This window comes from Clostridium sp. 1001283B150225_161107_B6 (genome assembly GCF_015556325.1).
In the GTDB taxonomy this organism is placed as follows: domain Bacteria; phylum Bacillota; class Clostridia; order Lachnospirales; family Lachnospiraceae; genus Enterocloster.
On the sequence record NZ_JADNMD010000001.1, the window covers coordinates 1 to 115343 of the forward strand.

Here is a 115343-nt window from a genome sequence, read left to right on the forward strand (position 1 = left end):
GGGTGAAACCTAGACTGGCAGGGCCTCCCTTTCTATGCTGGGGCTTTTCTTTTGTCGGTTTATGGAGTATGATGAAAGAAAATAGGTGGAGGTAGCTATTTCGGTGATAGAATGGATAAAATTAAACATAAAGAAACTAATTATTGCAGGGGTTATAATGGTCATAATAATTCCAAGTGCCACATACGCATTATCGACCATCCCAGTGCTACCCATGGGTGGAAATAATGATTGGGCAGGATTTTGGGGTGGATATTTAGGTGCCATTGTTGGGGGAGTCATTACGCTCTATGTTATGTTTAAATCTTTCCAAGACAGCAGAGAGAATCAGGAAAGAGTATTAGAAATTGAGCGTTTAAAAGAAATTAAAAAAGAAAAAATTCAGTTTTGTAATTATATTGTTGAACAATTTGCAATACTGAAAGAAAATACAAATTGGTTAATTGCTGAAACAGTAGAGTATACTAAAACGGGTGATTTAGAGATTCGAAATAGAGCGAGAGAATCTAACAGAAAAGAGATGCGAATAGAAAGCATCATAAGCATTCAGTTATCTATACGGGAAAAAGATTCTAATTATTTCGGAATTGGTGAGTTGAGAAATAGCATTGGATTGTTAATGCACATGCTATATCATATATCAAAATGTTCTGAGATTGAACCAAATATGTTGCATAAAATCAATCATGATAAAATTAATGAATTAAAAAAAAGTATATTTAAAGATATGGAAGATATAGAAAGAAAAATTATAGTTTTTATTGAAAAAAATCTGGATTTTTGTAAATAAAATTGTTTTGACCTAAAAATAACCTAAGGGGCCTCCTTTTAAAATCCCAGAAAGTACAGCGGGGGGATTTTCTTTTGTCAGATTTTGATGTATGATGAAGAAGATGGGGAGGGAGATTTTTATGGCAACGGTTTCTAGTGCTACAGCTGGTAATATTTCAATGACTATGAATGCGTTACAAGTTGTTTACATAATTTCAGTTACATTTCAATTAACAGCAGGAGTATTATTGCTTTTGGGGAACACTAAAATAACGAAGAAGGCGATAATATCAAGGTTCTGCACGCAGCACAGAGGTGTATTTGTATTTCCTGATGGAACACTACGCGATTATGAGGAGCTAATTGAAATAGCAAAAAATGTATGGATAAATAAACTCGCTTTTTACTATCTGATTCTTGGCTATTTGATAAGTGTTTTTGGAGAAGCACCAGAAAATAGAATCTTAGCATTTTTGGGAGTGGTGCTATTATCTGTGGTATTGATTCTAGTTTCATATAAATTTGCACAATATAAATCAAGACAGTATGGAACGGTTAATTTTAACACATATATTTTGGATAAAGGGACGGTGGCTTTTGAGGTACCATTCCCGGATAAAACAGTTGATTAAGAGATAGCTTGGGCCGTCTCTTTTACATCCCCAAAACAAACAAAGGAAAGGCAGCCTAATCGGCCGCCTCATCCCTACAGAGTTCATCCAGCGTGACGCCCAGGGCATCCGCCAGTTTGATTGCCGTTGATACCCTGCCGTCTCCCCGAGCCTCCAGGTCCTGGATGGTACGACGGGGAACGCCGGACAGTTCAACAAGTTTTGGGACAGATAACCCTTTTTCAGTTCGTATTTCCTTTAATCGCATCGTTTGTTCCTCCTGGAGCATATGATGTAGGTGATGGAGCAGAAAAGCCATGCAGCCCATTTAATCCAATCAAACAGGGTTGGTGCGGCAAATTCACCATTGAACCCTTCATAGAGGAAAAGTACAGTGAGTACTATCAATATTGTACGGTAAAGTTTCATGTTTATTTCAGCAAATGAATGTGGTATACTATATATGAAGAAGGAAGGGGCCGAAGCCCCAAACCTTACTTTCGCTTTTTCTTAGACCTTTTGGATTTACTATCTCGTTTCGTCTTTACTATCAGGCAGATGGCGGTGACGATTGCGAGTAGTGCTTCTGAGAGGTCTTTGATTATCTCGCTGACCGATTCATTCATTTGCGTTCCTCCTTTCTTTTGATAATATAATTATAGCACGAATTTACGTGCTGGTCAAGCAGAATATGAATATTTTATAAGATTTTTTGCATCTGCGGATACCTGCAGGTGCTTTCTTTATGGCATGAAAGAAGGTGAGTCAGATGGCATTAACGCCAAAACAGAAAATATTTGCAGATGAATACCTAATTGACCTTAATGCCACCAGGGCTTACAAGGTGGCGTATCCAAAGGTCAAGAAGGACGAATCTGCAAGAGTAAATGGAAGTAAATTACTAACAAATACTAACGTAGCGTCCTATATCGATGAACGTATGAAGGAACGCGAGAAGCGTACAGAGATTACCCAGGACATGGTTCTTAAGGAACTGGCAAAATTGGGGTTCTTCGACATCAGGAAACTGTTTGACGATAGCGGAAAACCGCTGGATATTACTGGCCTGGATAATGAAACGGCAGCGTGTATTGCCGGCTTAGAAGTAATGGACGTTTATGAGGGGACTGGAGAGGATAAGGAATTTGTTGGATATATCAAAAAATATAAATTGTCTGATAAGCTTAAGGCCCTGGAGCTCCTGGGGCGGCACCTGGGCATGTTTAAGGACAAGGTGGAGTTGTCTGGCGGCCTTGATGCCGAAAAGACCAAACTGGATGACCTTCTTCAGCAAATGCAGGGTGGTGGCTAATGAGTGTGGAGAGATTGTTGCTGTCTGATAAGTATAAGGCGTTCCTGCGTTGCAATGCCCCAGTGGAGTTCCTAGAGGGTACCACGGCGGCCGGAAAGACCACAGTGGGGCTGTTCAAGTTCATGCTTAAGGTAGCTGAATCTCCTAAGAAGCTCCACATCCTGGCTGCAGATGACACCGGCGCTGCTGAAAAGAACATCATTCAAAAGGACCTGGGCATTCTGGATGACTTCGGCATCCTGGTGGAGTACAAAGGCAATGGCGGTGGCGGCTATAACATGCCCCATATCCTCTTCCACACATCCAGCGGTGATAAGATTATTTTTGTGGTTGGCTATGGCAATAAACGTAAGTGGAAGGATGCCTTGGGTGGTCAGTACGGATGCCTGTACATCGACGAGATTAACACGGCGGACATAGAGTTTGTGCGTGAGGCTGCCATGCGGAGCGATTATTTAATGGCCACGCTCAATCCGGATGACCCAGGCCTGGATGTGTATAAAGAGTACATTAATTGCTCCAGGCCGCTCCCAGAGTGGGAGGATGAAACACCAAAAGAGATAATGGATGAATTGCAAGAGGAACCAAAACCCGGCTGGGTGCATTGGTTCTTTTCTTTTGCCCATAACCTGGGCCTGTCCAAGGAAAAGTTGGAACAGATAATGACCAATACCCCGAAGGGCACGAAAATCTGGAAGAATAAGATTCAAGGCCTGCGCGGTAAGGCAACCGGCCTTATTTTCTCCAACTTTGAGCGGTCCAAGCATGCCATCACGGTCCAGCAGGCGAAGGAGCTGAAATTCAAGAAGTTCACTGCCGCCCTGGATACGTCCTATTCCTCCAAGTCCCCGGATACGATAGCAATGATATTCCAGGGTATCACGGAGGACCGGAAACTTGTCACCCTGGCCGAGAAGGTCTATAACAACGCCAAACTGGATGTCCCATTGGCGCCCAGTGATACGGCAGTCAAGTTGGTGGCCTTTCTGGAGCAGTGCCGGAAGGAATGGGGGTTTGCAAAGGATGTCTATATAGACAATGCAGACCAGGCGACCATCACGGAGCTACGCAAGTACAAGCGGCTTAAAGGCTGCCTGTATAACTTCTGGGACGCGTATAAGAAGCTCGAAATCATAGACCGTATCAACCTGCAGCTGGGCTGGATACAGCAGGGGTGTTACCTGGTAGTGGATACATGCGTGGAGCATCTGTCCGAATTGGACCGGTACAGTTGGGATGATGAGAAGGACAAGCCGGAGGACAGGAACGACCATACCATTAATGCCAATCAGTATGCGTGGATACCATACCGGAACCTGATTGGATTTGAGGAGGCTGAGAAGAGATGAGGTGGCTGAACAATATGAATGAGACAATCAAGCGGGGTATCCGCAGCTGGCTGAATGTGGTACCGGCAAGCGGGAACTACATCCAGATTAATGAGGTCCTGGACTTTGAGGCCAATGCCATCCGGAACCGTATCTGGTACCGTGGCGATGGTAACGAGCTGGAGCAGATGTACCAGCAGGCCCCGGAGTATGCCGATAAATATAAGTTCTGGGCCTGCAAGTGTACACCAGGCATGGAAATGCGCAAGATACATACCGGCCTCCCCGGTCTGATTGTCCGTATCCTGTCCGGCATCGTCCTGGATGATATGAATGATTTTGACTTTGCGGATAATGACCAGCACCGCCAGCTCTGGGAGGACATTGCAAAGAATAATAAGTTCATTCGTAAGATGGAGAAGGCCTTGAAGGAGGTCCTGTACATCGGTGATGGTGCCTTCAAGGTCACAATTGACACAGCGGTCAGTGAATACCCCATCCTGGAGTGGTATCCAGGGGAGAGGGTTGAGATTGTCCGGAATCGGGACCGGGTGAAGGAAGTCATATTCAAGACGCCATATAAGGCGAACCACCGGCAGTATGTCCTGTATGAGCATTATGGATATGGTTACATCCATAACGAGATGTATAAGGGTGATACGCCAGTGCCCCTTAATGCTATCGACGCCACCAAGGGCATCAAGGACACGAAGTTTGATGATAACATCATCCTGGCTGTGCCCTTGCAGGTGTATGAGTCCACCAAATACGAGGGGCGTGGTGGCAGTATCTTTGATGGTAAGCTGGACAGTTTTGACGCCTTTGACGAGGTCTGGTCCCAGTGGATGGATGCACTACGTGCCGGCAGGGCTAAGACGTATATACCGGACTGCCTGGTGCCACATGACCCTGAGACGGGGCAGGTCATCCGGCCAAATCCATTTGACAACCGTTACTTTGCCTCAGACAACGATATGTCCGAAAAGGCTGATAACAAGGTCAACACGGAACAGCCAACCATCCCCCATGACAGTTACCTGGCCTCCTACTGTACCGCACTGGATTTGTGTCTGCAGGGCGTAATAAGCCCCAGTACCTTGGGGATTGATGTCAAGAAGTTGGACAACGCTGAAGCGCAGCGCGAAAAGGAAAAAGCTACCCTGTACACCCGGAATGCTATTGTGGAGGCTCTGCAGGAGACTCTTCCGGAGTTGGTGAGTGTCGCAATCAACGCCTACAATATTCTGAACGGCAAAGGGGTAGAGGAAGTCAAAGTAGACATCTCCTTCGGTGAGTATGCAAACCCGTCCTTTGAAAGCCAGGTGGAGACCCTGTCCAAGGCCCGACCAGGCGTCCCAATGATGAGCATAGAGGCCCAAGTGGAGGAGCTGTATGGGGATAGCAAGGACGATGCATGGAAACAAGAGGAGATAGCGCGTCTGAAAGCGGAGCAGGGCATTGCGGAAGTGGAGGAACCCGGAATCAATACGGCAGCTGGCGGCTTTCAGCTGAACATAGAGGGAGGGGAACCGTATGGAAGTCAAGGTAATGAACCGCCTATACCAGATGAACCAGAAGGAGTACCAGGGGCTGCTGCAGGTGGCAAAGGAACAGGTGCCATTGGGAATATACGCCATTGAGAAACAGGGGTATGCGGAGCTACGTTGCGATAATTGCAGCAGCGTGACCCAGCTTAAGGCGTTGATACGGCAGTTTAAGTCCGGCGGTTACAAGGTCTACGCAAATGGGAGGTGATTGCCCTGAATGAGTATGATATAGGAGCTGCTTTCCGAGTCGTTGAAGATGAGCTTATCAAGTCTATGATACGCAACATGGACCGGCACCGGGCCGAGGAAACCGAGGAGGGTATTGAGTGGTCCATGTGGCAGACGGAACAGATGAAAGCTCTGGAAAAGTACAAGAAGGACAACCAAAAGCGGTATGGAAAGCAGTTCCAGGACTTAAACAAGGAGATGGGTGAGCTTATCAGACAGGCCAGACAGGCCGGAAACATGCAGCAGGAAATCAAGATACTCAATGCCATCAGAAAAGGATTTCCTGCCAGGAAAATCAGCCAGGGAGCCACGGCAGAGTTCTTCCGGCTGAATGACCGGAAACTGGAGGCCCTTATCAAAGCTACTACCAACGACATGGAACGCGCGGAGACAGCGGTCCTCCGGATGGCTGATGACCAGTACCGGAAGGCCATCTTTAATGCCCAGGTCTATGCCAATACCGGCGCCGGGACCTATGAGAAGGCCGTGGACATGGCTACCAAGGACATGCTTACCAGAGGACTAAACTGTATGGAGTATGCCAACGGAGCCCGCCATACTCTGGCAGACTACGCGGATATGGCCATCCGGACGGCATCCAAGCGGGCCTATCTACAGGGCGAGGGTGAGAAGCGGCAGGAATGGGGAATTACCACGGTCATCATGGCCAAACGTGGGAACCCGTGTCCGAAGTGCCTGCCTTTTGTAGGCAAAGTCCTGATTGATGATGTCTGGTCTGGCGGGAAGAAGTCAGACGGTCCATATCCCCTAATGAGTAAGGCTATTGCGGCCGGCCTGTATCATCCCAGATGTAAGGACAGCCACACAACATACTTCCCCGGCATCTCCACGGCGGACGATTCCTGGACTGAGAGGGAACTGGAGGCGGTCGGTCAGGCCAATAAGCAGGAAGCTGAGCAGCAGTATGCAAAGAGGCAGGCGGAGAAGTATGGGCGGCTGGCGGAATATTCTTTGGATAAGGACAATAAAAAGCAGTACAAGTTGAAAAAACAGAAGTGGGATAGGAAGTATGAAGGTGATATATTTGACAGGATTAAAGGTATATTCACTAAGCCAGATTCTGAATTGGTATCCATAAATGAGAACCTTGAAGAAGGAATCCAGAGCAACCCTAATGAAAATGTAAAGAACACCCTTTCAAAGTCATTAAGCAGGGTAGGGTTGAGAAAGTGGGATAAACCGAACTCCCGGTACGATGAAGCGAAAAAGATGGTCATGGTTGGGAGCTCCGCTGACGACAGGACCATTGCACATGAGTTGTTTCATGAGATGGATGATAGAATCGGTATATCAAGAGGTCGGGCACTCCTTAATACCCTGGAGGCAGATTCAGAACTGTTAATAAATCGGGCTGCTGGATATGGAAATGATATTGAGAGTATGATACAATCACTTTATCCAGATGAATTTGAAATCACGGAGCTGGGGAATAAGGTTATAAAAGAGGAGCATCGAGGATTGTCTGATATCCTGCATGGTTTATCCTACGGTGAGATTGATATGGGATATGGGCATCATAAACCGGGATATTGGGATATACCGCTTAACGTGGAACGCGAGGCGTGGGCCCAGATTGGAAGGTCCCTGTACCAGAACCATCCAAAGGATTTAGAAATGTTAAAGGATTTATTGCCAGGCACGTATGAAAAGGTGTTGAACGTTTTGAAGGAGGTGGATACGTAATGTATTATGGCCCCAAAAGTGAAGAATTGTTAAGGCTTAGGGAGGGGTATAGGAAACTATTTGGATATGACCCAAATGGGGATATTGAGATAGAAATTTCAGACCATGATGAGTATGTGAATCTTCTGAGAAAGTGCTTAACGGAAAAACGAGATATGTTCGATGTGTTGAATATTTAATACCACCAGTCAGTAATGGCCGGTGGTATTTTATTTGTTGCGATATCGCAACAGGAAGGAGCAAGAATGAAGTACAGGAAAAGACCAGTGGTAATTGAGGCATTCCAGTGGATAGGAGGACCAGAGCAGGAGGATGACCCTGAATGGATTATCGAGGCTATCAAAAGCAAGATGGCGTGGTTTGAAAATGCAGGGACACCGGATGTGAAATTCATGATTCGGACTCTGGAAGGTGTACATGAGGCCAGTGTGGGGGATTACATTATCCGTGGTGTAGCTGGGGAGATATATCCGTGTAAGCCGGATATCTTCCTTGCAACTTACGAGCCGGCCGTGACGAAAGTTTCCACGGATGTTACAGCACATCTGGATGTAGACGAAATCACTAAGGCTGTAACGAGAGACATGAAACGGACTGGTTGTAGATTATGTTAAGCACGCAGGACTATCCTGGGTGCTATTTTTACGCCCAAACACGAGCAAGGCTTTAAACTGTTGCGTGGCCAGTGACACTGATGATAATGGATGCAATAAAAATTACAGGGTGACACCCTTAAAATGGAGGTATGGATTATGAAACGTATGAACTTACAGTTATTTGCTGAGCCCGCAGCTGGAGCGGGAGGGGCTGAGCCGCCGGCAGGAGGTCAGAATCAGCAGCAGACACAGACCCAAACAGGGCAGCAGGCATCCCCTGCAATTGATTATGCTAAAATACAGCAGATGCTGGACGGGACTCTGGCCGCTAAGGAGGACACGGCCCTGAAAGCCTACTTCAAGCAGCAGGGGCTCAGCCAGGAAGAAATGGAGCAGGCAATTGCCACATTTAAGCAGCAGAAGGCGGCCCAGCAGCCAGATGTAGGCACAATCCAGCAGCAGCTCACTCAGGCCCAGGTAGTGGCCCAAAAGGCCATGATTGACAGCGCAGCCACCATGGCGGCAGTATCCCTGGGAATTGACGCTAAGACAATCCCTTATGTCCTTAAGATGGCCGACTTAAGCCAGGTCATGGGGCAGGATGGGAGAATCGACGATGAGGCGCTTAAGGCGGCTCTGAACAAAGTACTTGAGGACGTGCCAGCGCTGAAACCCCAGGCATCAGGCTCCACCGGATTCATCCAGGTGGGAGCAGCCAGTGGGCAACAGCAGACGCAGACAACAGATGACGCCCTTAAAAAGGCGTTCGGACTTTAAAGAAAGAGAGGACTAAGAAATGGCAGTATATGATTATGCAACAACTTTCACCCAGCTCTTGCAGCAGAAATATGCAAAGGAGTTATGCTCTGACGCACTGACACAGAGCAACCAGCAGGTGAAATTCATTAACGCCCAGACCATCAAGCTTCCGAGGATGGCAGTGACCGGGTACAAAGACCATACCCGGACACCAGGCTTTAACTCAGGAACGCTTAGTAATGACTGGGAGGCAAAGAAACTGGAACACGACAGGGATGTGGAGTTCTGGATTGACCCCATGGACATTGACGAAACAAACCTGACCTTATCCGTGGCAAACATACAGAACACGTTTGAGGCCGAACAGGCCATCCCGGAAAAAGATTCCTACCGCTATTCCAAGCTTCATGCAGAGCTGACCACCTATTCAGGCCGTATCAGTACTGATGTGATTACGGCAGCCAACTTCCTGGAAGCCTTTGATGAAGAGATGGCGAGAATGGATGAGGCCGGTGTCCCGGAGGAAGGGAGAATGCTGTATGTCACCCCGACCATGAATAAGACTGTGAAGGAGGCAGAAGGGCTCCAGAGGGTCATGACCGTTACGTCCCCGTCCACAATCAACCGCAAAGTGCATAGCCTGGATGATGTGACCATAAAGATGGTTCCGGCAGCCAGGATGAAGACTAAGTATGACTTCACTACAGGATGCGTGGCTGCCGCTGATGCTAAGCAGATTAACTGGATTCTGATTCATACATCCTGCGTGGTATGCCGGGATAAATACAGCTATATCAAGCTGTTTACCCCAGGAACGGATTCAAGGACGGCAGACGGATATTTGTATCAGAACCGTTGCTATGGCGACCTGTTCCTTCTTGAGAAGAAGATTGAGGGATGTGCCATGAACGTAGAGGCAGCAGGAGCGTAAGGAGGAAGTATGAGAGCAGTTAAGGGAAATAAAGAGTACACCATTGATGAAAGCCAGCAGAAGTCCTATCAGGATGCTGGCTTTGATATTGTGGGCGATGATGGTCAGGTGACTGCGTATGGACGCGGAAAGACAGTGCCTTATGATGAATATGTGAAGGCGGTTAAAGAGATTGAGCGCCTGCAAACTTTAGCGGGCGAAAGATATGCTGAAAACGAAGCATTGAAAGCAGAGATTGCTTCACTCCGGGTTGCGAAGCAGGAACCGGCAAAGAAAGCGGAGAGCAAGAAGGCAGGTGAGTAACATGACCTATGAGCCCTATGTCACATATGAATACTACTGTGATGCATACAAGGGGAATGTAATCCCCATGGACGAGCTGGACAAGGCCCTTAAGCAGGCCAGCCGCCACATTGATTCCCTGACCTACAACCGCATTGTGGGCCAGGGATTTTCCAGTTTGACAGTCTTCCAGCAGGAGGTTATTCGGGAAGTGGTCTGCCAGCAGGCGGATTTTGAGTATGAGAACGCAGATGAGATTAACACCATCCTGCAGGGCTACAGCATCAACGGTGTGTCGGCACAGTTTGGCAGCAGCTGGAACGTATTTACAGACAAGGGCGTGGCTATGAAGCGTGATGTGTACGCTCTGCTGTCCCAGACAGGCCTGTGCTGCCGGTTAGCGAGGTGAGGCAATGAAATATCCATGCTTAGTGCCAAGACGGCTCTGTAGGACGGACATACACGTCCACCTGGAGTCAGAGGATACGGATAACCATGGTCAGCCGGAGCGGGTGCTGGACCTGAACCTTAAGTGCAACTTCCAGGACCGCGCTAAGACCATCCTAACCGCAGAAAAGAAGCTTGTACAGATAACCGGAACGGCCATGATTCCTGAGGACATTGCCCCGGACTTCCCAACCTTAAGCGGGGGTACCGTTACCATATTTGGGGAAGAGCGGAGAATTGAGCAGGGGATGAAAGCCAGGAACCCGGATGGGACGGTGAACTATTGCCAGCTGGAGGTGGTTTGATGCAGGTGAAATCAACTGTGAAGATGAATTTTCCGCGGATTAAGCAGCTGACACAGGCGGCAGTGACCGCCCTGGAGATGACAGCGGAGGCGCTGCACACGGAAGTTGTCCAGGCCCAGGTGATGCCTTTTGACACAGGCCACCTGGAGGAGGACAGCTTTTTTGCGGATTACAAAGAATGTGGTCAAGGGAAAGCGACGCTGGTGGTAAACACTCCCTATGCGCGGCGTCTGTATTTTCATCCGGAATACAATTTCCAGACGGATGAGAACCCGTTTGCCGGCGGTGAATGGTACGAACCGTGGTTACCTGGTGGAGTAAGCCAGGATTTTGCCAGGAATGCATTTAAGCGGTTTTACAAGAAAGTAGGTGGTGTATGATGCTGACCTTGGATGACATCCGGGGATACATAGGAGGCCTGGGAATTACGGCTGACAGGAATGTCTATATCGGAAAACTGAACAACAAGAAGGACCATTCCATCGGCGTATATCATCGTCCGGGCAGCGGCCCTCCCGTGATGGCGCTGGGTGGCCATGATTACAGCAGCTATGATGTCCGGCGTATATCACTGCTGGTCCATTGGGACAAGGATGTGCAGGCATCAGAGCGGGCTGCCTATGCACTATATGAGAAACTTAAAAACGTATCCAGCTTATCCATAGGGGATACATCCATTAATTGTATCATCCTCCAGGTACCGGAACCGGTTGATGTGGGAACGGATGAAAATGGTGTATATGAATATGTGATATGGCTGGATTTTGTGTATCAGAGAAAGTGAGGAATGAGATATGGCAGATGCAGCAGGAAGAGTTTATCCGGTGCATAACAATGTGTTTAAGTTTGGCATAAAAGGCCTCGAAAGCACAGAGGAGAATATGGCTGTACCGTTAGACTTGGAGAATTTCGCTCCGTCTATTGACGGTACTGTAGAAGAATGGTACTCCATGGATGCGAAGGGCTGGGCAAAGGCAGCCATGACAGGAAAGAAACTGGGATTTTCATTCAAGGGAAAGCGGTCTGTAGGTGACCCGGCCAATGACTATATAGCCGGGCTTGCTTGGAAGTTCGGCCAGGACGTCATGACGAAGTTTGAGTGGACTATGGTGTCCGGTGCAAAGCTGGCCTGCGACGTGGTCGTTAATGTGACCACTCCAGGAGGCGGTGATACAACCAACATTGACACCCTGGAGTTTGAAGTGACGGGATATGGTGCCCCGACATTTACACCGGCGCCCACGCCTGGAGCATAAGGAGGAATAGAGAATGGCAAGGAAAGTAGATATCACAGATAAACTGAGCTTTGAGGAAAACCCATCCCTGGTAATCAAAGGAAAGACGCTGGAAGTCAATGCAGATGCTCCGACCATGCTTAAAGTCATGGGGCTGATGTCGGCGGATAACCCAGGTGCACAGGAAATCCTGGACGCATATGACTTAATGTTTCCGGAAAAATCCAAGAAAGAGATGGAGAAGATGAAGCTGGGCTTTGGGGACTTGATTATTGTGGTTCAGGAAGCGGTCCAGCTTATTTCCGGTGTGGAGGAACCTGCCGGGGGAGAGCAGTGACCCGTACTACGATATGTTTGAGGACTGGGACCTGATAGTCTCCAGCTTTTTGTCGCAGTACGGGTTAAGAATCAGAACGAAAGAATTTGAAACAGTCTCCTGGGATGAATTCGAGGCGCTAATTGCCGGGCTGTCCCCGGAGACTGCATTAGGCCGTGCGGTAGCCATCCGGTCCGAAACGGATAAGGATATCATCAAGCATTACACCAAGGACCAGCGCCGTATATATGACGATTGGCGTAACCGGGAAATGAAAGAAATGGATGAGAAAACCTTCGAGAAGGAAATGGCTAATCTGGAGAAGATGTTTGCGGCTATGTGCGGAGGTGGTTAAGATTGAGAAAGTAAGATGCGCAAGGTGTGGACAGACCCTTCTCCTGGCGGAATATGTTAAGGGGGAAATCAAATGTCCCAGATGTAAAACCATAAACAGGTTAGATATAAAAATGACAGAGCCTAGAGCCGCACCAAAGGAGTAGCGAGCCGGAGCCTGCTTTTGAATTAAAAGGCAGGTGATATGTATGGCAGCTGACAGTGTAGGCCAGATTGGCCTTGACCTTGTGGTCAACCAGAATCAATTCAAGCAGCAGATGGCTGGCATTCAGGGACTGGCCAAGAAGGCAGGTGCAGCCCTTGCGGCGGCCTTTGCAGTAAAAAAAATCATAGACTTTGGTGCGCAGTGTGTTGAATTGGGTTCCGACCTGGCGGAAGTCCAGAACGTGGTGGATGTCACATTCCCACGGATGTCAAAGCAGGTGGATGACTTTGCTAAAAATGCCATAACGTCCTTCGGCCTGTCTGAGACCATGGCTAAGAAATTTACCGGCACCTTCGGCGCAATGTCCAAGGCATTCGGCTTTGGGGAGCAGCAGGCCTATGAGATGGCCACGACCCTGACAGGCTTGGCTGGGGATGTGGCATCCTTTTATAACATCAGCCAGGACGAGGCATACACAAAGCTGAAATCCGTGTTTACGGGTGAAACAGAGACTCTTAAGGACCTTGGCATTGTCATGACCCAGAGCGCCCTTGACAGCTATGCCCTGGCCAATGGCTATGGTAAGGTAACGACAAAGATGTCTGAAGCTGAGAAGGTAGCTCTGCGGTATAAGTTTGTGCAGGACCAGCTGTCCCTGGCATCCGGGGACTTCATCCGGACGGCGGATGGCTGGGCGAACCAAGTGCGTGTCCTAAAGCTGCAGTTTGACAGCCTTAAAGCCACAATCGGACAAGGACTCATTAATGTACTGACACCGGTCATTCAGGTAATCAACCGCATCATCAGTAAGCTGATGAGCCTGGCCAATGCCTTCAAGGCATTCACAGAGATGGTGACCGGGAAGAAAGGCGGAGGAGGCGCATCCGCGGCCGCGGCTGGTATGGAGGCGATGGCCCAGTCTGCTGATAAGGCCGGTGCCGCGGCAGGTGGAGCAGGTGGGGCCGCTAAGAAGGCCGCCAAGGACATGAAAAGCGTCACCACGGGCATTGACGAGCTGAACATCATTGACCCGGATACGGATTCTGGGGGTGGTTCCGGAGGCGGAGTTGATGGAGGGTACTCCGCAGATGAGTTTGACATGGGTGAGATTGATACCTCGGCCGTGGATGAGATGGACAGTAAGTATGCAGGGCTGATTGAAAAGGCCAGGGAGCTTGCGGGACTGTTTAAGGAAGGATTCTGGGATGGTTTTGGTGATACGTCCGCCTTTGATAGTATACAGTCATCCATAGACAGCATCAAGGGGAGCCTGAGGGATATATTCACATCGCCGGAGGTGTTGGCTTCGGTTAATTCATTTGCTGACCAGATGGCCTATAGCCTGGGACAGGTTACTGGTTCCGCGGCAAGCATCGGAGTATCCATAGCGGATTTCCTTGTTGGTTCAATTGCTAAATATCTTGACCAAAACAAGGATTTCATCAAAAAGAAGTTAGTTGCATTATTCGATGCGGGTTCCGAGATTGCAAAATTTGCAGGAAGTTTTGCTCAGGCCCTTGGAAAAATATTTGAGGTATTAAGACTTGATAGTTTTCAGCAGATAGGAGCTGGTATTATTGCCATATTTAGCAATACCTTCCTTAATATCACTGAACTGTTGATGGATTTTAGTTGTGACCTCATCGCATTGTTTGTTCAGCCCATTATTGATAATAAGGATAAAATTGTTGAGGCGCTATCTGGATTAGCAGACTTCTTTGCCCCTGCAATGGGGGTGATGGCTGATGCAGTGACTTATGTCGGTCAAAAGATTAATGATTTATATAGCGGTGTGATTAGCCCTGTTTTCGGTTTCATCACAACCATAATATCAGATGCAGTAGGTCTCATCCTTGATGCTTTTAATGCGTGGTTAGTTCCCGCGCTACAGAAAGCAGGCGAGGCAATACAGGCATTAAGAAATGGTCCATTTGCAGGGTTAGCAGTGGCTTTTGATGGAATAATAGAAGCTGTTTCCAAATTGGTGCAGGTTGCAATAGCCAGTATGATGGAAGCCTGGGAAACTAAACTTAAGCCTTTTGCTGAGTGGTTCATTGAGATACTGGCTCCGTATATAGTGGGAGCGTTTAATGCTGCAATAGATATTCTTTCTTTTGTGATAGGCGCAATTACAGAGTTTGTTGCAGATGCTATTAATGTGCTTACGGGAATAATCACTTTCCTTACAGAAAATCTTAATGTTAGCTGGCAAGAGGTTTGGAATGGCATTGTTGAGTGTGTATCAAGTGCATGGATAACAATACAGACAAAAACATCCGCGGTATGGAATGCTATTAAGTCATTTATTGACGGTTTATGGAACAATATTAAGTCCCTGGCTGGCACGTTATTCAATGCTATCAAGGCATCTATCAGTACAGCCTGGGAGAATGTCAAGAGTAAGACATCAGAAATATGGGAGTCCATTAAGGATTTCGTATCAAATCTGTGGGATACAATCAAGACGGCAGTGGATGAGAAGTTCACGGCCATGAAAGACGCGATTACTGGCGTCTGGGATACGGTAAAGGAAAAGACAAAGGAAACCTGGGATGGTATCTGGGCAGATATAAAAGATATCATCAACATGATTATCAATGGCGTAGAAAGCATGGCCAACAGGGTTATTGATGCGATTAATGCCATGATAGACGCTGTAAACGAGGTGGCGGATAAGATACCGGGCATCGGTGCAGAGCTGATTCCAACCATTCCTAACATCCACCTCCCACGTCTGGCCCAGGGCGGTTTTGTCCGTGCCAACACCCCGCAGCTGGCCATGATAGGTGATAACCGACACCATGGTGAGATTGTGGCTCCTGAGGATAAGATGCAGGCCATGGTAGACCGGGCAGTGGCTCTGGCATCCCAGCAGAGCAGCAATAACATGAGCGATTACTATTTGGAGATGATGGTACAACTGCTCAGGAATATCATCGACCTGATTGAGCGGATGGATCTGACGGTCAACATCGATATCCGGGAAATCAAGCAGAAACTGGTGGAACTGGACAAGCGTAACGGATATACGCTGCGCACAACGTAAGGAGGTGGCCGGAGTGTCTATTTATATTAATGGACATGAATATCCAAACTATGACCGGGGTCCGGGCCTAACCATTGCTACGAACGTGAACCAGGGAAAGAACGCCCTGGGGGAATTCGTAGGGCAGCGCGTGGGCCGCGACCAGGATAAGATTGACGGCCTGCAGTGGTCCTATCTGGATGCGGCAACCTGGAGCAGCATCCTGAAAGAGTTTGAGGAGTTTGTGGTGACGGTCAAGTTTCCGGATATGAAAAACAACTGCTGGAAGACGGAGAGGATGTATCCAGGGAACCGGACGGCTAAGATAGACGAGGTAGGTCCGGATGGGCTGCCTACCATGTATAAGGATTGCAAGGTAAACCTGATAGACTGCGGGGTGATGGAGTAGTGCAGGCGGCAAGTAATGAATATAAGGACATGATGCGCAGAAAGTGGAGGGACCCATTATCCCATCTGCGCGTCAGCATCGGCCTGATTAACCAGCAGGCCCAGGCATCCGCTTATATACCAAATCAGGGTGATTACACATATTATTCCAATCTCACAAAGCCGATGGACAACTATCAGGTGAACGAGCTGTATGCCATTTGCGACCAGAATTATACCACAGTAGACGGCAGCATGTATTTCCTGCCCAGGGATACAGCAGATGTGGTGCTCAACCAAGGAATTGTAACGGATGGCATTCTGAGGCCCATAGAGATATGTTTTCCGGTACAGTATGATATTAAGGGGCTGACCGTGGAATTCGGCAGGGCATACCCTGTGGATTTCAGTATCATATCAGATGGCAATACCGTAGAAGTAACCGGGAATACCAGTGGGCATTATGTAACAGAGGAGATATTTCCGGCTGCAACCTTCCTCCGTTTTGTGCCGTCTGTCATGGCCAATGGACAGAGCAGGCTGCGCATTAACCAGATAACGATGGGGATAGGCATCTATTTTGACAGCAAGAAGATACTGTCAGCAACCAAGAAGGAGCATATCAGCCCGATATCGGAGGAACTGCCTAGCATTGATTTTGATGTGACGGTAGATAACAAGGACCGTGCTTACGATGTGGAGAATGAAGAGAGCACGGTAAACTTTCTGGAGATTGGACAGAACATTGAAGCGCTGTATGGACAGGCCATGGATGATGGAAGGATTGAGTGGATTCCAGGGATAACCCTTGCATTAAAGTCCTGGTCCGCTGATGACACAGAAATGAGTTTCCAGGCATCCGACCGGTTTGACGGGATGGACGGGACATATTATCGTGGGAAGTACTGCCCGGATGGCATAAGCCTGTATGACCTGGCTGTGGATGTACTGACAGATGCCCAGGTGGATTACCGGGACTACTGGATAGACCCATACCTTAGGGATGTACTGACAACCAATCCGATGCCGGTTGTGGCACATAAGGAGGCACTGCAGCTTATCGCAAATGCCGGCAGATGCGTCCTCTATCTGGACCGAGCCGGGAAGATATTCCTGAAATCCAGTTTTGTGCCTGAAATGACAGCGGCTTCTGACAATGAGGCATATTTTTCTAATGCCGGTGCTGTGCTGGACTACACCGGAAAAAATATGTACGCCTTGGTTGGACAGGACCATGTAACTGTGGACGGGGCCATGTATTTCCTTCCACGGCAGGCTGATGGCACAACCTATCTTAATGTCGGTTATATATCGGATGCAGTGGCAGACAGTGAGGGAAGGTTCACTGAAAACCCAACTATAAGTATAACTATGGAGGCAGCCTTCAAATGCTTCGGCCTGACTCTGGAATTTGGCCGGAACTGGCCGGACACAGTTGTGTTTCATGCCTATAACAATGGAAAGCACATGGAGGATTACAGTGTTTCAGGACTTAGTCAGACTCATGTGGTCGGACATGAGTTTCCGGAGTTTGATTATCTTGTTCTGGAGTTCCTTCGGGGATGTCCAAACAACCGGGTAACCCTGGACAACATTACGTTCGGGGACAGCACGGACTATGCCCTGGAGTATGGTGTGGAGCTGACCAAAACGCCTAAGGGCACGCAATTAACCAGGGTGAGGGAGCTGCAAGTGGTCCGGACTATTTATAACCTTAGCATGGAGGATGCAAAGGAACTGGTGAGGGAGACTATTACGGCCACAGTCCAGGACAACCGGTATACGTTTTACTTCTCTAACCCGTCTTATGGTCTGGCTGTATCACTTACGGAGCCGCCAGAAGGGCAGGCAGCGGCAATCGTAGACAGCAGTGCCTATTATGCAACCGTGGAGCTTACAGGGGCTGCAAAAGCGGCTGAGGTGGTTATAACGGGAAAAGAATATGTTATTACACAGGCTAAGGTGAGCCGCCAGCTGAACCCCACAGGAGCACTTGAAACATGGGAGAATCCACTGGTATCGGATGTGGTACATGCAGCTAACTTGGCTGATTGGATAGGCGACTACATGAAGTCTGACCGGGAATACGACCTGCAGTACCGCGGAGAGCCAAGGATAGATGCAAATGATATCGCATTCCTGGAAAATAAGTATGTTCCGGATTTGTTGATACGGGTGACAGACCACACTTTGAAATTTAATGGTGGATTGAGTGGGACCATCAAGGCAAGGAGGGATATGAGCTATGTGGCAACAGCCAAAAACAGACTGGAAGGCCGGTGATTATTTTAATATCGGAGATTATAACCGTATCAAGGGTAATATCAATGAGATACGCGCCCAGGCTCTTACCCTGTGGCCAGACTTTGAATTTAAGGAAATGGGGGAAGATAAGACATATCAAGACTATGGATTTTATGCAGATGAAATTAACCTTTTTGAGGCCAATATAGACTTTGTCTGCGCAGGTACGTATCCTTTTGAGGTGGGGGTGAGCCAGGCTTACTCAGCCAATGGGCGCTTCATCAAGTGGGATGAGCTGAACCGGATAGAATCAGCCTGTTTACGGATTTACCTTAATATCCAGGGGAGGGCTAATGGTATTAAACGCCTGGCTTTCACATTGAACGGAGGTGTATTTGAATGAGTTTGAGGACAGACTATAAAGACGATATATTTGAGGGTTCCAGGATTTGGAGGATTACCACCAATGAGGACGGGACCTGTACGATAGCAGATGCCACTGTCTATACCCAGAAGGGAGATAAGTTCGGTCAGAATGATATTAACGCCATTACGACTGAGATTAACCGTATGACCAGAGAAGTGGAAATAACTCTTCTGGCGGCCAATTGGAGCAGCACTGCTCCATACACCCAGACTGTGTCGGTTCCTGGTCTGAAAGAAACAGACCATGTGCAGATGATGTCAGCAATTAAGACGGATACGGCGTCTGCAACAGCCTCCGTATGGGACAAGATGGGGGCGCTGGTCAAAGCGGGAAAGGCAATGAACGGCCAGGCGATGTTCTGCTGTCCCGCAAAAAAGCCGTCTTCTGATTTTAATGTGAAATTGGTGGGGGTGAGCGTAAATGAGTGATATCTGGATACCTTATGGCGGGGGAACTGACCTTGACCCAGTGACAGCAGGAGCCGCTGATGTACGCAAAGGAAAAGTAATTGTTGATAAGAATGGAAACCCATTAACTGGAACTATGGCAGAGATAGCTGCCAAGACTTATACACCAGGGACTGCCAACCAGGTCATTGCCGCCAACCAGTTCCTTGCAGGTGCACAGACCATTAAGGGAGATGGGAACCTAACTGCAAATAATATTGTTTATGGGAAGAGCATTTTTGGCATTTCCGGAAATGTGCGGAAGTATGGGATTTTTTCTGGTACTAAAAATTCAAGTTCTGGCCAGAAATACTTTTCGGGTGATGCCCCAGGGAATCTATATTACATATCTTTTGCCCCAGGGTTTACGCCTTTGGCGGTAACTGCATATAAACATCAACAGGGGGCTGATAGTTCAGCACTTTCCAATTATGGTCAATTTATCGTATCTGCCCAATATTCCCCTGCTGCCTGGAGTGTTAAGTCTACAATGAACAGTGGCAGTTTAATAATACCTGTAGCGTCTGGAGGAGCTACTTACAATGTTCTGGTAGTCGGCTATTATTAATATCCTGCAACACAATACCATACGGTACGTCCGCCCACTGTAACTGGTACCACAGCTTTGGTGGAATTAATATACCAAGTTGAATCTGTATTGTAGTCGAAACCATATCCGCCGCCTCTAATATGTACGGGATTTCCCCAGTATGCACCGATAAGGTCACCATCCGTCCATGCAAGTAACGAAACAGTCATACCTATAGGAATCTCAGCATAATACATCCACGCCGAAGGTCCATTATGATACTTCGTACTATTCGCTGATGTCACAGTACCGCTTTTAGAGTTAAAGCGTTTAACATTGCCAGCCACACCAAATATAGACTTCCCATTAACAATAGTATCGTAAGATAGGAAACATACCTATACTTGAAACCATCATTGATAAACAGTATATCACAAAGAAAGGAATGACGAAACATGAAAGCATTAGTAATCTATGACGACACCGGCCGTATATGGACGATTGTCTACGGTGAGGAACAGGTTCCCCAGGGCCTGCAGTGCATATGGGTGGACATCCCCGATGGTGCACAGCTGGACCATATTAATGTGACGGATGCGGACAACCCGCAGCCAGTCTTTAGTTATCTGCCTGAATCAGATATTGGACGTCTGCAGGAACAGGTGGTAAGCCTGGGGGACCAACTTACAGAGGCACAGTTGGCGCTTACCGAGCAGTATGAGGCCAATCTGGCGCTGGCCGAAGAGATAACCAACACTCAGATGGCACTGACAGAAATCTATGAAGGAATGGAGGTGTAAGGTATGGCAAGCTATATGGCAACTGTGTATGCGGACCTTATCCGCAAGGGCAGGAAAACGATTGAACAGGTCCCAGAGAAATTAAGGGCGGAAGTCGAGGCGGCACTCAATGCTTAGACTACTGCTCTTTTTATTATTGAGGAAGGAGGCAGACACCATGGCAGTTATCTATGCAACGCTTATTGTTAAGGGCAGGAAGACATTCGGGCAGGTCCCGGATAAAATTAAGGACCAGGTGCGCCAGGTACTGGTTGACTTGGAATGTGAAGAACTGATTACAGAGTAGGTGAGGTATATGAAAATGAAGAAAGATATTATATGCGCCATTGCTGGTATGGCCGCAGCGGCGGGAGTAAAGCTTTTTGGTGGCTGGACTCCGACACTGAGTATCGTGCTCATACTTATGGGACTGGACCTGATAGCGGGATTCCTGGTGGCCGTGGTGTTTAAAAAGTCACCAAAATCAGAAAGCGGTGCGGCCAGTTCAAATGCCATGCTTAAAGGACTGTGCAAGAAGTTCATGATGGTGTGTCTATTGGCGGTAGCCCATCAGCTTGATGTGGCCCTGGGGGTGGATTACATTATGCTGGCAGCTACATATGGATTTATCGCAAATGAGGCATTGTCGATTGTGGAGAATGCCGGACTTATGGGTATTGTCAAATCCGATGTTATAGTGAATGCCATTGAGGTGTTAAAAGGAAAATCGCAGAAAACAGAGTAATTGCGATATCGCAACTTGTGACGTCACAACTTTTGGCCTGGGGATATCCCTGGGCCTTATTTTTTTTGATGGAGGAAAACACTATGAGTAAAACATCGGCAGGATTAATACAGCATTGCCAGGACAAGCTGGGCACCCCTTACGTCTACGGCGCCAAGGGCGAGGTCCTTACCCAGGCCATTCTGGACCGCCTTGCCAGAGAGAATCCAGGTACATACACATCAACTTATAAGGCTAAGGCGGCCGGGTACATAGGCCAGCGCTGCACGGACTGTTCCGGCCTCATCAGCTGGTACACCGGGTGCATCCGCGGCAGCTACAACTACCATGACACAGCCGTGGAGCGGGTAGGTATCGACCACCTGAATGAGTCCATGACCGGCTGGGCGCTCTGGAAACCGGGGCATATCGGGGTATACATAGGTGATGGATACTGCATTGAGGCCAAAGGCATCAATTATGGGACCATCAAGTCCAGAGTGACCGCCACACCCTGGCAGAAGGTGCTTAAGCTTTGCGACATCGATTATACCCCGGTCCCGGCGACATACACCCAGGGTTTCCAGCAGGCGGCAGATGGGAAGCGCTGGTGGTATCAGTTCGCAGACGGCAGCTATGAGGCCAACGGCTGGTACTGGCTCCGGGAGGCCACGGATGGAACCTGTGGTTGGTATCTGTTTGACAGCGAGGGCTACATGCTGACCGGCTACCAGACGGACTCCGCCGGCGAGGCCTTCCTGCTCTGCCCGGTTAAGGGCTCTGACGAGGGAAAATGTATGATTACGGATGCCAGGGGCGTGCTCCGGATTGCAAAAGAGTATGATATGGTGAATCGCCGATATGTGTTCGAGTGGTAAGGCTTAATATACCATAATTTACCAGGACAAACCCTGCTTTTAAAGGCGTACAATGGCCTTGAAAGGAGGCGCATAAAGATGGATGGAAAGCGGAACGATGAACCGCCAGAACCGGCGGAAAAATACTCGGATGAAGAACTGCTAAAAGAATTTGAAGCAGTCAAACGCATGACCGTCCCCTTACCCATCCCGGACCCGAAGCCGGATGAATTTGAGACCATCTGGAAACGGATTCAGGAAGAGAAGGAGAAAGAAGAGAAGTAAGTGAAAGGCGGGTGTCGGATATTACCGGGTCCCGCCAAACTTCATACTATTTTCTACCATATATATACTACCCTATTAGACACAGTAAAGTCACAAAAAACCTAAAACCAACGCAAAACCGTTGATTTTCAATCATAAAAATTAAGAGTAATTTAAAGGATTTTAACACTGCATATGGTATACTGATACACAAATAAAATCATCTAAGGAGGAAATACAACATGGATTACAGGATGTTGGGAGATATACTGCCGGCTGTGGAGGTCAGGCTTCAGGCAGGAGAGGCCATGTATACGCAGTCCGGAGGCATGGCATGGATGAGCGACGGGTTTACCTTGGACTCCAATGTAAAGGGAGGACTTATGAAGGGACTGGGAAGGATGTTTTCCGGGGAATCCCTTTTTATGGCTACCTATACAGCGTCCAGGCCGGACAGCGTCATTGCCTTTGCATCCACGGTACCAGGCAAGATACTGGCTATAGATACGGCTAAGACCAGCCTTATCTGTCAGAAGGGGGCGTTTCTCTGCGCCCAGCCAACTGTTGAAATCAGCACCGTACTTACAAAGAAGCTTTCAGCCGGATTCTTCGGCGGCGAGGGATTCATCCTTCAGCGGATACAGGGAAACGGCATGGCCTTTCTGGAAGTGGACGGGGATGTGGTGGAGAGGGTCTTGGCGCCGGGAGAAGTGTTTAAGGTGGATACGGGAAATGTATTTGCCTTTGAACCCAGCGTTTCCTATGAAATCGAGACGATTAAGGGCGTGAAGAATATGCTGTTCGGCGGCGAGGGCCTGTTCCTCACAAAACTGACAGGTCCGGGCAAGGTATACATGCAGACCATGAATATCGCGGAATTTACCGGCAGGATTGCCCAGGGGCTTCCCACTTCCAAATAATGAGGGAAATGTTGTAAAAATCCTAAAAAAACCCTTGTATATATGGAATTTTCATATTATACTTGTTTGGTATGAAAATTGCTGTCAACAGGCAGCGTATGGAAGCAGGAGTAATGGATGAGAGTAATTGCAGGCAGCGCCAGAAGGCTGCTTTTAAAGACACTGGATGGGCTGGATACCCGGCCCACCACGGATAGAATTAAGGAAACACTGTTTAACATGCTTCAGCCGGATTTGCCGGACTGCATGTTCCTGGACCTTTTTTCCGGCAGCGGGGCCATTGGGATTGAGGCACTGAGCCGGGGAGCCGGTCTGGCTGTAATGATTGAAAACAATCCAAAAGCATTGGAGTGCATCCGGGAGAACCTGGCCAGGACAAAGCTGGAGGACAGGTCCATGGTGATGGGCTGCGACGTGATAACCGGCCTGAAACGGCTGGAGGGCAAGAATTACAGGTTTGACATTGTATTCATGGACCCGCCCTATAACCATGAGTATGAGAAGCTGGTTCTGGATTATCTGAGCCACTCCCCTATGGTTACGGAGGACACCCTGATTGTAATTGAGGCATCTAAGGAGACGGAGTTTGGATGGCTGGAGGAGTCCGGCTGGCATATGATTAAAAGCAAAGAGTACAAGACCAACAAGCACGTGTTCGTTGGCAGAGGAGAGTAGATGAGGACAGCAGTATATCCGGGAAGCTTTGACCCAGTCACATTAGGCCATTATGACATCATTGAGCGCACAGCAAAGATGGTTGACAAATTAATCATCGGGGTCCTTAACAATAAGGCAAAATGCCCGTTGTTTTCTGCCCAGGAACGTGTTAATATGTTAAAGGAAGTGACTGCATCCCTGCCTAATGTGGAGATTCAGTCTTTTGAAGGTCTGCTCATTGACTTTGTGCGCAGGAATCATGCGGATATTGTGGTCAGAGGTCTGCGGGCCATTACTGATTTTGAATACGAGCTTCAGATGGCGCAGACCAACAGGGTTATTGCGCCGGAGATTGATACTATATTTTTGACGACTAATTTAAAATATTCATATTTGAGTTCCAGCATCGTGAAAGAGATTGCGGAGTACGAGGGGGAAATCAGTGAGTTCCTCCATCCGGTCATTGCAGCCAGGGTTAGAGAGAAGCTGGAGGAGAGGAGACGGTTGACATGATGAGTAGGATAGAGCAGTTAATCAGTGAAATCGAGGAATATATAGACAGTTGTAAATTCCAGGCATTATCTAACAGCAAGATTATTGTTAATAAGGAAGAGCTGGAGGAGCTGCTGGTGGAGCTGCGACTCAGGATACCGGATGAAATTAAGAAGTATCAGAAAATCATCAGCCAGCAGGAAACTATTTTAAATGAAGCCCAGGCCCAGGCGGACGCCATGCTGGACGACGCCAAGAAGCAGGCTGATTCCATGATGGCCCAGGTCAGCGAACAGACTTCTGAGATGATTAATGAGCATGAAATTATGCAGCAGGCATTTGCCCATGCCAATGAAGTGGTGGAGCAGGCCAGCATGCAGGCCCAGGCCATTGTGGATGCTGCTGTGAATGATGCCAATGGAATCCGCCAGAGTTCCATACAGTATACCGACGACATGCTGCGCAGTCTCCAGACCATCATCAACCATACTATGGAAGGCGCAAGGGGACGTTTCGACGCCTTCATGACTTCCATGCAGTCCAGCTATGATATTGTTTCCTCCAACCGCAATGAACTGTCAGGCGGCATAGTGAGGTCTGAGGAGGGGGAAGGCCAGGCTCCCCAGGATATGGATGAGGGCCAGCAGGTATAGGTCACCGGCGGCACAGGGCTACATAAAATATAAGACAGGACAGCGCGCTGTGGAGCAGCTTCCACAGCATATAATGCCGGATGGTCAATCCGGCATTTTTTAATACGCTTTTTGTCTGGAATATCCCTGAAAATCCGCCGAAAGCAGCGGAACCAATGATAAGCAGGGCGCCCATTTTTCCGGGCACCGAGGATGCGATAATCTGGATGCCGGTGGTGATTTCCACACTTCCCAGCAGGGCCGGGCGCAGCAGCGGGGGCATCTGAAAGGGAAACACGGTCAGATACAGTGCAAGAATAGAGAACAGCATAATATACCCGCCTATTTTGACCATGGTTTCGAAACAGCTCATCATATGGGTGTCAAAGGAAAAGCAGTCACCTGTGTCCAGCTCTGACCGGGCTGTCCGGGTTGCTTCAAGACACGCTTTCCTGCGTGGCTGTCTCTTATAATGATAGCAGCATCTGGCTAACAGGGAAAGGGGAAGTATGGGCAGGTACAGGGCTGCCAGCACAGCCCACAGCGGACAGGGCCGGGCCATGGAGGGAATCAGGGCAATCTGGGCCATGACGTATCCCAATACAAACATGGGGCTTGGGTGATTGCTGATGGCCAGCAGATATTTACCTTCCCGGGGAGAAAGCCTGCCCTGGTCTAAAAAGTCGCTGGTGGTTTTGGCACCCATGGGATAACCGCATAAAAGCCCGCTCATAAGGCAGAAGCTGCCCTGGTCCGACAGGGCCAGGATGCCTGAGAGGATGGGCTTAAAGGGTCCTGTTAAGATGTGGATGGCATCCATGGCCACGATAACACCGGAGCATATCATGAAGGGAAGGAGGGTGGGGAGGACCACATTTCCCCAGAGCACAAGCCCCTGCCTGGCGCCTTCCAGCGCAAGTCCGGGGTTGAACAACAGCATGAGCAGACAGAGGACAGACAGGATGCCTCCTATGGATTTTTTCATACGCACCTGAATACAATGGTTTATACAAATATATTGTAAAGGGTGGCGGGCTATGCCTTTGATTCTCATTTTGCTGCTGGCAGTATTCCAGTGTTCCATTACCAATTATCTGATTGCGAATCCGGATTATTACCAGCTGGGGCCCTATTCCTGGGAGAGCGGCGATTTCAGGGCTATGCGTCTGGGAAATACGGTGGCCGGGCTTGACAGCCTGGACCCGGACATGGTCACTACACTGATGGTGGAGCATGATTATGACCTTACAGGCCTTAAGGACACCCGGTATAACAACAGGATACTGGCAGCCGCCAGGCCTGCGGACTACAGAAAGCTGAAACAGGCATATGAGACTGTGCTGGGGGATTTGAAGTATTTTCCAATCCCGGAGAGCCGGAACAGGAACACGCCGGAGGTGGTGTTTGAGGACGGATGGATGGACGGCCGGGGGTATGTGAGCAGCGGCCAGACGGGAGAAGGTCAGGCGGGGGGAGGCCAGGCGGGCAGCGGCCAAAACGGGGGCGGCAAGGCGGACAGCGGCCAGACAGGCGGCAGTCAGAACGGCGGCAGCCCGAAGCGCCGCCATGAAGGCTGTGATATCATGGGTTCTGAGATGCCGCCCGGTTATTATCCGGTTGTCAGCATGACGGACGGAATCATCGAAAAAATCGGGTGGCTGGAAATGGGAGGATGGCGTATAGGCATACGGGCACCGGGAGGCGCCTATCTGTATTACGCCCATCTCTATGACTATGCCGGGGATTTTAAGGAGGGGGACAGGGTAAAGGCCGGGGAGCTGATTGGTTATATGGGGGACACAGGCTACGGAAAGACAGAAGGGACCAGAGGGAACTTTGACGTACATCTCCATGTGGGAATCTATATTAAAACAGACCACAATGAGGAGATGAGCGTGAATCCCTACTGGATTTTAAAATGGCTGGAGAAAAGGCGGCAGGTGTTTACATATTAAAGCATTTTTCTGACACATTCCAGAGTGTGTAAGCAAAGGCCAATCACGATGGATTGGCCTTGCTGGCGCGGTACTGGTTGGGGGTCACGCCGGTTATTTTCTTGAACAGGGTGCAGAAATACTTGGCATCCGGATATCCTGCCTGGAGGCAGACCATGTTGATTTTCATGTTTGTGTCCTGAAGCAGGCTTTTGGCGCGCTCTATGCGGTAGGAGGTCAGATAGTCCACAAAAGAACGGGACATCTCCTTCATGAATATCCGGCTGAGGTACTGGGGAGTGATGTTGAGCTGTTCCGCAACGGAATTCAGGGAAATCGGTTCTTTATAGCTCTTATCAATCACATGGAGGGCTTTCTGAATCAGGGGAGAGTAGCTGGCGGATGCGGGCCTGCACTGGCATGTCTCAAAATAGGAATCAATGCAGGCCCTGATTTCATGCATGGTTCTGGCGGCCGCCATCTGGTTTACCGCCTCCAGGTAAGCCTGTTTGGAGTCCAGCTTGACCAGACCGGACACGGCAGCTGCAAGTATGTGGCTGGGGTGGCAGGCGCCAGACTGCATCTGGCTGAGCTTTTTGAGCAGTATTTTTCTGCAGCCGTTAAAGTCGCTGCTGCAGAGCATGCGCTGCAGGTCCTTTTTAAAAAATGCATCCTCGCTTAATTCCCCTGCCTCCTGTTCCATGTATGCATCGTAGGCCAGAAAGGAGGAACAGCAGGTAATGGTCCAGGGAACCGCATTTCGGAGCCGTTCAAAGGCAAGGGGCCAGCTTCCGACGGAACCAGCCTGCCGCGTTTCATAAATGCAGGTCAGGTGTTCGTATGGCTCCAGCAGGGATGCAATCCGGTCTATCTTTCCGTGATGAATCATATGGTTTGTAAAACCAATCAGAATGCCGCGGTAGTGCTTATCCGGCAGGGTCAGGATATAATGGCCCCGTTCCTCTATGACAGCCTCCTTAACCTCCAGGGGAAGATGGTGCTCCTGTTCCATATAGACCACGGCCAGAAAATAATCCGTATAGCAGCAGGGGGCCAGGCGCTCTGTGAGCAGCACTGAATCCTCGTCCGACAGGAGATGGCACAGCTGGGGATTCTGGCTGTTTCTTTTTTTGTTCAGCTCCTTTAATTTGACTTCAATGAGATTCCTGAGTTTGGAGGGCACCACCGGTTTCAGAATATAATCTTCCACATGGTACTGCAGGGCCTTTCTGGCATATTCAAATTCCGCGTATCCGGTCAGCAGATATATGGTGCCTGCAAACGCCTTTTTGCAGAGCTTTTCCGTCATCACAAGTCCATCCCAGACAGGCATGTGAATATCGCTGATAATGATATCCGGATTCCAGCGGATGGCTTTGGCATAGCCCTCCCGCCCATCGCAGGCAGTGTCGATTTCCAGGTTGGGTATGGGCGCCAGTGTGGCTTTCAGGCCCTTTCTTGAGTTCTCTTCATCTTCCACAATTAACAATCGAAACATATCTGTCACTCCATTTCATTCATTGGTATAAATATCTTAAAGCAGGTTCCGCGGGGAGAGGAGGACACTAAAATCCGGCTGTGAGGATAATAGCCCTTTGTCCGGTATGCAATATTGGTCAGGCCGATGCCGGCAAAGGGTGACTGGCCTGTGGTAAAGAGAAGATTGATTTCCCGCACTGTTTCTTCCGGTATGCCGCAGCCGTTGTCTGTCACCTGCAGAAGCAGGTGGGTTTTGCCGATGATGCGGCAGGCAATCTCCAGGCAGCCCTTGCGGGGCAGGCTCTCAAATCCGTGAATCAGGGCGTTTTCCAGAAATGGCTGTAAAAGCAGCTTATGGATATAAATGCGCCCGCCCTTTGTCAGGTCGCTTATGTGGTAGGAAAAACGGCCGTGAAAGCGGCTTTTCTGTAAATCCAGGTAATTCTGCATCCAGCAGATTTCATCCTGGAGGGGAACCACGGAGTTCATGTTATAGACCGTGTGGCGCAGGATGGCAGCCAGCTTATTGAGCTGCTCGCTGACAGTCAGACAGTTTTCCTGGGCAGCTGTCCAGCAGATGGAGTCCAGGGTGTTGAACAGGAAATGGGGATTGATTTGGAGTTCCAGGGATTTTAACTCAGCTTCGCAGATTTTCTTATACTGCTGCTTGTTTTCATCCAGCAAACCCCGAATCTGTCCCAGCATCCGGTTAAAGGAGGACTCTATGATGCGGAGCTCATTTCTGCTCATGTTCCTGATTTCAATATCCAGATGGTTCTCATCAAACAGATTCATTTTGGCAGCCACATTTTCAATGGAGAATATGAACTTGTGGCAGAGCACATAGGCCACCAGCATGGCCACAAGCAGGATGGCCGATATGGCCAGGGTAATGGTGGTCCACAGCGCTTCCAGGTCCTTTGTCATCTGACCGTAATCCACAATGTTTATAAGGTGCAGGTCAAAATGCTCCAGAGGTATCTGGGACACCAGATAGTCTCCCTGCATGTCCCCGGAGTCAGAGGACAGGTTATCCCAGTCAATGTCCCTGTAACCCTCCAGTGCAGTAAGGTTTTTACCGGTGTGCCTGTCTTTGGAACAGATGAGCCTTCCGGAGGAATCCACCAGAAGCTTGTCCGTAAAGGGATAGACCTGGGAATCCGGGTTATTGATGGCGGAATTCATCTTGTCCGGCGAGATGAACAGAAGTATGCTGCCTGTTATCTTCATTTTTTCGTAATGAATGGTCCTGCTGCCCAGAAAGAACACCGGGTGCTCCGGGTCGTAATAAGGGCTGTCGTCGTGTATGGTACCAATGGCGGAGCGGGTGGAGGAAAGGAGCATTTTGTTCAGCTCTTCCTTATTTGCTTTGAAATAATCAATGATTGGCTGGGTCTTCTGCCGTTTCTGAACATAGATATAGGGGGTGCCGGTGGTGCTGATGACGCACAGGGCCTGTATTTCCGGGTACATGAGAATGTTGGCCTTGATATATGTTTCCAGTGATTCTGAGATGCGCCTGTATTCTGCGGAATCAGGGGAGACCTTGGACAGTTCCAGTATATTATCCATACAGGTGACATCAGTGGACATCTGGAACAGGATGCGCTTGTAGTCTGTCAGCACATTGTTGATGCTGTTCTGTGTCAGCTGCAGGTTATCCGCCAGGAGGGAATGGTTTTTGGTCAGCAGCATCTCAGATGTCTTTTCATAATTAAAAAGCTGAATGCTGATAACAGGAAGAAAGGTTACAAAGAACAGGAAAATGGTAATCTGGTATCGTATCTTATATAAAAAATGTGCCTTTATCCACCGGATAAATTTTCTCACACAAATCCCCCCTCGCACTGAAATGTAGTACTAATAAGTGGCTTAATTATAGAATTAACCATCAAATTAGTCAATATGGTTTAAAAAAGTGGAATGGATTTTGGTTAAAATATCAAAATGAAGTTAAAATAATGGAATTCCCTAAATTGGATTAAATGGATATACTAGGGACATCAGATGACAGAAAATACAGGAGGGGATTACATGAAAAAACGTTTATTCACAAGAGGAATTGCCCTTGGACTGGCAGCCGTCATGCTTGCAGGCTGTTCAGGAGCCGGCACAGGCAGCAGCACAGGAACCAGCCAGGAAACCCAGGACCCGGGCACCCCAGGCCAGGCTCCAGGGACCGCAGCCCAGGCCCAGGACCAGACCACCATTGAGATGTGGTATCACATTTCTCCGGACCAGGCAACGCTTCTGCTTCAAATGATTGATGAATTCCAGGAACTGCATCCGGACATCAAGGTGGAAACCCAGAGCGTGGCTTTTGCGGAAATCAAGAAACAGCTGTCCATTGGCGTTGCTGCGGACCAGCTGCCGGATGTAACGCTGTGCGATACGGTTGACAATGTATCCTTTGCAGCCATGGGAGCGGCCATGGATATTACAAGCGAGGTGGAGGCGTGGGGAGAACTGGAGAATTATTTTGAAGCTCCGGCCAACTCGGCCCAGTACGGGGGAAAGTATTACGGAGTTCCTTATTACAGCAACTGTCTTGCCATTATGTATAACAAAGACATTTTTGATGAAATGGGACTGGAGTATCCCACCAGCGACTGGACCTGGGATGATTTTAAGAATCTGACAGCGCAGACCACCACGGCGGACCATTACGGACTTACCATGTCCCTTATTAAATCAGAGGAAGGAACCTTTGACGTGCTTCCGTTTATCTGGCAGGCAGGAGCGGATTACGACAGCCTGGATTCGGACGGGGCAAAGGAAGCCCTTACCATGATTCATGATTTCTACCAGAACGGATATATGAGCAAGGAGCTGATATCCATGACGCAGGCAGATATGTGCGCCTCCCTGTTCGCAACCGGCAAGTCAGCCATGATGGTGGCCGGAAGCTGGCTGAATACCAATATCCAGAATGAGAATCCGGACCTGAATTACGGCGTGGTCACCTTCCCTAACTACAAAAATGCTGCTTCACCCATTGGAGGCGGAAACATCATGATGATGAAGGATGACAACAGGGAAGCGTCCTGGGAATTAATGAAATTCCTCAGCAGCAAGGAGAATTCCAGGAAATTCTGTGAGGATGCCGGTTATATTTCCCCAAGGGAGGATGCTGTGGCTGAGAGTACCCTGTGGCTGGATGACCCGATTCTTTCCGTCTATACGGAACAGTTAAAGATTGCAAAGGCCAGAGGACCTCATCCCAAGTGGCCGGAGATTTCCAGCGCCATTCAGTTTGCATACCAGGATGTGCTGTCAGGCGCCAAATCAGTGGATGATGCCCTGAAGCAGGCGGCAGCAGAGGTTGCGGAAATCATCAATGAATAGGGACGGAGCGCCCTTTTTGTGAAACGGAGTGGGAATATGGGATATAAGAGAGGATATTTCTTTAAGAAGAAGCTGACACTGTTTGCATTTGTCCTGCCGGGTGCAGCGTTCATGACTATCATGATTATTTTTCCAATCATAAGCAATATAATCATGAGCTTTAAGAATGTGGATTTAATGAATTTTGCCACAGGCGACAGCCATTTTGTGGGACTTAAGATTTACCGGAAAATATGCAGGACAGATGTCACGTGGATTGCCGTTAAGAATACCCTGATATTCACCGTATGGTGCCTTGTGTTCCAATTTCCCATCGGGTTTCTCATGGCCCTGTTCTTTGGCCAGGACTTTAAGGGGGCCGGTCCCCTGCGGGCCATCAATGTGGTGGCCTGGATGATTCCCATGGTTGCGGTTGCCGGCGTGTTCAAATACATGTTCAACAGCGATATAGGCATCATCAACCGCATCCTCATGGGGCTGCACCTGATATACAGGCCGGTGGAATGGCTGGCCCATGGGAACACGGCCATGGCCGCCATTATAATTGCAAACATATGGAAGGGCGTTCCCTTTAACATGATTCTTCTGGCAACAGCGCTGACCACGGTGCCCCAGGACATATATGAATCGGCCAGCATTGACGGCGCTACCAGAATACAAAGGTTTTTCTACATTACAGTGCCTCTTTTGAGGCCGGCCATCATATCCGTGCTGACCTTGGGATTCATATATACGTTTAAGGTATTTGACCTGGTATACGTGATGACAGGGGGAGGACCCGGCTCCTCCACGGAGATGCTGTCCACCCTGGCTTACCGCTATTCCTTCAGCGAATATAATTTCTCCCAGGGAGCAGCGGTGGCCAATATCCTGTTTGTACTGCTGATGGCAGTGGGAATGATTTATATTCATATTGTGACGCGGGAAGATGAAAATTAGGAGGTGGGGACAATGAAGGATAGAGAACATAATGGGGGCCGGAGGAAGGCTGTCCTGACAGCTGCGGGCATACTGATTACCTGTGTATTCCTGTTTCCTCTGTATTGGATGGTGACCACGTCCCTTAGACCGCCGGGGGAATCCTTTTCCAATCCGTCTTTTTTTCCCAGCAAAATAGTGTTTGATTCATATATTCTGAAAAACGAACATGGCGTCAGCCTGTTTACCTATCTGAAGAACAGTGTGGTGGTATCGGTGGGGGCGACAGCCCTCACCCTGGTTCTGGGGGTTCCGGCCTCCTATGGGCTGGCAAGATTTAAAAGCAGGATGATAAGCGTGCTCTTATTCATCTTCCTGGTGGCCCAGATGCTGCCCAGCTCCCTGATATTGACACCTCTGTTTGTGAATTTTAATAAGCTGGGCTTAATCAACAATCATCTGGGGGTTATCCTGTCTGACGCAACCATTACCATACCGTTTGTGGTCATTATACTCAGGACATATTTTAAGGACATACCCAGGGAACTGGAGGAGGCTGCCATCGTTGACGGATGCGGCCCCCTGGGAACATTCATCCGGATTATGGTTCCCATCAGCTATCCGGGCATCGTGACAGCGACTTCCATGGCGCTGTTCATGTCCTGGGGCGACATGGTGTTCTCGCTGACATTCCTGAACCAGGAAAAGCTGAAGACCCTGCCTCTGATTCTGTATAAGGCAATGGGGGAGCTGGGAGTCAGATGGGAGATTCTCATGGCCTATTCAACCGTGGTGGTGCTGCCCATTGTAATCGTATTTATATGCCTGCAGAAATACATAGTCAGCGGTCTGACAGCTGGCTCAGTCAAAGGGTGAGAGGAGTATAAAAGATGCAGAAAAGCCTTGGAGAAATCATGCACGGCCTATCCGGCGAGAGCCTGGCCCGTGAGGAAGAATTATTTGAAAACATGCCGGTATTTCCCAGAATCAGCCGGTCAAAGAACCTGACCATGCTGCTGGTGCATAAGGTGAAATCGTGTACGAATGTTCCAAAGGGATGCGATATCCTGGCAGAGGGCGTGTACGTGGATGAAAATTATACATACAGGTATCTGGATTACCGCCATGTGTTTACGGAAAAGCCCAACCGCGGGAACCTGTCCATCCGGCTCAGGTTTGTAAATGAAAACACGCTCCGGGTCACCATGGCAGAGGGATTTTTTGTGCCGGAGAACAGAACGGAAATGATTCAGGACATGAAAGAGACTGAATGCAGCGTAACCTGTTCTGAGACGGAGAATCAGATTGTAATGTCAACCAGGTGCGTGACAGCGGTGATTCAGAAGAATCCATGGAACCTGTCGGTTAAAAACAGGCATGGGGAGGTTATTTACCGCCAGTTCGGGAAGGACAGCCATTCCTTCATGCCCTATGAGATATGCCCCATGGGATTTTTATTTGACAGGAACACAAAGGAACAGTATGCCTGCGAATCGGCATGGTCTGAACCTTATGAACAGTTCTACGGTCTGGGAGAGAATTTTACGTCCGTGTCAAGAAAGGGCCGTCTCTTCGATTTGTGGAACACCAATTCCCTTGGAGTGAACACAGAGAGGGGATATAAATACATTCCCTTTTATATGAGTTCCAGGGGATACGGGATTTTTTATAATACCTCCAGGAAAATACGGTGCGATTTGGGGGCCACTTTATCCAAGGCAAACTATACCATGGTGGAAGGAACAATACTGGACTATTTTCTGATGGAGGGGGACAGGCTTAAGGACATTATTCCCGCGTATCACAGGCTGACAGGGCTGCCTGCTGTGCCGCCCAAATGGTCCTTCGGCATCTGGATGAGTAAAATCAGCTATGGCACCAGAGAGGAAGTGGAGCGGGTGGCAAAACAGATGAGAAGCAGAAAGCTGCCCTGCGATGTCATTCACATTGATACGGACTGGTTCACGGAAAACTGGGTGTGCGACTGGAAGTTTGATGAAAGGAAATTCCCCCGGGTGGAAGAGATGATTGATAAGCTCCACCGGGACGGATTTAAACTGTCCCTCTGGCAGCTTCCCTATATTGAACGGGGAAAGACCTCCTGTGAGGTATACGATGAGGCGGCGGCCAATGGATATTTTGCCGCAGGTCCGGACGGGGACCTTAAGTTTCCCCATGGCCTTATTGATTTTACCAACCCGGAAGCAGTCCGTTGGTATAAGGAAAAGCTGATAAAGCCCCTGCTCCGGAAGGGCGTGGATGTCATCAAGGCTGACTTTGGGGAATCCGCCCCGGCGTTCTTTCAGTATGCGGGCGCCGACGGCAGGGATATGCATAATCTGTATGCCCTGCTGTACAATAAGGCTGCCTATGAGGCGGCCATGGAAGAACTGGGAGAAGAAAAAGCCCTTATATGGGCCAGAAGCGCCTGGGCCGGTTCCCAGAAATATCCGGTTCACTGGGGAGGGGATGCGGGGACGGATTTTGGAAGCCTTGCAAGCTCTTTAAAGGGATGCCTGAACCTTTCATTAAGCGGTATACCCTTCTGGTCCAGCGACATAGGGGGATTCTGGTTTGAGAGCAGCCGGGAGCTTTATATCCGGTGGCTGGAATTCGGCATGTTCTGCTCCCACGCCAGATTTCACGGGTTTTATTCCAGGGAGCCATGGGATTTTGGACAGCAGGCCGTTGATATTTACAGAAAATATGCAGGTCTGCGCTACCGCCTGATTCCCTACATCTACAATGAGGCACTGACTGTCCGGGAGGAGGATACCCTGATACACAGGCCGGTGTTCTATGACTATCCCACGGATTTTAATACAGCCGGACTGGATACCCAGTATCTGTTTGGAAAAGAGCTTATGGTGATTCCTGTGTTAAATGAGGACAATACCGTTAGAATCTACCTTCCCCAGGGCCAATGGACGGATTTTTACGATGACGGGATTGTGGAAGGCGGGAAGTGGTTGGAACAGGTGGTTCCCCTGGATAAGATACCGGTCTATGTGAGGGAGAACGCCATCATTCCTATGGGGCCTGAGATGGAATATATAGGACAGAAGGCGGATGACCAGTGGGAAATCCACTGTTATCCCATGACGGGCAAGGGCAGGTTCTGTTCCTATGAACACGGATTTACCGTTGACATGGACGGGCTGGCCGGCAAAGTCCTTATACGCTGTACCAGGACGGATATGGACCTTACCTTTGTGGTCCATAATGTCTGCCCGGCCAGGGTCCAGGCAGGAGGACAGGACATTGATTTCAGGATGGACCACGGAATGGCCTGTATCCATGCAGGCAGTCTGCTGCATGACAGCGATATAACCATGGTCATTGAGAGAGGGGAGTAGGAAGTGGCATATTATACAATACCCAGATATGAGGGGAAGACAGAGGGAAACCGCATCATATGGGAGACAGCGGGAGAGCTGGTCTATATTGAACCATACGGAAAGGATGCCATACGGTTCCGTTCCAGCAAAAGCCTCCGGATTGATGAGGGGCTTAACTGGACCCTGGAGGAGCCTGCCTGTCCCGGGGAAGTATCCATAGAGGCGGATGATGAAAAGGCCAGGATAACAAACGGAAAGATTCAGGTAACCATAACAGGAGACGGCACGGTCACCTACCGGAATACCAGGACCGGAAAGGTGCTTCTGGAGGAATACTGGATTGACGGAAGGGTGCACACAGCGCCCCTTCGCAGGGCAAGGGAATACAGGGTCACCTCCGGCAGCCAGTTCAAGATAAGCCTGTACTTTAAGGCGGAGCCGGGTGAACATTTTTACGGTATGGGCCAGGACGCCAACGACTGCTTTGACCTAAAGGGAAGTACGGTGGAGCTGCTGCAGAAGAACGGAAAATGCACCATTCCTTATACCTATTCTTCCAGGGGATACGGATTCATATGGAATAATCCGGCCATAGGCCGCGCCGAGTTTGTCAACAACCATACCATGTGGCATGTGCAGTGCGCAAAGCAGATTGACTATGTGGTCATAGCAGGGGACACGCCGGGGGAAATCAATGAAAAATTCACCGCCATAACAGGCCGGGCCCCCATGCTGCCTGAATGGGCAGCCGGTTTCTGGCAGTGCAAGCTGCGCTATGAAACACAGGAGGAGCTGCTCCAGGTGGCCAGGGAGTATAAAAGAAGAGGGCTCCCCATTTCAGTCATAGTCATTGATTATTTCCACTGGACCATGCAGGGGGAATGGAAGTTTGACCCTGAGAAGTGGCCTGATCCAAAGGCCATGGTCAGTGAGCTTGCGTCCATGGGAATCAAACTGATGGTGTCCATCTGGCCCACCATAGACCCAAGGAGTGAGAATTATGCATATATGAGGGAGCATAATTACATACTCAGGGGTGAGCGGGGCGTGGATGTGGTATTCATGTTTTTTGGACCCCAGACCTATGTGGATACCACCCATCCGGGCGCCCGGGAGTTTTTCTGGTCCAGGGCAAAGGAGAATTACTACGATTATGGCATACGCACCTTCTGGCTGGATGAGGCGGAGCCGGAGATGCGGCCCTACGATTACGACAATGTGCGCATGTACCTTGGGAATGGGGAGGAGGTCAGCAATATCTACTGCGTGGGTTATGCTAAAGCATTTTATGACGGCCTGAAAGCCCAGGGCGAGGAAGTGTGCAATCTGGTCAGGTGTGCATGGCTGGGCTCCCAGCGGTATGGAATCGTACTGTGGTCCGGCGACATTGCCTCCACCTTTGACAGTCTGAGGAAACAGCTGAAGGCAGGGCTTAACGTGGCCATGTGCGGGATTCCCTGGTGGACAACGGACATCGGCGGTTTTATTAACGGGGACCCGGAGTCGGAAGAATTCCGGGAGCTGATGATAAGATGGTTTGAGTTCGGCGTATTTTGCCCTATATTCCGCCTGCACGGATTCAGGCTGCCCTATCCGGTAAGGGATATATTAAACCCGGATGGTTACTGCGGCTCAGGCGGTCCCAATGAGGTATGGAGCTTTGGGGACGAGGCATATGAAATTATACGCCGCTATATGTTTATCAGGGAAGAATTGCGGCCGTATATCATGGAGCAGATGAAGCTTGCGTCAGAAGACGGAACACCGGTCATGCGTCCTCTGTTCTATGATTTCAGCGGGGACGGGAACGTATATGACATAGGAGACGAGTACATGTTCGGGCCGGACCTTCTGGTGGCCCCGGTGGTGGAGCCGGGAGCCAGGAAACGGATGGTCTACCTGCCGGAGGGCTGCAGGTGGAAGGATGCTGGAAACAGCACGGTATATGACGGCGGAAGGTGGATTGAGGCGGATGCGCCTTTGGATAGGATTCCGTTGTTCCTGAAGGAGAGGGGGGTGTAAGGTACGCGGACGCGGGAGGTGCCGCGTCCGTGAGAGCCGGAAACGCAGGGCGGGAGGCGGCCGTTTCCGCAGTGGGAGAGAATAGAGCGCAGAGGGCAGGAAAAACCGGGGACCGCAAAAATTACGCCGGACTCTTGATGAGTCCGGCTCCATGTTTGCTTTGCTCCGGGCGCTGAACGCCCTGCGCAACCCCGTTTTTTCCTGCCCTCTGCGCCCAAGTCTCTCCGAACTGCTCCAAAGCCGCCTCCCGCCCTGCATTCCCGGCTCTCACCCACTACATATCCATAGCGTCCGCTGTCTCTTCCTCGCCGGAGAAAGAAAATTCGCTGGCTAATATGACGGGACAGCCGGAAAGCTATCGCTTAAAGGGCTGCAATCAAAGAGGTGCGGTCCTTACGGTCCTTGTTATCTACTGGTATGACGGTGACTCCGGCATACCAGTTTTTCTTTTCTTGCTCTGATTGGTATATAAATGATGTTGCGCAACGATGTGCAGCCTGCCCCCATTTTGCTTACGGACGGTTGCATCTTCCGCCCCCGCATCTTTTACATACCAGTCTCCCCAGAAGCTCACAGGCCCTGTCCATACACAGAACCACCGTATTGTCATACAGGAAGGAGAGAACCAGGCTGATGGACAGGGTGAGCAGGAAGGATGTGAGTATGCTGCCTGCAATTCCAAAGGACAAACCGTTTATGCCAGCCATATTGTCCACAATCCGGTGCAGCACAAGCCAGTGAACCAGCAGGATGGAAAAGCTGTACCTGCCTATGGCGGAGAGCACTGTTGGAATCGCTGCAAACAGGGTGTCTCCGTGCTTTCGGAAAAAGAGGAACAGGGCGCAGGTAAAGAGCATCTGGGGCGGTGCATTGTTGTAAACCAGCGGGCCAAGGCTTTCCGAGGCCATGATGGCAGCTGCCAGCACCAGACCCGACCCAAGGCCCGCTGTCATGAACAGGCGGTAGTGTTTCATGGCAGCCTGGGTGGTGCAGTAATATCCCAGCAGGAATATGGAGTCCCACGACGAGAGAAATGCGGGGGCAGCAAGCTGTATATGCACCAGAGGCCCGTAGGTATAGAGAAAATGCAGGATGAAAATTACTGCCACCAGCGCTTCCAGCATGGGTTCTGTCATGTGCCTTAACATGAGCCGGAAAAAGGGGGCTGCAACGTAAAACATCAGGATGATATATACCAGCCAGAAATGGGGGGTCTGGCCGCTGTCATTGGACAGGAAGCTGCGAATCAGGCTGCCCCAGTTCCCGGGATGGAGGGCGGAAATGCCGTCCACATAAAAAAAGTAAAGGAGATAATAGGCAAAACAGGGAATCAGAACCCGGACAAAGCGTCTGGAATAAAAGTGTAAGACGGATTCCTCCTTACCGCCCAGCAGAAGGGCGCCGCTGAGCATTATGAACAGCAGGTTGCAGCTCAAGCCCAGACCGGCCGCCGCCGCAAGCGCACTTCCGGCAAAGGTATGGGGAGGAAGCCCGGCATAAACAGGTTCCAGCACATGGACAAGGATGACCAGAAGGGCAGCCAGAACCCGGAGATAGTCCATGTAGACAATGCGGCCCGGCTTGTTCCGGTATCCGAGGAACAGCTCTTCCCAATAACCGGAGGATGTCCCGGCCCGCCGGATGTGAATCAGGCAGGAGCATGCTGCAAGAGCTGCTGCGGCAGCAAAGTGCTTTGGGCGGAACGGCTGGATGTGAAGGCCGTACCGAAGCTCCATGAGTATATATATAAGCGCGGTTAACATGAAAAAGGTCATACCATACCGAAGTTTCGTTCCATTCATAATAAAATGTCTCCATTGTGGCTGTCTTTTGTTGCTGCCTGCGGATACGATTCCGTCAGGTTTTTTACCAGTATACCATTAAGAGGATAAAAAACAACTGGAATATTCCATGATTTTGTATTATAATGATGCCTGCTATTTTTGGAAAGGTAGAAGATTGATAAATGACAAATAACATGACAGCCGGAAAACCGGCTAAACTGATATTACAGTTCATGATTCCCACCTGTCTGGGAAACATATTCCAGCAGTTTTATAACCTGGCTGATTCCGTTGTGGCCGGGCGCTTTATCGGAGTGGATGCCCTGGCAGCTATCGGAAGCACCACATCCCTTATATTCCTGGTGATTGGATGGCTGAACGGTCTTACCAGCGGTTTTTCCATCATGGTGGCCCAGCATTTCGGGGCCCGGAAATACGCAAGGATGCGCCACAATGTGGCCATGTCCATCTATCTGTGCCTGGCCTTTGTGCTGGTTATGACAATTGCGCTGGAAATACTGAATTATCCCATCCTCCGCCTGATGAATGCGCCGGACGGAATCATTCACGACACGGCCGGCTATATGGCGGTTATTTACGCAGGACTTTTTGCCACAGCTGCCTACAACGGGCTGGCAGCAGTCATGAGGGCTCTGGGGGACAGCCGGTCCCCTCTGTATTTCCTGATTATTTCCGCAATCATCAATGTGTTCCTGGATGTGGCATTCATTATCTGGTTCGGAATGGGAGTGGAGGGCTGCGCCTATGCCACCGTCATTGCCCAGGCTGTTTCCGCCCTGCTGTGTTTCCTCTATATTGTGAAGAAATTCGATATACTGAAGCTGGGCAGGGAGGATTTTTGCATCTCCTTTGGCACCATGGGGCGTCTGTTGTCAATCGGGATTCCCATGGGACTTCAGTTCTCCATAACAGCCATAGGCACCATCATTGTCCAGGGGGCAGTGAATGTTTTTGGGTCTGTGTACATTGCCGGTTTTTCAGCTGCGGGCAAGATACAGAACATTGTATCCACTGTATTCGTGGCATTTGGGGCAACGGCGGCAACCTATGTGGGACAGAACCGGGGCGCAGGACGTATGGACCGTGTTCACCAGGGCGTTAAATCCATACAGGTCATGATTCTGGTATGGAGCGTGGTGATGATTCTGGTCATCCGCTTTTTTGGGGATATGCTGATTCATATTTTCATCGATTCCTCGGAGACAGCGGTAATGGATGCTGCCAGAACGTATTTCAAGGCAGTGGCATGGTGCTACCCCTTCCTGGGAAGCATCTTCCTGTACAGGAATGCCCTGCAGGGCCTGGGATACGGACTCATGCCCATGATGGGCGGCGTGTTCGAGCTGCTGGCCAGGGCAGCCATAGTGGCGGCTGCGGCAGGAAGCTTCGGCTATATGGGCGTGTGCCTGGCAGACCCGGCGGCCTGGCTGGCAGCCCTGATTCCCATTGTGCCCTATTACTTTTACAAAATCTCCAGGATTTCCCGGAAAGAAACACACGGTAGCAGAATCATGGCGGATGTGATATGATTAAAACGATTGCGGCGGCCCGGTCCTGTGCTGCCGCAGAGAAACGAGGGCGGATGATATGACGGATGTGAGACAGCTTCCGGAGGCATTCCTGTCAGAGATGCAGGAGCTTCTGGGGGAGGAGTACGGGCAGTACCTGGAAAGCTTTAAAGAGGAGTGGAAGCCCGGACTCAGGGTAAATACATGGAAGGCAAAGCCCCAGGAGCTGGCAAAGCTGGTGCCGTGGAACCTGGAGCCGGTGCCGTGGACAGACAATGGCTTCTACTATGACGGGACGCTGGATGAGGAGGTATTAAGGCCCTCCAAGCATCCGGCTTATTATGCGGGACTTTATTACCTCCAGGAACCCAGCGCCATGACTCCGGCCGCAATGCTGCCTGTGGCTCCGGGAGACAGGGTGCTGGACCTCTGCGCTGCTCCGGGAGGCAAGAGCACGGAGCTGGCTTCAAGGCTTAAGGGCCAGGGTATGCTTGTGTCCAATGACATCAGCTATTCCAGGGCCAGGGCTCTGCTCAAAAATCTGGAGCTGGCCGGGGCAGCCAATATCTGCGTTACCAGTGAGACGCCTGAAAAGCTGGCCTGCGTGTGGCCGGAATTTTTTGATAAAATACTTGTGGACGCCCCTTGTTCCGGGGAAGGCATGTTCCGCCGGGATGAGAATATGGTTAGGGATTGGCTGGAAAAGGGACCGGAATATTATGCGCCCGTCCAGCGCCGTATACTTTCCCAGGCAGTTTCCATGCTCAGGCCGGGCGGGTACATGCTCTACTCTACCTGTACATTTTCCAGGCAGGAGGATGAGGAGAATGTCTCCTATGTGCTGAAGGAATTTCCCCAGATGGAATTGTGCTGTCTGGACCTTGATAAAGTGCCGGGAGCCTGCGGCGGCTTCGGGCTCTCCGGCTGTATGCGTCTGTTTCCCCACCGCTTAAGAGGCGAAGGGCATTTCCTGGCCCTGATGCGTAAACGGGGCGGGGATGACGGGGGGACCCGGGCAGCTCAGATTAGGACTTCCGGGACTGCGGACAAGGAAAAGGAGCTGGATGCATTTTTAAGGCAGTGCAGTGTGGAATGGGATTACAGCAGAATCGTTATACACCAGGACAATGCCTACTATCTGCCGGAAGGGCTTGCGTGGAACCTGCCCCTCAGATTCCTGCGCACGGGCCTGCTTTTGGGAGAGTTAAAAAAAGGGCGGTTTGAACCATCCCAGGCCCTGGCCATGTCCTTACAGGCCGGACAGTTTCCGGCTGCTGTCAGTTTTTGTGCGGATGACAGCCGGATTCTCCGCTACCTGAAAGGGGAGACCATTTCCCTGGAAGGAGGGGAAGGTCCGGTAAAGGGATGGTGCCTGGCAGCCATGGAGGGCTATGCGCTGGGCTGGGCCAAGGGTACGGGCATGAGTCTGAAGAATAAGTACTATCCCGGCTGGAGATGGCAGTAGCCGGGCGGACATACTGGAAGGAAAATAACGCAGTGGGAGGAAATGAACCGATGGCTGATAAGGGCAGGAAAAGTGAGCAGATGCGCCTGGACCGGTTTCTGGCTGAAATGGGATACGGAACCCGTACCCAGGTAAAGGATATGGTGAAAAAAGGCCGGGTCCGGATAAACGCAGAAGCGGTAAAGGCCGCGGACCGGAAGGTGAATCCGGAGACAGACCTTATAGAAGTGGACCGGAGCAGGGTGGCTTATGCCAGGATGGAATACTATATGCTCAACAAGCCCCGGGGCGTGGTGTCCGCTACCGAGGACAGAAAATATCCCACTGTGGTGGGGCTTATACGGGAAGCTCTGCGAAAAGACCTGTTTCCGGTGGGGCGGCTGGACATTGACACCGAGGGTCTTCTTCTCATCACCAATGACGGAGAGCTGGCCCATAATCTGCTGTCGCCTAAAAAGCATGTGGACAAGGTGTATCTGGCCCATGTATCGGGCGGACTCCCGGAGAACGCAGTAAGGCGTTTTGAGGAGGGAATCGGGCTGGAGGACGGCACCGTGACCCTTCCTGCAAAGCTTAAGATACAGGGGGCTGCGGGCACGGAGAAGGAGCTGCAGGAAGTCCTGGTAACCATCAGGGAGGGAAAGTTCCACCAGATTAAGCGAATGTTTGAGGCGCTGGGATGCAGGGTGGAGTATCTGAAGCGCATGTCCATGGGGCCCCTTGTGCTGGACCCGGTGCTGGAGCCAGGGGAATACCGTCCTCTGACTCCGGAGGAGGAGACTTCCATAAAGGATTGCGGGAACCGCAGAAACCGTGTATAACTATATAAGAGTCACAGAATACTTGCCAACATGTTTATAGACAGAGGAAAATGGGGAAAGATGAAGTTAAACAGGAAAAAAGCAGTTATATTTGATTTGGACGGCACCCTGGTGGATTCCATGTGGATGTGGAAGGCCATAGACATAGAATACCTGGCCAGGTTTGGCCTTAGCTGCCCGGATGACCTGCAGAAGGAAATCGAGGGCATGAGTTTCTCTGAGACCGCGGTGTATTTTAAGGAACGGTTCCGGTTAAAGGAGTCTTTGGATGAGATAAAGGATGCCTGGATACAGATGTCCATCGAGAAATACAGGAAGGAAGTACCCCTGAAGCCGGGAGCCAGGGCGTTTCTGGAGTTTATATCGGGAAAAGGACTGGTGGCGGGTATTGCCACCAGCAACGGAAGGGCCATGGTGGATGCGGTGCTGGATTCCCTGGATATCCGCAGATACTTTAAGGTGGTGGCAACGGCCTGCGAGGTGGCTGCCGGTAAGCCTGCCCCGGACATATACCTGAATGTGGCGGAGCGCCTTCAGGTGGCGCCGGAGGACTGTGTGGTGTTTGAGGATGTGCCTGCAGGCATTCAGGCCGGCAAGAATGCGGGCATGACCGTATTTGCTGTGGAGGATGCCTTTTCCATGGAGATGAAGGCGGAGAAGGAACAGCTGGCAGATTACTATATCAGGGATTATTTTGAATTGTTGGATGGAGCGGCAGGATGAAAAACGATTATTTACCCATGAACCGGAATGATATGAGCATAAGGGGATGGAAGCAGTGCGACTTCGTGTATGTGTCCGGGGACGCCTATGTGGACCATCCCTCCTTTGGCACGGCCATCATATCGCGGCTGCTGGAGGCCCATGGATATAAGGTGGGCATTATTGCGCAGCCGGACTGGAAGGATAAAAAGAGCATTGAAGTGCTGGGAAGACCCAGGCTGGGATTCCTGGTATCGGCTGGAAACATGGATTCCATGGTAAACCACTATTCCGTGTCAAAGAAACGCCGGAAGGAAGACTCCTATACACCGGGCGGCGTCATGGGCAAACGGCCCGACTATGCAGTGGTGGTGTACTGCAACCTGATACGGTCCGTGTATAAGGATGTGCCTGTCATTATAGGAGGAATCGAGGCCAGCCTGCGCCGTCTTGCCCATTATGACTATTGGTCGGATAAACTGAAGCGCTCCGTACTGCTTGATTCCCAGGCAGACCTGATATCCTATGGCATGGGAGAACGGTCCATTGTGGAGATTGCCGATGCACTGGACAGCGGTCTGGACGTGAAGGACATCACCTTCATTGACGGTACGGTTTATAAGACAAAAAGCCTGGAATCGGTTTATGATTATAAAATGCTCTCTGATTATGAGGAGCTTTTAAAGGATAAGAAGGAGTACGCAAAGAGCTTCTATATCCAGTACAGCAATACGGACCCATTTTCCGGCAAACGGCTGGTGGAGCCTTATGGAAACCAGCTTTTTGTGGTACAGAATCCGCCGTCCAAGCCCCTGAGCCAGGAGGAGATGGATGAGGTCTATCATCTTCCCTACATGAGAAACTACCATCCGTCTTACCAGGAGCTTGGAGGCGTGCCTGCCATCCGGGAAATCAAGTTCAGTCTGATTAGCAACCGCGGATGTTTTGGCGCTTGCAGCTTCTGCGCCCTGACCTTCCATCAGGGCCGTATTATCCAGGCCCGAAGCCATGAATCCCTGGTGGAGGAGGCAAAGCTTCTGACAGAGGAGCCGGATTTCAAGGGATATATCCATGACGTGGGGGGACCAACGGCGGATTTCCGTTTCCCGGCCTGTGAAAAGCAGCTGACCAGGGGGGCATGTCCCGGCCGCCAGTGCCTTTTTCCGGAGCCCTGCAAGAATCTGCGGGCCGACCACAGCGATTACATTGCTCTTTTGAGGAAGCTTAGGGCCCTTCCCAAGGTGAAGAAGGTGTTCATCCGTTCCGGCATCCGCTTTGATTATGTACTGGCGGATTCCAACCGGAAATTTCTGCGGGAACTGTGCGAGTTCCATGTCAGCGGACAGCTTAAGGTGGCGCCGGAGCATGTGGCGGACAAGGTGCTGACGCGTATGGGAAAGCCGAAGAACAGCGTTTACCGCCAGTTTGTGAAGGAGTATAAGGAGATGAACCAGAGGCTGGGCAAGGAACAGTACCTGGTGCCTTATCTTATGTCCTCCCATCCCGGCTCCTCCATGAAGGAGGCGGTGGAGCTGGCTGAGTATCTCAGGGATTTGGGGTATATGCCGGAGCAGGTGCAGGACTTTTATCCCACCCCGTCCACCATTTCCACCTGCATGTACTACACTGGATATGACTGCAGAACCATGGAACAGGTCTATGTGCCGGTCAATCCCCATGAAAAGGCCATGCAGAGAGCCCTGATTCAGTACAGGAACCCCAAGAATTATGATTTGGTGACAGAAGCCCTTAAGATTGCTGGGCGTACGGATTTGATTGGATATGACCGGAAATGCCTGATTCGTCCAAGGGACGGATACAGGGGCGGGACGGCAGGCGCAGCAGCGGGAAAGGGTACGGGGACCGGGCGTAAGCCGGCGGACCCGGGAAGCCGCGGCCAGAAGCTGCCGGGCTCCGGAAGACCTAAGAAGACCATACGCAACATCCACAAAAAGAAAGGAACGTGACAGGTATGAAGATTGCTGTAGTGACCGGAGCGTCTTCCGGTATGGGCAGGGAAACCATCATCCAGCTGTGGGAACATTTCAAAGGCTTTGACGAGATATGGATTATAGCCAGGAGAAGGGAACGGATGGACGAACTGGACCGCCAGGCAGGGGTTCCCCTGCGCAAATTCGCGCTGGACCTTACAGAGGAACGGGACAGGGACGTGCTTGGGCGGGCGCTGAGCGCCAGAAAGCCCCAGGTAAAGTTTCTGGTCAATGCAGCAGGCTTTGGTATGATTGGTCAGGTGGAGGAACTGGGGTTAAAGTGCGAGACGGATATGGTTGCCCTGAACTGCGAGGCTCTGTGCGCCGTAACCCGTATGGTGCTGCCCTATATGGAATGCAACAGCCGGATTATCCAGTATGCATCTTCAGCGGCCTTCCTGCCCCAGCCCGGATTTGCCATCTATGCAGCCACAAAATCCTTTGTCCTCAGTTACAGCAGGGCTTTGAACCAGGAGCTGCGCAGCAGGAGAATCTATGTGACGGCCGTGTGCCCCGGTCCGGTCAAGACGGAGTTCTTTGACATTGCCGAGTCCACGGGCGTGATTCCGCTTTATAAGCAGCTGGTCATGGCAAATCCCAGACGGGTGGTCCAAAAGGCTATCCGGGACAGCATAGCAGGCAGGGAGCTATCCGTCTACGGCATTACCATGAAAGCCTTCCGGCTGCTGTGTAAGGTGGTTCCCCACCGCCTGCTGCTGTCAGCCATGAGTTTCATGAATGAATAATCATCTACGAAGGAGTGTCCCCATATGCAGACACTGACGATTACCCAGAACGAGGCAGGGCAGCGGCTGGACAAGCTGCTTACAAAATATCTGAACCAGGCCGGCAAGGGTTTTATCTATAAAATGATGCGGAAAAAAAATATAACGCTGAATGGAAAGAAATGTGATGGTTCCGAACGGCTGGAAGAGGGGGACCAGGTTAAGCTGTTCCTCTCAGATGAAACCATAGAAAAGTTCTCTGTTCCGGATACCGGCGGATATACGGAACGGCCGGGAGACGGAAAGGGCGCAGCCCCGTGGCCCGATGAGAAGCGGGAAAGGGCACGGGGAACACGCGGGGAACCGCGGGGAACCGGGGAATGTGAGGGAAGGAGACATCTGGACATTGTCTATGAGGACCAGCACATCCTGGTGGTGAACAAGCCATCCGGCATGCTGTCGCAAAAGGCCAAGGACAGCGACATGTCCCTGAACGAGTACATCCTTAATTATCTGATTGATTCCGGAAAGCTTCCCATATCCCAGCTGCGCACCTTCAAGCCGTCTATCTGCAACCGCCTGGACAGAAATACCAGCGGATTGGTGGTGGCCGGAAAATCCCTGGCAGGTCTTCAGGTAATGAATGAGGTCTTTAAGGACCGGAGCATACACAAGTACTACCAGTGCCTGGTTGCCGGTGAGATAAAGGAGAAGCAGCTGATTGCAGGATTCCTAAAAAAAGACGGGAGCACCAATACGGTGAGCATCTATCCGCTGGAAGTGGAGGACAGTGTGCCCATCATGACAGAATACCTGCCTCTGGCAGGCAGCGGAAGATTTACGCTGCTGCAGGTGACCCTGATTACCGGAAGAAGCCATCAAATCCGCGCCCACCTGGCATCCACCGGCCATCCCATTGTGGGTGACTATAAGTATGGAAGCCGCGGCCTGAATGACACAGTGAAGAAAAAGTACGGGGTCCGGTCCCAGCTCCTTCATTCCTGGAGGCTGGTCATGCCTGAAACCCTTCCTGCGCCGCTGGAGCAGCTGAGGGGGAAGGAGTTTTCCGCCGGTCTGCCCGGGATATTCAGAGCGGTCATGGAGGGGGAAGGGATTGGGATGCCCTCCGAAAGACAGGGGGGGTCCTGACCCGGGAGGGAAGGTTTATCCCGGACCGGGGCAGGGAATTCTTGACAGGAATTCATCTTTGGGTTATGCTAGATAATGTTTGAAAATAAGGATTTTTCAGGCATGTTTATGTACAAGTAAAAACAGCTTTTTGGCCGGCAACGGCCTGAGGCTGGAGAAATGAGAGGGATATATCAGATGGGAAAGATTATACTGACCGGTGACCGCCCCACAGGACGGCTTCACGTAGGACATTATGTAGGCTCCTTAAAACGCAGGGTGGAGCTGCAGAATTCAGGAGAGTTTGATGAAATTTATATCATGATAGCCGATGCCCAGGCGCTGACCGACAATGCAGACAATCCGGAAAAGGTGCGCCAGAATATTATAGAGGTGGCTTTGGACTACCTGGCATGCGGACTGGACCCGGAGAAATCCGTTCTGTTCATCCAGTCACAGGTGCCCGAGCTGTGCGAGATGACATTTTACTATATGGATTTAGTGACCGTATCCAGGCTTCAGCGCAATCCCACTGTAAAGTCTGAGATTCAGATGCGTAATTTTGAGGCCAGCATTCCTGTGGGCTTTTTCACATATCCAATCAGCCAGGCAGCGGATATCACTGCCTTTAAGGCAACCACTGTTCCGGTAGGCGAGGACCAGGCGCCCATGATTGAGCAGACCAGGGAAATTGTACACAAATTTAACAGTGTCTACGGGGAGACTCTGGTAGAGCCGGACATCCTTCTGCCGGACAATAAGGCGTGTCTGCGCCTGCCTGGCGTAGACGGCAAGGCCAAGATGAGCAAATCCCTTGGAAACTGTATTTACCTGTCTGATTCCGAGGAGGAGGTAAAGAAAAAAATCATGTCCATGTTCACCGACCCAAACCATCTGAGGGTGGAGGACCCGGGACAGGTGGAGGGAAATCCGGTGTTTATTTATCTGGATGCATTCTGCCGGGATGAGCATTTTGAAACATATCTGCCGGATTACAAGAACCTGGATGAGCTGAAGGCCCATTACACCAGAGGCGGTCTGGGCGATGTGAAGGTGAAGCGGTTCCTCAACAGTGTGCTTCAGGATGAACTGCGGCCAATCCGTGAGCGCCGCAGGGAAATTGCCAAGGACATTCCTGCAGTTTACCGTATCCTGGAGGAAGGCAGCCGCAAGGCGGAACAGAAGGCGGCCGAGACTCTGGCAGAGATGAAGAGGGCTATGAAAATCAACTATTTTGAGGATAAGGAGCTGATTGCAGAACAGGCTGAGCGGTTCAGGACTGAGATGCAGTAGGCTTTAGCAGAGGAAAATAAAGGGATAAAGGCTCCGGCGGAAAAGGCCGGGGTCTTTTTCTGTTACATGGTACCACATCAACAAAATCCAGCAGAATTTTTCAGAAAAAACCATTGACTCTGCCCTTAGGTCAGAGATTATACTTGTAGCAGATTCGAATCAGGTAAACAGTAAATGAATGGAGGAGCGTAACATGCTGACCATAGGACAGATGTCAAAAGTATGCGGGGTGAGTGTGAAGACACTGCGTCATTATGATAAGATAGGCCTTTTAAAGCCCCAAAAAACAGATGAGATAAACGGATACCGGTACTATGAGGATGCTCAGATTGGCACCATGCTTTTGATTGGAAGGCTGAAACGCTATGGTTTCTCCCTTACGGAAATCCAGAGTCTGCTTACCATCCCGGACAGCAGGGAATTGCTGCGGCAGCTGCACAAACAAAGGTTCCGCCTGGAGCGGCAGATGGAGCATATCTCCATAACCATCAGGGAAATGGGGTATCATCTGGAAGAGTTTGAAAGGACAGGTGACATTATGAGTTATCAGAACAATTATGAGATTCAGATAAAGGAAGCAGAGGAGCAGGTCCTCATTACACAGAGACATAAAATGTCAGTGGAGGAATTCGGCACATATTACGGAAAGATATATGAAAAGATTGCCAGGGAGCACCTGACCATAAACGGGGTGGTCATGGCCATCTATCATGACCAGGAATTTGACCCGGCTTACAGCGATATTGAGCTGGGAGTGGGGATTACGGAGCGGGAAAAGGCTGATTTTGTCATGCAGGGATGCCTGTGTGCAACTACCATTCACAAGGGAGCGTATTCCGGACTGCCGGATGCATACGGCGCCATCGTGGCCTGGATTAACGCCAACGGCTATCACATGAATGGGATGCCCTATGAGATTTACCGCAAGACCCAGTTTGACAAGCTCCCGCCGGATGAGTGGGTGACAGAGATTTTCTTCCCGGTGAAAAAGTAAAGAACAGGGAGGCCGCAAAGGCCTCTTGATTTTGCAGGGCCTTGTTTTGAATTTTATGAAGATATCCTTAATATACAGGGCCCGCCATTGACTTGCCTTCTTTGGTCCAATATACTGGATAATATAGTAAATTTTGTCCGGGCAAGGGAATAGCGGGGCGGACTGCTGAACAAAGGGCGCACTGGAATGGGATGGGGAGGATATATGGCACAGCATGAAATCATGAAGGGCAGGTACAGCAGATACAGACTGTTCTGGACAAAGGATATTTATGACAGACAGGGGACCGGACGCCTGTTTCTGTCAGCAGTCAGGGATAACGGTGACTCTCCGGTACTGCGCGGTGACTCCCCGGTACTGTGCGCGGACTCCCCTGTACTGCGCGCGGACTCCCGGGCTTCCGCCGTGAACATGTCAGAGGCAGCACTGGCATTGGAACAATATAATGACAGCCTGGAACGGATTGTGCATGGGAAAAAGGAGGAACGAAAGCTGTACCTGGGAAACGGATGCAGCCTTACAGCCTGCAAAGACCATGAGCTGGAGCTCTCACCCATGTTTGGCAACTGTCTGGTAAAGCGTCTGCCGGAGGGAAGGGTGTTTGGCTGCTTAAGGCGCCATAAGGGATATCTCCAGACGGCAGGTCTGATTTGCAGGGAGGACAGACGGCCTGCGCTTATGAACCTATTGGCATCCAGCGGCGTTGGGCGTATCACCAGGGCGGGTACCATGTCGTCACCGTTTGCAGGAGAGGCACACGATGGGGAATATGCCCTGAGAAGATATGTAAGATTTGTCAGTCAGGAACAAGGACAGCGTGTATGGAAACCATAGAAGCGGCTATGGGACATAAAGGAGGAGTCATATGGCATTGGAGTATCGCTTTGCCGTCAGGGATGATTTGGATTTTCTTGTCCGGATGCGGATAAGGGATTTAAAGATGTTTTCCCGGTGTGAGGCAGGAACGGAATTGGAGGAATCCATACGGGGGTTTTACGGGAATAAAATGAAGGAAAATGCCTGTCATACACTTTTGGGATATTCAGGCAAAGAGCTGGCCGCCACGGCCACCCTGTACTTTTACGATGTGCTGCCGTCCAATGAGAATCCCAGGGGACGTGTGGGACAGATTACCAATGTGTGGGTGGATGAGGCATTTCGCTGTCAGGGCATTGCCACACGGATGGTGGAGAGACTGATGGAAAAGGCCGGGAAAGAGGCTGGAATGGTATGTCTGAATTCCTCCGAACAGGCTCTGGGGATGTACAGGAGGATGGGATTTTCGGCTAAAGAGAGGTACCTGGTTTACTATTTTAACTGATGGTGTATAAGTGTTCGCGATGGGGATGGAGAACCGGAGGACAGAATATGGGGAATGAGGATAGAAAGGACAGGGAAAATGACCAGCCAATGAAACGGCTGCTTATATGGGGAGCGGGCGACCAGGGAATTGTGACCCTGGATTGCGCATTGGCCATGAAGAGATACAGCTGTATTGATTTCATGGAATTAAAGGAAAAGGGACACCGTCCCATTCCGGGCCGTCGGATATTCAGGGAAGAAGGGAATTTGTGGGATGTCATGAAATCCTATGATGAAGTAATCGTTGCCACGGGCAGCAATGATTTGCGTGAGAAGAAAATTTCCAGGCTTAAGTCCCTGGGTATTCCGCTGGCTGTAATCATTCATCCAACGGCAGTTATAAGTCCTCTTTCCAGAATAGAAAAGGGCTGTACCATACATGCCGCCGCCGTGATAAATGCATGTGCATCCATAGGAACAGGCTGCATCATAAATACCCAGGCTGATATTGAACACGACTGTGCGGTGGAGGACTATGTAAACGTCTGTCCCAAGGTGTCCATGGCAGGTCACACCATTGTGGGGAGAAAAACATTTCTGGGCATCGGATGCACAATCATAGATGGAATTAGGATTGGAATGGAGGCCACTGTGGGGGCAGGGGCCGTGGTGGTGCGGGATGTACCCGACTATGCGGTGGTGGTTGGTGTTCCTGCAAAGGATATAAGAAAATCTGCAGATTGAAACAATGAGTACAGATTTGCACCGGATGCAGGTAACGGCTATGAATTATGAAACTGGCTTTAATGGTGATGATGCTCCTTTTGGTGGCAACCGGTATCCCGGCAGCCCGTTTCACTGCCGAAAGATTCTGTGTGCCCCTTTATCTCCTTCATGGATTTATCCTTAAATTCATCCAGCGTAGCCTGGGGGTCCGCGGTAAGGAGTTCCTGAATGGCATAATACTTGCCCAGAGACATTCCGTGCTGGTGGGCTTCCTCGCACATATGGCTGTCCACGCTTGCATACTCTGCCTTTACGCCGTGGCACTGCATTAAGGCCGTGTCCACGCATTCCTGAAGGCTTGAGAGCATCTGGTGGTTGCCGTCTTTTGTCTCCAGGGTGATGGATACAAGGGCGCCGTTCTTCAGATACTGCTGCATGGCATCGCTGCCCAGCAGAAGCGCCAGCGCTTCCTCGTATTCCAGATGTTTAAGCGAAAGAGACCGGAGGACGGTGTCGCTCTCCTCCCCGTAAGTGGTCTGGTCCACCACCTTACCCCAGCGGTTAATGTCCAGCTCAATGCTGGGATTCACATCAATGCTGATGACGGCTGCTTCTGTGTAGTACAGGCTGTAGCCGCCCAGGCCGCTGGTGGCAAAGAGCAGAAAACAGGCAAGAGATACGGCCCACTTCATTTTGCGGGAGGCCGGTTTTCTGCTGCGGCCCATGTGTTTTAGCACATAGTCACAGGTTTGTTCCTTCAACATTTCATTACAGGCAACTGTATCAAATGCATCATGTATATTCTGTTTCACCCTCATCACCTCCCAGCATTTTTTTAAGCTCGGCTTTCGCTCTTGACAGATGTGTATATATGGTATTGACGTTTTTATGTAGGATACCAGCAATCTCCACAGCTGAATAGCCCTGGTAATAATGCAGATAGACAATGATTCTGTATTTACCGGGCAGCTTCATCACGGATTCCAGCACATGGGACAGGTCCGGCCGCTCCGTGTCAGCCATGGACATGGCTTCTTCCAGGGAGCAGGTGTGTGTCCGGAAGAAGCTGCGCAGCAAATCTTTGCACCGGTTCACGGCCACCCGGATCAGCCATGCTTTTTTATGTTCTTCAGAATCAAAGGGTTCAGAAAAAAGGGCGTATTTCAAAAACACATCCTGAAACACGTCCTCTGTGTCACTTTCATTTTTCATATAGACAAAGCAGATATGTTTTACCATATCCGCGTATTGTCCAATTGTCTGCTCTACATCTGATTCCTGCCGCATAGCTGCTCCATGTGTCTGATACTGTCCATTGCAGTACTTTTTTCCTATCTGTGATGCGAACCGCAGCCACGTCCGCCATGATGCCCGTTTCCGCTGTGGCAGCCGTATCCTGAGGCGCCGGAGGGAGATGTGCGCCCATGGTTCCCGTCCGGGCATACCCAGTCCCCGTCCTCGGTCCAGTGGCCGTCACAGTCACCATGTTCGTGGCTCCTGCAGTATTCATAATCCGTACAATCCGCATATCCTCTGGGACAGGTCCAGTCAGCGCCCCATGCAAGGCTGCTTCCTGCTGCGGTTAACAGGATGCCTGTGGCTGCTGCTGTCATTATAGTTCTGATTTTCATGTATTTCAATCTCCTTTTTTAATTGGTTCACTATTAATACGATTGGCAGGGGAGAATCCTTTCAACAATTTGAAATCCTTTTTAAATATTTTTCCGGCCGGGCAATACGCTTGTGAAAGTTCCGTGATTTTGATATACTTACCTAATGTACAGGCTTTAAACATACAATCTGAAATACATAAAAAGGAATGAAATGACATGGGTACCTGGAATTCCAGAGGCTTAAGGGGGTCCACCCTTGAAGATTTGATTAACCACACCAACGATATGTACAGGGAGAAGAAGCTGGCGCTGATACAGAAGATACCGACTCCCATTACTCCCATAGAAATTGATAAATCCAGCCGCCATATCACCCTGGCCTATTTTGACCAGAAGAGTACAGTGGACTATATCGGGGCGGTACAGGGGATTCCGGTGTGTTTTGATGCAAAGGAATGCGCGGTAAAGACATTTCCTCTTCAGAACATCCATCCCCACCAGATTGAGTTCATGCGGGAATTTAAGGAACAGGGCGGCATTGCATTTATCATCCTCTATTTTACCGGCCTGGACGAGATATATTATCTGCCTTTTGAGCAGATAGAAGGATTCTGGAAGCGGATGGAGGACGGGGGGAGAAAGAGCTTTACCTACGACGAGGTGGACAAGAGCTGGCGGGTCCGTTCCCACGCAGGCTTTCTGGTACACTATCTGGAGGAAATACAAAAAGACCTGGAAAAATCTGATTGACAGCCCCATGAATTTCTTCTATAATGGAACAATCACGTTAATGAATTAGCACTTTACCATAAGAAAGTAAACAAGGGTGAAAGTGGACGAAAAAGCATAAAGGCAGGGAACAGGATGGCAGGGAATAATCGGTTGATTCATACGCCGGAGGGCGTAAAGGACAGTTATAACGGGGAATGCAGGAAGAAGCTGGCAGTTCAGGAAAAGATTCTGGACACCTTTTACCTGTACGGATATGAGCATATCCAGACTCCGAGTTTTGAATATTTTGATATTTTCAGCAAGGACAGGGGAAGCGTGCCGGACAGGGAGATGTTTAAGTTCTTTGACAGGGATAACAACACCCTGGTGCTGAGGCCGGATATGACGCCGGCTGTTGCCCGCTGCGTTGCCAAGTATTTTATGGACGATGATATGCCCCTGCGGCTGTGCTATCTGGAACGCACCTTTAAGAATAACAGCAGCTACCAGGGACGCCTTAAGGAACGGGCCGAAACAGGGGCTGAGCTGATAGGGGATGATTCCGAGGACGCGGATGCCGAGATGATAGCCATGGTCATTGACAGCTTAAGGCAGGCAGGACTTAAGGAGTTCCAGGTGGAACTGGGACAGGTGGCATTTTACAGGAGCCTTCTTAAGGAGGCCGGACTGGAAGAGGATGTGGAGGAGGAGCTGAACCAGTACATTGAAAATAAAAACTATTTTGCTGTGGAGGGGCTGCTTAAGAACCAGTCCATGGACGAGGGGCTTAAGCAGGCATTTCTGAAGCTGCCGGAACTGTTTGGCTCCCTGGAGCAGATGCAGGAGGCAAAGAAGCTTACCTCCAATCCCGCAGCCCTGGCTGCCATTGAGAGGCTGGAGAAGGTCCACTCCATTCTGGAGAGCAGGGGGCTGGAAGCCTATGTGTCCTACGACCTGGGTATGCTCAGCAAATACCAGTATTATACGGGAATCATTTTCAAGGCCTATACCTATGGGACCGGGGATTATATTGTCACCGGAGGCCGGTATGACAAGCTGCTGGTGCAGTTTGGGAAGGATACGCCCGCGGTGGGATTTGTGATTGTGGTGGACCAGCTGATGGCAGCCCTTTCCAGGCAGCAGATTGATGTTCCGGTGACGCTGGTGAATACGGTGATACTCTATGAGACATCGGCCAGGGACCAGGCCCTGTGGCTGGGCAGCTATTTCAGGGACAGGGGGATGGCTGTCCAGTCCATGAAGAAAAAGGAACTGGTGCCGGTGGAGGATTACAAGGCCATGGCAGTGCAGCGGGGCATGCGCAATGTCCTGTACCTTAAGGGGGATGGGACCACAGTGACAGCCATGGATACGGTGAACGGGAATATGGACCAGATACCCATCACCGCTTACGAGTAAATGCAGGGAGGCCGTGAAGAAAGATGAGATATTTGACCATAGCGCTAGCCAAAGGAAGGCTTGCGAACAAAGCAATGGAGATGTTTGAGGCAATCGGCATTTCCTGCGATGAGATGAAGGATAAGGCGTCCAGAAAGCTTATCTTTGTAAACGAGGACCTGGGAGTCCGGTTTTTCCTTGCAAAGGCCAATGATGTGCCTACATACGTGGAATACGGGGCGGCAGACATCGGCATTGTGGGAAGGGATACCATACTGGAGGAGGGCCGCAAGCTCTACGAGGTTATGGACCTTGGCATGGGAAAGTGCAGGATGTGTGTCTGCGGACCCGAATCAGCCAGGGAACGGCTGGAACACCATGAGCTAATCCGGGTGGCCACCAAGTACCCTAACATAGCAAAGGATTATTTTTACAACCAGAAGTACCAGACCGTGGAAATCATCAAGCTCAACGGCTCCATTGAGCTGGCCCCCATCGTGGGATTGTCCGAGGTAATCGTGGATATCGTGGAGACAGGTTCCACCCTGCGTGAGAACGGGCTTATGGTGCTGGAGGAAGTGTGCAGCCTGTCCGCCAGGATGGTGGTGAACCAGGTGAGCATGAAGACTGAAAATGAACGCATCACGGCCATTATCAAGAAATTCCAGGCATACCTTAAGGAGCATGCAAAGAAGTAAGGAAAACGGAGGAATGTAAGACATGAGAATCGTGACATTAGACAATAAGTCCATGGAAAATATTCTGGCGGACATGTTAAAGCGGGACCCCAATCATTACGACAGCTATACCCAGACCGTCCAGGCCATTGTGGACGATGTGAAGGCCAGGGGAGATGAGGCGCTGTTCGAGTATACAAAGCAGTTTGACGGTGCGTCGCTGGATGCGGACAGCATACGGGTGACACAGGAGGAAATCGATGAGGCCATGAAACAGGTGGAGCCGGACCTTTTGAACGTCATGGAGAGGTCCATGGACAATATCCGCCGTTATCACGAAAAACAGAGGCAGAACAGCTGGTTTGATGCCCAGCCCGACGGTACCATCCTGGGCCAGAAGGTGACTGCCTTAGAGAGTGTGGGTGTTTATGTGCCGGGCGGCAAGGCGGCTTATCCGTCCTCTGTTCTGATGAATATTATCCCGGCCGGGGTGGCGGGAGTGAAGCGCATCGCCATGGTGACGCCGCCGGGAAAGGACGGAAAGGTGAATCCGGTGACCCTGACAGCGGCCCACATGGCAGGGGCCACAGAGGTCTATAAGGCAGGCGGGGCCCAGGCAGTGGCTGCCCTGGCTTTTGGCACGGCCTCCATTCCCAGGGTGAATAAAATTGTGGGTCCGGGCAATATCTTTGTTGCCCTGGCAAAAAAGGCTGTCTATGGCCATGTGAGCATTGACAGCATAGCAGGCCCCAGCGAAATCCTGGTGATTGCCGATGACAGCGCCAACCCGCGCTTTGTGGCAGCCGACCTTTTAAGCCAGGCCGAACACGATGAGCTGGCATCCTCCATTCTGGTAACCACCAGCATGGAACTGGCGGTAAAGGTGTCAGATGAGGTGGATGGTTTCCTGAAGGTGCTGTCACGCAGTGATATTATAAGAAAGTCCCTGGACAATTACGGTTATATCCTGGTGGCTGAATCCATGGAAAAGGCAGTGGAGACAGCCAACAGCATTGCGCCGGAGCACATGGAAATCGTGACCAGAAACCCCTTTGAGGTCATGACCAGGATTCAGAACGCAGGCGCCATCTTTATCGGGGAGTACAGTTCGGAGCCTTTGGGAGATTACTTTGCAGGCCCGAACCACATCCTGCCCACCAACGGGACGGCTAAGTTCTTCTCGCCCCTTGGCGTGGATGATTTCATCAAGAAATCCAGCATCATCTATTATTCCAGGGAGGCCCTTGAGGCGGCCCATAAGGACATAGAGGCATTTGCCGAGTCAGAGCACCTGACAGCCCATGCAAATTCTGTCAGAGTGCGTTTTGAACAGTAGGGAGGTATGACGAATATGGAACGGATTGCATCCATTACCCGGGACACCAATGAGACGCAGATATCCATGACCCTTAACCTGGATGGTTCCGGTAAAGGAAACATAAGCACAGGCATAGGGTTTTTTGACCATATGTTAAACAGCTTTGCCCGCCATGGCTTTTTTGACCTGGAGCTTACGGTCAAAGGAGATTTGGAGGTGGATACCCACCACACCATCGAGGATACGGGAATCGTGCTGGGGCAGGCCATCCGCAGAGCAGTGGGGGACAAGAAGGGCATTGTGCGCTACGGCTCCCAAATCCTGCCCATGGATGAATCCCTGGTGCTCTGCGCCCTGGACCTTTGCGGCAGGCCGTACCTGGTTTACGATTTGGTTCTGGACCGGGAAAAGGTGGGGGATTTGGAGACTGAAATGGTACGGGAATTCTTTTACGCTGTCTCCTATGGAGCAGAGATGAACCTTCATTTAAAGCAGCTTTCAGGGAGTAACAACCACCATATCATTGAAGCTGCCTTCAAGGCATTTGCCAAGGCCCTGGACGGCGCGGCTGCGGCGGAACCCCGTCTGTCGGGCGTGCTTTCCACCAAGGGGAGCCTGTAGCGTGGGCGGTATGCCCTCCCTGTCCCGGAAGATGACAATGCTCCGTTATCTGGATATACGGCTCTATGCCCTGGTCCTGTGCCTGATTCTGGGATTGTCGGCGGCATTGTCCGGCTTTTTCCTGGAGAGGGTGGCCGTACAAAATTATGAGGAGGAGCTGGCTGCACCGGTTCTCTTTGATGTCTCCGGGCCGGAGGGGTACAGCTATGTCCGGCTCCAGTATCTGACAGACAGCTTTGTGGAGCATGTAAAGAGCAAAAAACAGTACTATTTTGGGTTTGATTTCATGTTCCGCCCCTATATTATTTCTATGAAAGGGGAGCTGCCGGAAAATCTGAAGGAGCTGATGGAATACACGTACAGCGATGGTCTTCTGGAGCCGCCGGCCCCTGTGGATGTCTATGGATTTGGGGAACCCATTCAGTCAGAGCTTATGGGATATGCAAGGGAATCCTACAGCCTGATGTGGGAGGAAACCCAGATTCCCATGACCATGGAGGAAATGTCGGGTATTGTTGGAAACTATTATCTGGATGCAGAGCCCAGGACATTTCTGGAGCAGTATCCCATGGGGCTGCTGTTTTATGCGGTACCGGCAGTCCTTCTGGCAGGAGCTGTTTTCTGCGGTATCTTATACCGCAGGAGACTGAAGGGCCAGGACAGGCGGCTGGCAGGGCGTTATGAAGAACTGGCGGAAGCGGACAGGGAGCTGGCTGGAGCCGGAGCGTATATAAAGGGTATGAGGGTATATCTCACGGAACATTTCATCATTTCCGCCTCATATCAGTTTGAGGCAGTGTCCTATGCCCGGCTGCAGCAGGCGGAATACAGCTCAGGCATGGTCATCGGGGTGACAGAGGACGGGACTGCCCATATCCTGGCAGCGGGGCAAAAGTGCAGGACGTATGGAGCCGCGCTTGCCGGGGAGATTAACCGGCGGATTGGGATGCAGGGATGTTCCTTGTCCCCGGAGCATGGAGACATGGAGAAAATATCAGAATAAGAGGAGATTCATATGCAGTTATATCCGGCAATCGATATGAAGAACGGACAGTGTGTCCGGTTAAGACAGGGGGCATTTAAGGATATCACCATATACTCGGACGCCCTGGAAAAGGTGGCTGCTTACTGGCAGGAGAAGGGTGCGTCCTTCCTGCACCTGGTGGACCTGGACGGCGCGCTGGCAGGTTATTCCGTCAATGAGGAGGCCATACGGAGGATTGCGGAAACAATCTCCATCCCCATTGAGCTTGGGGGCGGCATCCGTTCCGGGGAAGCGGTGGAGCGTATGCTGGGCCTTGGGGTCAGGCGTGTCATCATCGGAACCAAGGCAGCGGAACACCCGGAATTCCTCAGGGATATGGTAAAGGAATACGGCGAGGATGCCATTGTGGCCGGGGTGGATGCCAGGGACGGCATGGTGGCCGTGGAGGGATGGGAGAAAGTCAGCGCCCTCACCGCCTCCAGCCTGTGCCTTACCATGAAGGAATACGGCGTCAAGCACATTGTCTATACCGACATATCCAGGGACGGCATGCTGTCAGGCCCCAATGTGGAGGCCACAAGGAAGCTTACAGAGGATACAGGACTTGACATCATAGCCTCCGGCGGGGTATCCTGTATGGAGGATTTAAAACGCCTTCATGAGGCGGGTATCAGGGGAGCCATTATCGGAAAGGCCCTATATGAGAACCGGATTGACCTTGCCGAGGCCGTGAAGCTTTATGAGGCTTAAGTACCAGAGAAAATGGAGAGATTTAAATGACTGATTGCAAGAAGCTGATTATGGGATTTGGTTACAGGAATGGAAAGACATTTTCCTGGAACGGAAAGCTTGAGTATGAGGGCAGGCTGGAAGACCTTGCCAGGACAGCCTGTGACAATGGGGCGGATGAAATATTTATCTGCGACCGTTCTTTTTCAGATGAGGACCATGAGGCTGTTATCGGCGCTATCAAGGAAACAGCCCGTACTGTGGACGAACCCATACTGGCAGGAGGACGAATCAGGCGTCTGGAGGATGTGAAGAAATATCTCTATGCAGGGGCCAGCGCCGTATTCCTGGATGTGAGCTATGAAGACAATGTGGATATGATGAAGGAGGCAGCGGACCGGTTTGGCAGTGAAAAGATATATGCCTATATGCCGGACCTGTCCTATCTGAACCGGGTGGAGGAATACATTCAGCTGGGTGCATCCGTGATGATATGCAGGGCTTCAGGACCGGTTCCTTCCCTGGCTGAGCTGGGGGAAATCGGCGAGATATCCTGCAGAAGCCTTATTTTCTGTGGCGGGCATGAAAGCGTCCAGGAGATGGCAGGGGATTTGAAGCTGAGCCTGGGCTGTCCCCAGGTGGAAGGCGCTGTGCTGACCCTGGCCGAGGACTCTGTGGACAAGGTGATGGAGCTGAAGCAGATTTTAAAAGGTGCCGGCATTGTCACGGACACCTTTGAGAGCTCTGTGGAATGGAAGGACTTCAAGCTGGGAAGCGGCGGGCTTATGCCTGTCATTGTCCAGGACTATAAGACCATGGAGGTGCTGATGATGGCCTATATGAATGAGGAATCATTCCAGGCCACTCTGGCGTCCGGAAGGATGACCTATTACAGCAGGAGCCGGCAGAAGCTGTGGCTCAAGGGCGAGACAAGCGGTCATTTCCAGTATGTAAAATCCCTGAAGATTGACTGTGATAATGACACCATCCTGGCAACGGTGAAGCAGGTGGGAGCTGCCTGCCATACAGGGAACCGGTCCTGCTTCTTTACCACCCTGGCGGAGAAGGAATATAAGGAAACCAATCCGTTAAAGGTATTTGAGGAGGTATTTGGGGTCATACTGGACCGTAAGGAGCATCCCAAGGAAGGCTCCTACACCAATTATCTGTTTGACAAGGGAATCGATAAAATACTTAAGAAGCTGGGGGAGGAGGCCACGGAAATCGTCATAGCGGCCAAGAATCCCAATCCGGAAGAAATCAAATATGAGATTTCTGATTTTCTCTACCACATGATGGTGCTCATGGCGGACCGCGGCATAACATGGGAGGAAATCACAGAGGAACTGGCAAACCGTTAGCAGCCGGAACAAAGTATGGTTTTGACAGGCTGCGGCGATTTCATAAAAAGGTTGGCAGGAAATAGAGCAGGAGGTAATGGAGAGGTGGCAGAAGTATCGGAGGTTACAGGAAGATTGCTGGAATATGTTTCATATGACACCCAGTCAGAGGATGACAGGGAGTCCATTCCCAGCACGGAGAAGCAGTTTGAGCTGGCCCGCAGGCTGGTCCGGGAACTGGAGGAGCTGGGGGCTTCCCAGGTAAGGATGAGTGAGCAGGGATACGTATATGCGTGTATTCCGTCCAATCTGGAGCAGGGAAAGAAAGCGCTGTCCCTGGGCTTTATCGCCCATATGGATACGGCTCCTTCCTTTTCAGGCAGGGATGTGAAGCCTCAGTTCATCCAGGATTATGACGGACAGGACATATGTCTGAACAGGGAACAGGACATATGGATGAGGACCGGGGACTTTCCGGATTTAAAGGAATATAAGGGCAAGACCCTGATTACCACGGATGGGACCACACTGCTGGGAGCAGATGATAAGGCCGGTATTGCAGAAATTATGACCATGGCCTCATATTTTCTTAAGCATCCGGAAGTAAAGCACGGAACAATCTGCATTGGTTTTACGCCGGACGAGGAGGTGGGCCGGGGAGCCGACGGCTTTGATGTGCAGGATTTTGGGGCTGATGTGGCTTACACTGTTGACGGCGGAGCCCTGGGAGAGCTGGAGTATGAAAATTTCAATGCTGCTTCCGCAAGGGTGACGGTCCATGGGGCCAATATCCATCCGGGCACAGCCAAGGGACGTATGAGAAATGCCCTGCTCATGGCTATGGAATTCCAGTCACTGCTTCCGTCAGACCAGAATCCCATGTATACAGAAGGGTATGAGGGATTTTTCCATCTGGACCGGCTGACCGGCTGCGTGGAGGAAGCCAGGATGGATTACATCATCAGGGACCATGACCGGGCTAAGTTTGAGCGCAAGAAAGAATTGTTTGTCCAGGCAGCCGGATTCATGAACCAGAAGTATGGTTCCGGAACCGTGGAGGCAATGGTAAAGGATTCTTATTATAACATGAAAGAGAAGATTGAGCCCCATATGGATTTGATTGACAAGGCCAGGGCATCCATGGAAAAGCTGGGGATTCAGCCCATTGTGGTGCCGATTCGGGGAGGCACGGACGGCGCCAGGCTGTCCTATATGGGACTTCCCTGTCCGAACCTGTGCACAGGAGGCCATAATTTTCATGGAAAGTATGAATTCATTCCGGTTCAGTCCATGGAAAAGATAACAGAGCTTCTCATAGAGATTGCCAGGTCGTTTGCAGAATAGCAGGGAAGACAGGAAGGTTAAATAAGGACGGAAATAAAGACTAAAAATAGAAAGGCCGGAAATGCGGAAGTGTGATTCCGTTTCCAGCCTTTTTATATTGTACTCCCTGCAGTTTGGGGAAGGTTCCCCTTTATTTACCGGAGACGCAGCAGGTCCCTGTCATCCGGATGCACCAGCACCTTTATCTGCGTGATGCCGGAGGGCTCGTAGGAATGCAGCTGTCTGGCCTTTAAATCCTTCAGAAACAGGTCTTTATATCTCATGAAACGTTCAAAGTCATCCGATACATCATAATATCCGATGGTCACATATTCTCCTTTTGAAAATTCCACATAGGGCTGGATGGCGGCAGCATTATAGGTGACCTGGAAACGGATTGTTCCCCGGGGAACAGATGCATCGGCCACAATATCCTCCTCTGATTCCGGCAGATGGTTCGTCCTGAACATATTCAGAGAAGTATCCTGGCTCATGTCATATTCCAATATATCGGTTTTCATGTCAACAGGCTCCACATCTGCATTACCCATATAGGCGAAGGATGTGAACTCTGAACATGTCATTCCTGTGCCCAGGCCTGCTGCAAATACGCCTGTGCAGAACAGGGCTATCATAGCTGACTGCAGTTTACGCATGCTGCACCTCCTCTGAAGTATTATGACCGGAAACATCTGAAACAGCCGTGCTCTTTGTGTTCCGGCGAAGCCTTAACAGGCTTATGCACAGAATGGAAAAGGAGCCTCCGCAGAGCACACAGCCAAGGCTGAGCAGGGCAGGACCTGCAAAGGGATAGCCCTGGACCATCCATACCAGAAATACCGCCATTAGATACAATGAGAACAGGGCGAGGCAGCCGCTGAACAATGACAGCATAAAAAGCAGGACGTTCCATGCCCAGCGCAGGCAGAAGAACAAGCACCACACAGCCAGGGAAAGACAGGCGGAGAAAAAGACACCCAGTCCGCAGAACATGCTTTTCAGAACCAGCCATATGGATGCCCCGATGCTCCGGACTGCGTTTCGGACAATACCTCGGCCCCGGCCGGCGTACATGCCATCCTCCTTGCCGGTATCCCGGCCGGTGTTGGGAACAGCGCTCTGGTCAGACCACCGGTCACTCCCCGGAACTGCCAGCTGTCTGGAAAGCCCGTTCTTCTTCCCTGAACTGAAACGGCTTACCATATGAGGCCGGCGGGCCGTAATCCGTGAAAAAAAGGTCCGTACCCTCATAAACAGGTCACAGGCATTCCGGCCGCAGGCAGCAGACATTCTATGTAAGAAACGGCCGGCCGCCCTGACAATACCCATAAGGCCGGTCCGTACCTTCCGTACTGCGCCGCCTGCCTTAAACCCGCGGGATACGTCACTGTTTCCGTAATAATGTGGGTTTACATGATAAGCCTCAAGAATCTCTGCAGCCAGCTGGCCCAGTTCCCCAAAATCCCTGATGGCATCCTCCTCGCTGAGGCCGCTTTCCATCTTCATGTCAATATGCTGTGTATATTCCTCCAGGATATCCTGCTGTTCCTTTTCTTCCAGCACAGCCAGATGGTTTTTAAGTTCATCTAAAAATTCCGTCTTATTCATCGTTATGCTCCTTTAAAAATGTACATACTTTCTGCTGGAACTGGTCCCATTCCCCTTCCAGCTCATCCCGGTACAGAATGCCTGCGGCAGTCAGATGGTAATACTTTCTGGGAGGCCCTTCCGTGGATTCCCGCAAATAAGTTTCAAAATAATGCTCATTGGTCAGTCTCTTTAAGAGGGGGTAGATGGTCCCTTCATTGACATCAATGACTTTGGATACTTCCTCTACCAGTTCGTAGCCATACATGTCTCTTTTTCGGACTGATTCCAGTACCACCAGCTCAAGGACCCCCTTTTTAAATTGTGGATTCATGGTCATTAACCCCTCCTTGTGATTACTATATTATACACACTACTATGCATTGTCAAGTACCATAAAAAAATTAATACTTAACTTTTCCTTAACAAATCTTTCCAAAGCCTGTATAATGATAGCATAACTGTTTTTGGGAATCAATGAGACCTCAGGGGAGGGGAGACATGGAGAGAATACGCCAATTTCTCAATAAAAATATCTATATTTTTTCAGTGCGTCAGGGACTTTTGCTGACCATACCGTTTTTGATTCTGGGCTCCTTTTCCATGGTCATCATGCAGTTTCCGCTGAGGGCCTGGCAGGAGCTTTTGCCTAATCTGGCAGGGGGCAGTGTAAAGCTTCTGCTCATGGCCATATACCAGGCTACCTTTGGCTCTCTTTCCTTTATTTTCGCACTGATGATATCGTATTCCTACGGGGAAGATCAGACGGTATATAAGAATACCCACATTTTTTTCCCGGCAGTGGCCCTGTGTGCGTTCATAGCCTTTTCCTATCCGTCAGGCGGTGTGGCTATCTGGGGACCGGAGTGGAGCTTTACCGCCATATGCATTACCCTGCTCAGCTGTTTTCTTCTGACCGGAATCTACCGGTGGGTGGAGGGTTTCCGCCACCTGTACACCATGGGGGTGGCCTATAATTTTAATGCCTCCATGCAGAGCCTGATTCCTGCCGTTGCCACCATTGGCTTGTGCGGCTTTGCCGGACTGGTTCTGAGTCTGGCATTTGACGACGTGAATATCATGAATTTCGGCTCTTACCTGTTTCTTAAGCTGTTCGGCCAGATGGGAAACAGTCTGTTTTCCATGCTTTTATATATTCTTCTGTCCCATGTGCTTTGGTTTTTCGGTATTCATGGGACCAATACACTGGAGGCAGTATCCCGCAGGCTGTTTGAATCAGAGGTAGCTGCCAACCAGGCCATGGCGGCCCAGGGGCTGGTGCCCACCCATGTGTTCAGCAAGACATTTCTGGACACCTTTGTGTTCATCGGGGGCAGCGGATGCGCCCTGTGCATGGTCCTGGCTCTGTTTCTGGCCGCAAGGAAGAAGAATAACCGCAGGCTGGCCAGCCTGTCCCTGCCAGCGGTTGTCTTTAATATCAATGAGCTGGTATTGTTTGGATTTCCCATCATATTCAGCGCGGATATGATTCTGCCTTTTATTCTGACACCCATGGTGCTGTCAGTCATAAGCAGCTTTGCCATGTGGTCCGGGCTGGTGCCGGTGGCCTCCAGGAGTGTGGAGTGGACCGTGCCTGTGCTGGCCAGCGGTTACCTGGCAACCGGGAGTGTAACCGGAAGCCTGCTTCAGGCTTTTAATCTGGCGGTGGGGACCCTGATTTACATTCCTTTTATCAGGCATAGCGAGCTGGTCCAGGACCGGGAATTTTTGGGAAAAATCAAGAGGCTGGAATCATCCATGAACGAGGACGAACACTCAGTATGGGTCAGGGATTTCCGCTGGAATACCTACGAAAACCAGCAGACAGCCAAGCTGCTGGCTTCGGACCTGGAGTATGCCCTGTCCAAAGGGGAGCTGGAACTCTACTACCAGCCCCAGGTGAACCGTGACGGTACCCTCTATGGATGCGAGGCGCTTTTGCGGTGGAATTATATGGGCCGGGGCTTTGTGTATCCCCCTCTTATTATTGCATTGGCTGTCCAGGGGGATTTTATCGGCCCGCTGGGCATGTATATTGTGGAGAAGGCCTGCAGGGATATGGCGGCGGCCCGGGCACAATCAGGACACCCTGTATCCTTTTCCGTGAACATACTTCCTCTGGAGCTGGAGGACCCGTCCTTTGCAGACCAGGTTTTGAAGATTCTGGAGGATGCCGGTGTGGAGGGCAGTGATTTGACCATTGAGCTGACCGAGCAGGTGGCATTGAATCCAGGACCTAATCTGGAACGCCAGCTGGAGAAGCTGAGAGAGTCACGTGTCCGCATCAGCATGGATGACTTTGGAATGGGGCATGGTTCCCTTAACTATCTGAATTCATCCCACTACGATGAGGTGAAAATTGACGGTTCCCTGATTCGGCGCCTGCCCGAACATACCCAGACATGCGAGCTGGTGGGCAATATCATGAACATGTCCCGGATTCTGGGAGTCAATACAGTGGCTGAGTGCGTGGAGACACCGGAGCAGATTCAGACTCTGGAACAGCTGGGATGCAGTATTTACCAGGGTTATTATTACAGCAGGCCCCTGCCTTTGGAGGAATTTATTGAATATGTTAAAGGTCTTTAGGGTATACGGGCGGCGGGGCTGACCTGAACTGCAGCCACGGGCACAACAGATAAAATTGATAAGGATATAGGAGTCCTGTATGAAGGAAAAAGGATTTAATATAAATTTATGGTCCGTGATGATATTTGTCCTGATGGCAGTCATCATGATTCTTTTTGGCGCCAGGATGCAGGAGGCGGACCGTCTGGTGCGCGCGCAGACGCAGATAGAGATGAACCGGAGGATGTGCGAAAAGGAGGGGCAGCGTCTGGCAGATGCATCGGACTATCTGACCAATGAGGCATATCATTTTATTGTCACAGGGGATGAAACACATCTGGAAAATTACTGGAATGAAGCCAGGGAAGCGAGAAACCGGGACAAGGCAGCCGAAACCCTTGGCTCCCTTTCACTGACAGAAGAGGAGCTGGCCCTGGTGGACCGGGCCAAGCATAATTCCGACCGGCTGATGGAGGGAGAGGCGTGGGCCATGAGGCTCAGGGCCGACAGTCTGGGCATGGACCGGGAGCAGATGCCGGAACGCATAAGGGATGTACTGTATGAAAATGGGGAAGAGTCCCTTTCCTCCGCGCAGAAGCAGGAGCTGGCGGCCGGGTATATCTTTGGGAAGGAGTATACCTCTGCCAAGGAGGGAATCAAGAGGGATATCACGTCCTTTCGAAGGCTTTTGCGGGAGCGGAAGGAGGCAGAGCTGGAGGAAACCGTCCGGCGGACAGGGGATAACCTGAGCGCTGCCAGATATCTCATGATAGGGCTGATTCTTACATTCTGCCTTGAATCCATTTTGTTTTACTGCCTGATTATCCGCCCCTTCTCCCACTACACGCGTACCCTCGGAATGATGGATGGAGAAGGATTTGCCGCCCTTATGCCCATGGGCGCCAGGGAGACAAGGGGATTTGCCAGGGCATTTAACCGGATATACGGGGAGTGGAGGGAGCAGACCAGACGCTTGGAAAAGGAGCGGTACCGGTTTCATGTTGCTTTGGAAAATACGTGCGTGATAGTCTATGAATACGATGTGGACTCCGATACATATTCAGCCTTTGGAAGCCTGGAGGACCTGCCTGAAGCAGGGGACAGGCTCCGGCAGGAGTATACCATTGACCGGTTCATGGACAAACATGTGCTGGATATTATGGGGCAGCCGGGTTTTTCCTATTTCCGTGCCATTTTAGAATGCGGTGCGTGGAGGGAGGCAGAGCTTCAGTTTGATTCCATGACCGGCGGCGGCCGGAAATTCTGGGTAAAGATTACAGGAACCCCGGTTCAGGATGAATCACATAAGGTGACGCGTGTCATTGGCAAGATAACCAACATCCAGTCTGAAAAGGAGAAGGAATTTGCCCTGGAAGACGCCCGCAGCCGGGACGGACTGACCGGGCTTTACAAGCGCGCAGCCGGAATCGGCAAGGTGAGGGAGTACCTGGCCGGTAAATCACCGGATGAGGAATGCGCCCTGATGCTCCTGGATATGGATGGGTTCAGGGAGATAAATGAGAAAGAGGGACAGGTGTTTGCAGATGCAATCCTGCAGGATGCCGCGGATGTCCTGAGGACACTTACTGCGCCTGAGGATATTCTTGTGCGTCTGGGCGGAGATGAATTCATGCTGTTTATTGGAAACTGTCCAAGGGACAGGGCCGGCAGCCTGGGGGCGGAACTGGCCGGTAATATCCATGAACTGACAGCCGGATGCAATCCCGACCTGGAGATATCAGCCAGCATCGGAATCTGCATGACCTCGGTGACAGATGAGTACAGCGGCCTTTACCGCTGTGCAGAGAGTACTCTTAAGTATGCAAAGGAGCATGGGAAGGGTCAGGCTGCATTTTACATGGAAACCTCCAATGAGGTGGGGCGACTGCTGACCCAGATTTACCCTCAGAGCCATACCATTAATAAGATAGACCGGCCTGACGTCATCCGGGAAGACCTTACTGTATTTGCCCTGGACCTGTTGGGTAAGTCCAGGAATCTGGACGATGCCATCCTGCTTCTGCTGGCCAGGGTGGGCAAGGTATGCGGGCTGGACCGGATTCTCATTGTGGAAATGGATTCCGGTTATTTAAGCTGCCGTCCCATGTACCAGTGGATACGCCGTCCCTCTGACCGGTTGCCGGAAAAGCCGCGGTATATCACACAGGAGGAATTGGAGGCTATTTACAGGGCGTATGATGCGGACGGGCTGTGCCAGCAGCGCATCATAACCAGCAGAACACATATGGAGAGTATCCTGCATGCGGCTATATGGAATTATGGCCAGTGTGTGGGAGCCATGAGCTTTGAGGTGGCCCAGGCACATTCCTGGACCCAGGCAGAGAGAAGGCTGTTAAGCGAGCTGACCAAAATTATCTCGTCCTTTATACTGAAAGCCAGGGCGGATGCTGTGAGCAGGGCCAAGACGGATTTTCTTTCACGGATGAGCCATGAAATCCGTACTCCCATGAATGCAATTACAGGTATGACCATCATTGCCAAGGCAGTACCTGACAATCCGGCAAAGACCATGGACTGCCTGAATAAAATCGAAGCAGCCAACCGGTATCTGCTGAATCTGATAAACGATGTGCTGGATATGTCCAGGATTGAAAGCGGAAGACTGGAGATTCATCCGGCGCCTGTAAATATTGACCGCATTGTGGAGAACCTGGACTTTCTTATACGCCCACAGGCATCTGAAAAGGGCATTGGCCTTTGGGTTGACAACCAGTTTGCCATGGGACCGGCTGTATATGCAGATGAATTAAGGTTAAACCAGATACTGGTGAATCTTTTGGGAAATGCAGTCAAGTTCACGGAAAGGGGTGGGACCATTACCCTTAGGATATGGCAGGAGCAGCAATCAGAAAGGGAGACAGTGCTGCATTTTTCCGTGTCTGATACAGGAATCGGCATCAGCCGGGAGGCACAGGGACGTATATTCAATGCCTTTGAGCAGGCAGACAGCGATACGTCTTCCAATTATGGAGGCACGGGTCTGGGGCTGACGATATCCAGCCGTCTGGTACAATTGATGGGAGGAAGCCTGGAAGTGGACAGCCGGCCGGGACAGGGCTCTGTATTCTTCTTTGCCATACCCCTGCCGTATGCACAGAATGAGGAAAAGAAGCTCACGGAACAGGCGGGACAGGATGAGACTGTGTTTCATCCGGAGGGAAAGCGGCTGCTGCTGGCAGAGGACAACGAGATGAACCGGGAGATTGCAAAGGAAATATTGGAGATGAGCGGATTTTCAGTTGAGACGGCTGTCAATGGAATGGAGGCAGTGGAACGGTTCGCCGGACAGTGTCCCGGCTACTATGATGCTATCCTCATGGATATCCGTATGCCGGTTATGGATGGAATGGAGGCAGCCCGGAGAATCCGTACCCTTGGCAGGCCGGATTCCAGGACTGTGCCAATTATTGCCATGACAGCCAATGCCTTTGACGAGGATATGAAGAAATCCCTGAGAAACGGCATGGACAGCCATCTCTCCAAGCCCATAGAGGTGGATGTACTGTTAAAGACGCTGGGGCAGTTGATTGGCGCCAGGGAGCATATTTGACCGTGCAGCCCGGCCAGGAGAGCGTGTCCGGCCGCATCAGCCCAGTCAGGAGAGCATGTCCGGCCGCATCAGCCCAGCCTGGAAAGTACATCCGACAGTGTCAGGACAGCCTGTTCCAGCCTTCCCATATCCTCAGACCCAAGTTCCTGCTCCAGTTTATCCACAAATGAGGTGTCCTTATAAATCTTGTCTGCCATATAATCCTTGGCGCGTTCTGTTACCTCTATGATGATGCAGCGGCGGTCATGTTCCGTGGGAAGCCTTCTCACAAAGTCATGGCTGCACAGGATTTCAATCAGCTTGGTGGCCTGCTGTTTGCTGACATTTAAATGTCGGGTGAGTTCCGTCATGGTCATGGGACCCTTGCGGAGAAGTACCTGCAGACAGAAGTAGGTTTCCAGGCTCATCTTATCCTTCATGAATGCCTTGAAGGGTTTGTCAATTTTATAATGCCAGTAGGGAAGCAGACGGAGCAGTTCCTCGGTAAAATTTTTGTTATCCATAAAATCCTCCGGTCCCATCTGTGGTCATCCGCCCGGCAGCCATAAAGCAGGAGTACAAAGCTGTGCCCCAAAGCTGCCTTATGCGGTCATTGACAAACAGGTGGGATATGATTATAATAATTAGTAAACTAAAGTGGACTATCAATTGAAATGTACTTATAGCTGCTTTCAGCTTACAACATTTTTAAAGCAGAATCAAGAGGAAGAAGGATAAGAATGGCAGAAAATGAAAAGAAAAAGATGACTTTATGGGAACAGGCCGTGGAAAATGCCCTTCGTTTTGCATTTAACCTGGCCTTTGTATTTGTATTCCAATCCATATTTGGTGTGCAGAATGTGCTTCCGGGGGTGGCAATCGGTGTGGGCATGACCATGTTCCCGGATGGGTATATCGGGGTGAAGCCAGTAACCATGGCCGGAATCATCATTGGATTATACTGCGGCTGTGTTCTGGCCGGACAGACCGCATTGATGCCGCCGGCAGCAGCGCTTGGGATTGATTTCCTGTTTGTCCTTCTTATTATGGTCCTGACCTGTGAACCGGCCATGTATAAACCGGCCATCAGTTTCCTGCTGTGCTTTGTATTTGCCCAGTCCACGCCAGTACCGGCAGGGGCATTTCCCATACGTCTGGCAGGCGCGGCGGCAGGAGGCGCAGCGGTAGCGGTTACCACGGTCATAAAATGGTACTGGAACGGACATGGAAAGGACGGACGCAGCTTAAAAGAACAGATACAGCTTTGCACGGTCAGGAAAGGCTATATCCTCAGGATGTCCGTGGGAATAGCGGCAGCCATGTTCATTGGCATGGTACTTCACCTGAAAAAGCCCCTGTGGATCAGCATAGTGGTAATGTCCCTGACACAGCTCCATTACCATGAGACCTTGGAACGCATACGCCACCGTTTCCTGGGAAATGTCCTGGGAATTTTGTTTTTCGTGGTGGTATTCCGCATGCTGGTGCCGGAGAGCTGGGCTTTTGGCATGGTATTGTTTCTGGGATATATCAGTTTTTTTACCTCGGAGTATAAATACAAACAGATAGTCAATGCAGTGTGCGCCATCAATGCTTCCCTGGTGCTGCTGGATACATCCACAGCCATTGAGAACCGGCTGCTCTGTCTGGCTGGCGGAGCAGGGATTGTGCTGATTCTGTATTTTGTGCAGAAGCTTGGAAGGGGTATGATGGGCATGAAGGTTTCCCGGGGCCCTTTGTTATTTAAGGGATATGCCGGGAAAGGAACAGAGAAAGAATGTCACGAATAAATGGAATTCTTTCAAGGGATTTGATATAATGGAGGAGGATTATGTAAAAAACGAATAAGACGCACAGCCGCGAACTGAGGAGAAAGCTGAACAATGCAATGTGGGAAAGGCTCCCGGAAGAGGGAATTGCGCTGGATGACAGCCATGTTGCAGAGTGGCAGTCCACAACCGAACTGCTGCTCAATCCGCTGACCATGAACTGCGGTCAATGCGCCAGATGTCATGGATGGACCACGGACAGGGAGAAACAGGACCCGGTGACAGGACTGTGCAATGGGGCCACTGTGAACGGTGAACTGCTATGTGACGAATGCCTGCCAAAGGGGCACAGATGGGCGTTCTAACGCCTGCTTCGAAATCAGCCAAACAGGCAGCACAATCGACATGGCGCTGCTGGAGGAAATTGTCCGGACCGATGGAAATGGCCGGAGGACGGCTATTCAGGGTCCTGCTTTAGAAGGGCCACATAACCGTCCACGGTTCCTGCTGTCTCATACCCCTGTTCATGGCAGCTGTCCAGCAGCTGTTCCAGGTCTTTTTCATATCCCTTTCTCAGGTCCACCACCATATAATCAGCCCCATGCCTGCTTGTGAGCAGATAGACTTCATCCCGCATGGAAAGCTGCGGCAGGAAAAAGGTGGAGGACTTTACAGAGGCGTCCTGTGGAATCTGTTCCAAAAGGGCTCTGGCCTGGGCGGCCTCCTCCCGGTGGCGCTGATACAGGCCGGCATAGTTTGACTTGGCGTACATTACGTTTCCGGTGAGAATAAGGCCGCACAGCAGGCCCCAGACACAGACAGCGCCCGGAAACCAGCTCTTATATCCGGAATGCTTCCTGCGTATTCCGTTGGATGTTTTCTTCATATCCCGGAAATTTACCAATGCAAGATAGATGAGCAGGGCCCCGGAACCATAGGTATACTGAAAGTAGACAGAGTGCTGGTACTTATAATTGGACATGAGATTGATGAGTACAAAGGGAATGAGCAGGGTCCATTTCTGCCAGTTCCTGGTCATGAAGGGGAGGAAACCCAGCGGAAGGAGCATTTGGAGGAAAAACAGGATTTTGTCCTTCTCTGCAATCTGGGACAGTACATAAGCGGGATTGACCAGAATGGTCTTAAACATGCTGACTAAGCCCAGACCCTTGTCGGATATGAAATTGTCAAACCGGTTTATCATGGCTCCGTCCCCAAACCGGTTGATGTACCAGATGGCCATGCAGAAATACACACATGACGCCAGGAAGACAATGGCTCCCAGGCGGTGCTGCTTTTTCCACAGGAACATGTAAAGGCCGATGCAGGCAGCATAAACAGGGGCATCCTCCTTTACCATAAGGAGAAGGACGGCAGAGGCCAGCAAGGATTTAAAATGGCCTGTTTCCAGAAAATACATGCACCAGAGAATGATAACGGCCAGGAATTTATTTTCGTGGAAATCATAAAAACATCCGCCCATAAAGGCGGGGTAAAAGCAATACATAAGACCGAAACACAAGGTCTGCAGGCGGGTAAGCCCAAATGACCGGGTCAAAAGACACAGAGGAACCATCCCGCTTATGACAATAAGTGACTGAAGCACCAGCAGGGTCTCCGGCCTGGGGACCAGTTTGTAAAAGGGCAGCAGCAGGTAAAAAACAGGCGAGAGATGGACTGCAAAGTGGGATAAAAGCCCGTCGCGCTCACAGGTGGTCAGAGGGGACAGACCTTTATCCATGTAGTAATACATCTGTGAAAAGATTCCGAAGTCATAGGCCGATGCATAATTAAGCCGGTACCGCAGCACTGTCATGACAGCGGTAAAGGAAAACCAGGCAGCGGCCGTGATGGTGAGGATTACCAGCAGCTTTTTACCGGTAAGCCATTGTTCCATGGTTTTTATCATAGTATGAATGTTTCCTTTATCATCAGGGTGGCGATGTACATAAGCACACTTGGAGTCAGGGAAAAATGAATCCGGGAGCGGGCAGTGGGAAGCACGCAGGGAATGGCCATGCAGAGAAAGATTCCAATCCAGATGCCCAGGAAGCTTTCCAGGGAAATCTGCCTTACAAAGTCCAGGGTCACAAAGGGGACATGGCTGGACAGAAGATACATGGTATTTGTCATCAGCCAGCTGGCAATGGCCAGTTTTCCAATGCAGCAGAGCAGAGGCGGCCGGGAATCGTGTTTCATCGTTTGAATCATAGGGTTCTCCTCCTTTAAACTGTATAGTAATCATCCCATTGGTAAATGTAAAGATGTCAGGTGCAACTGTAAGAAAAATTAGAAAAACCTTAATAAAATCCGCCGTCTCCGGGCTGATTATGCAGCTGTAAAAAAAGTACGGATATACGACGTAAATGCGGATATTTATCATCAGGAGGAGAGGAAATGAGAAAAAGGAGCGGTAAAAGAAATAACAGATATATACAGCTGACAGCCCTGGCCCTGTGCGCTGTGCTTGCAGGCGGAGGCTGCAGCGCCCCTGCGGGAGGTGACGGCGCCAAGGGACAATCCCAGCCTGGGAGCAGCCAGCAGACCGTATCCGGCACAAATGACGGGCAGGGGGTAAAAAAGGAACCGGCTTATGTCTATTATATCAAGGATGCCAATCTGATGCGGGCAGATGTGAACGGGAATATGGAACCGGGGAAGAATCCGGTTGTGCTGGCAGAGAAAGCAAGCATATGGGCCAACCTTAAAACTTATGATGATGTGAAGCTGGCTGAGGACGGCAGCTTTTCCGTGTTCAATTTTGAGACTGGGGACAGCTGGTTTGATTATAATGAGAAGTTTATTTCTGTCAGGGAAGAGGACGGGAAAACGGAAGACATCATGGAAGGGGATGCGGTTGCTGAGATGTGCGGCAGCACTCTGTGGATTCAGGAGCCGGATACAGAGGATATATTTTCGGAGGACCTGAAAATCAACCTCTATTCCTACCGGCCGGGAGAAGGGAAAAAACTGGCTGTGCCCGACATCTATGGATTCTATCCTGCAGAGGAAGGGGATAATTTCTGCTTTAGCAGACTGAATGAAAGCGGGGACGGACAGGCCCTGTACCGCTATCAGGACGGACAGGAAATTCTGCTGGCAGAGGAAATGGACTTTGCGGGGCTGAATAAGGATGCTGGAATCGTGTATGTGGAACGGGCGGTTGACAAGGGAGGGGATTACTGGCATGAGCTGGCGCGGATTGGTGCGGATGGTTCCATGGAGGAAATTCTTACAGAGGAGGACCATGCAGCCAACTATTATCTGGCTCCGGAATACGGCAGCCTTTACTATCTGGCGCCTGGTGATACCCAGGATACAGATACCTATAACAGAAGCTCCCTGTATTTCTGTTCAGACGGAGCGAAAACCCTTCTCACAGACAAGTTTTCCATGGCATATGAGTTTGTGGGGGACCCCATGTTTACGGACCAGGCTCCGGTATTGTTCTACCTATGCAGTGAAGGCAGCCAGTCCCAAGGGCTGTTTGCGGCAGTGGGGGACCAGGTGACGGAAATCCGGCTTCCCGGTATCCAGGATGACTGGCTGCATGAGTACTCCTGGATTATGACAGAGGGGGACGGGGCCCTGTATATGACCGTGGCAAAGCTGGATGATGCATTCCAGTCAGCTGAAAGCTGGATATACAAATTCAGCCTGACTGACAATACCCTTACCAGTACCCCGGAATGCGTGGCGGAGGGATATGCAATTGACATCCAGAAGGTGACGGAGGACGGGATTTTTTATTCGGAACATAAGGATACATGGACATTATATTGCGACGGAAAAAAAATACTGGATAACTATTGTCCGGGTACTTTCTTTGAGTCAGGGGAACAGGGAGGGGAATACTTTGCGTTTTGCGGCAGCGGACAGGAGGCTCCTGACCTTATGAGGCTGACTTCTGCCGGTTCTTCCAAGGTGTTCGATGAACATGTGGTCCAATGCGAACCATATGCAGGCGGAATGGTCCTTCTCTCCGGCTGCAGCGGCAGCTATCCTTATCTTGGAACCCTGAAATTTTGCGGAGAGAACGGATTTAAGGTGATTGATGAAGGCATTACCGGCTTTTTCCAGCACGACGGGGAGAAGTTCATGGATGCGGTTCCAAGGGAATGGGACTGGAGCGGACAGCAGGCCCAGGAGGAGGAAGAGCTGGAATTGGACCCGAATCACGACCCATGGGGAAGGGCGGATATAGAAGACAGTACATTCCATCAGAGAACGTATGGATTTGAAATAGATTTGGCACCGGAGATGGAAAAGGACAGCAGCTTTACAATATACGGCTACGGAGAAGAAGGCGGCATTGACCTGCGCTGCTGTGAGGAAAGCGGAGGTGAGAGGTATACATTATCCATGACGGACTCCCCTTATAAGGCGGATGAAAATGCAGCGGCTTACGGCCGGAGGAAACGGGAAGAGCTGGTGGCCGGCCTGAAAAACATGGGCCTGGATTTTGACGGTGAAGTGATGACGGTGGACAAAGCAGAGGATATTACGCTGGACGGGCGACGGGCTTTCAAGCTGACGGTCCGGCAGAATACCCTCTATGAAACCACCTATATCGAGTACATTGTGCCGGATGAAGAAAACGGGCGTATGATTGAACTCTCAGGAGGCTTTATGCCGGACAATGAATACAGCGGCAGCCAGGACATGGAGGCGTTCCAGTCTTTTGTGGAATCTATGAAATGGGTTTAAGGTCCACCACAACCAGCTCCGGCGGATTATAAATACGGGGCAGCCTGTTCAGGCACAGTCCCCGGCTGACAATCAGGGAGGTGGAGCCCAGGACATACTGTCCCCCTGCATACCGGGGAAAGAAGCCCTGGTGAGGAGCCAGAAGTCCGCCCGGACAGCCGGGAATACGGAACTGTCCCCCATGGGCGTGGCCTGCCACTACCAGGTCGAATCCGCTGTCCCTGTAATATTTGGTGAGTTCCGGACGGTGGGACAGCAGGATGGAGTAGATAAAAGGGGAGGTGCGGGAACAGCAGCGCCAGAATTGTTCCTTCCATCTGGAATCCAGCTTTACGGAGTGGTGGGAGTCCGTAAAGGCGTGGGGGTCATCCACCCCTCCTATAATCAGGGGCTGGCCTTTGATGGATGTGCGGATTGTCCGGCCGCCAAGGACAGTGACGCCGTATCGGGTGAACATTTTCCGGATATCAGGTATCTGGTGAATCCACTGCTCATGGTTTCCCGTGACATAGTAGGTGGGATACCTTCCCTTTAAGCCCTCTAAAAGCAGTAAAGTCCCCTTATGGGGGACTTTGTGGTCGGCAATGTCGCCTGCCATGAGAACCAGGTCAGGCCTGTGGCTGTGTATGGCTTCCAGCAGCGGCTCCTGGGCGCTGCCGTAGATGGTGCTGTGCAGGTCTGCAATCAGGGCTGCCCTCAGGGGGCTGGCCAGCTTCCTGGTGTATTCCGTGTAACGGCCAATTGTGAGGCCGCAGTAAAATGGGTTTTTAACATGTGCGTTACTCTGCATATCAGGCTCCTGTCTACTCATCATCGGACATCTCATAAGGCAGCAGCTCTGCCAGATAGTGTTTTTCCCTCAGGGCCTCCTCTATTTCATCCAGTATTTCCTCCTGTTCGGCGCTGACATGATGGAAGTGGTAGCCTGATGTGACATTCATGAGAGGGGCGGATTTCCCTGTCCTTATATTGTTCATGAACAGCTGTACGTCGCGGCGGTTCTTGATGTTAAGGGGGGCTGACATTTTTCCGTATACCCGGTGATTCACCATGACATCCAGTACAATCCCCCCCAGGTCCACAATGGTGACCAGCTCATCCTCTGTCTGCTCATTGGTGTGGCAGACCTTAAAGAGACGGGACGCCTGCCTGGATTCATTGAGGACATATCCGCGGGCAGTGGAGAGAATGGGATAACCCATGGTGCGCAGCAGGGCGATATCCTGGACCACCACCTGGCGGCTGACACCGGTTTCCCTGCCAAGGGCCCCGCCGGACAAGGGGGCGGAGGCCTGCCTCATCATATCCAGAAGCTTCCTGCGTCTCTGTGCTCCGTTCATCACATCTTCCATGTTCCATTCCCTCCTGTAATACATAGTCCTGCCTTAATCCGCCAGCACCTCCAGATGCTTCAGACTGATATCCAGAATCGGAGCCGAGTGGGTCAGGGCGCCGCTGGAAACATAATCCACGCCCAGCTCCGTAATGGTCCGGATGTTTTCTTTTGTCATGTTGCCGGAACACTCGGTTTTGGCCCGGCCGTCAATATAGCGTATGGCTTGGGCCATCTGCTCCGGCGTCATGTTGTCCAGCATGATGATGTCGGCGCCTGCATCCACCGCCTCCTTCACCATGTCCAGATTCTCTGTCTCCACCTCTATCTTGCGGACAAAGGGAGCATATGCCTTTGCGGCAGCAACCGCCTCCCTGACGCCGCCGGCCGCATCAATGTGGTTATCCTTTAACAGAACGCCGTCGGACAGGTTGTAGCGGTGGTTCCGTCCGCCTCCAATCCGCACCGCGTATTTTTCAAAGATACGCATGCAGGGCGTGGTTTTCCGGGTGTCTAGCAGCATTGTCCCGGTGCCCTTAAGCATTTCAGCCACAGAGTGGGTATAGGTGGCGATGCCGCTTAGGCGCTGCAGATAATTCAGTGCCGTCCGTTCACCGGACAGAAGGACGCGTACATCTCCTGTGACCGTGGCCAGATGCTGGCCTTTTTTTACTGCATCGCCGTCCCTGACATCAAAAACCACACTGGTTTCCGGGTCCAGAAGGGTAAATACACGCTCAAAAATCTGCAATCCGGCTATAATTCCGTCCTCCTTACAGATAAGCTGTACCTGTCCCTTTTTGTATTCAGGCATGACTGCGTTGGTGGATACGTCCTCACTGCTTATGTCCTCCTCCAGGGCAAGACGTATGTATTTGTCAGCAACAAGCTGCATGGTAATTGGATTCATAATCAGTTCTCCCTTTCTGGCTGTTTTCTATTCGTTCTGCGGCTTTTCCGGCAAACACCAGGCTCTCTAACAGGCTGTTGCTGGCCAGACGGTTCTTCCCGTGGACCCCGTTGCAGCTGGTTTCACCCACTGCATACAGATGCTCCATGGTGGTCCTGGAATCCAGGTCCACCCATATACCGCCCATAAAATAGTGCTGGGCAGGCACAACCGGAATGGGTTCTTTTGTGATGTCATACCCCTCCGCAAGACATGTCTCGTATATATGGGGAAAATGTTCCAGGATGGTTATCCGGGGCACGGGGGCAAATGACAGCCAGACATGCCTGCTTCCCTCTTTATCCATCTCAGCCTCAATGGCCTGGGATACCAGGTCCCTGGGCAGAAGCTCATTGACAAAGCGCTCTCCTTTACTGTTTAAGAGTACAGCCCCTTCACCGCGGGCCGATTCCGAGATGAGAAAGGACCTGCCCGGTTTTTCCGTGTAAAGGCTGGTGGGATGAATCTGCACGTAATCCAGGTGCTCCAGCTTCACGCCGTGCGCCCGGGCAATGGTCAGCGCATCCCCTGTAAGACAGGGAAAATTGGTGGAATGCCGGTAAAGCCCCCCAATCCCCCCGGTGGCCATAACCGTGTCACGGGCATGGATGAAGAGGGCGCCGCCGTCCCTGGTCCTGGCCTGGATGCCTGCACAGGAGCCGTTTGCAGTCAGAATGTCTGTCATGACCGTATATTCCATGATATCCACATTGGGGAGCGCGGCTGTCCGTTCCTGGAGGACCGTGGTAATGGCCTGGCCGGTGATGTCCTCATGGAAACAGATTCTCGGCCTGGAATGGGCGCCTTCCTTCGTATATTTTAAACTACCGTCCTGGTTTTTGTCAAATCCTACCCCAAGCTCCAGCAGATGACGGATAACGGCGGGGCTGGTGCGTATCATCAAGTCCACGCTTTCCTTCCGGTTTTCGTAATGGCCAGCCTTCATGGTGTCCTCAAAATAGGAATCATAGTCCTCCTCATCCCGGAGCACGCAGATGCCTCCCTGGGCCAGCATGGAATCGCAGGTATTCCTATCCTCCTTGCATATCATCAGGATATGCAGGTCCTCCGGCAGGTTCAGGGCCGTGTAAAGCCCTGCTACCCCGCAGCCTGCAATCACCACATCACAGTATATATGTTTTGTCATTTCCTATGCCTCCTTTTGGAATCCGCCGCCCTGAATTTACTGCGCCAGCTTAAGCATCTGTTCCAGGGCCCTGCCTGCCGACGGGACATAGGCTTCCGGCACAGATGCCTGGTTCTGTCCGGTACGAAGGACATGGATGATTTTATCCAGGGTTATTTTTTTCATATCCCGGCAGACTGGTTCCGTGTCAGGAAAATAAAACTCTTTGCCGGGATTCTGCCGTTCCAGTTCATAGCGCACGCCATTTTCCGTACATATAATGAATTCCCTGGAGGAACTTCCGGCAGCGTATTTAAGTATTCCGGCAGTGGAGCCGATATAGTCGGCCAGCTTAAGAACCTGGGCATTGCATTCCGGGTGGGCCAGTACCTGGGCGTGGGGATGGATTTCCTTTAAGGCAGATACCTCGCCGGGGGACATATGGTCGTGGACAGGACAGCAGCCCTTTACCAGCATCACATGCTTTTCAGGCACCTGTCCGGCCACATACCGGCCCAGGTTTTTATCCGGTATGAACAGAATGTCCTGGTTTGGCAGGTTCCTCACAATCCGGACTGCATTGGCGGATGTAACGCACACATCGGACCAGGATTTGATTTCTGCCGTGGAATTGATGTAACAGACCACTGCAAGGTCCGGGTATTCCTTTCTGTATTGTTCCACTTCCTCCCTTGTCACCATGTGGGCCATGGGGCAGTCCGCCTGTGCGTCGGGCATCAGGACCACCTTGTCCGGACTCAGCAGCTTTCCGCTTTCGCCCATGAAGGAGACTCCGCAGAATACCAGGGTCCTGTTGCCAAGACCCGCGGCCACCTTGCTTAAATAGAATGAATCTCCTATGTAATCTGCCATTTCCTGCACCTGGGGGTCCACATAATAATGGGCCAGGATGACGGCGTCCTGTTCTGCTTTTAACTGCCTTATTTCTTCCTGCTTCGTCATAATTTCCCCTGTTCTGCCGGCATTGATGCGCCGGCGTTTTTTCATTTGGCTTTCTGTTTGTGTCTGCAACAGTATAGCATATATATTTACATGTGACAAGACACATGGCGGGTTAATTTTTTCACCGAAACAGGGCGGTCAGCGTAATTGTAAGGATTATTAAAGAAAAGTTCAGCACTGAAAAAAGAGGATATGGTAGAATTAGGATAGGAATCATGCCGGGCCTTTTAAGGACGAGGCCCAGCGTTCGAAAAGGAGGATTTGTATGAGGAAAATCCGCGGAATAAGAGCCTGTCTCATGTTTGCGGCTGTAAGCCTGGCGGCCTGCCAGCCTGCTGACAGCAACACAAGGGACAGACAGGAACAAACCGGGGCTGTCAGGGAACAGGACGGCCAAGGACAGACGGAGCCGGAAAATGGCGCCCGGGAGACAGCCGCAGCGGAGAAGACGGCAGCCGGTCCGGTGACAGAGAACCAGTGGCAGATGGTTCCCGGTTACGGCATATGCAAACAGGGAGAGCCGGTTCTGTATGTATTGGATATGGATGCCAGCAGGCTGAAAACAGATGGGGACAGAGTCAGTGCAAGGCTTCTCTCCGCGGTATACCAGGACAATGTACTCAGCGTCAAGGTGAAACTGAGGGATGATACCGTGACCCTGATACCGGATGAGAAGGTGAAGGAAATTTTGGAACAGGAGGAGGAGAACCGGAAGAAGCAGGAACAGGGACTTTATGTGCAATGGGATGACAGCTATTTCTGCATTGACAGCGGGAAGAACCTATATGGCCGCAGTGCTTTTCAGGACAGGTTACGGACCGGGAAAAAGGCGCAGAAGGAAAAGGGCGCAAGGGCGGTTACCTTTGACCGGATAAAAGGGAAGGGAATGGACGGCCTGGGTTTTCAGCAGCAGAGGAACAGCACCTCCTGCAATGACAACGGAAAAGGCGGCTACTGCATATCCACTGTGTCGGAAAAAACCATAGGGAAGGAGTGGTTTACACTGGCTAAGCCGGAGGGCGTCTATGAATTATGGCTGGAGGGCTTTCAGGAGCCTATGAAGATTGTTTTTAAGAAGGCGCCCTCCTATGTTTCGCTGGAGGATATAGAGGGAATGGTGGTGCATGAAGGATTTTACGGGATGGCTGAGGGGGAGGTGGAGGATGAGGGACTCAGACTTACCACCTATACCTACTCGCAGGATGGATACAGAATCGGATTCAGCCGCGGGAAACTGATGGCAACGCTGTCGGACGGGAAAACGTCTGAACTGGTGCCTGCGCGGGGGGAACAGCTGACCACGTCTCTGGACCAGCTCTCTGGCATCCAGCCCAGAAGCATACAGGAGACGCTGTACAGGATACCGGAGGGAACGGCTGTTACGGAAGCATACCTGCATGCAGAGAAACCTGTTGTCACATCGCCGGAACAGGGAGCCGTACTGGAGATTCCCATTCCTGAGGAACGGCAGTCCCTGGACGAGGCAGTGGAATTCAGGGACTGCAGGATATACCTGAACGGAATCCGTCCCATGGATGAACTTTATGAATATGGTACGGATGAAAACGGGGAACCTCTTACCAGACATATGGTTTATATCAATGCCAGGGCCGAGATGAGGGATGCGGATAAGACTCTGTACTATGTGAATGCGGTACAGCCGGAGGAAGGCCAGGAGGGAGGGACCGGCGACCCCTTTAAGACAGTATACGCCCAGGCGGATATGGCAGGGGCAGATAAATATAATGCAGGAGAGCTGGCGGGATTTAAGGCTTTTTATCAGGAGGGGGACTCTGTAATCAGACTTCAGCTCCAAAGTCCTTCCTACAGGTGGAACCAGGAATTTGTATTGCCGGTACAGATGTGACCGGACGGAGAAGGAGGAGACTGTTTGCAGAACGATATCAGGAAAAATATGCTGGCTCTGGGTACGGCCGCAGCCATCATGGCTGTGGGAGGGATGGCCGGGTGCAGCAGGACAGCACATATGAATTCTGCGGCCGGGACTGTAACCGTGGCTGCGGTGGAAACCACCTCCGCAGCGGAGCTGACCGAGAAACCGGCGGAGCTGACCGAGAAACCGGCGGAGTTGACCGAGAAACCGGCGGAGCTGACCGCGAAACCGGCGGACCTGGAAAAGATGTCCGACAATCTGAGCCTGCTGGGAGCTGATGGGATTGAGCTGGACTACGCAGGTCATGGGCAGATTGTATTTCATAGCTTTGCGGGACTGTTCCAGTGTATCAATACAGGGGAAGGGTGGAAGATAAACAGGACCCTGGACCTTAAGTCCCTGGGAGCAGGCACAACACAGGGAGACAATTATTCCCTTATCACAGCAGATAAGGACAGTGCTTTTATATCGCCGGAATGCTATTCGCCTAAAACGGAGATGCCGGTGACATACCGGTATACATTTGCCGACGGCAGCCTGGAGCTGAAGGGTAGGTTTCAGGAAAAACCGGATTCCATTATGCAATGGAGCCATTCGGAAGAGGCAATGGCCATCCGGGAGACAATCCGGGAAATAATCCGGGAGCAGGCAGGGCAGGAGATTCTCTGGATATCCAATCTCTGCCCTGTCATGGAAACGGATGCCAATGTATACGGGTTCGTTACATTGGGAAACGGCGGTCTGGAAACACTGGGCTACGGCCTGTACTGGATGGAAACGGACCGGCTTGAACTGGCGGCCATAGAGCGTCCGTAAAATAGATGGAATAAAGTGTAAACGCCCCTCAGGGAGGCCTTGCGGCCGCATTCCCGGACAGCTGACAGGTATGCAGGCTGGCCGGGATTTTACTTTATTTTTTCTTAATTATCCGGCTGTGCTATTGATTTTGCCAGCCACTTATGCAACAATTTATGGATGGATTCAGAGAAAGTATGCCTGAACCAGCATAATTAAAGAGAGGAAATATAATGAGAAGCAGAAGGAAGAGAAAAAAAGCAAGGGCAGTCATTATCCTTCCCGCAGTCCTGGCCTGCCTTTTGGCTGCAGCCGCGGGCACAGGGTTTTTATGGTTTTCAAAGTCAAGGGACAGCTCCGGGCCGGCTGCGCCGGATGAACGGTTCATGGAGTATACGGGATACCTGTCCCAGGGAAATTATGAGGCCATGTACCAGATGCTGGATTCCGAAAGCCGTATGAACATCAGCAGGGAGGACTTTGTAACCAGGAATAAGAACATATACGAGGGCATAGGCGCTTCTTCCATCCAGGTGGAGATTACCGGGGTGGAGGAAAAGAATCAGGAACAGGGGATTCAGACCGTCAGCTATGAGACCAGCATGGAAAGCTCTGCCGGCGCCATCCATTTTTTCAACCAGGTGGATTTTAAGCTGGAGGCATCTTCCGTGGAAAACGGAACAGGCAGCCATGGTGAAGAAAAGAACAAAAGGAAAAAGGATGGGAAGGAAACAAAGGATTACAGGCTGGTCTGGAGCGACCGTGTCATATTTCCCAACCTGAGCTGGAACGACAAGGTACGGGTTGTGGCGGACAAGGCTATAAGAGGAAGCATTCTGGACAGAAACGGTATCATGCTGGCCGGAAAGGGCAGCGCGTCCATGGTGGGTCTTGTGCCGGGAAAGATGAGCCGGGTTGGGGACAGCTATTCAGAGGACGACTTAAGCCGTCTGTCAGAGCTTTTAGGGATTTCGGCTGACAGCATCCGCAAAAAGCTGTCGGCCGGGTGGGTAAAGGACGATTCCCTTGTTCCTGTCAAGACGTTAAAGAAAGTGGATGAGCTCAACCTCAAGTCTGCTCTGCCAGAGGAGGAGAATGTACAGAACAGGGCGCTTCAGGACCAGCTTCTGACCATTCCGGGCGTCATGATTACGGATACGCCTGTCAGGTATTATCCCCTGGGCGGGAAAGCGGCCCATCTGGTGGGCTATGTACAGAATGTGACGGCCGAAGACCTGGAGGAGCACAAGGGGGAAGGCTATCTGTCAGACAGCGTTATAGGCAGAAGCGGAATGGAAGGGCTGTTCGAGAAGGAACTAAAGGGCCAGAATGGACGCATCATATCCATTGTCACCTCCCAGGGAGAAGAAAAGCAGGTGCTGGCCGCTATCCCCAGGATTGACGGCCAGGACATCACCCTCACCATAGACAGCAGCCTTCAGGAACTGGTGTATGATACATTCCAGGACAGCAAAAGCTGTACAGTGGCCATGAATCCCTATACAGGGGAAGTTCTGGCCCTGGTGAACACGCCCAGCTATGATAACAATGACTTTATCCTTGGCATGTCGGAGGCAGCCTGGGCAGCACTGAATGAGGATGAGAGAAAACCCATGTTAAACCGTTTCCGGCAGCGTTTTGCCCCCGGCTCGTCCTTTAAGCCCATTACAGGCGTCATTGGCCTTACCTCCGGCGCTCTTACGCCGGATGAGGATTTCGGGGAGGCAGCAGCAGGGCTAAGCTGGCAGAAGGATGCGGGCTGGGGCGGTTATTACGTCACTACCCTTCACGGATACAGTCCGGTTAACCTTAAAAATGCCTATATCTACTCAGATAACATATATTTTGCAAAGGCAGCCCTGAAAATCGGCTATGATAATTTCATGGCGGGACTGGACCGGCTGGGATTCAACCGGAAACTGCCCTTTGAAATCTCGGTTGCGGAATCCCAGTACTCCAATACGGAACGGATAGAAACGGAAATCCAGCTGGCGGACAGCGGATACGGCCAGGGCCAGATGCTGGTAAACCCCATTCATCTGGCATCTCTTTACACCATGTACCCCAACCGCGGGAAGGTTCTGAAGCCCTATCTTGTGTATAAGGACACGCCGGAGCCGGAGGTATGGATTGAGGATGCCTGCACGCCGGAGGCGGCAGAAACCGTGGAGGACGGGATGAAGGCTGTTATCCATTCAGAGCACGGCACAGGACATGCTGCCATGCGTTCTGACATTACCCTGGCAGGAAAGACTGGAACCGCTGAGATAAAGGCATCCAAGGAGGACACCAGCGGCACGGAACTGGGGTGGTTTGCCGTGTACACGGCTGATGGGAACATTCAAAATCCGGTTCTTATGGTCAGTATGGTGGAAGATGTGAAGAACGCCGGAGGAAGCGGACTGGTGGTCAGAAAGTCCAGGGATGTGCTGGCAGCTTATATACCGTCCGGCCAGTAGTCCGTCCGGGTATAGTTCGTCCGGTATATAGTCCGGCCGGGTATATAGCCTGTCCGGTGAATAATCCGGGCGGCAGGACAATCCGGAGCAGCCGGCATATACTATAAGTGAGGAGGTAATCAACAGAAACCGTGTATCGGGGGATTGGAGGGGAAATCAATGCCTATGGATTCATTTTCATCAGAGGGGATTTTACGGAGGCTCATCAGGCTTCCCTACCTTCCGCTCTATATCAGCGTGCTGAATGCAGCCGTGGAGCTGGAGGTTTTTTCCGGCCTTACCCAGAGAAAGAGCGTAAGGGAGCTATCAGCGGAGAGAGGGTGGGATGAAGACAATACCCGGTATTTCCTGGATGCCCTTTACTGCCTGGGATTTATCTGGAAAAGGGATGGGATGTACTGCAACTGCAGGGAAACAGACCGGTATCTTGTAAAAGGCAGGCCGGAGTACATTGGAGGCCATCTGGCTTTTAACTGTGCAGAGGAGTGCATGGGATGCGGGGAGTTTAAGAAGCTGGTTGAAAAAGGCCCCGGCGGCGGCCGGGGACCGAAAGGGCAGCCGGACTTCCGGCAATACGTACAGAACATGCGGGAATCCCAAATGGGGTTCCGGCAGACTGAGATACAGGGAATCGTAAGGGAGCTTCCGGAGTACCCGGGTATCAGGAAAATCCTGGATTTGGGCTGCGGAACAGGACTGCTGGGGCTGGGAGTGATTGGGGAACGGGAGGACCTGACAGGAATCCTATATGACCGCCCGGCCATGGAACCGGCTATCCGCGAGTCCATCCGTCTGACCGGCCTGGAAGGGAGGGCAGCGCCCATGACAGGGGATTATCTGACGGACGACATAGGAAAAGGCTATGACCTGATTCTGGCCATTGCCACCCTGAGTTTTGTGGAACAGGAACTGGCTGCTCTTATGGGGAGGCTCTGTGAGGCCATGAATCCAGGGGGCGTGCTGCTGTGCTATTCAGAGGGAATCGAGAGGGATTGTTCAGGCCCGTGGGACATGATATTGGGCTGGCTGCCTTACAATATGCAGGGATATAACCTGGGGATTAAGAAGAATGAAATCGCAGAGGCTGCCATGGCAGCCGGATTCAGGAGCGCTGAAAAACGAACCGGTATTTATTCCACAGGAAACGTGGACGTGGATATATTCAGAAAACAGGTGTGAAAACCGGATAAGCAGACATAGGGATGAGCAAACCGCAATGAAAGTGAATCTGCAACGCCATGGATTACTTGGCAATGGTTTCTTAATATGATACAATAAATAAAGTTGTGTATCATTTGAAAAGAGGGAAAATAATGTTCACACAAAGAAAAATACTGGTTGTGGAAGATAACGAGATAAACCGTATGATGCTGAGTTCCATCCTGTCATCTGAATATGAGGTGCTGGAGGCGGAGAACGGGCTGGCTGCCCTGGAGGCGCTGAGGAAATACAGGGACGCAATTGCGCTGATTCTGCTGGACATCATCATGCCTGTTATGGATGGGTATACCTTCCTGGCGCGTATGCAGGAGGACCCGGCGCTGGCATCCATACCGGTCATCGTTACCACGCAGAGCGACGGTGAATCCGACGAAGTGGCCGCCCTGTCCCACGGCGCCACGGACTTCGTGGCAAAACCCTACAAACCCCAGGTCATTCTGCACCGCGTGGCCAGTATTATCAAGCTCAGGGAAACAGCAGCCATGATAAATCTGGTTCAGTATGACCGGCTGACCGGGCTCTACACAAAAGAATTTTTTTACCAGCGTGTGAAAGAAACCCTGGCCGCCCGCCCTGAGCAGGAGTATGACATCATTTATTCCAATATAGAGAATTTCAAGCTTGTCAATGACATATTCGGGGTGCCGGCCGGGGACAGACTCCTTGTGAATGTGGCCGCCATGTTTTCAAAGCGGGTGGGCAGATGGGGAATCTGCGGCCGGATTAATGCGGACCAGTTTGCCTGCCTCTTGGAACGGCGCTGGGAATATTCAGAGCAGTTATTCGTGGAGGCGGGAAACCAGATTAACACCATGTCCAATGTGAAAAACATGGTAATGAAATGGGGCGTCTACCATATTGACGACCGCTCCATATCCGTGGAACAGATGTGCGACCGGGCCCTGCTGGCAGTCCGAAGCATTAAGGGCCAGTACAGAAGGCATTTTGCAGCCTATGACGAGGCACTGCGCAGCAAGCTGCTCCGGGAACAGGCCATCACGGACAGTATGGAGGAGGCCCTGGTCCAGGGACAGTTTATTGTGTACCTGCAGCCTAAGTACAGCCTGAAGGATAAGACCCTGGCAGGGGCAGAGGCCCTGGTGCGGTGGGTTCATCCGGAATGGGGCTTCCAGTCCCCCGGGGAGTTTATTCCTCTGTTTGAGAGGAACGGGTTTATCACACAGCTGGACCAGTATGTGTGGGACCGTACCTGCGCCTATTTGCAGGACTGGGACAGGAAGGGATATCCCCGGGTTCCTGTATCCGTGAATGTGTCCAGGGCTGATATCTACAATGCAGACCTTGCCAACATCCTTTTGCGGACCGTACATAAATATGGCCTGCCGCCTTGGCGCCTGCACCTGGAGATTACGGAGAGCGCCTATACGGAGAATCCGGGCCAAATCATCGAGACAGTAACCCACCTCAGGGAATTGGGCTTCATCATTGAGATGGATGATTTCGGAAGTGGCTATTCCTCCTTAAACATGCTGAACCAGATGCCCCTTGACATTCTGAAGCTGGATATGAAGTTTATCCAGAGTGAGACGGCCAAGCCTGTGAACCAGGGAATTCTTCGTTTTATCATGAGCCTTGCGCGGTGGATGAACCTGAGCGTGGTGGCGGAGGGCGTGGAAACCGGGGAGCAGCTGGAACGGTTGAAGGAAATCGGATGCGATTATGTGCAGGGCTATTTGTTCGGAAAGCCAATGCCCGGAGATGTCTTTGAGGAGCTTATGAAGTCAATGCCCCGGATGGAGACAAAGGAGCTGCAGGAACCGGAAAACCAGGACCCCGGCCATGCATATGACGGAGGGGAATTTCTGTACAGTACCTGCGGCGCCGGGGACAGCCAGGCATGTCTGGAGCAGAAGCTGGCTGCCATGAATGAACGGATGGAGGTTATAGTCAATTCCATTCCAGGAGGCATTGCAAGCTACCGGATTGAGGGTAACCGTTTTATACCGGATTTTTATTCCGACGGCGTCCTTGCCATTTCCGGGCATACCAGGGAAGAATTCCGGGAGCTGGTGGCCCGCGATGCCATGGATATCATATATGAGGCGGACCGGGAGCGTGTGCTGGCGGCAGCAAAGGAGGCTGTCTTAAGCGGCGGAATCCTGGATATTTCGTACCGTATGCGCCACAAGGACGGGAATATTATATGGATTCACCTGAACGGGCGGCGCATGGGGCCTGTGTCTGATAAAATGAGCTTTTATGCTGTATTTACCGGCATGTCGGCAGAGGCCCGCCTCTTCCAGAGCATTGCCAATGAAACCGTGGACAGTATCTATGTAATCAGCAAGGAAAATTATGACCTGCTCTATGCCAATGAGACAAAAGGCCCGTTTGCCGGGAAGCAGCGGAGCCTGGGACAGAAATGCCATCTGGCCCTGCGGGGGAATATGTCCCCCTGCGCCAATTGTGTGATTAAGAATTACCAGGCCGGCGGCAGGGACAATTCCATGATGCTGTCCAGTCAGGGAAGGTTTTACAGCGCCAGGTTCCGTGAGACGGACTGGAACGGCATTCCGGCCTATATCCAGTATGTGAGGGATGTGACGGAGGAAGTGCAGACCCAGAAAGAAAAGAAGCGCCTGGAACAGTATTTCCAGACAGTAGTAAAAAACCTGCCCGGCGGGGTTGCAGTGCTGCGGCGGAAAAAGGACGGGACCATGCAGCCGGAGTTTTTATCGGATGGATTTGCTGCAATGACTGATATGGAGTATGAGGAAGCATGGGAACTGTACCGGGAGGATGCCATGTACGGGGTGCATCCCCAGGACCGTGCCTATGTGGCGGGACGGATGGAGGAGTATGCGGCTGATGGCTCCTGCAGCCGCGAGATAGTGTACCGTCTGAAGAAGGGCCGCGGGGAGGGAAGCTATATATGGGTCAGGAACCGGTTTACCCTGATTGAGGACGAGGAGGGAGAAAACCGGATTTATGCCATTTACTATGACATAACAGAGGAACGGGAGGAACAGGAACGGCTGAGGGCCCGGTACAGGGAACTTCTGCTCAAACACTACCGGACGCCCGGACCCAATGCGCTGATTGTGGGGCATTACAGCATTACCCAGAACCAGGTACTGGAGGTCATTGACCACACGGATTCCGGGCTTATGGAAACCTTTGGGTCAAACCGGAAGGAATTCTTTGCCGGTATCTCCGGATTCATTGAAGATGAGGAGGAAAGGCGGGCGTACACGGCAGCCTTTGTGGATGCTCCGGGAGTGAATCAGGATGTCAACTGTTTCATCAGGCTTCCCAGGGATTCCTACGGCCGGTATGTCCGGTTTAAGGTGGATTTGCTGGAGACGCCGGATACGGGTGATATCACGGGTATCTTCACTGTGACGGATATCACGGAGCAGGTCATATCGGAGAGAATTCTTCACCGCATGACCGTGGTGGGCTGCGACATGGTCATAGACGTGGATTTGTTCCGCGACAGATACATGCTGCTTAACAGCGGCAAAGAGGCGGAGGATGTCCCCGGGCCGTCCGGCTGCCATTCCCGGCAGGTGGATTATATGCTGAAGGTGCAGGTCGTGCCCAGGGACAAGGAACATGCGGCAAGGATGATGGAGCCCGGATATATCCTGGAACAGCTGAAAAAGGAGGATTCCTATTCCTTCCATTATTCAATCATTGGGGAACAGGGCGATATACTTACAAAAAACCTGACAATTTCCTCCATAGACCTGCGCCTGGGACGCATCTGCATGGCCCGGACCGACATCACGGATTCTGTCCGGGAACAGCAGGGAATGCTGAATGTGGTTGCCTCCACCTTTGAACTCATGGGATTTGTGAATATCCGCAGCAGGCGCATGACCATGTATACCAGACAGACCGTACAGGAGAATCTGTCGCCGTATATACTGGATGACTACAATGATTCCGTGGAGCGGATTGCAGGGTATTATGATATTGGGGACGGAAAACAGTTTATCCGGACACAGTTCCGTTTGGATACCATGGTTTCCCGCCTGGAAAAGGAACCGGCTGGGTATGATTTTGTGATTCCCTATACAGCGGGGGAGGGCGTACGGTATAAGCAAATCAGCATTCTGTGGGGCGACAGGAACCGCAAGACCGTCTGCATGGTACGGGCGGACGTGACCGACATGCTGGCGGACGAACGGCGCAAGAAGGATGAACTCAGGGAAGCCCTTGCCCTGGCAGAAGAGGCCAGCCAGGTGAAAAGTGAATTCCTTTCAGCCATGAGCCATGACATACGCACGCCCATGAATGCAATCATAGGCATGACGGAACTGGCTGCGGCCCACATCGGTGAAAAGGAACGGGTGGAGGACTGTCTGAAAAAGATATCCCTGTCCTCAGGGCATCTTATGAGTCTGATTAACAATGTGCTGGATATGAGTAAAATAGAAGGTTCCAGGCTGATTCTCAACCGTATGCACATATCCCTTCCATCCCTGGTGGAACAGATTACAGGAATGATGGAACCCCAGGCCCGCAGCAGGGGACTGGACTTTGAGGTCCGGACAGAGGGGCTTGTCCACAGGGAGTTTTACGGGGATTCCCTGCGTCTGAACCAGATTCTCATCAATCTTCTGGGAAATGCGTGCAAGTTCACGCCGGAAGGAGGCCGGGTCAGCTTCTGTGCAGAGGAATACGGTCAGGTACAAACGGAAGGATGGATTCACTACTGCTTTACGGTCAGCGACACCGGGGTTGGAATCAAGGAGAATTTTTTACAGCATATGTTTGAACCCTTTAGCCGGTGCAGGAATGACAGCTGCGTGGAAGGCAGCGGATTAGGCTTAAGCATCACCAAGGGTCTGGTGGACCTTATGGGAGGGACCATCCAGGTAAGGAGCCGGGAACACCAGGGAACCACATTTCTGGTGGATTTGGAATTTGAACCGGCCGGGGACGAAGAAAGCGCAATGAGAGGGAAACCGGAAGGGGGCGCACAGGCGGGCAGGGAAGAGCAGGCCCTGGCCGGAGCAGGAACCCTGTCAGGATGCAGGTTCCTGATAGCTGAGGATAATGCCATCAATGCCGAGATTCTCTGCGAACTCCTTCAGATGCAGGGCGCGCAGTCCGTTATACGGACGGACGGGGTCAAGGCCCTGGATGAATTCAGGAACACTGCGCCGGGGACTTACGATGCCGTGCTTATGGATATACAGATGCCGGAGATGAACGGTTATGATACGGCCAGGGCTATCCGCGGTCTGAACCGGGAGGACGCTGCCCGGATACCCATTATAGCCATGACAGCCAATGCCTTTGCAGAGGATGTACAGGCAGCCCTTAAAGCCGGAATGACGGCCCATGTGGCCAAACCCATAGATGTCAGTGTGATGACGGCAGTGCTTTTAAAAGCCATAGGGAAGAATGCCTGATGCAGCGCGCAGACGTGATAATACAGCCTGATATAATAACATAAAGGAGAGACTAACAAATGAAACCGAATGAAACGACAGGAAAACAGGAAATCATGAACCGGCTTAAAACCTCAGGAGAGCTTTATGTCCTGCTTTCCATGTGCACAGGAGAGCCCTATGTGGTTTGCGACCAGGAAACCTATGATGATGAAATCATTGTTTTCTTTGATGCCCAGGCAGCCATAAAGGAGGCAAAGGAACAGACCGAGGCGGGAACGCCTGTAAAACCCATGAAGCTGGAGAACAAGCAGTTTCTGATGTTTTACACCAGCCTCTATACCCTGGGAGTGAATGCGCTGCTGGTAAAAGACGGGGAAAAGGACTGTCTGATTCAGCTGCAGGATTTTGTGAAGCGCAATAAGCAGCAGGGTCAGGAGTCAGGGGAGAAGATATGGGTGGAGAACCCCTCCCTTCATCTGACCATGCTGTATTATATGCAGGAACTGAGAAGAAAACCAGGGCAGGAGAGCCTTCCGCAGATTAAGGAATGGCAGGATGAGATTACCAGTGATTTCAGTAAAGGAAGTTACATTGTTCCTGCGGAGAAGGAGGGGAAGGGACTGGCAGCTGTCAAGGTGAACGAGCAGCTATTCCAGGCCATTTTTACAGACATATTAGAGTTCCAGAAGTTTAACCGGGAAGGCAGGCTGCGTCCTCTTGTGGTGACCGCAGACAAGATACCCCAGATTATGACAGAAGAGGCAAAGGGAGTGATTCTCAATCCCATGGGAGTCAGGATGCCTTTGCAGATTAAGAAGGCGTCCGGCCAGCCAAAACAGGATGCATAGGAAATATAGGAAATGAGAAAAAAACTCATTTATAAAATTCAGGTAAACAGAAGGACTTTGGAATGATGAACGTGAAAATGCTGTAATGAGGTTTTGCCTCACTGCAGCATTTTCACGTTTTGAGTTCAAGGGTCAGTTGGTTGAAGTCATCCGGTTTGTCTTTTGGCCTGTCAAGGGACGTTACCTTTTTTAATATTTCGTTCTGTGTTTTGTTGTACTCTTCCTTGGCACGCTTAAGGACAGCGGCCTGGCCCTCGCGGTATGTATTCTGGAACCAGTAAATGAGCAGGGATTCATCTGAATTCAAAAGCTTTGTGACAGATGCTCCCGCTTCATCCGGGCGCAGTGCAGCGGCCAGGGGCGTTTCCAGCGGAATGTCAAAGATGGAATGGACGGAAGTGCCGAGCGCCTTTGCAATGGCTTCCATGTGGGCCATCTTATCCTTTTGGTTTTCTCCGTTTATGATTCTCTTCAAGGTGCTGGCAGGTATGTGTGTTTCCTTTGATAAGGTTGCCTGAGTCATCCCCTTTAAATTCATTAGTGCAATCAGTTTCTCATTTTTCACAGTAAGTCCCCATTTCCTGGTAATCCCATATCATATCGGTCCCAAACCCGATAGATAACCATAAAATACCCTTCATGGATAATTCTACCATATTATTTATAATTCTTCAAGAAACGGCATTGATTTGATGATATTTTTTCTCATGGTATTTTTTCTCGCAGCTTTCTTTGAGTTATTGTGACATATTCTTTCAATTTCTTTAAATCCATGGACAGGGCCGATTAAATTGTTTACAATAGACAGGCTGGTCAGAGGCTGGCTGCATTAAATTACACAGGAGACCAGAACACATGTTAAAAGATACTAAAAAGAATACCAATCCAAAGAAACGAATGAGTAAGACCAAGCAGGCCAGGAGGCGGGAGGAAGAATTTAAATCCACTCTGAAGTTCGGCGTGAAACTGGTTTTGATTCTGGCGGTTGTGATTGGCTGTGCACAGCTGTTTTTTTATGGAAAAAACGTGATGGCAGGCAGGAGCAGCGGTCCGGCTGCCTGGATAGCGGAAAAAAACAGCGAAACAAAGGACAATCAATCAGATACACCTGAGACAGGGGAAACGGCTGCCTCCCAAAAGAACTCCTCTGAAGACGGCGTTTCCATGGACCTGTCTTCCATGGGACCGGAAGCTTCCGGCCCTGCGCAGGAACAGCAGATGCCGGAAACCATTGCGCCGTTTGCTGAATCCAGCGATGGGCCGGGTAATGTGGTGCAGGCTGCCCCGCCCTCCGGTGAAGCGTCCTTCGGTCCTGCAGGCAGCGGAAATGAGCTGTTCCCTGTTTCAGGACCGGTTGACGCATCTAGGCCCATGATTGCATTTACCTTTGACGACGGTCCTTATTACAGCGTGGACATGAGAATCCTGGACACGCTCCAGGCTTACGGGGGAAGGGCTACCTTTTTTATAGTGGGAAGCCGTGTCAATGACTACAAGGACACCCTCAAGCGAATCCAGGATTCCGGGTCTGAGATAGGGAACCATACATTTAACCACAAGAATCTGGAAACGATTGCTCCGGAAGAAGTGGCATCCCAGATTGAGATGACCAACGATGCGGTGGAGGCCGTGACAGGCTTCCGGCCCAGGCTGGTGCGGGTGCCCTACGGCGCCTTTAAGGGCCAGGTGCCCGGCCTGGTATCCTACCCCATGATTCAGTGGGACATTGATACGCAGGACTGGTCCAGTAAGGACAAGGATGCCATTGCGGCCTCTGTGCTTTCCCAGGCAAAGGATGGAAGTATTGTGCTGATGCACGATTTGTATTCCTCCACGGCCGAGGCATTTGAAACCCTTATTCCCCAGCTGGCCGCCCAGGGATATCAGTTTGTCACGGTCAGCGAGATGTTTGCAGCCAAAGGGCTGCCTCTGGAAGCTGGGCAGGTTTATTTTAATATCCGCAATAAGTAGGAGGCAGCCGGCTTCACCATATTCGTATTTCCCAACATCACTAAACGGGGAACTAAATGGACAGAGGGGAGGCGCGGTGCACTTCTCTATTGACACAGGATTAAATCAACCATATAATAAAAGCAGTAAAATATGCGAATGGCACCTGCCGTTCGCATATTGCTGTTTCAGGGAAGATGAACATGTTCGTTCATCTAACGCAGGAAAGGAGGGGAGACAATTGGAACAAACGTATTGGCTGCTGGCCGTTGACGACGAGCCGGACATTTTAAGAACCAACCGAAAATATTTGGAAGCCAGGGGGTACAAGGTTGATACGGCGATTTGCGCCATGGACGGCCTGGAATTGCTGCGCCAGCGCAGCTATGACTGTATTCTGCTGGATGTGCTTCTGCCGGATTTAAATGGGTTTGAGCTCTGTCAGGCGGTACGCAATATTACATCAGCGCCCATTCTGTTTTTAAGCTGTATGGATGATGAGGAGGATAAAATCCGGGGATTAATGGCCGGCGGGGATGATTATATCACCAAACCCTACAGTTTAAAGGAACTGGCTGCCCGGGTTTATGCGCAGGTGCGGCGCAGTGTCATGCAGGGATTCATCATTGACCATCATCAGCAAAGCCTGACCGCGGGAAACCATGTAATTTTGCTGTCCCCAAAGGAGTTTGACTTGTTCCTGTATTTTCTGGGGAATTCCGGCCGGATTTTAACACCGGAGGAAATGTACAGAGATGTATGGAGAACCGGGAAGCCTGATACCACAAATACGGTTGCAGTACATATTGCAAGGCTGCGGCGCAAGCTGGACGAGGCAGGCCATCTGGTCGGTAACATTGAAACAGTGCGCGGAGAAGGTTATGAGTTCCGGCCCAGGTCGGAAGCGAGGATAAAGCTATGAAACGGTTCCTGTGTTTAGTTACCCTCATATTAACCGTCTGCATCATTCTGCTTTTTACCGCATGCCAGCCGTTTGTTTCGGAAGGACCGAAGGCGGCAAAAGGAGTAATGGATTACAGGGAGAGGGATTTTAACTCAGATGTCTATGCGCTGGGTGGGGAATGGGAGTTTTATTATGGAAAACTCTATACCCCGCAGGACTTTTGTCAAGGACGGACAGAGGGAGGTGAGTATATTGACCTGCCCGGGCCATGGATTAAGAAGGGATATCCGGGGCTGGGGTATGCAACGTACCGCCTGCATATCCGGACTGCCACGGACCGGGCCCTGCTTCTTTATGTACCGGAAATCATGTCATCCTCCGTCATCTGGGTGAATGGAACTGAAATCTTTGCAGCCGGACAGCCGGGTGATTCGGCGCAACACACGGTTCCCGGAGTGAAAAATGACCTTCTGGCCCTGGTGCCGCAGGACGGCAGGATAGAACTGGTGATTCAGGCAGCCAATTACCATATGAACGGGAGCGGTATATTTTATTCCCTTCTCATTGGCCGCGATACGGTGCTGAGCCATCACATATTCTGGCAGCGGACCTTGATTGCCTTTGCACTGGGCGGTATCCTGTTTATGGGCATCTATCATCTGTTCCTGTTTGCATTCCGCAGGAGGGAGAAAATTTATCTCATTTACAGTGTGACCTGTCTTGTGACAACGGTCCGCCTTGCCATGGAGAGCAACAACCTGTTCCAGTATTTTCTTCCGGGTGGGATTGGTCCGGTGCTTAACCGGGTGTTCCTGCTCTTGTTTACCCTCCAGAACCTGTGTATCTGCATGTTTATGCTTCAGATATTCCGCGTCCGCCTGGGCCGGACTCTGCGGGTGGTATATGGAATCAGTTTTATCCTGCCCATGGTTCTGATTTGCATCCGGAGTGTTCCCTATGCAACTGCAGTCAACTGGATGTTCCTGGTGCTGCTCCCCTATGGGATTTCGGTGGTATTGGCAGCAAAGAACGGAAAAATAGGAAAAGATCCGTACCGGTTTCTCTATTTTTTGAGCTTAATCATTTTTATTTTCTTCGGCCCGCTGTCGAAGACGGTCTTTGAAGGGGCGCTTTTTGTACCGGGAATTGTCCCGAACCTGTTTTTGCTGCTCTGCCAGTGCACCATGCTTTCGCGGAATTATGCGCAAGCCCACAATGAGGTGGAGCATATCAATGAACATCTGGAACTACTGGTGGAACAGAGGACGGAGCAGTTAAACAGCGCCAACCGGCAGCTGGCAGCATCCCAGGCAGCCCTGCGGGAAATGATTGCCAATATCTCCCACGACCTCAAAACTCCGCTGACCGTGCTGAACAATTATCTGGAACTGCTGGGTGATGATACGATTGCGGCAAATGAGCAGGAGCGGGCGGAGTATCTGGGGATTGCCTATCACAAGAACCTGGACCTTCAGAGACTAATCCACAACCTGTTTGAAGTGACCCGGCTGGAGGGCGGTACGGCGGTTTACCGCAAGGACCGGATACAGGCGGAGAGACTGATGAAAGAGTCGGAACACAAGTATGCGGAGCTGGTCAGGGATAATGGAATGCAGTTCTCGGCCGAGGCAGAGGAGGGAATTGAACTGCAGGTGGATGGCAATAAAATCTGGAGTGTGCTGGATAACCTGGTTTACAATGCAATCCGCCATACGCCGGCCGGAGGAAGCATTTCGCTTTCAATCCGGAGAAACGGCGGTCAGGTTGAACTGAAGGTATCGGATACAGGGGAGGGAATTGCACCGGAACATCTGCCTCACATCTTTGAGCGCTTCTACAAGGTATCGCCGGAACGCGGGGAAAAGGACGGCTCCAGCGGCTTAGGGCTGTATATAGTCAAAACAGTTGTGGAGGCCATGGGAGGCTCGGCGGAGGCGGAAAGCACTCCCGGAAGAGGTACGGTATTTACAATCAGATTTCCTTAAAGGGTTCTGGTATAATAAGATTATATAAGAATAGACAGAAATGCGAACCCGTGAAGAACGTGTTCGCATTTCGTTGTTTTAGGGATTATGAACGAATCTGTTCATAATCGAACGTTCAATCATATAGAACAATTTCTGCCATAAATCAGGCATACCGGCGGGAAGAGAGGAGGAAACATGAGGGGTAAGTTAAAGAGAAAGTTTGCGGTTGTAATGGCGTCTGTACTGGCATTGTCCAATATCCAGTCAATCCCGGTATTTGCAGGGGGGGGGGTGAAATGGAGAAGACCATCCTCCGATTCGAAGAACTGCCGGAAAAATATGCGATTCAGGAATTGGAACTGGGGGCAGCGGAGGAGGATATCCGCTTCCCGGGCAGCCTGTGGGCGGACATGGTGATTGTGAAGCAGAAGAATGAGGGGAGCAAAGCAGAGGAAACAGAGGCCGGCAAAACCGAAGTGGGGAAGGCGGAAACGGAAGCTTCTGTTGAAGCGGAGGAGAGTTCAGGAGCTGACAGCACCACGGAACAGCAGGCTGGCGATGCGGACTTGTCTGTTTCCGCAGAGGAGGAGAAGGCGTTACCGGAGGATGAGGAAGAAGCTTCATCGGATGAGTCCTCCAATGATGGAACAGTTAATGAACCGGAAACAACCGGTTCCGATACCACCGGAACAGCGGAGCCGGAGGAAGAAGAGGAGCCGGAGATAAAGCAGCCGGAGGTAAAGCAGCCGGAGTCAGACACAGGAGAGGCTGACAGCCCGGATAACGGGTTGGAATCTGAGAAACCTGCAAAAGAAGAGAATGATGCAGGGAAACCATCCGGAAACCTGCAGGAGGATTCCGAAAATACGGAAGAACCGAAGGCCCCCGTTGCAACCGGTTCAGAGGCGGAAAAAACGGAGAAAGATAATGAGTCTGACGATAGAATTGAAAAGACCGTCAGGAGAAAAATACGGGATATTGAATGGGAGCTGAATTTTACAGAAAGCAGCGATTCAGAAATTCAAGCTGAGGTACCAGGAACCTATGTCTATGAGCCGGTCATACCATCCGGATATGAGATAGACTTAGAAGTGGAACTGCCGCAGATTCTCGTAAAGGTCGGAGGCGTTGATGCAGAGGAAAAACCGTGCACGAAAACCGAGGGCTGTACGCTCCCGGACGGGCATGAGGGTGGCTGCGTGACGGAACCGCCCACGGATGCACCGTCCGCCTGTACCTGCGAGACGGCCTGCGCTGAGGGCGCCGTGGACAAAAGCTGTCCGGTGTGCGCGGCGGCGGATGCGGACCTTGCGGACTGCACCGGTATGCTTGTACCGCAGGCAGCACAACAGGCGGCGGGCACTCCATATATTGTATCCAACCTGGATGAACTAAACAACGCCTGTGCTGAGGCGAACCCCGGCGACACCATCCTCTTTCGGGATTGGACAAGTCGGGAACCAGCATACTCAGGGTTTTCTTCGGGTGTTCATGTAATATTTGAATCGTACAGTGAAAGAGGGATTATATGGGTACAGAACGGCAATCTGGCATCTGTTCGGGTAGAGCAGCAGGACTGGTTGATTACTTTAGAAGGCTCCAGCCATGTGGAGGATGTCATTCTGGAAGCCGGACGCTTTGAGTTGTACAGTGGAACGGTGGAAAACGTGAAGATGACCGGCGGGAGGTTCATTCAGGACGGCGGCACGGCCGTTACCGGAGCATTTGTCTACGAAGGCGGTTCCTTCAATTCCATTTACCTGGGCGAAAACGGCACCTTCCAGAACCTCTCGGGTGCCCCAGTGGATGCCGACATCAACGGGGCGCAGGTTACGGTCGCTTACGGCTCAACCGTAGATAAAAACGGTACAGTCATGGACGGAAACCTCATCACCGGTGACGGTTATTCCTTTGACCCAGCCGACGGGAAACTGACCATCACCGCCAATAGCGGAAGCTTCTACTGGAAGGAGGATGGCAAGATTGAGAAAGACGCCCTCCTCACCGTGGAGGTGCAAAGCGGCGTGACGACCCTGATAGCCAATGCCTTTCGGGGCTGTGTGAACCTGACCTCTGTGACGCTGCCCTCCAGCCTGACCGTCATAGAAGGAAGTACATTTGAGGGCTGCACAAGCCTCACGCACATCGACCTCCCGGACAAGCTGGAGCATATCATGTTAGGTGCGTTTGGGGAAAGCGGACTGACAGAAATTACTATTCCGGCCAGCGTGACAAAGCTGTTTGGCTGGGTCTTCTATGCCTGTCCGGACTTAAAAACGGTCATTTTTGAAGGAACGACCGCTCCCGAACTGCCGGGCAACGACATGAACTCGATTTTTGCGGGAATGGCTTCTCCCCCCACTGTCTATGTGCCGGACGGGGCCACCGGATATGACAAGCTAGGAGTTCCGGTCTACCCCGATGGGATCACACCGGCGATCAAAACCCATCCGCAGAGCAGGACGGTAACAGTCGGAGAGGCCGTTTCCTTTACCGTTGCAACGGAAAAGGCTGTTCCCTTTTTCCAGTGGCAGGTGAGCAAGAACGGCGGAAGCACCTGGGAGGATGTGACGGATGCCCGATCCGCCACTTACGACATAGAGAAGGCAGGCGGAGTGATGAACGGCTGGCAGTACCGCTGCAAGGCAAGCAGCAAGGATGGCGAAGCGGTTTCCAATGCGGCCGAGCTGACCGTAACCGCACAGTGGAGTAACAATACTCCGTCCGGCGGCGGTGGCGGCGGCTCTTACACTGCCCCGGACCCAAAGAACAGCTACACGGTCACAGGCGACAGAATCAGCCAGTCCATTTCCCGGTATGATTTGCAGTGGATGATAAACTCCGGCAAGAGCCTGACGCTCTCCTGTGACAAGGCCAGCATGACCTTTGAACAGGCGGCGCTGAAAACGATTCTGGAGGCGGTTCCAGCCATGGCTGGGAACATCACCTTTGCCGCCTCTCCCGCTGATATAAGTGCGTTCCCGGACGCGGCGGCGCTCATTGGCTCCCGTCCGGTATATGACTTCACCATCAGCTACAAGGATGGCAGCGGAAAAGATGTTCTGGTAACGGTAAACTTCCCGGTAGGCTCGGCGGCAGTTACGCTGAATTATACCCCTGCGGCGGGAGAAGTCACTGGAAGCCTGTTCATGGTCTATGTGGACGAAAAAGGGACTGTGACATGGCTTGACAAGTCCAGCTACAACAGCGGAAAGGTTCTGGCGGACGCGTCCCACTTCTCTGTCTACGGCGTGGCATACAAAGCGTCCGCCCCGGTGTTTACCGACATCACGAACCACTGGGCAAAAGCGGATATTGAGTTTGTGGCGGCGCGCAACCTGCTGACCGGCATGGGAAATAGCCAATTCTCTCCCGATGCCGCTATGACACGGGGAATGTTCGTCACAGCCCTGGGGCGGCTGGCCGGTATCAGCCCGGACAGCTACAAGACACGCAGCTTCACCGACATAACGGCCAACGCCTACTATGCGTCATATGCGGAGTGGGCCGTGCAGAACGGGATTGTAAAAGGAACCGATGAGGGTGTATTCAGCCCTGACGAGCCGGTCACGCGGGAACAGATGGCGGTGATGATGGCGGGTTACGCCGGACAGATGGGCTATTCCATTCCAGCCCCGCTTGCGGAAGCCGCGTTCACGGACAATGCCTCTATCAGCGCGTGGGCGGCAAAGGAAGTAAAAGCCATGCAGAGAGCCGGTATCATCAAAGGCAAGGACGGCAACCGCTTCGCCCCGCAGGAGGGCGCCACCCGCGCCGAGGTTTCGGCGGTGCTTCACCGTTTCGTGGGGATCGTCATTGACCTGGCTACCGCACAGGGCTGGACAATGAACGATTCCGGCCACTGGCTCTACTACAAAGATGGGCAAAAACTCACCGGCTGGCAGACCATCGGCAAACTGCGCTACTACTTTAATGACGATGGTGTGATGCACGAAGGCTGGAAAGAGGATTCTACCGGGAAATGGTACTACTGGACAAACGCCAGAGCCGCTATCGGCTGGAGGGAAATCGGAGAGAAGTGGTACTACTTCTATGAGAACGGCGCGATGGCCGTGAATACCATCATCGACGGCTATGAGGTCGGCCTGGACGGGGCGAGGAAATAGGCAGAAAATGAAACAACCACTGAAATGATGGAAGGAGAAACTGATATGTTCAACTGTGCTCCTCCAAATTTCAATATGGTACAGCCTAAGGTATCAGAAGCATTGGAAGAAGATATAGAGAAGCAGGTTCCTAATAAAAAGGCGGCAAAACGCGACAAAATAAATAGTTGCGTTTTGCCGCCTTTTTGCTTCATAGTTTCTTTCTTGTCAAAGTCCTTCATACCATCTGCATAAGAATTTTAATGACGGAAGGCAGCCCGCCACCATATTGGGTCTGAATTCCTAAATTTGGCGAAGCTACCCTGCAGGAGGTGTCAACACATTTATATAATTAAGAAAAAATATATAAATATATAATTTACATTTATATATTTTACCGATATAATATAAATATAAAAATAAGTGGTAAGGGAGTGATTCCAATGGCTATATAAAATGTCTTATTGACGTACATCAAGTTTATAGGAGGGTATTTTGAACAGAGTATCTAAAATTATAAAGAAAATGGTTATTCCAGTTATTCTTGTTTGTTCCATGTGTGCTTCGATAATAGCCTATGCTGCTTCATCATTAGACGCTGCAACAAAGCAAGAGTATTATAAAATATATGCGAAAATTGTTAATGAGATATCGCAGGAGTCCGGAAAAGAGGTTGGACTTCTCCCAATGGATGATTTTAGGGATGAAGACTGGAAAACCCCTGAAGAGTTTAGGAAGTTTGTGAGCCAATTGGTTTATGGCCAATTGGTTGTGGTCGATTTGCCGAATACACGTTCCGGCAGCAGCGCAGCAAAAAAGGTTACGATAACTGAAGATGGTACCCCATTTTCCATTTCAATTACTGGCAAGTTCACAACCCAGTATAATTCCAGCACGGGAAGACAGCATTTTAGCGGCGTAACTTCTTTGACATCAAAATCTTCTGGTTCTGGTGATTGGAAGCAGATTTCGTATGATGCGGATTTTATCGATGCCGCCAGAACATGTTACATAATTGTAAGTGGTAAACTTACGGTATCTGGCGTCTATACAACCAAATATGCATCTGTATATTTCTACTGTGGTTCTAACGGTGGTATCAGTTAAGTTTAAGGGATATATTATGGAACGAATCAGCCATTTTAAAGAAGTTCTCTGTGTTTTCAGGAAAACCGGATTCAAACGCTGGCTACTTTTTCGTATACGCTTAATAAAATCCGTATTAACATTTATATATATTTTCGATATAATAAAAATATTTAGAAAGGCGGAAACGTAATGGAAAAATTGAGTCCAGCAGAATATCGTTATATGCGAGTCATATGGAATCACCCAGAAGGTATAACCAGCAACGAGCTATATAGGCCATACTCATTGACAATGGGTGGACAATCGACTCTTTTACGCAATGTTGTCAGGAAAGGATACGCCACATCAAAGCACGTAGGAAAGCAGGTTTATTATTATCCTGTAGGAACCAGGCTGGAATATGACCGGCAGGTGGTTGGTGAACAGCTCGAAAAGAAAATGGGCCTTCCTTCCCTTGGCGCTTTGGTGGCTGCCTTTTGCGGCCGGGATGAACTCAACGAAGAAGAAGAAAAGAAACTGGAGTTTTTAATTCAGGAATTGGAGCAAAGGCAGAAAAATGATGGCGAGTAATATCTTTACATGTTTAATTTCAGGCTCCCTAGCAGGCAGTATTCTCTTCGGACTATTACTGCTGCTGGATTGTGTATTTGGCAAAATTTATGTAAGGTACATTTATCAGTTCGCCAAAATTATCCTGATTGTATATCTTGGCTCTGGTATTGCGATAGTCTATATGGTTTTTTTTATTGGTACCAGATATAACGTTTTACTGTATAAGTCTGAGGATTTCCAATCCATCAGGCAGATACAAGGACTTGTACTTTCACAATTCAGTTTTGCTTCAGATGTCATTTCTATTATATTATTGGTCTGGCTTGTATTATTTATTGCAGTTTTCTTCTTATCAATCATTCGAAGTTTTTTTACCATCAAAAAACAGTTATTAATAACAACAGCGGTAAATGATACGCGACTGCTTATTTTTAATAATTTAAAGAAGGAGCTTAATATTAAAAGAGATATTGGCCTATATGAACACCCAACCGCCGGGTTCCCCTATTTAACTGGTATAATCCGGCCATCAATCATTTTGCCAAATGGGACCTACAGTACCGAGGAATGGGGAATGTTTTTACGGCATGAATTGCTGCATTATAAAAGCCATGACCTGGTTTATAGGTTGATAATCGAGGTGGTACAAAAAATCCATTGGTTTAATCCGGTTATATACTTTTTTAGTTTAAAGGTATATGAGTTAAGTGAATTGGTTTGCGATGAAACTGCCGTTGACAGGATGGATATTACTCAACGAGCGCAGTACGCACGGTTATTAAACTCTGCTGCATGTGGTAATGGAGTTGTCAAGATATTAGCATCCTTTTATGGCAATTATCAAAGAGTTGAAAGAAGAATTTATAATATTATGGAGCAGAAAAAACAAAAAATCAGTGTTGCATTTGTTTTTGCAATAGTGCTGATTCTGGCCTTATGTCCGATTGTATCTTATGCCTCTGTCACCGCTGCCAACCAGGCCCAGGATTTATTGGTTCACGCATATATGGAGCAGAATGATACGGTGTCCGATGATAGTGATGTTATAACGGATTTTGTGGGAAACAAGACCGACCGTACTACAACAACGTTCCTTGCAAAGGCGGCCCGCGGTGACAATACCTTGACAAATTATGTGTCAGAGGCAACAAACACAGCATTATGCTCTCCGGTTAGCCTAAGCAAAGGTGATGAGGTAATTATTGCAGTGTATTCCAACAGTACAAACGACAAATATATCGGAGGTATTATTGACAGCGATGGAAAGCGGACTTATGTGCACGCAACAAAGGGAGCGATGACCCATACCTTTAAAATAACAAAATCAGACATCTATGAAGTCTTTTTCCAGGGGAAAAATGGTAGTGGCGGTGCTGATATCACATTGAATGGCACTGTAAGTATCGAACGATAAAACACCGTTCATTCATTAAAACCAGCTATGAAATTATTCAACACTACTCTAATGAGGAAAGAGTAGGTATACACTCTGGCTTCAGATGCCAGTTGGCCGGCGTAACTGATAAATATAGTGATTCATTCTCAAATATGCACAGTAAAATTGGAAGGGGGGAGGTATTGATGAAAAAGGAGCAGAAGGCCCTGGCAAAATATTTAATCGTAACAGCAATGATAGACTTGTGCAGTTTTTATTACGTGGCTGGTTATTTTGCAAAATTCTTGATTAATCATGTTACCGGGACTAGTTCTGACGGGTTTAAATTAGCAATGGGTTTGACAAACCTGACCTTTTATTTACTTTTTATAGCAGCATTCGTGTTTTTTTATAAAAAAATAGTGGGCTGCATTGATAAAATGATAACAGCTACATTTTATCTCTGGGGAGTTTTTATTCTTTCAAATCCAGTAATCAGCCAATTAGTCTTAAAGTCAATGACACAAGCAGCCATCCAGACACAAACCCTGTCTGTTCATGCGGATCGAGCTGCAGGTTGGGCTCTCCATGCAGTGGTGATTTGCTCTTATATGGCATGCACTGTCATAACCGGCTTCTATTTACGTCAGTTCAAATTCGTAATTCTTGCAGCTCTGCTTTTATATGTATATTTTGGCGGCTGGTATGATTCTTTAATTGGCCAGGGGGAAGTTATGGAGCTACATAATTTTATAAAATTCGGAAATATACTTATTACTGGTTTGATGCTGTTATTACCTACATACCAAAATCATGTACTTAGGGAAAATCCACTTGGTCTTTTTGATACTTCGGATATAGGATAAAAAATAGTAGTTGTTTGTGAGTGAAAAAGCATTACATAGTGAAAATCGTTGTAAATACTGACTTTTTTTACCTGTTAAGGCACTTTAAATCACAATGCTTTTTGATATTTTGGTGCCCAAATGGTGCTCGAATGTCTTACGGCGATATAAAACGATACAAGCAGATATTAAGGAAATATCAGAATTTTTAGAGAGCGAAAGCACTTGTTGCTTTTGCTCTCTTGACTGTTGCATAAGCGGGGATATTCGTACTTGTCAACAGAAAGTACAGCCTATTAATCTTCTCCGTTGACGAGCGTAAATGGCTTTGCTACTTTGTAAACACAAATACGATGATAGATAAAATTATAGCTTTGTGCTATTATTAAAAAAATGGCAAATTAAAATTGGAGGAGATTTCATGCACAGATTCGATAACAGTTTCTGGAGTGCATTAGATACCTTAGTCGGCAAATCAGAAATCATCATAGATAGACCAAAAGGAACTGCACATCCTAAATACCCTAATTTCATTTATAAAGTCAATTATGGGTATTTGAAAAATACAACATCAATGGATGGTGCCGGGATAGACGTATGGGTCGGGACGAATGGGAAAAATATAGATGCTATTATGTGTATTGTTGATTTGATGAAAAGGGATTCTGAAATTAAAATACTCATAGGTTGCACTGAAGAAGAAAAGGATATTATATACGAAACTCACAATGAAACACAGTACATGAAAGGCATTCTTATTCGTCGATAATTTTTAATTTATGAGGGCATATCAAACAAAATATGACGGAAAGGGTACTCCTTTCCTATGCTTGCTACGGAACTTTTAAAAAAGGAACAAAAGAGAAAGACCATTATCAGCGGGAGAAATACACCAGAAGAAGGGAGCATTGCACATGCGACATTAGGTGCATGCTTATACCATAAGCCGTCTTTAAAATTGGGTGAGGATGTTGCTGTTGAATTTATAGGTGTTGAACATGAGAGCAGTGATATTGTTCGCGGTATACTCTCATCTTGCGCCTATGGTGTGATGGATGGCATGCCTGCATCTCCCTTTACCTGTTGGAGAGATATGCTGCCTCTTTATATGCCTGAAAGTAAATTGAAACATGTTCTGTTTCTGCCTCCATACTTATGGGGAGAGGAATTATTGGTGTCAACATTTGAAAATACAACTGTTTTTTATTTGCTTGTTTGCCCGCTTTCTGATGGCGAAGCAAACTTTTTGCTTAAGTTCCATGATAATTCTATAGGGGCGAAAACGTTAATCCAAGAGGTGGAAAAAGCAGAAACAAATATATTTGATTTTAACAGGGAGCCTATTTTTTGACTACCCATTTATAGAGGAGACAACAAACAACAATAGTCGGAACAATTGGTGTACATGGTTGTGGAGATAAAAGGTTTAGCAAACTATTTTTACTCCGGGGAGGGAAGGTTTTTATGGAATGGAAAAGTAAAATTAATGATGAATGTTGCGCAGACGAATTAGACGAAATGATAATCGATTATATTAAAGCCGGTTTTTTGTCAAATGATGAAATCTTAGTGAATATTAATGAATACCTTGAAAGAGTGCAATGAATTGGCTGCAGAGTTACATGAAAAGGGAGAAACAGTGGATGGTTGCTGCTTTTATACAGAACAAGATTTAGGACATATTTTACATGAGGATAGCAGTTCACTTTATTTCTCTTATGGTAATTACTTTAAAAAGCCAACGGCTGAAGATGTGGGGCAGACAAAGAGGATGAGTTTTCCACAGTCCATGGATGATTTTAACAGACTTAAGCCGAGAATTTCCCCGTCCTCTTAGGCGGCAGGATGAATCGGCTTCGGTTGTAAGGTGTGGTTACGTTCTTTGTAACCATAAAGCCTGCAAGAAAAGCCGGAGTGTTATCATATTGAAAAAATGTAGTTCGAATTAAATTTTATCACCGGAAAATAACATAAAGCAATAGAGTTTGTTAATATTGGAGGTGGACTATGAAAACTAACTATTTTCCATTTGGGTTGGATGTAAAGGTTTGGTGCGGCCTGTGTATCCTTGCAAATCTATCTGCTATCTTATTTTATAATAAGTATTTATTATCCAATGTAATAAGTCTGCTAATCATCATACTATATGTCTATCTTTTAAAATGCAAGCGCCGTGTTGCCTTGTATGCAATTGCACTGCTGCATATCGTGCCTGCTTTTTTAGTAGCGATTGTAATAATCAGGAGCAGTATACCGTTGGCAATAGTTTTATTGATTTGGAGCATGGTTGGTCCTTTCCTGACCTACATCGTGCTTAGAAGGTACTGGAAACATATGAATTAGACCATAGTTGTTGCGTTTGGTTCCTGGCCTTGGCGCAAAAATACGTTTACAGCGGTGGTTAAATCTATTCCCAAGGTAAATTGATTAAATGATTGATGCCCGACTTTACCGGGTAGCCGGACTGTTGCAGTATTGGTAAGAACTATTTAATAATACGTAAATGTATTTTTCTGTTTCTTATGGACATGTTTGGTATAATCATTATATATAATATTTTAATTGGGGGGTGTAAATAAAGAAAGGAAAGACAGCAACCATTTTGTTTATTGTGACTGCAGTTGGAAAATGATTTGTCGTATGAAGAATTTGGTGCAGCGATTGTGAATATGGTTTGATTTTAGTGGCAGCTTACATAACGGAGGTATCCCATGAAAAAAGGTGTATTAATGATTATGTGTATGATGATTCTGACCGGGTGTACAATTAATCGTCCGGAAATCAGTGAAAGCACTGCTGTTTCTTCGGTTTCAGATGAATTAATATCGCCAGATGAATACATCTCCATTGAAGCATTGAAAGCTGCTTTGAAAAATTCTGAACCGGTTGCAATGCTCGACACAAAGGGTACAGAAAAAACTTCAGATAGTAATGCTCAAAAAAACACGATAGATACCATGGATGTTACATTAAAGCTAATTACTAGCCGCGAGTCCTATTTCTGCTTTCAATATAATGTTGACAATGGAAGAGAGGAATACCCTGTAGATGTATACACTTTTAGACATGAAGATGGGAATTTCACTCTTGAGGATATGATGGAAAAGAATCCAGGTTTACTTGAAAAAATGGAGCTGTCTGGAAAAACTGTGTACTGCATCGAAGGGGTGACTATGGATTGGTTTAATTCTTATTATTTTGTAATGGACAAAACATTGGTTCAAGTCAACATTGATAAGAATCATGACGATGATATTGAAGATATCCATACTTTTGTAATTAAAGAGTTTCTTTAAAAATTGCGACATAAAATAGATTGCTGGGTATTTGTGTAGCCGGGCAATGCAGATTGCAGACAATTCCTGCGGACCTCCTCTCTTCCCTATAACCTGGCTGGGCTATATATACTGCTATTTCATGTGCGGTGCCTTATTAGTGGAGTTAATGAGAAATAGATGTCTTCCGGTAGAGGAGTACATGGATTATATACGAGATTATCTACAGGAGATTCATTATAAAATAAAGAAGGGGAGGAATGATTTTGAATGGTACAAATGAAATAATTACGGAAAATCTTATTTTACGCCGGTTTAGATTGGGTGATGGAGCAGAATTATATCATAATGTAGGCCAGGACCAGTCCATTTATGAATATATAACCTGGTCACCATGTTGTACACTGGAGAGTGCAGAAACCTTTGTAAACGAAAATGTTCAAAGGTACCAGACAGATGAACATTATTACAGTTGGGCAGTGACGCTGCATGGCTCCATCATTGGATATATTGGTGTATATGATATTGATAAAGGTATGCTGTTAGGAGAGATTGGTTTTACCATAGCATCTAAGTGGGCGGGACGGGGATATGCGTCAGAGGCGGTTGCGGCCCTGCTTTATTACATGTTTGAGGAAGTAGGATTCCATGGAATGTCAGCATGGCATGACACAAAAAATATGGCTTCAGGAAGAGTACTCCAAAAAAATGGAATGATAATAGAGGGAATAGCACGGAAAGCTGTTGCACAACAGGATGGTACATATGATGATAAAGTGTACTATGGTATCCTAAAAAGTGATTATGATAGAAGAAAGCAAGAGTAGCCGCCTACAGGAGAGCCATTTGTCGATGGATTCCGGTGCTTTTGACATCTCTTTTGCGAGTATTTATAAATTGTTTATTGTTTTGTTAGCCGGATGTTATATGTTTCTGATACCATAGGACTGTTAGCTCAAAAAAAGTACAGTGAAGAGGCGTGTCCCAGTATTGGGAGATGTCATATATCTGGGATTTATCGTTCCATACAGAGATTTGCAACTTCTACATTTCCGTCCATCTTATTTCCGGTTATATGAAAGCCACATCGCTTTGTATAGAATGATATGTTTTCTGCTTTGTCTGCAGGAGTAACTAATGTAATTTTTTTCCAGTCAGAATAAAACATCAAAAAATCTTGAATTGCCTTTGTACCTATCCCCACACCTTGAAACTCTGGAATAACACATAAACAGCCTAAATAATATTCCCCGTTTTTTCGGTTTTCAAAGGATATAGCACCTACGGGAATTCCATCTTTCATAATCATATGTATAGGGGATTTTGAAATAGAATGTTCCATCTTTTCTTTTGTTTTTCCATACCCAGGACATTCTCCGTATCGAATGTAATCATCATAAAATGCCGCATTGTATATTTCTATTAAGCGTGTTGCATCGGCTATATTCGCTTTTTTATACGTTAAATTCATTCATTTTGCTCCTTCATGTAAATTCCCCTTTTTAGACTTCCGTGTCCATATGTATAATCGAGTTTTATTAACAGCCTAACATGATAATATGTATATTTCAATAAAAAACCCGGGAAATTAATAGTTGTAGAGTCCAATCTGTATTCTGCTTCAGGATAATGTACTGTAATATACAGAATTGTTGACTAATACCTGATTGCAGAGGGGGGAGGGTATAGAGAACGATGATTGTAAGATGATGATGATTCATCAATGGCAAGGAAGGCAGTTCCCTGGGATAGCTATTCGGGTGACTGCCTTCTGAAATGAAAGTTAAACGTGCTGGAGGATGGAATCTCGGTTGTCGGCAATGGGAAGAAGTGTATTGCCAAATCAAGGAGACTATCCATTTGGAAAGAGCGGCAACCGTTTCCGCGGCAGCTACCGGCATTATGATGATAGCCCCCACCACTGTTTAATCCTGCACTGCTTCCTATTTCACAGCCGTAACCCCTGCCATAACAGCTTCAATTGTTTCGGCCGAATCAGGCATATAGCTGGCAATTATGGAAGAAATATATTTCCCTTTGGAAATACAGTAATAATCCTGAAGCATAGCTCCTCCAAGCGCAGAAACCGAAAGCTTTGTAAAGGTCTGTCCGCCTATATTAACATCTTCATAATCGTTAAACTCATAACCATAATCTTCCAGAGCCCCTAACTGCTCCTTCACAGCATCCAAATACTGTTCAGCAGGCATGCTTTTTCCGCGGGCGGCAACAGAAACATTTTCATGCAGCATCTGAACGTTTGAGGACTGGTCCGGCAGAAACACCATAAAATCATAGGCGGTTGTAAACTCCGCAACTTTATACTGTGCTTCATTGGAAACCCCGTTATTGACCAGGATTTCCTGGCCGGTTCCCAGGACTTTCTTAATCTCATCTTCTGTGGAAATCGTGCAGTCCTCAGGAAAAGTAAAAGCAAGATTCAGCCAGGGACTGGTAAATGTATAGCCATCCCAGGAGCCTGTTGAAAATTCGGCTGCCTTTTTCACTTCAGCGGTTGTCTCCGTTTCTTTGGCCTCAGTTGTTGCGGGTGGCTCCGGAGATTGCTTATTCCCGGAATTGCATGCAGTCAGCCATGCAGAAGCAAGTAAAGCGGCACTCAAAACCAAAATATTCTTCTTCATAATCATCCCCCTCCTGTATTTAGTAATAATATTTTATCAAACACAAATAAAAAATGCAATCGATTAGAAGAATTGGTTTAATGTAAACTATCTCATTAATCCGGCATAAGCCTGTCATTAGAAGATGTGATAAAAGTACCATGTGTTGTCACGTATTTTTGTTTAGTTCCGTCTTTTACCCTTAGGCCTGTCAGAGTCTCTGAACCTTCTTTAAAAATGAAGGTATAGGAACTGTTCTTAGACTCATAGATAAAATATTCTTCAATCTTTGTCGTGGGCTCACCCATGGCTTCCGTTAGCTGTTCCTTGGTATAACCTCTGTAGTCCACTCCGTCAACTAAAACCTCTCCCAGGTCATAGTCTGGAGAATTAAAGTCCAAGGATAGCTCAAAAACAACTCCCTCCTCAAGAGGAATCTCTCTAGAACTCTTATTTCCTGCCAACATGATGCCAAAACTAAGATCATCCTTCATTGGGTAAAAGTATCCCCAGCTTGAGTCCGGAATGACTTTCATGACTTTCTTGTGAGAATAACGGTTCGTGAAGCCAGCCTCCTGAACCTCCTTTATGCTGCTTTTTCCTAGAATAAGTTCATAGGAACCGTCCAGTTTCACTACGGGAGTTTTGCTCCCTCCGCTGGAGCATCCTGCCAGCAAAACCGTCAGTATCAATAATAATCCAATATTAATACAGCCTCGCTTTTTCATGATAACACCCCCTCGCACAATTAATACGTTTATCATACAGTAAATGCTGATTCAATACAAGCGATTTCTCCCGCAAAAATTACATATATCCCATTATTAATTACATGCTGGGAGCGTATGCCGCTTTATATGATATATTATAGAAAAAAGAAGGTTTTAAAGTGGTTTCAAAAAAATCAGCTTTCATTTCCTGCCTCGTCTTTCTTAGAATAAATTCAGGACGGGTGTTTGTGCGCGTATTGTTAAGGAAACGACAAATCGGGTTTAAGGATAGAAACTATAAATTACAAACACTATGAAGGAAGATGGCAAAGAAGTAACATTTAAAGAATTGACTAAGAGGAGGATTTTATGAAGGGATTTACACCTATGACAACGGAGCGCTTTCAAAAGCGTTACGCAAATGGTTACCTTGAATGCCTGGGAAAGATTGGAAAATCAGGCGGAAATACTTTAATCGTATTTGGGGTAGTAATGGCTGCAATCGGGGTGCTTATTGGTTACGGACTGATAAGATTTTCAATCGTAACACTGAGCAGAGGTAATAGTGATGACATACCTACATTGATTTTTTTTGGAGTTCTTTGTCTGGTTTTTCTTATTCCTAGTGTACCGTTGTGCCGGCTAGGCCGTAAAAGGAAAGGTATGGACGCAAATGACTGGTTGCAAACATTTGCTGAAGCCAGTGACTACCCCGAATCTGTTATCCGGGAGTTTTCCTCACAAGTTCCACAACAGGACAGCATTTACTTTGATGTTAACGGACCAACAATGTCACCAGGCATTATAACAAGGGACTACATTTTTTTTGAAGGCGGACAGTTTTGCGTCATCAAAAGGAGCGATATAATCGGTGCTTATTTTGTTAATCTGATTGACATATTCAACACAAAAAATAAATCAGGCTACTGCCTGCATGTTGCAATTTTTTCTAACCACAATACCTGTATTGTTACCAGGGCCTCTCAAAAGAGAGGCAAACATTTAATTGAAATGCTTACAGAAAAACACCCGGAAATAGACACTGCAGGCGGCAGAATATTATCAGATAAAGAGTTTGACAAAATGAAACAAGGCATTCATTGATTTTTTCTTATGAAGGGTATCACGGACGGTTTGCGGCAAACGCACAAATGAAAATTTATAAACAAATCATATAAAACAAACAAGGGGGGTGTTAAAATGGATAAAATGGAGTTGGCCAGTCATGTATTGACGTTTATTGCTTTTTTTGGAATAGGATGGAAATTAAGAACCAGTAAAGTTGATAAAAACACTTTACTGCCCGGCTATACACTTGAAAGAGTAACGCGCCGACGCAAAACGGGTGG

The 115343-nt window shown here is 49.8% G+C and carries 115 protein-coding genes (1 of these 115 running past the window's edge); 91 read left to right on the forward strand and 24 right to left on the reverse strand.

The genetic code is table 11. The features are described 5' to 3' along the window. The first annotated feature begins 103 nt into the window (after positions 1 to 103). Both I2H39_RS00005 and I2H39_RS00010 read left to right on the forward strand, forming a co-directional pair. The gene (locus I2H39_RS00005) at positions 104 to 790 is read left to right on the forward strand and encodes a hypothetical protein (RefSeq protein ID WP_195625486.1); all 687 of its coding nucleotides are present in this window, start codon (positions 104 to 106) and stop codon (positions 788 to 790) included. 91 nt (positions 791 to 881) lie between these two features. Next, the gene (locus I2H39_RS00010; protein ID WP_195625487.1) at positions 882 to 1403 is read left to right on the forward strand and encodes a hypothetical protein; all 522 of its coding nucleotides are present in this window, start codon (positions 882 to 884) and stop codon (positions 1401 to 1403) included. A gap of 55 nt (positions 1404 to 1458) precedes the next feature. On the opposite strand, the gene I2H39_RS00015 is transcribed toward I2H39_RS00010, so the two are convergent. Beyond that, complete coding sequence (locus I2H39_RS00015) at positions 1459 to 1650, reverse strand: helix-turn-helix transcriptional regulator (RefSeq protein WP_195625488.1); 192 nt, start codon at positions 1648 to 1650, stop codon at positions 1459 to 1461. Between the two features lie 501 nt (positions 1651 to 2151). Here I2H39_RS00015 and I2H39_RS00020 point away from each other — a divergent pair. The 34 genes from I2H39_RS00020 to I2H39_RS00180 all read left to right on the forward strand — a co-directional run bounded on the left by I2H39_RS00020 (position 2152) and on the right by I2H39_RS00180 (position 25275). Beyond that, positions 2152 to 2694, forward strand: coding sequence for a terminase small subunit (locus tag I2H39_RS00020; RefSeq protein WP_195625489.1), 543 nt, complete (start codon positions 2152 to 2154; stop codon positions 2692 to 2694). Next, positions 2694 to 4043, forward strand: a complete 1350-nt coding sequence (locus I2H39_RS00025) for a terminase (protein ID WP_195625490.1) — start codon at positions 2694 to 2696, stop codon at positions 4041 to 4043. The genes I2H39_RS00020 and I2H39_RS00025 overlap by 1 nt, the downstream gene beginning before the upstream one ends. 14 nt (positions 4044 to 4057) lie before the next feature. Continuing rightward, positions 4058 to 5662 carry a hypothetical protein gene (locus I2H39_RS00030; protein WP_330640921.1) on the forward strand — a complete coding sequence of 535 codons (1605 nt, stop codon included), beginning with the start codon at positions 4058 to 4060 and terminating at the stop codon, positions 5660 to 5662. Beyond that, complete coding sequence (locus tag I2H39_RS00035) at positions 5622 to 5777, forward strand: hypothetical protein (protein WP_227147764.1); 156 nt, start codon at positions 5622 to 5624, stop codon at positions 5775 to 5777. The genes I2H39_RS00030 and I2H39_RS00035 overlap by 41 nt, the downstream gene beginning before the upstream one ends. After that, entirely contained in the window at positions 5774 to 7501 is a 1728-nt protein-coding gene (locus I2H39_RS28985) for a phage minor capsid protein (protein WP_330640922.1), read from the forward strand. The genes I2H39_RS00035 and I2H39_RS28985 overlap by 4 nt, the downstream gene beginning before the upstream one ends. After that, on the forward strand, positions 7501 to 7680 hold the full coding sequence (locus I2H39_RS00045; protein WP_117562113.1) for a hypothetical protein: 180 nt from the start codon (positions 7501 to 7503) through the stop codon (positions 7678 to 7680). Before I2H39_RS28985 ends, I2H39_RS00045 begins: the two co-directional genes overlap by 1 nt. A 66-nt stretch (positions 7681 to 7746) precedes the next feature. After that, positions 7747 to 8115, forward strand: coding sequence for a hypothetical protein (locus I2H39_RS00050; RefSeq protein ID WP_195625492.1), 369 nt, complete (start codon positions 7747 to 7749; stop codon positions 8113 to 8115). A 138-nt stretch (positions 8116 to 8253) separates the two neighbouring features. After that, positions 8254 to 8874: a hypothetical protein gene (locus I2H39_RS00055; RefSeq protein ID WP_195625493.1), complete on the forward strand. Its 621-nt coding sequence runs from the start codon at positions 8254 to 8256 to the stop codon at positions 8872 to 8874. 19 nt (positions 8875 to 8893) lie between these two features. Next, a complete protein-coding gene (locus I2H39_RS00060) occupies positions 8894 to 9787 on the forward strand; it encodes a capsid protein (protein ID WP_195625494.1) in 894 nt (297 codons plus the stop codon). A gap of 9 nt (positions 9788 to 9796) precedes the next feature. Next, positions 9797 to 10090, forward strand: a complete 294-nt coding sequence (locus I2H39_RS00065) for a hypothetical protein (protein WP_002596190.1) — start codon at positions 9797 to 9799, stop codon at positions 10088 to 10090. Between the two features lies 1 nt (position 10091). Beyond that, positions 10092 to 10478, forward strand: a complete 387-nt coding sequence (locus tag I2H39_RS00070) for a hypothetical protein (protein ID WP_195625955.1) — start codon at positions 10092 to 10094, stop codon at positions 10476 to 10478. Between the two features lie 4 nt (positions 10479 to 10482). Beyond that, positions 10483 to 10821, forward strand: coding sequence for a hypothetical protein (locus tag I2H39_RS00075; RefSeq protein ID WP_195625495.1), 339 nt, complete (start codon positions 10483 to 10485; stop codon positions 10819 to 10821). Continuing rightward, positions 10821 to 11201, forward strand: coding sequence for a hypothetical protein (locus I2H39_RS00080; protein ID WP_002590328.1), 381 nt, complete (start codon positions 10821 to 10823; stop codon positions 11199 to 11201). The genes I2H39_RS00075 and I2H39_RS00080 overlap by 1 nt, the downstream gene beginning before the upstream one ends. After that, complete coding sequence (locus tag I2H39_RS00085) at positions 11198 to 11605, forward strand: minor capsid protein (protein ID WP_227147769.1); 408 nt, start codon at positions 11198 to 11200, stop codon at positions 11603 to 11605. Before I2H39_RS00080 ends, I2H39_RS00085 begins: the two co-directional genes overlap by 4 nt. A gap of 10 nt (positions 11606 to 11615) precedes the next feature. Then, a complete protein-coding gene (locus I2H39_RS00090; protein ID WP_195625496.1) occupies positions 11616 to 12077 on the forward strand; it encodes a hypothetical protein in 462 nt (153 codons plus the stop codon). A 13-nt stretch (positions 12078 to 12090) separates the two neighbouring features. Continuing rightward, a complete protein-coding gene (locus I2H39_RS00095; protein WP_195625497.1) occupies positions 12091 to 12393 on the forward strand; it encodes a hypothetical protein in 303 nt (100 codons plus the stop codon). A 13-nt stretch (positions 12394 to 12406) separates the two neighbouring features. Continuing rightward, positions 12407 to 12727, forward strand: coding sequence for a Gp15 family bacteriophage protein (locus tag I2H39_RS00100; RefSeq protein WP_195625957.1), 321 nt, complete (start codon positions 12407 to 12409; stop codon positions 12725 to 12727). Next, positions 12657 to 12872: a Com family DNA-binding transcriptional regulator gene (locus tag I2H39_RS00105; protein WP_195625498.1), complete on the forward strand. Its 216-nt coding sequence runs from the start codon at positions 12657 to 12659 to the stop codon at positions 12870 to 12872. Before I2H39_RS00100 ends, I2H39_RS00105 begins: the two co-directional genes overlap by 71 nt. A 42-nt stretch (positions 12873 to 12914) precedes the next feature. Then, a complete protein-coding gene (locus I2H39_RS00110; RefSeq protein ID WP_195625499.1) occupies positions 12915 to 15917 on the forward strand; it encodes a hypothetical protein in 3003 nt (1000 codons plus the stop codon). A gap of 13 nt (positions 15918 to 15930) precedes the next feature. Continuing rightward, positions 15931 to 16305, forward strand: a complete 375-nt coding sequence (locus tag I2H39_RS00115; RefSeq protein ID WP_195625500.1) for a hypothetical protein — start codon at positions 15931 to 15933, stop codon at positions 16303 to 16305. 29 nt (positions 16306 to 16334) lie between these two features. Continuing rightward, entirely contained in the window at positions 16335 to 18566 is a 2232-nt protein-coding gene (locus I2H39_RS00120; protein WP_207746736.1) for a hypothetical protein, read from the forward strand. After that, positions 18529 to 18930, forward strand: coding sequence for a hypothetical protein (locus I2H39_RS00125; protein WP_195625502.1), 402 nt, complete (start codon positions 18529 to 18531; stop codon positions 18928 to 18930). The genes I2H39_RS00120 and I2H39_RS00125 overlap by 38 nt, the downstream gene beginning before the upstream one ends. Continuing rightward, positions 18927 to 19382: a hypothetical protein gene (locus tag I2H39_RS00130; protein ID WP_195625503.1), complete on the forward strand. Its 456-nt coding sequence runs from the start codon at positions 18927 to 18929 to the stop codon at positions 19380 to 19382. Before I2H39_RS00125 ends, I2H39_RS00130 begins: the two co-directional genes overlap by 4 nt. Continuing rightward, positions 19375 to 19968: a hypothetical protein gene (locus I2H39_RS28990; protein WP_243281766.1), complete on the forward strand. Its 594-nt coding sequence runs from the start codon at positions 19375 to 19377 to the stop codon at positions 19966 to 19968. Before I2H39_RS00130 ends, I2H39_RS28990 begins: the two co-directional genes overlap by 8 nt. A 416-nt stretch (positions 19969 to 20384) precedes the next feature. Then, positions 20385 to 20729, forward strand: a complete 345-nt coding sequence (locus tag I2H39_RS00140) for a hypothetical protein (protein ID WP_195625504.1) — start codon at positions 20385 to 20387, stop codon at positions 20727 to 20729. Positions 20730 to 20732: 3 nt separating this feature from the next. Then, positions 20733 to 20846: a CD1375 family protein gene (locus tag I2H39_RS00145; protein ID WP_138311805.1), complete on the forward strand. Its 114-nt coding sequence runs from the start codon at positions 20733 to 20735 to the stop codon at positions 20844 to 20846. Between the two features lie 40 nt (positions 20847 to 20886). After that, complete coding sequence (locus tag I2H39_RS29420; RefSeq protein ID WP_330371759.1) at positions 20887 to 21015, forward strand: CD1375 family protein; 129 nt, start codon at positions 20887 to 20889, stop codon at positions 21013 to 21015. A gap of 9 nt (positions 21016 to 21024) precedes the next feature. Then, positions 21025 to 21453 (forward strand): phage holin family protein, encoded by a 429-nt coding sequence (locus tag I2H39_RS00150; protein ID WP_195625505.1) that lies wholly within the window; start codon positions 21025 to 21027, stop codon positions 21451 to 21453. A gap of 83 nt (positions 21454 to 21536) precedes the next feature. Beyond that, on the forward strand, positions 21537 to 22310 hold the full coding sequence (locus I2H39_RS00155) for a hypothetical protein (protein WP_195625506.1): 774 nt from the start codon (positions 21537 to 21539) through the stop codon (positions 22308 to 22310). A gap of 78 nt (positions 22311 to 22388) precedes the next feature. Further along, entirely contained in the window at positions 22389 to 22574 is a 186-nt protein-coding gene (locus tag I2H39_RS00160; RefSeq protein WP_195625507.1) for a hypothetical protein, read from the forward strand. Positions 22575 to 22795: 221 nt separating this feature from the next. Continuing rightward, on the forward strand, positions 22796 to 23473 hold the full coding sequence (locus tag I2H39_RS00165; RefSeq protein ID WP_138307355.1) for a TIGR00266 family protein: 678 nt from the start codon (positions 22796 to 22798) through the stop codon (positions 23471 to 23473). Positions 23474 to 23590: 117 nt separating this feature from the next. After that, on the forward strand, positions 23591 to 24148 hold the full coding sequence (gene rsmD, locus I2H39_RS00170) for a 16S rRNA (guanine(966)-N(2))-methyltransferase RsmD (protein ID WP_138307353.1): 558 nt from the start codon (positions 23591 to 23593) through the stop codon (positions 24146 to 24148). Further along, positions 24149 to 24643, forward strand: a complete 495-nt coding sequence (gene coaD / locus I2H39_RS00175) for a pantetheine-phosphate adenylyltransferase (RefSeq protein ID WP_138307351.1) — start codon at positions 24149 to 24151, stop codon at positions 24641 to 24643. It begins immediately after the preceding gene. After that, complete coding sequence (locus tag I2H39_RS00180) at positions 24643 to 25275, forward strand: vacuolar family H+-ATPase subunit H (protein WP_347563807.1); 633 nt, start codon at positions 24643 to 24645, stop codon at positions 25273 to 25275. The genes coaD and I2H39_RS00180 overlap by 1 nt, the downstream gene beginning before the upstream one ends. A 1-nt stretch (position 25276) precedes the next feature. On the opposite strand, the gene I2H39_RS00185 is transcribed toward I2H39_RS00180, so the two are convergent. Next, entirely contained in the window at positions 25277 to 26239 is a 963-nt protein-coding gene (locus I2H39_RS00185; RefSeq protein WP_195625508.1) for a nucleoside recognition protein, read from the reverse strand. A 52-nt stretch (positions 26240 to 26291) separates the two neighbouring features. On the opposite strand from I2H39_RS00185, the gene I2H39_RS00190 reads away from it, so the two are divergent. Beyond that, on the forward strand, positions 26292 to 27209 hold the full coding sequence (locus I2H39_RS00190; protein WP_195625509.1) for a M23 family metallopeptidase: 918 nt from the start codon (positions 26292 to 26294) through the stop codon (positions 27207 to 27209). A gap of 43 nt (positions 27210 to 27252) precedes the next feature. Here the strand turns inward: I2H39_RS00190 and I2H39_RS00195 are convergent, their stop codons facing one another. Both I2H39_RS00195 and I2H39_RS29565 read right to left on the reverse strand, forming a co-directional pair. After that, the gene (locus I2H39_RS00195) at positions 27253 to 28686 is read right to left on the reverse strand and encodes a helix-turn-helix domain-containing protein (protein ID WP_195625510.1); all 1434 of its coding nucleotides are present in this window, start codon (positions 28684 to 28686) and stop codon (positions 27253 to 27255) included. 5 nt (positions 28687 to 28691) lie between these two features. Then, the gene (locus I2H39_RS29565; RefSeq protein WP_138307341.1) at positions 28692 to 30497 is read right to left on the reverse strand and encodes a histidine kinase; all 1806 of its coding nucleotides are present in this window, start codon (positions 30495 to 30497) and stop codon (positions 28692 to 28694) included. Between the two features lie 204 nt (positions 30498 to 30701). Between I2H39_RS29565 and I2H39_RS00205 the strand changes: the two genes are divergently transcribed. From I2H39_RS00205 to I2H39_RS00225, 5 genes are read left to right on the forward strand one after another with little or no spacing between them, the layout of a single operon-like run. Continuing rightward, positions 30702 to 32012: an ABC transporter substrate-binding protein gene (locus I2H39_RS00205; protein ID WP_138307339.1), complete on the forward strand. Its 1311-nt coding sequence runs from the start codon at positions 30702 to 30704 to the stop codon at positions 32010 to 32012. A gap of 36 nt (positions 32013 to 32048) precedes the next feature. After that, entirely contained in the window at positions 32049 to 32951 is a 903-nt protein-coding gene (locus I2H39_RS00210) for a sugar ABC transporter permease (protein WP_195625511.1), read from the forward strand. A 12-nt stretch (positions 32952 to 32963) separates the two neighbouring features. Continuing rightward, on the forward strand, positions 32964 to 33806 hold the full coding sequence (locus tag I2H39_RS00215; protein ID WP_195625512.1) for a carbohydrate ABC transporter permease: 843 nt from the start codon (positions 32964 to 32966) through the stop codon (positions 33804 to 33806). Between the two features lie 14 nt (positions 33807 to 33820). Next, complete coding sequence (locus I2H39_RS00220; RefSeq protein WP_195625513.1) at positions 33821 to 36286, forward strand: TIM-barrel domain-containing protein; 2466 nt, start codon at positions 33821 to 33823, stop codon at positions 36284 to 36286. 3 nt (positions 36287 to 36289) lie between these two features. Beyond that, positions 36290 to 38290, forward strand: a complete 2001-nt coding sequence (locus tag I2H39_RS00225; RefSeq protein WP_138307330.1) for a glycoside hydrolase family 31 protein — start codon at positions 36290 to 36292, stop codon at positions 38288 to 38290. A gap of 121 nt (positions 38291 to 38411) precedes the next feature. Here I2H39_RS00225 and I2H39_RS28765 read toward each other — a convergent pair whose 3' ends face one another. Both I2H39_RS28765 and I2H39_RS00230 read right to left on the reverse strand, forming a co-directional pair. Continuing rightward, on the reverse strand, positions 38412 to 38561 hold the full coding sequence (locus tag I2H39_RS28765) for a hypothetical protein (protein ID WP_207746737.1): 150 nt from the start codon (positions 38559 to 38561) through the stop codon (positions 38412 to 38414). 241 nt (positions 38562 to 38802) lie between these two features. Then, on the reverse strand, positions 38803 to 40092 hold the full coding sequence (locus I2H39_RS00230) for an acyltransferase (protein WP_195625514.1): 1290 nt from the start codon (positions 40090 to 40092) through the stop codon (positions 38803 to 38805). 164 nt (positions 40093 to 40256) lie between these two features. On the opposite strand from I2H39_RS00230, the gene I2H39_RS00235 reads away from it, so the two are divergent. The 12 genes from I2H39_RS00235 (at position 40257) to I2H39_RS00290 (ending at position 52768) form a co-directional block, all read left to right on the forward strand. After that, positions 40257 to 41624, forward strand: a complete 1368-nt coding sequence (locus I2H39_RS00235; protein WP_195625515.1) for an MATE family efflux transporter — start codon at positions 40257 to 40259, stop codon at positions 41622 to 41624. A 58-nt stretch (positions 41625 to 41682) separates the two neighbouring features. After that, positions 41683 to 43068, forward strand: coding sequence for an RsmB/NOP family class I SAM-dependent RNA methyltransferase (locus tag I2H39_RS00240; RefSeq protein WP_195625516.1), 1386 nt, complete (start codon positions 41683 to 41685; stop codon positions 43066 to 43068). Further along, complete coding sequence (locus I2H39_RS00245; RefSeq protein ID WP_330640924.1) at positions 43059 to 43889, forward strand: pseudouridine synthase; 831 nt, start codon at positions 43059 to 43061, stop codon at positions 43887 to 43889. Before I2H39_RS00240 ends, I2H39_RS00245 begins: the two co-directional genes overlap by 10 nt. A 60-nt stretch (positions 43890 to 43949) precedes the next feature. Continuing rightward, the gene (locus tag I2H39_RS00250; RefSeq protein ID WP_178332269.1) at positions 43950 to 44612 is read left to right on the forward strand and encodes an HAD family phosphatase; all 663 of its coding nucleotides are present in this window, start codon (positions 43950 to 43952) and stop codon (positions 44610 to 44612) included. Continuing rightward, positions 44609 to 46558, forward strand: a complete 1950-nt coding sequence (locus I2H39_RS00255) for a YgiQ family radical SAM protein (protein ID WP_138307323.1) — start codon at positions 44609 to 44611, stop codon at positions 46556 to 46558. The genes I2H39_RS00250 and I2H39_RS00255 overlap by 4 nt, the downstream gene beginning before the upstream one ends. 5 nt (positions 46559 to 46563) lie before the next feature. Beyond that, positions 46564 to 47328, forward strand: a complete 765-nt coding sequence (locus I2H39_RS00260) for an SDR family NAD(P)-dependent oxidoreductase (RefSeq protein ID WP_195625518.1) — start codon at positions 46564 to 46566, stop codon at positions 47326 to 47328. Positions 47329 to 47352: 24 nt separating this feature from the next. After that, positions 47353 to 48456, forward strand: a complete 1104-nt coding sequence (locus I2H39_RS00265) for an RluA family pseudouridine synthase (protein WP_195625519.1) — start codon at positions 47353 to 47355, stop codon at positions 48454 to 48456. A 177-nt stretch (positions 48457 to 48633) separates the two neighbouring features. Continuing rightward, positions 48634 to 49728, forward strand: a complete 1095-nt coding sequence (gene trpS, locus I2H39_RS00270) for a tryptophan--tRNA ligase (RefSeq protein ID WP_195625520.1) — start codon at positions 48634 to 48636, stop codon at positions 49726 to 49728. Positions 49729 to 49921: 193 nt separating this feature from the next. After that, positions 49922 to 50722, forward strand: coding sequence for a MerR family transcriptional regulator (locus I2H39_RS00275; protein ID WP_138307314.1), 801 nt, complete (start codon positions 49922 to 49924; stop codon positions 50720 to 50722). Positions 50723 to 50926: 204 nt separating this feature from the next. Beyond that, positions 50927 to 51556 (forward strand): acyl-CoA reductase, encoded by a 630-nt coding sequence (locus I2H39_RS00280; protein ID WP_227146857.1) that lies wholly within the window; start codon positions 50927 to 50929, stop codon positions 51554 to 51556. A gap of 31 nt (positions 51557 to 51587) precedes the next feature. Next, complete coding sequence (locus tag I2H39_RS00285; RefSeq protein WP_195625521.1) at positions 51588 to 52043, forward strand: GNAT family N-acetyltransferase; 456 nt, start codon at positions 51588 to 51590, stop codon at positions 52041 to 52043. Between the two features lie 47 nt (positions 52044 to 52090). Beyond that, positions 52091 to 52768, forward strand: a complete 678-nt coding sequence (locus I2H39_RS00290) for an acetyltransferase (RefSeq protein WP_227146861.1) — start codon at positions 52091 to 52093, stop codon at positions 52766 to 52768. Between the two features lie 59 nt (positions 52769 to 52827). On the opposite strand, the gene I2H39_RS00295 is transcribed toward I2H39_RS00290, so the two are convergent. From I2H39_RS00295 to I2H39_RS00305, 3 genes are read right to left on the reverse strand one after another with little or no spacing between them, the layout of a single operon-like run. Continuing rightward, entirely contained in the window at positions 52828 to 53568 is a 741-nt protein-coding gene (locus I2H39_RS00295; RefSeq protein WP_195625522.1) for a hypothetical protein, read from the reverse strand. Next, positions 53543 to 54037, reverse strand: coding sequence for an RNA polymerase sigma factor (locus I2H39_RS00300; protein WP_195625523.1), 495 nt, complete (start codon positions 54035 to 54037; stop codon positions 53543 to 53545). The genes I2H39_RS00295 and I2H39_RS00300 overlap by 26 nt, the downstream gene beginning before the upstream one ends. A 44-nt stretch (positions 54038 to 54081) precedes the next feature. Beyond that, positions 54082 to 54381 (reverse strand): hypothetical protein, encoded by a 300-nt coding sequence (locus tag I2H39_RS00305; protein WP_195625524.1) that lies wholly within the window; start codon positions 54379 to 54381, stop codon positions 54082 to 54084. A gap of 198 nt (positions 54382 to 54579) precedes the next feature. Here I2H39_RS00305 and I2H39_RS00310 point away from each other — a divergent pair, with 198 nt between their 5' ends. The 9 genes from I2H39_RS00310 to pepT all read left to right on the forward strand — a co-directional run bounded on the left by I2H39_RS00310 (position 54580) and on the right by pepT (position 63486). Continuing rightward, entirely contained in the window at positions 54580 to 55113 is a 534-nt protein-coding gene (locus tag I2H39_RS00310; protein WP_138307304.1) for a Holliday junction resolvase RecU, read from the forward strand. 114 nt (positions 55114 to 55227) lie between these two features. After that, complete coding sequence (hisZ, locus tag I2H39_RS00315) at positions 55228 to 56493, forward strand: ATP phosphoribosyltransferase regulatory subunit (RefSeq protein WP_195625525.1); 1266 nt, start codon at positions 55228 to 55230, stop codon at positions 56491 to 56493. Between the two features lie 23 nt (positions 56494 to 56516). Continuing rightward, positions 56517 to 57170: an ATP phosphoribosyltransferase gene (gene hisG, locus I2H39_RS00320; protein ID WP_138307300.1), complete on the forward strand. Its 654-nt coding sequence runs from the start codon at positions 56517 to 56519 to the stop codon at positions 57168 to 57170. 22 nt (positions 57171 to 57192) lie between these two features. Beyond that, entirely contained in the window at positions 57193 to 58485 is a 1293-nt protein-coding gene (hisD, locus tag I2H39_RS00325; RefSeq protein WP_195625526.1) for a histidinol dehydrogenase, read from the forward strand. Positions 58486 to 58500: 15 nt separating this feature from the next. Beyond that, entirely contained in the window at positions 58501 to 59088 is a 588-nt protein-coding gene (hisB, locus tag I2H39_RS00330; RefSeq protein ID WP_195625527.1) for an imidazoleglycerol-phosphate dehydratase HisB, read from the forward strand. Between the two features lie 31 nt (positions 59089 to 59119). Then, positions 59120 to 60091, forward strand: coding sequence for a hypothetical protein (locus tag I2H39_RS00335; protein ID WP_240305456.1), 972 nt, complete (start codon positions 59120 to 59122; stop codon positions 60089 to 60091). Positions 60092 to 60103: 12 nt separating this feature from the next. Continuing rightward, entirely contained in the window at positions 60104 to 60823 is a 720-nt protein-coding gene (gene hisA / locus I2H39_RS00340) for a 1-(5-phosphoribosyl)-5-[(5-phosphoribosylamino)methylideneamino]imidazole-4-carboxamide isomerase (RefSeq protein WP_195625529.1), read from the forward strand. A gap of 26 nt (positions 60824 to 60849) precedes the next feature. Further along, complete coding sequence (gene hisIE, locus I2H39_RS00345; protein WP_138307290.1) at positions 60850 to 62163, forward strand: bifunctional phosphoribosyl-AMP cyclohydrolase/phosphoribosyl-ATP diphosphatase HisIE; 1314 nt, start codon at positions 60850 to 60852, stop codon at positions 62161 to 62163. An 84-nt stretch (positions 62164 to 62247) separates the two neighbouring features. Continuing rightward, positions 62248 to 63486 (forward strand): peptidase T, encoded by a 1239-nt coding sequence (gene pepT / locus I2H39_RS00350; protein WP_195625530.1) that lies wholly within the window; start codon positions 62248 to 62250, stop codon positions 63484 to 63486. 134 nt (positions 63487 to 63620) lie between these two features. On the opposite strand, the gene I2H39_RS00355 is transcribed toward pepT, so the two are convergent. Genes I2H39_RS00355 through I2H39_RS00365 form a run of 3 tightly spaced genes read right to left on the reverse strand, consistent with a single transcriptional unit; the run spans position 63621 to position 65386 of the window. Further along, positions 63621 to 64121, reverse strand: coding sequence for a hypothetical protein (locus tag I2H39_RS00355; protein ID WP_195625531.1), 501 nt, complete (start codon positions 64119 to 64121; stop codon positions 63621 to 63623). Further along, positions 64114 to 65073, reverse strand: a complete 960-nt coding sequence (locus tag I2H39_RS00360; RefSeq protein WP_195625532.1) for a DUF1700 domain-containing protein — start codon at positions 65071 to 65073, stop codon at positions 64114 to 64116. Before I2H39_RS00360 ends, I2H39_RS00355 begins: the two co-directional genes overlap by 8 nt. After that, a complete protein-coding gene (locus I2H39_RS00365; protein WP_195625533.1) occupies positions 65066 to 65386 on the reverse strand; it encodes a PadR family transcriptional regulator in 321 nt (106 codons plus the stop codon). Before I2H39_RS00365 ends, I2H39_RS00360 begins: the two co-directional genes overlap by 8 nt. Before the next feature lie 167 nt (positions 65387 to 65553). Here I2H39_RS00365 and I2H39_RS00370 point away from each other — a divergent pair, with 167 nt between their 5' ends. Both I2H39_RS00370 and I2H39_RS00375 read left to right on the forward strand, forming a co-directional pair. Then, entirely contained in the window at positions 65554 to 67641 is a 2088-nt protein-coding gene (locus tag I2H39_RS00370) for an EAL domain-containing protein (protein ID WP_138307280.1), read from the forward strand. A 79-nt stretch (positions 67642 to 67720) separates the two neighbouring features. Then, positions 67721 to 71191, forward strand: a complete 3471-nt coding sequence (locus I2H39_RS00375; protein ID WP_195625534.1) for an ATP-binding protein — start codon at positions 67721 to 67723, stop codon at positions 71189 to 71191. Between the two features lie 68 nt (positions 71192 to 71259). Here the strand turns inward: I2H39_RS00375 and I2H39_RS00380 are convergent, their stop codons facing one another. Next, the gene (locus I2H39_RS00380; protein WP_195625535.1) at positions 71260 to 71694 is read right to left on the reverse strand and encodes a MarR family transcriptional regulator; all 435 of its coding nucleotides are present in this window, start codon (positions 71692 to 71694) and stop codon (positions 71260 to 71262) included. Between the two features lie 216 nt (positions 71695 to 71910). Between I2H39_RS00380 and I2H39_RS00385 the strand changes: the two genes are divergently transcribed. Together I2H39_RS00385 and I2H39_RS00390 are read left to right on the forward strand one after the other, a co-directional pair. Continuing rightward, a complete protein-coding gene (locus tag I2H39_RS00385) occupies positions 71911 to 72960 on the forward strand; it encodes an FUSC family protein (protein WP_227146864.1) in 1050 nt (349 codons plus the stop codon). Positions 72961 to 73058: 98 nt separating this feature from the next. Next, a complete protein-coding gene (locus tag I2H39_RS00390; protein WP_227146867.1) occupies positions 73059 to 73304 on the forward strand; it encodes a hypothetical protein in 246 nt (81 codons plus the stop codon). A 92-nt stretch (positions 73305 to 73396) separates the two neighbouring features. Here I2H39_RS00390 and I2H39_RS00395 read toward each other — a convergent pair whose 3' ends face one another. Both I2H39_RS00395 and I2H39_RS00400 read right to left on the reverse strand, forming a co-directional pair. Beyond that, the gene (locus I2H39_RS00395) at positions 73397 to 74848 is read right to left on the reverse strand and encodes a DUF2079 domain-containing protein (protein WP_195625536.1); all 1452 of its coding nucleotides are present in this window, start codon (positions 74846 to 74848) and stop codon (positions 73397 to 73399) included. Next, a complete protein-coding gene (locus I2H39_RS00400) occupies positions 74845 to 75150 on the reverse strand; it encodes a hypothetical protein (RefSeq protein WP_195625537.1) in 306 nt (101 codons plus the stop codon). The genes I2H39_RS00395 and I2H39_RS00400 overlap by 4 nt, the downstream gene beginning before the upstream one ends. Positions 75151 to 75336: 186 nt before the next feature. Between I2H39_RS00400 and I2H39_RS29000 the strand changes: the two genes are divergently transcribed. After that, complete coding sequence (locus I2H39_RS29000; protein ID WP_227146870.1) at positions 75337 to 77646, forward strand: hypothetical protein; 2310 nt, start codon at positions 75337 to 75339, stop codon at positions 77644 to 77646. Here I2H39_RS29000 and I2H39_RS00410 read toward each other — a convergent pair. From I2H39_RS00410 to nadA, 5 genes are read right to left on the reverse strand one after another with little or no spacing between them, the layout of a single operon-like run. Then, positions 77630 to 78436, reverse strand: coding sequence for a metallophosphoesterase (locus I2H39_RS00410; RefSeq protein WP_138307271.1), 807 nt, complete (start codon positions 78434 to 78436; stop codon positions 77630 to 77632). The two genes, I2H39_RS29000 and I2H39_RS00410, sit on opposite strands and share 17 nt — an antisense overlap. Positions 78437 to 78449: 13 nt before the next feature. Further along, positions 78450 to 78998, reverse strand: a complete 549-nt coding sequence (locus I2H39_RS00415; protein ID WP_195625538.1) for a transcription repressor NadR — start codon at positions 78996 to 78998, stop codon at positions 78450 to 78452. Between the two features lie 33 nt (positions 78999 to 79031). Further along, complete coding sequence (nadC, locus tag I2H39_RS00420) at positions 79032 to 79889, reverse strand: carboxylating nicotinate-nucleotide diphosphorylase (protein ID WP_195625539.1); 858 nt, start codon at positions 79887 to 79889, stop codon at positions 79032 to 79034. Continuing rightward, positions 79858 to 81075: an L-aspartate oxidase gene (locus tag I2H39_RS00425; protein WP_195625540.1), complete on the reverse strand. Its 1218-nt coding sequence runs from the start codon at positions 81073 to 81075 to the stop codon at positions 79858 to 79860. Before I2H39_RS00425 ends, nadC begins: the two co-directional genes overlap by 32 nt. A gap of 36 nt (positions 81076 to 81111) precedes the next feature. Further along, entirely contained in the window at positions 81112 to 82062 is a 951-nt protein-coding gene (gene nadA, locus I2H39_RS00430) for a quinolinate synthase NadA (protein ID WP_330640928.1), read from the reverse strand. Positions 82063 to 82282: 220 nt separating this feature from the next. On the opposite strand from nadA, the gene I2H39_RS00435 reads away from it, so the two are divergent. From I2H39_RS00435 to I2H39_RS00460, 6 genes are all read left to right on the forward strand, one after another. Further along, positions 82283 to 83884 (forward strand): hypothetical protein, encoded by a 1602-nt coding sequence (locus I2H39_RS00435; protein WP_227146884.1) that lies wholly within the window; start codon positions 82283 to 82285, stop codon positions 83882 to 83884. Between the two features lie 24 nt (positions 83885 to 83908). Next, positions 83909 to 84727: a hypothetical protein gene (locus tag I2H39_RS00440; RefSeq protein ID WP_195625541.1), complete on the forward strand. Its 819-nt coding sequence runs from the start codon at positions 83909 to 83911 to the stop codon at positions 84725 to 84727. Positions 84728 to 84939: 212 nt separating this feature from the next. Then, positions 84940 to 87165 (forward strand): penicillin-binding transpeptidase domain-containing protein, encoded by a 2226-nt coding sequence (locus I2H39_RS00445; protein ID WP_195625542.1) that lies wholly within the window; start codon positions 84940 to 84942, stop codon positions 87163 to 87165. A 159-nt stretch (positions 87166 to 87324) separates the two neighbouring features. Then, the gene (locus tag I2H39_RS00450; RefSeq protein WP_195625543.1) at positions 87325 to 88344 is read left to right on the forward strand and encodes a methyltransferase dimerization domain-containing protein; all 1020 of its coding nucleotides are present in this window, start codon (positions 87325 to 87327) and stop codon (positions 88342 to 88344) included. 134 nt (positions 88345 to 88478) lie between these two features. Then, positions 88479 to 93770: an EAL domain-containing protein gene (locus I2H39_RS00455; protein ID WP_195625544.1), complete on the forward strand. Its 5292-nt coding sequence runs from the start codon at positions 88479 to 88481 to the stop codon at positions 93768 to 93770. A 59-nt stretch (positions 93771 to 93829) separates the two neighbouring features. Continuing rightward, positions 93830 to 94600: an SseB family protein gene (locus I2H39_RS00460; protein WP_138307252.1), complete on the forward strand. Its 771-nt coding sequence runs from the start codon at positions 93830 to 93832 to the stop codon at positions 94598 to 94600. Between the two features lie 112 nt (positions 94601 to 94712). Here I2H39_RS00460 and I2H39_RS00465 read toward each other — a convergent pair whose 3' ends face one another. Then, positions 94713 to 95165 (reverse strand): helix-turn-helix transcriptional regulator, encoded by a 453-nt coding sequence (locus tag I2H39_RS00465; RefSeq protein WP_195625545.1) that lies wholly within the window; start codon positions 95163 to 95165, stop codon positions 94713 to 94715. A 290-nt stretch (positions 95166 to 95455) separates the two neighbouring features. On the opposite strand from I2H39_RS00465, the gene I2H39_RS00470 reads away from it, so the two are divergent. The 15 genes from I2H39_RS00470 (at position 95456) to I2H39_RS00535 (ending at position 111490) form a co-directional block, all read left to right on the forward strand. Continuing rightward, positions 95456 to 96571 carry a polysaccharide deacetylase family protein gene (locus I2H39_RS00470; protein WP_195625546.1) on the forward strand — a complete coding sequence of 372 codons (1116 nt, stop codon included), beginning with the start codon at positions 95456 to 95458 and terminating at the stop codon, positions 96569 to 96571. Between the two features lie 220 nt (positions 96572 to 96791). Then, positions 96792 to 97472, forward strand: a complete 681-nt coding sequence (locus I2H39_RS00475) for a response regulator transcription factor (RefSeq protein ID WP_195625547.1) — start codon at positions 96792 to 96794, stop codon at positions 97470 to 97472. 107 nt (positions 97473 to 97579) lie between these two features. Next, positions 97580 to 99439 carry a sensor histidine kinase gene (locus tag I2H39_RS00480; RefSeq protein WP_227146887.1) on the forward strand — a complete coding sequence of 620 codons (1860 nt, stop codon included), beginning with the start codon at positions 97580 to 97582 and terminating at the stop codon, positions 99437 to 99439. Positions 99440 to 99717: 278 nt separating this feature from the next. Continuing rightward, entirely contained in the window at positions 99718 to 103548 is a 3831-nt protein-coding gene (locus tag I2H39_RS00485; RefSeq protein WP_195625549.1) for an S-layer homology domain-containing protein, read from the forward strand. Positions 103549 to 103572: 24 nt separating this feature from the next. After that, positions 103573 to 103782 (forward strand): hypothetical protein, encoded by a 210-nt coding sequence (locus I2H39_RS28770; protein WP_207746739.1) that lies wholly within the window; start codon positions 103573 to 103575, stop codon positions 103780 to 103782. A gap of 240 nt (positions 103783 to 104022) precedes the next feature. Continuing rightward, entirely contained in the window at positions 104023 to 104634 is a 612-nt protein-coding gene (locus I2H39_RS00490; RefSeq protein ID WP_195625550.1) for a hypothetical protein, read from the forward strand. Positions 104635 to 104805: 171 nt separating this feature from the next. After that, entirely contained in the window at positions 104806 to 105186 is a 381-nt protein-coding gene (locus tag I2H39_RS00495) for a BlaI/MecI/CopY family transcriptional regulator (RefSeq protein ID WP_138307237.1), read from the forward strand. Further along, positions 105173 to 106582 carry a M56 family metallopeptidase gene (locus tag I2H39_RS00500; protein WP_195625551.1) on the forward strand — a complete coding sequence of 470 codons (1410 nt, stop codon included), beginning with the start codon at positions 105173 to 105175 and terminating at the stop codon, positions 106580 to 106582. Before I2H39_RS00495 ends, I2H39_RS00500 begins: the two co-directional genes overlap by 14 nt. A 167-nt stretch (positions 106583 to 106749) precedes the next feature. After that, the gene (locus I2H39_RS00505) at positions 106750 to 107409 is read left to right on the forward strand and encodes a hypothetical protein (protein WP_195625552.1); all 660 of its coding nucleotides are present in this window, start codon (positions 106750 to 106752) and stop codon (positions 107407 to 107409) included. Between the two features lie 400 nt (positions 107410 to 107809). Then, positions 107810 to 108157 (forward strand): inorganic pyrophosphatase, encoded by a 348-nt coding sequence (locus I2H39_RS00510; protein WP_195625553.1) that lies wholly within the window; start codon positions 107810 to 107812, stop codon positions 108155 to 108157. A 57-nt stretch (positions 108158 to 108214) separates the two neighbouring features. Then, entirely contained in the window at positions 108215 to 108739 is a 525-nt protein-coding gene (locus I2H39_RS00515) for a suppressor of fused domain protein (RefSeq protein ID WP_195625554.1), read from the forward strand. A 113-nt stretch (positions 108740 to 108852) separates the two neighbouring features. After that, on the forward strand, positions 108853 to 108993 hold the full coding sequence (locus tag I2H39_RS00520) for a hypothetical protein (protein ID WP_195625555.1): 141 nt from the start codon (positions 108853 to 108855) through the stop codon (positions 108991 to 108993). A 402-nt stretch (positions 108994 to 109395) separates the two neighbouring features. Beyond that, positions 109396 to 109731, forward strand: a complete 336-nt coding sequence (locus I2H39_RS00525; RefSeq protein WP_195625556.1) for a hypothetical protein — start codon at positions 109396 to 109398, stop codon at positions 109729 to 109731. A gap of 368 nt (positions 109732 to 110099) precedes the next feature. Continuing rightward, the gene (locus I2H39_RS00530; RefSeq protein ID WP_195625557.1) at positions 110100 to 110684 is read left to right on the forward strand and encodes a hypothetical protein; all 585 of its coding nucleotides are present in this window, start codon (positions 110100 to 110102) and stop codon (positions 110682 to 110684) included. A 245-nt stretch (positions 110685 to 110929) separates the two neighbouring features. Beyond that, complete coding sequence (locus I2H39_RS00535) at positions 110930 to 111490, forward strand: GNAT family N-acetyltransferase (RefSeq protein ID WP_195625558.1); 561 nt, start codon at positions 110930 to 110932, stop codon at positions 111488 to 111490. A 188-nt stretch (positions 111491 to 111678) separates the two neighbouring features. Here the strand turns inward: I2H39_RS00535 and I2H39_RS00540 are convergent, their stop codons facing one another. From I2H39_RS00540 to I2H39_RS00550, 3 genes are all read right to left on the reverse strand, one after another. Next, complete coding sequence (locus I2H39_RS00540) at positions 111679 to 112134, reverse strand: GNAT family N-acetyltransferase (RefSeq protein WP_138307182.1); 456 nt, start codon at positions 112132 to 112134, stop codon at positions 111679 to 111681. 472 nt (positions 112135 to 112606) lie between these two features. Beyond that, a complete protein-coding gene (locus I2H39_RS00545; protein WP_195625559.1) occupies positions 112607 to 113305 on the reverse strand; it encodes a hypothetical protein in 699 nt (232 codons plus the stop codon). Positions 113306 to 113400: 95 nt separating this feature from the next. Then, positions 113401 to 114012 carry a hypothetical protein gene (locus I2H39_RS00550; protein ID WP_195625560.1) on the reverse strand — a complete coding sequence of 204 codons (612 nt, stop codon included), beginning with the start codon at positions 114010 to 114012 and terminating at the stop codon, positions 113401 to 113403. A gap of 351 nt (positions 114013 to 114363) precedes the next feature. Between I2H39_RS00550 and I2H39_RS00555 the strand changes: the two genes are divergently transcribed. After that, complete coding sequence (locus I2H39_RS00555) at positions 114364 to 115098, forward strand: hypothetical protein (RefSeq protein ID WP_195625561.1); 735 nt, start codon at positions 114364 to 114366, stop codon at positions 115096 to 115098. A 96-nt stretch (positions 115099 to 115194) separates the two neighbouring features. Continuing rightward, positions 115195 to 115343 carry the 5' portion of a hypothetical protein gene (locus I2H39_RS00560; protein ID WP_138307173.1) on the forward strand. 70 nt of this gene lie beyond the right edge of the window, so only the first 149 of its 219 coding nucleotides appear in the window; its start codon is at positions 115195 to 115197; the stop codon falls past the right edge of the window.

Excerpts from the sequence above, each read along its gene's own strand:
- trpS (WP_195625520.1), top strand. The coding sequence starts at position 48,634 with ATGGGAAAGATTATACTGACCGGTGACCGCCCCACAGGACGGCTTCAC.
- I2H39_RS00305 (WP_195625524.1), bottom strand. The coding sequence starts at position 54,381 with ATGAAAATCAGAACTATAATGACAGCAGCAGCCACAGGCATCCTGTTA.
- I2H39_RS00370 (WP_138307280.1), top strand. The coding sequence starts at position 65,554 with ATGGAGAGAATACGCCAATTTCTCAATAAAAATATCTATATTTTTTCA.
- I2H39_RS00360 (WP_195625532.1), bottom strand. The coding sequence starts at position 65,073 with ATGAATAAGACGGAATTTTTAGATGAACTTAAAAACCATCTGGCTGTG.
- I2H39_RS00160 (WP_195625507.1), top strand. The coding sequence starts at position 22,389 with ATGGATGGAAAGCGGAACGATGAACCGCCAGAACCGGCGGAAAAATAC.
- I2H39_RS00455 (WP_195625544.1), top strand. The coding sequence starts at position 88,479 with ATGTTCACACAAAGAAAAATACTGGTTGTGGAAGATAACGAGATAAAC.
- I2H39_RS00240 (WP_195625516.1), top strand. The coding sequence starts at position 41,683 with ATGACGGATGTGAGACAGCTTCCGGAGGCATTCCTGTCAGAGATGCAG.
- I2H39_RS00010 (WP_195625487.1), top strand. The coding sequence starts at position 882 with ATGATGAAGAAGATGGGGAGGGAGATTTTTATGGCAACGGTTTCTAGT.
- I2H39_RS00470 (WP_195625546.1), top strand. The coding sequence starts at position 95,456 with ATGTTAAAAGATACTAAAAAGAATACCAATCCAAAGAAACGAATGAGT.
- hisIE (WP_138307290.1), top strand. The coding sequence starts at position 60,850 with ATGACTGATTGCAAGAAGCTGATTATGGGATTTGGTTACAGGAATGGA.
- I2H39_RS00435 (WP_227146884.1), top strand. The coding sequence starts at position 82,283 with ATGAGGAAAATCCGCGGAATAAGAGCCTGTCTCATGTTTGCGGCTGTA.
- I2H39_RS00070 (WP_195625955.1), top strand. The coding sequence starts at position 10,092 with ATGACCTATGAGCCCTATGTCACATATGAATACTACTGTGATGCATAC.
- I2H39_RS00255 (WP_138307323.1), top strand. The coding sequence starts at position 44,609 with ATGAAAAACGATTATTTACCCATGAACCGGAATGATATGAGCATAAGG.
- I2H39_RS00355 (WP_195625531.1), bottom strand. The coding sequence starts at position 64,121 with ATGCGTAAACTGCAGTCAGCTATGATAGCCCTGTTCTGCACAGGCGTA.
- rsmD (WP_138307353.1), top strand. The coding sequence starts at position 23,591 with ATGAGAGTAATTGCAGGCAGCGCCAGAAGGCTGCTTTTAAAGACACTG.
- I2H39_RS00130 (WP_195625503.1), top strand. The coding sequence starts at position 18,927 with ATGAGTTTGAGGACAGACTATAAAGACGATATATTTGAGGGTTCCAGG.
- I2H39_RS29420 (WP_330371759.1), top strand. The coding sequence starts at position 20,887 with ATGGCAGTTATCTATGCAACGCTTATTGTTAAGGGCAGGAAGACATTC.
- I2H39_RS00280 (WP_227146857.1), top strand. The coding sequence starts at position 50,927 with ATGGCACAGCATGAAATCATGAAGGGCAGGTACAGCAGATACAGACTG.
- I2H39_RS00380 (WP_195625535.1), bottom strand. The coding sequence starts at position 71,694 with ATGGATAACAAAAATTTTACCGAGGAACTGCTCCGTCTGCTTCCCTAC.
- I2H39_RS00230 (WP_195625514.1), bottom strand. The coding sequence starts at position 40,092 with ATGAATGGAACGAAACTTCGGTATGGTATGACCTTTTTCATGTTAACC.
- I2H39_RS00415 (WP_195625538.1), bottom strand. The coding sequence starts at position 78,998 with ATGGAAGATGTGATGAACGGAGCACAGAGACGCAGGAAGCTTCTGGAT.
- I2H39_RS00375 (WP_195625534.1), top strand. The coding sequence starts at position 67,721 with ATGAAGGAAAAAGGATTTAATATAAATTTATGGTCCGTGATGATATTT.
- hisB (WP_195625527.1), top strand. The coding sequence starts at position 58,501 with ATGGAACGGATTGCATCCATTACCCGGGACACCAATGAGACGCAGATA.
- I2H39_RS00100 (WP_195625957.1), top strand. The coding sequence starts at position 12,407 with ATGTTTGAGGACTGGGACCTGATAGTCTCCAGCTTTTTGTCGCAGTAC.
- I2H39_RS00045 (WP_117562113.1), top strand. The coding sequence starts at position 7,501 with ATGTATTATGGCCCCAAAAGTGAAGAATTGTTAAGGCTTAGGGAGGGG.
- I2H39_RS00540 (WP_138307182.1), bottom strand. The coding sequence starts at position 112,134 with ATGAATTTAACGTATAAAAAAGCGAATATAGCCGATGCAACACGCTTA.
- I2H39_RS00085 (WP_227147769.1), top strand. The coding sequence starts at position 11,198 with ATGATGCTGACCTTGGATGACATCCGGGGATACATAGGAGGCCTGGGA.
- I2H39_RS00080 (WP_002590328.1), top strand. The coding sequence starts at position 10,821 with ATGCAGGTGAAATCAACTGTGAAGATGAATTTTCCGCGGATTAAGCAG.
- I2H39_RS00215 (WP_195625512.1), top strand. The coding sequence starts at position 32,964 with ATGAAGGATAGAGAACATAATGGGGGCCGGAGGAAGGCTGTCCTGACA.
- hisD (WP_195625526.1), top strand. The coding sequence starts at position 57,193 with ATGAGAATCGTGACATTAGACAATAAGTCCATGGAAAATATTCTGGCG.
- I2H39_RS00425 (WP_195625540.1), bottom strand. The coding sequence starts at position 81,075 with ATGACAAAACATATATACTGTGATGTGGTGATTGCAGGCTGCGGGGTA.
- I2H39_RS00205 (WP_138307339.1), top strand. The coding sequence starts at position 30,702 with ATGAAAAAACGTTTATTCACAAGAGGAATTGCCCTTGGACTGGCAGCC.
- I2H39_RS00410 (WP_138307271.1), bottom strand. The coding sequence starts at position 78,436 with ATGCAGAGTAACGCACATGTTAAAAACCCATTTTACTGCGGCCTCACA.
- I2H39_RS00545 (WP_195625559.1), bottom strand. The coding sequence starts at position 113,305 with ATGAAGAAGAATATTTTGGTTTTGAGTGCCGCTTTACTTGCTTCTGCA.
- I2H39_RS00510 (WP_195625553.1), top strand. The coding sequence starts at position 107,810 with ATGCACAGATTCGATAACAGTTTCTGGAGTGCATTAGATACCTTAGTC.
- I2H39_RS00190 (WP_195625509.1), top strand. The coding sequence starts at position 26,292 with ATGCCTTTGATTCTCATTTTGCTGCTGGCAGTATTCCAGTGTTCCATT.
- I2H39_RS00495 (WP_138307237.1), top strand. The coding sequence starts at position 104,806 with ATGGAAAAATTGAGTCCAGCAGAATATCGTTATATGCGAGTCATATGG.
- hisZ (WP_195625525.1), top strand. The coding sequence starts at position 55,228 with ATGGCAGGGAATAATCGGTTGATTCATACGCCGGAGGGCGTAAAGGAC.
- I2H39_RS00550 (WP_195625560.1), bottom strand. The coding sequence starts at position 114,012 with ATGAAAAAGCGAGGCTGTATTAATATTGGATTATTATTGATACTGACG.
- I2H39_RS00155 (WP_195625506.1), top strand. The coding sequence starts at position 21,537 with ATGAGTAAAACATCGGCAGGATTAATACAGCATTGCCAGGACAAGCTG.
- I2H39_RS00180 (WP_347563807.1), top strand. The coding sequence starts at position 24,643 with ATGAGTAGGATAGAGCAGTTAATCAGTGAAATCGAGGAATATATAGAC.
- I2H39_RS00520 (WP_195625555.1), top strand. The coding sequence starts at position 108,853 with ATGGAATGGAAAAGTAAAATTAATGATGAATGTTGCGCAGACGAATTA.
- I2H39_RS00245 (WP_330640924.1), top strand. The coding sequence starts at position 43,059 with ATGGCAGTAGCCGGGCGGACATACTGGAAGGAAAATAACGCAGTGGGA.
- I2H39_RS00220 (WP_195625513.1), top strand. The coding sequence starts at position 33,821 with ATGCAGAAAAGCCTTGGAGAAATCATGCACGGCCTATCCGGCGAGAGC.
- coaD (WP_138307351.1), top strand. The coding sequence starts at position 24,149 with ATGAGGACAGCAGTATATCCGGGAAGCTTTGACCCAGTCACATTAGGC.
- I2H39_RS00555 (WP_195625561.1), top strand. The coding sequence starts at position 114,364 with ATGAAGGGATTTACACCTATGACAACGGAGCGCTTTCAAAAGCGTTAC.
- I2H39_RS00400 (WP_195625537.1), bottom strand. The coding sequence starts at position 75,150 with ATGATTCAAACGATGAAACACGATTCCCGGCCGCCTCTGCTCTGCTGC.
- I2H39_RS00265 (WP_195625519.1), top strand. The coding sequence starts at position 47,353 with ATGCAGACACTGACGATTACCCAGAACGAGGCAGGGCAGCGGCTGGAC.
- I2H39_RS00450 (WP_195625543.1), top strand. The coding sequence starts at position 87,325 with ATGCCTATGGATTCATTTTCATCAGAGGGGATTTTACGGAGGCTCATC.
- I2H39_RS00260 (WP_195625518.1), top strand. The coding sequence starts at position 46,564 with ATGAAGATTGCTGTAGTGACCGGAGCGTCTTCCGGTATGGGCAGGGAA.
- I2H39_RS00485 (WP_195625549.1), top strand. The coding sequence starts at position 99,718 with ATGGAGAAGACCATCCTCCGATTCGAAGAACTGCCGGAAAAATATGCG.
- I2H39_RS00250 (WP_178332269.1), top strand. The coding sequence starts at position 43,950 with ATGAAGTTAAACAGGAAAAAAGCAGTTATATTTGATTTGGACGGCACC.
- I2H39_RS00290 (WP_227146861.1), top strand. The coding sequence starts at position 52,091 with ATGGGGAATGAGGATAGAAAGGACAGGGAAAATGACCAGCCAATGAAA.
- I2H39_RS28770 (WP_207746739.1), top strand. The coding sequence starts at position 103,573 with ATGATGGAAGGAGAAACTGATATGTTCAACTGTGCTCCTCCAAATTTC.
- I2H39_RS00185 (WP_195625508.1), bottom strand. The coding sequence starts at position 26,239 with ATGAAAAAATCCATAGGAGGCATCCTGTCTGTCCTCTGTCTGCTCATG.
- nadA (WP_330640928.1), bottom strand. The coding sequence starts at position 82,062 with ATGAAAAAACGCCGGCGCATCAATGCCGGCAGAACAGGGGAAATTATG.
- I2H39_RS00125 (WP_195625502.1), top strand. The coding sequence starts at position 18,529 with ATGTGGCAACAGCCAAAAACAGACTGGAAGGCCGGTGATTATTTTAAT.
- I2H39_RS00025 (WP_195625490.1), top strand. The coding sequence starts at position 2,694 with ATGAGTGTGGAGAGATTGTTGCTGTCTGATAAGTATAAGGCGTTCCTG.
- I2H39_RS29000 (WP_227146870.1), top strand. The coding sequence starts at position 75,337 with ATGAGAAAAAGGAGCGGTAAAAGAAATAACAGATATATACAGCTGACA.
- I2H39_RS00500 (WP_195625551.1), top strand. The coding sequence starts at position 105,173 with ATGATGGCGAGTAATATCTTTACATGTTTAATTTCAGGCTCCCTAGCA.
- I2H39_RS00385 (WP_227146864.1), top strand. The coding sequence starts at position 71,911 with ATGGCAGAAAATGAAAAGAAAAAGATGACTTTATGGGAACAGGCCGTG.
- I2H39_RS00395 (WP_195625536.1), bottom strand. The coding sequence starts at position 74,848 with ATGATAAAAACCATGGAACAATGGCTTACCGGTAAAAAGCTGCTGGTA.
- nadC (WP_195625539.1), bottom strand. The coding sequence starts at position 79,889 with ATGAATCCAATTACCATGCAGCTTGTTGCTGACAAATACATACGTCTT.
- I2H39_RS00335 (WP_240305456.1), top strand. The coding sequence starts at position 59,120 with ATGACAATGCTCCGTTATCTGGATATACGGCTCTATGCCCTGGTCCTG.
- I2H39_RS00285 (WP_195625521.1), top strand. The coding sequence starts at position 51,588 with ATGGCATTGGAGTATCGCTTTGCCGTCAGGGATGATTTGGATTTTCTT.
- I2H39_RS00390 (WP_227146867.1), top strand. The coding sequence starts at position 73,059 with ATGTGGGAAAGGCTCCCGGAAGAGGGAATTGCGCTGGATGACAGCCAT.
- I2H39_RS00445 (WP_195625542.1), top strand. The coding sequence starts at position 84,940 with ATGAGAAGCAGAAGGAAGAGAAAAAAAGCAAGGGCAGTCATTATCCTT.
- I2H39_RS00310 (WP_138307304.1), top strand. The coding sequence starts at position 54,580 with ATGGGTACCTGGAATTCCAGAGGCTTAAGGGGGTCCACCCTTGAAGAT.
- I2H39_RS00525 (WP_195625556.1), top strand. The coding sequence starts at position 109,396 with ATGAAAACTAACTATTTTCCATTTGGGTTGGATGTAAAGGTTTGGTGC.
- I2H39_RS00060 (WP_195625494.1), top strand. The coding sequence starts at position 8,894 with ATGGCAGTATATGATTATGCAACAACTTTCACCCAGCTCTTGCAGCAG.
- I2H39_RS00235 (WP_195625515.1), top strand. The coding sequence starts at position 40,257 with ATGACAAATAACATGACAGCCGGAAAACCGGCTAAACTGATATTACAG.
- I2H39_RS00505 (WP_195625552.1), top strand. The coding sequence starts at position 106,750 with ATGAAAAAGGAGCAGAAGGCCCTGGCAAAATATTTAATCGTAACAGCA.
- I2H39_RS00530 (WP_195625557.1), top strand. The coding sequence starts at position 110,100 with ATGAAAAAAGGTGTATTAATGATTATGTGTATGATGATTCTGACCGGG.
- I2H39_RS00065 (WP_002596190.1), top strand. The coding sequence starts at position 9,797 with ATGAGAGCAGTTAAGGGAAATAAAGAGTACACCATTGATGAAAGCCAG.
- I2H39_RS00300 (WP_195625523.1), bottom strand. The coding sequence starts at position 54,037 with ATGCGGCAGGAATCAGATGTAGAGCAGACAATTGGACAATACGCGGAT.
- I2H39_RS00095 (WP_195625497.1), top strand. The coding sequence starts at position 12,091 with ATGGCAAGGAAAGTAGATATCACAGATAAACTGAGCTTTGAGGAAAAC.
- I2H39_RS00460 (WP_138307252.1), top strand. The coding sequence starts at position 93,830 with ATGAAACCGAATGAAACGACAGGAAAACAGGAAATCATGAACCGGCTT.
- I2H39_RS00195 (WP_195625510.1), bottom strand. The coding sequence starts at position 28,686 with ATGTTTCGATTGTTAATTGTGGAAGATGAAGAGAACTCAAGAAAGGGC.
- I2H39_RS00480 (WP_227146887.1), top strand. The coding sequence starts at position 97,580 with ATGGATTACAGGGAGAGGGATTTTAACTCAGATGTCTATGCGCTGGGT.
- I2H39_RS28990 (WP_243281766.1), top strand. The coding sequence starts at position 19,375 with ATGAGTGATATCTGGATACCTTATGGCGGGGGAACTGACCTTGACCCA.
- I2H39_RS00110 (WP_195625499.1), top strand. The coding sequence starts at position 12,915 with ATGGCAGCTGACAGTGTAGGCCAGATTGGCCTTGACCTTGTGGTCAAC.
- I2H39_RS00145 (WP_138311805.1), top strand. The coding sequence starts at position 20,733 with ATGGCAAGCTATATGGCAACTGTGTATGCGGACCTTATCCGCAAGGGC.
- I2H39_RS00105 (WP_195625498.1), top strand. The coding sequence starts at position 12,657 with ATGAGAAAACCTTCGAGAAGGAAATGGCTAATCTGGAGAAGATGTTTG.
- I2H39_RS00165 (WP_138307355.1), top strand. The coding sequence starts at position 22,796 with ATGGATTACAGGATGTTGGGAGATATACTGCCGGCTGTGGAGGTCAGG.
- hisG (WP_138307300.1), top strand. The coding sequence starts at position 56,517 with ATGAGATATTTGACCATAGCGCTAGCCAAAGGAAGGCTTGCGAACAAA.
- I2H39_RS00120 (WP_207746736.1), top strand. The coding sequence starts at position 16,335 with ATGATGCGCAGAAAGTGGAGGGACCCATTATCCCATCTGCGCGTCAGC.
- I2H39_RS00030 (WP_330640921.1), top strand. The coding sequence starts at position 4,058 with ATGAATGAGACAATCAAGCGGGGTATCCGCAGCTGGCTGAATGTGGTA.
- I2H39_RS00515 (WP_195625554.1), top strand. The coding sequence starts at position 108,215 with ATGCTTGCTACGGAACTTTTAAAAAAGGAACAAAAGAGAAAGACCATT.
- I2H39_RS00020 (WP_195625489.1), top strand. The coding sequence starts at position 2,152 with ATGGCATTAACGCCAAAACAGAAAATATTTGCAGATGAATACCTAATT.
- I2H39_RS00210 (WP_195625511.1), top strand. The coding sequence starts at position 32,049 with ATGGGATATAAGAGAGGATATTTCTTTAAGAAGAAGCTGACACTGTTT.
- I2H39_RS00295 (WP_195625522.1), bottom strand. The coding sequence starts at position 53,568 with ATGAGGGTGAAACAGAATATACATGATGCATTTGATACAGTTGCCTGT.
- I2H39_RS00050 (WP_195625492.1), top strand. The coding sequence starts at position 7,747 with ATGAAGTACAGGAAAAGACCAGTGGTAATTGAGGCATTCCAGTGGATA.
- I2H39_RS00140 (WP_195625504.1), top strand. The coding sequence starts at position 20,385 with ATGAAAGCATTAGTAATCTATGACGACACCGGCCGTATATGGACGATT.
- I2H39_RS00015 (WP_195625488.1), bottom strand. The coding sequence starts at position 1,650 with ATGCGATTAAAGGAAATACGAACTGAAAAAGGGTTATCTGTCCCAAAA.
- I2H39_RS00090 (WP_195625496.1), top strand. The coding sequence starts at position 11,616 with ATGGCAGATGCAGCAGGAAGAGTTTATCCGGTGCATAACAATGTGTTT.
- I2H39_RS00055 (WP_195625493.1), top strand. The coding sequence starts at position 8,254 with ATGAAACGTATGAACTTACAGTTATTTGCTGAGCCCGCAGCTGGAGCG.
- I2H39_RS00150 (WP_195625505.1), top strand. The coding sequence starts at position 21,025 with ATGAAAATGAAGAAAGATATTATATGCGCCATTGCTGGTATGGCCGCA.
- I2H39_RS00365 (WP_195625533.1), bottom strand. The coding sequence starts at position 65,386 with ATGAATCCACAATTTAAAAAGGGGGTCCTTGAGCTGGTGGTACTGGAA.
- I2H39_RS00075 (WP_195625495.1), top strand. The coding sequence starts at position 10,483 with ATGAAATATCCATGCTTAGTGCCAAGACGGCTCTGTAGGACGGACATA.
- hisA (WP_195625529.1), top strand. The coding sequence starts at position 60,104 with ATGCAGTTATATCCGGCAATCGATATGAAGAACGGACAGTGTGTCCGG.
- I2H39_RS00275 (WP_138307314.1), top strand. The coding sequence starts at position 49,922 with ATGCTGACCATAGGACAGATGTCAAAAGTATGCGGGGTGAGTGTGAAG.